At 71.0% G+C, this 82,415-nt stretch carries 75 protein-coding genes, 2 tRNA genes and 2 pseudogenes; 52 read left to right on the top strand and 27 right to left on the bottom strand.

The genetic code is table 11. The features are described 5' to 3' along the window. Positions 1-182: 182 nt before the first annotated feature. Positions 183-629 (top strand): annotated as a pseudogene (locus QSJ97_RS13685) (type II toxin-antitoxin system RatA family toxin); the annotation flags it as partial. A 91-nt stretch (positions 630-720) separates the two neighbouring features. Here QSJ97_RS13685 and QSJ97_RS13690 read toward each other — a convergent pair. The 3 genes from QSJ97_RS13690 to ispF are packed head-to-tail and all read right to left on the bottom strand — an operon-like array spanning position 721 to position 2,859. Further along, positions 721-1,218: a CinA family protein gene (locus tag QSJ97_RS13690; RefSeq protein ID WP_285672339.1), complete on the bottom strand. Its 498-nt coding sequence runs from the start codon at positions 1,216-1,218 to the stop codon at positions 721-723. After that, positions 1,205-1,690 carry a phosphatidylglycerophosphatase A family protein gene (locus QSJ97_RS13695; RefSeq protein ID WP_352231090.1) on the bottom strand — a complete coding sequence of 162 codons (486 nt, stop codon included), beginning with the start codon at positions 1,688-1,690 and terminating at the stop codon, positions 1,205-1,207. Before QSJ97_RS13695 ends, QSJ97_RS13690 begins: the two co-directional genes overlap by 14 nt. Further along, a complete protein-coding gene (ispF, locus tag QSJ97_RS13700; protein WP_285672340.1) occupies positions 1,687-2,859 on the bottom strand; it encodes a 2-C-methyl-D-erythritol 2,4-cyclodiphosphate synthase in 1,173 nt (390 codons plus the stop codon). Before ispF ends, QSJ97_RS13695 begins: the two co-directional genes overlap by 4 nt. Positions 2,860-2,996: 137 nt before the next feature. On the opposite strand from ispF, the gene dusB reads away from it, so the two are divergent. The 9 genes and pseudogenes from dusB (at position 2,997) to hflX (ending at position 14,955) form a co-directional block, all read left to right on the top strand. Next, positions 2,997-4,001 carry a tRNA dihydrouridine synthase DusB gene (gene dusB, locus QSJ97_RS13705; protein WP_285672341.1) on the top strand — a complete coding sequence of 335 codons (1,005 nt, stop codon included), beginning with the start codon at positions 2,997-2,999 and terminating at the stop codon, positions 3,999-4,001. After that, complete coding sequence (locus tag QSJ97_RS13710) at positions 3,998-5,119, top strand: two-component system sensor histidine kinase NtrB (protein ID WP_285672342.1); 1,122 nt, start codon at positions 3,998-4,000, stop codon at positions 5,117-5,119. Before dusB ends, QSJ97_RS13710 begins: the two co-directional genes overlap by 4 nt. Then, positions 5,116-6,573 (top strand): nitrogen regulation protein NR(I), encoded by a 1,458-nt coding sequence (gene ntrC, locus QSJ97_RS13715; protein ID WP_285672343.1) that lies wholly within the window; start codon positions 5,116-5,118, stop codon positions 6,571-6,573. Before QSJ97_RS13710 ends, ntrC begins: the two co-directional genes overlap by 4 nt. A gap of 52 nt (positions 6,574-6,625) precedes the next feature. Then, the gene (locus QSJ97_RS13720) at positions 6,626-8,890 is read left to right on the top strand and encodes a sensor histidine kinase NtrY-like (protein WP_285672344.1); all 2,265 of its coding nucleotides are present in this window, start codon (positions 6,626-6,628) and stop codon (positions 8,888-8,890) included. Positions 8,891-8,901: 11 nt separating this feature from the next. Next, positions 8,902-10,341, top strand: a complete 1,440-nt coding sequence (gene ntrX / locus QSJ97_RS13725; RefSeq protein WP_285672345.1) for a nitrogen assimilation response regulator NtrX — start codon at positions 8,902-8,904, stop codon at positions 10,339-10,341. Positions 10,342-10,371: 30 nt separating this feature from the next. Further along, a pseudogene (gene trkA, locus QSJ97_RS13730) lies at positions 10,372-11,748 on the top strand (Trk system potassium transporter TrkA); the annotation flags it as partial. Between the two features lie 3 nt (positions 11,749-11,751). Then, complete coding sequence (locus QSJ97_RS13735; RefSeq protein ID WP_285672347.1) at positions 11,752-13,335, top strand: potassium transporter TrkG; 1,584 nt, start codon at positions 11,752-11,754, stop codon at positions 13,333-13,335. Between the two features lie 62 nt (positions 13,336-13,397). Next, the gene (gene hfq / locus QSJ97_RS13740) at positions 13,398-13,640 is read left to right on the top strand and encodes an RNA chaperone Hfq (RefSeq protein ID WP_285672348.1); all 243 of its coding nucleotides are present in this window, start codon (positions 13,398-13,400) and stop codon (positions 13,638-13,640) included. Continuing rightward, positions 13,618-14,955, top strand: coding sequence for a GTPase HflX (gene hflX, locus QSJ97_RS13745; RefSeq protein WP_285672349.1), 1,338 nt, complete (start codon positions 13,618-13,620; stop codon positions 14,953-14,955). The genes hfq and hflX overlap by 23 nt, the downstream gene beginning before the upstream one ends. Positions 14,956-15,073: 118 nt before the next feature. Here hflX and QSJ97_RS13750 read toward each other — a convergent pair whose 3' ends face one another. Genes QSJ97_RS13750 through QSJ97_RS13765 form a run of 4 tightly spaced genes read right to left on the bottom strand, consistent with a single transcriptional unit; the run spans position 15,074 to position 20,503 of the window. Next, complete coding sequence (locus QSJ97_RS13750) at positions 15,074-15,748, bottom strand: adenosylcobinamide amidohydrolase (RefSeq protein ID WP_285672350.1); 675 nt, start codon at positions 15,746-15,748, stop codon at positions 15,074-15,076. A 19-nt stretch (positions 15,749-15,767) separates the two neighbouring features. Continuing rightward, complete coding sequence (locus tag QSJ97_RS13755; protein WP_285672351.1) at positions 15,768-16,952, bottom strand: osmoprotectant NAGGN system M42 family peptidase; 1,185 nt, start codon at positions 16,950-16,952, stop codon at positions 15,768-15,770. Beyond that, a complete protein-coding gene (gene ngg, locus QSJ97_RS13760; protein WP_285672352.1) occupies positions 16,949-18,724 on the bottom strand; it encodes an N-acetylglutaminylglutamine synthetase in 1,776 nt (591 codons plus the stop codon). Before ngg ends, QSJ97_RS13755 begins: the two co-directional genes overlap by 4 nt. 3 nt (positions 18,725-18,727) lie before the next feature. Further along, entirely contained in the window at positions 18,728-20,503 is a 1,776-nt protein-coding gene (locus tag QSJ97_RS13765; RefSeq protein WP_285672353.1) for an N-acetylglutaminylglutamine amidotransferase, read from the bottom strand. Positions 20,504-20,890: 387 nt separating this feature from the next. On the opposite strand from QSJ97_RS13765, the gene QSJ97_RS13770 reads away from it, so the two are divergent. Both QSJ97_RS13770 and QSJ97_RS13775 read left to right on the top strand, forming a co-directional pair. Then, complete coding sequence (locus QSJ97_RS13770) at positions 20,891-21,880, top strand: amidoligase family protein (RefSeq protein WP_285672354.1); 990 nt, start codon at positions 20,891-20,893, stop codon at positions 21,878-21,880. After that, positions 21,877-22,602: a gamma-glutamyl-gamma-aminobutyrate hydrolase family protein gene (locus QSJ97_RS13775; protein WP_285672355.1), complete on the top strand. Its 726-nt coding sequence runs from the start codon at positions 21,877-21,879 to the stop codon at positions 22,600-22,602. Before QSJ97_RS13770 ends, QSJ97_RS13775 begins: the two co-directional genes overlap by 4 nt. A gap of 10 nt (positions 22,603-22,612) precedes the next feature. Here QSJ97_RS13775 and QSJ97_RS13780 read toward each other — a convergent pair whose 3' ends face one another. From QSJ97_RS13780 to QSJ97_RS13790, 3 genes are all read right to left on the bottom strand, one after another. After that, positions 22,613-23,449: a Stf0 family sulfotransferase gene (locus QSJ97_RS13780; protein WP_285672356.1), complete on the bottom strand. Its 837-nt coding sequence runs from the start codon at positions 23,447-23,449 to the stop codon at positions 22,613-22,615. A 314-nt stretch (positions 23,450-23,763) separates the two neighbouring features. Further along, positions 23,764-24,270, bottom strand: coding sequence for a CoA-binding protein (locus QSJ97_RS13785; protein WP_285672357.1), 507 nt, complete (start codon positions 24,268-24,270; stop codon positions 23,764-23,766). A gap of 197 nt (positions 24,271-24,467) precedes the next feature. After that, positions 24,468-25,304: a TrmH family RNA methyltransferase gene (locus QSJ97_RS13790; RefSeq protein WP_285672358.1), complete on the bottom strand. Its 837-nt coding sequence runs from the start codon at positions 25,302-25,304 to the stop codon at positions 24,468-24,470. Between the two features lie 106 nt (positions 25,305-25,410). Here QSJ97_RS13790 and QSJ97_RS13795 point away from each other — a divergent pair. The 3 genes from QSJ97_RS13795 to QSJ97_RS13805 all read left to right on the top strand — a co-directional run bounded on the left by QSJ97_RS13795 (position 25,411) and on the right by QSJ97_RS13805 (position 27,443). Then, positions 25,411-25,496 (top strand) — tRNA-Tyr (locus QSJ97_RS13795). A gap of 574 nt (positions 25,497-26,070) precedes the next feature. Next, on the top strand, positions 26,071-26,865 hold the full coding sequence (locus tag QSJ97_RS13800; protein WP_285672359.1) for a hypothetical protein: 795 nt from the start codon (positions 26,071-26,073) through the stop codon (positions 26,863-26,865). A 293-nt stretch (positions 26,866-27,158) separates the two neighbouring features. Continuing rightward, positions 27,159-27,443 carry an HU family DNA-binding protein gene (locus QSJ97_RS13805; protein WP_285672360.1) on the top strand — a complete coding sequence of 95 codons (285 nt, stop codon included), beginning with the start codon at positions 27,159-27,161 and terminating at the stop codon, positions 27,441-27,443. 115 nt (positions 27,444-27,558) lie between these two features. Here the strand turns inward: QSJ97_RS13805 and QSJ97_RS13810 are convergent, their stop codons facing one another. Beyond that, complete coding sequence (locus QSJ97_RS13810) at positions 27,559-28,380, bottom strand: hypothetical protein (protein ID WP_285672361.1); 822 nt, start codon at positions 28,378-28,380, stop codon at positions 27,559-27,561. Between the two features lie 203 nt (positions 28,381-28,583). On the opposite strand from QSJ97_RS13810, the gene QSJ97_RS13815 reads away from it, so the two are divergent. Beyond that, positions 28,584-30,200, top strand: coding sequence for an AMP-binding protein (locus tag QSJ97_RS13815; RefSeq protein ID WP_285672362.1), 1,617 nt, complete (start codon positions 28,584-28,586; stop codon positions 30,198-30,200). Positions 30,201-30,547: 347 nt separating this feature from the next. Here the strand turns inward: QSJ97_RS13815 and tyrS are convergent, their stop codons facing one another. Then, entirely contained in the window at positions 30,548-31,798 is a 1,251-nt protein-coding gene (tyrS, locus tag QSJ97_RS13820) for a tyrosine--tRNA ligase (protein ID WP_285672363.1), read from the bottom strand. Positions 31,799-31,853: 55 nt separating this feature from the next. On the opposite strand from tyrS, the gene QSJ97_RS13825 reads away from it, so the two are divergent. After that, entirely contained in the window at positions 31,854-32,975 is a 1,122-nt protein-coding gene (locus QSJ97_RS13825; RefSeq protein WP_285672364.1) for an anhydro-N-acetylmuramic acid kinase, read from the top strand. A gap of 18 nt (positions 32,976-32,993) precedes the next feature. Here QSJ97_RS13825 and QSJ97_RS13830 read toward each other — a convergent pair whose 3' ends face one another. Together QSJ97_RS13830 and QSJ97_RS13835 are read right to left on the bottom strand one after the other, a co-directional pair. Then, a complete protein-coding gene (locus tag QSJ97_RS13830) occupies positions 32,994-33,206 on the bottom strand; it encodes a dodecin family protein (RefSeq protein ID WP_285672365.1) in 213 nt (70 codons plus the stop codon). Between the two features lie 113 nt (positions 33,207-33,319). After that, on the bottom strand, positions 33,320-33,970 hold the full coding sequence (locus QSJ97_RS13835; RefSeq protein ID WP_285672366.1) for an alpha/beta hydrolase: 651 nt from the start codon (positions 33,968-33,970) through the stop codon (positions 33,320-33,322). A gap of 234 nt (positions 33,971-34,204) precedes the next feature. Here QSJ97_RS13835 and QSJ97_RS13840 point away from each other — a divergent pair, with 234 nt between their 5' ends. From QSJ97_RS13840 to QSJ97_RS13910, 15 genes are all read left to right on the top strand, one after another. Beyond that, positions 34,205-34,717, top strand: a complete 513-nt coding sequence (locus tag QSJ97_RS13840; RefSeq protein ID WP_285672367.1) for an Rrf2 family transcriptional regulator — start codon at positions 34,205-34,207, stop codon at positions 34,715-34,717. 52 nt (positions 34,718-34,769) lie between these two features. Continuing rightward, positions 34,770-35,855: a cysteine desulfurase family protein gene (locus QSJ97_RS13845; RefSeq protein ID WP_285672368.1), complete on the top strand. Its 1,086-nt coding sequence runs from the start codon at positions 34,770-34,772 to the stop codon at positions 35,853-35,855. 19 nt (positions 35,856-35,874) lie between these two features. Then, positions 35,875-37,392: a Fe-S cluster assembly protein SufB gene (sufB, locus tag QSJ97_RS13850; RefSeq protein WP_285672369.1), complete on the top strand. Its 1,518-nt coding sequence runs from the start codon at positions 35,875-35,877 to the stop codon at positions 37,390-37,392. A 5-nt stretch (positions 37,393-37,397) separates the two neighbouring features. Then, on the top strand, positions 37,398-37,742 hold the full coding sequence (locus tag QSJ97_RS13855; protein ID WP_285672370.1) for a hypothetical protein: 345 nt from the start codon (positions 37,398-37,400) through the stop codon (positions 37,740-37,742). Next, positions 37,735-37,908 (top strand): hypothetical protein, encoded by a 174-nt coding sequence (locus QSJ97_RS13860; protein WP_285672371.1) that lies wholly within the window; start codon positions 37,735-37,737, stop codon positions 37,906-37,908. Before QSJ97_RS13855 ends, QSJ97_RS13860 begins: the two co-directional genes overlap by 8 nt. 14 nt (positions 37,909-37,922) lie before the next feature. Then, complete coding sequence (locus QSJ97_RS13865) at positions 37,923-38,186, top strand: hypothetical protein (protein ID WP_285672372.1); 264 nt, start codon at positions 37,923-37,925, stop codon at positions 38,184-38,186. Next, the gene (locus QSJ97_RS13870) at positions 38,183-38,692 is read left to right on the top strand and encodes a cupin domain-containing protein (RefSeq protein ID WP_285672373.1); all 510 of its coding nucleotides are present in this window, start codon (positions 38,183-38,185) and stop codon (positions 38,690-38,692) included. Before QSJ97_RS13865 ends, QSJ97_RS13870 begins: the two co-directional genes overlap by 4 nt. Before the next feature lie 99 nt (positions 38,693-38,791). After that, positions 38,792-39,526, top strand: a complete 735-nt coding sequence (locus tag QSJ97_RS13875; protein WP_285672374.1) for a hypothetical protein — start codon at positions 38,792-38,794, stop codon at positions 39,524-39,526. After that, a complete protein-coding gene (gene sufC, locus QSJ97_RS13880) occupies positions 39,411-40,115 on the top strand; it encodes a Fe-S cluster assembly ATPase SufC (protein WP_285672414.1) in 705 nt (234 codons plus the stop codon). The genes QSJ97_RS13875 and sufC overlap by 116 nt, the downstream gene beginning before the upstream one ends. A gap of 10 nt (positions 40,116-40,125) precedes the next feature. After that, positions 40,126-41,415 (top strand): Fe-S cluster assembly protein SufD, encoded by a 1,290-nt coding sequence (gene sufD / locus QSJ97_RS13885; RefSeq protein ID WP_285672375.1) that lies wholly within the window; start codon positions 40,126-40,128, stop codon positions 41,413-41,415. Between the two features lie 46 nt (positions 41,416-41,461). Next, a complete protein-coding gene (locus tag QSJ97_RS13890; protein ID WP_285672376.1) occupies positions 41,462-42,064 on the top strand; it encodes a YIP1 family protein in 603 nt (200 codons plus the stop codon). A 204-nt stretch (positions 42,065-42,268) separates the two neighbouring features. Next, complete coding sequence (locus tag QSJ97_RS13895; RefSeq protein ID WP_285672377.1) at positions 42,269-42,973, top strand: YIP1 family protein; 705 nt, start codon at positions 42,269-42,271, stop codon at positions 42,971-42,973. After that, entirely contained in the window at positions 42,970-43,536 is a 567-nt protein-coding gene (locus tag QSJ97_RS13900; RefSeq protein WP_285672378.1) for a hypothetical protein, read from the top strand. Before QSJ97_RS13895 ends, QSJ97_RS13900 begins: the two co-directional genes overlap by 4 nt. A 73-nt stretch (positions 43,537-43,609) precedes the next feature. Further along, complete coding sequence (locus tag QSJ97_RS13905; RefSeq protein WP_285672379.1) at positions 43,610-44,830, top strand: cysteine desulfurase; 1,221 nt, start codon at positions 43,610-43,612, stop codon at positions 44,828-44,830. 156 nt (positions 44,831-44,986) lie between these two features. Continuing rightward, positions 44,987-45,187, top strand: a complete 201-nt coding sequence (locus QSJ97_RS13910; RefSeq protein ID WP_285672380.1) for a hypothetical protein — start codon at positions 44,987-44,989, stop codon at positions 45,185-45,187. Between the two features lie 102 nt (positions 45,188-45,289). Here the strand turns inward: QSJ97_RS13910 and QSJ97_RS13915 are convergent, their stop codons facing one another. Then, on the bottom strand, positions 45,290-47,764 hold the full coding sequence (locus tag QSJ97_RS13915; RefSeq protein WP_285672381.1) for a penicillin acylase family protein: 2,475 nt from the start codon (positions 47,762-47,764) through the stop codon (positions 45,290-45,292). A gap of 233 nt (positions 47,765-47,997) precedes the next feature. On the opposite strand from QSJ97_RS13915, the gene QSJ97_RS13920 reads away from it, so the two are divergent. Further along, entirely contained in the window at positions 47,998-48,864 is an 867-nt protein-coding gene (locus QSJ97_RS13920) for an NAD(P)-dependent oxidoreductase (RefSeq protein ID WP_285672382.1), read from the top strand. Positions 48,865-48,910: 46 nt separating this feature from the next. Here QSJ97_RS13920 and QSJ97_RS13925 read toward each other — a convergent pair whose 3' ends face one another. The 3 genes from QSJ97_RS13925 to QSJ97_RS13935 all read right to left on the bottom strand — a co-directional run bounded on the left by QSJ97_RS13925 (position 48,911) and on the right by QSJ97_RS13935 (position 51,375). After that, positions 48,911-49,843 (bottom strand): hypothetical protein, encoded by a 933-nt coding sequence (locus QSJ97_RS13925; RefSeq protein ID WP_285672383.1) that lies wholly within the window; start codon positions 49,841-49,843, stop codon positions 48,911-48,913. 85 nt (positions 49,844-49,928) lie between these two features. Further along, positions 49,929-50,549, bottom strand: a complete 621-nt coding sequence (locus QSJ97_RS13930) for a glutathione S-transferase family protein (RefSeq protein ID WP_285672384.1) — start codon at positions 50,547-50,549, stop codon at positions 49,929-49,931. A gap of 76 nt (positions 50,550-50,625) precedes the next feature. Next, entirely contained in the window at positions 50,626-51,375 is a 750-nt protein-coding gene (locus tag QSJ97_RS13935) for an SDR family NAD(P)-dependent oxidoreductase (RefSeq protein ID WP_285672385.1), read from the bottom strand. 143 nt (positions 51,376-51,518) lie between these two features. On the opposite strand from QSJ97_RS13935, the gene QSJ97_RS13940 reads away from it, so the two are divergent. Further along, on the top strand, positions 51,519-52,802 hold the full coding sequence (locus QSJ97_RS13940) for a tetratricopeptide repeat protein (protein ID WP_285672386.1): 1,284 nt from the start codon (positions 51,519-51,521) through the stop codon (positions 52,800-52,802). On the opposite strand, the gene pdxH is transcribed toward QSJ97_RS13940, so the two are convergent. Next, entirely contained in the window at positions 52,799-53,458 is a 660-nt protein-coding gene (gene pdxH, locus QSJ97_RS13945; protein WP_285672387.1) for a pyridoxamine 5'-phosphate oxidase, read from the bottom strand. The two genes, QSJ97_RS13940 and pdxH, sit on opposite strands and share 4 nt — an antisense overlap. Positions 53,459-53,635: 177 nt before the next feature. Here pdxH and QSJ97_RS13950 point away from each other — a divergent pair, with 177 nt between their 5' ends. The 3 genes from QSJ97_RS13950 (at position 53,636) to QSJ97_RS13960 (ending at position 55,819) form a co-directional block, all read left to right on the top strand. Then, entirely contained in the window at positions 53,636-54,154 is a 519-nt protein-coding gene (locus tag QSJ97_RS13950) for a hypothetical protein (RefSeq protein WP_285672388.1), read from the top strand. 161 nt (positions 54,155-54,315) lie between these two features. Beyond that, complete coding sequence (gene fabI / locus QSJ97_RS13955) at positions 54,316-55,125, top strand: enoyl-ACP reductase FabI (protein WP_434220919.1); 810 nt, start codon at positions 54,316-54,318, stop codon at positions 55,123-55,125. 16 nt (positions 55,126-55,141) lie between these two features. After that, positions 55,142-55,819: a putative 2OG-Fe(II) oxygenase gene (locus tag QSJ97_RS13960; RefSeq protein ID WP_285672390.1), complete on the top strand. Its 678-nt coding sequence runs from the start codon at positions 55,142-55,144 to the stop codon at positions 55,817-55,819. Positions 55,820-55,982: 163 nt separating this feature from the next. Here the strand turns inward: QSJ97_RS13960 and QSJ97_RS13965 are convergent, their stop codons facing one another. Then, a complete protein-coding gene (locus QSJ97_RS13965; RefSeq protein WP_285672391.1) occupies positions 55,983-56,912 on the bottom strand; it encodes a CehA/McbA family metallohydrolase in 930 nt (309 codons plus the stop codon). A 119-nt stretch (positions 56,913-57,031) separates the two neighbouring features. On the opposite strand from QSJ97_RS13965, the gene xth reads away from it, so the two are divergent. After that, the gene (gene xth, locus QSJ97_RS13970) at positions 57,032-57,814 is read left to right on the top strand and encodes an exodeoxyribonuclease III (protein WP_285672392.1); all 783 of its coding nucleotides are present in this window, start codon (positions 57,032-57,034) and stop codon (positions 57,812-57,814) included. 43 nt (positions 57,815-57,857) lie between these two features. Here the strand turns inward: xth and QSJ97_RS13975 are convergent, their stop codons facing one another. Further along, positions 57,858-58,856 carry a hypothetical protein gene (locus tag QSJ97_RS13975; protein ID WP_285672393.1) on the bottom strand — a complete coding sequence of 333 codons (999 nt, stop codon included), beginning with the start codon at positions 58,854-58,856 and terminating at the stop codon, positions 57,858-57,860. Between the two features lie 47 nt (positions 58,857-58,903). Beyond that, positions 58,904-60,661, bottom strand: coding sequence for a dihydroxy-acid dehydratase (ilvD, locus tag QSJ97_RS13980; RefSeq protein ID WP_285672394.1), 1,758 nt, complete (start codon positions 60,659-60,661; stop codon positions 58,904-58,906). Between the two features lie 505 nt (positions 60,662-61,166). Between ilvD and QSJ97_RS13985 the strand changes: the two genes are divergently transcribed. From QSJ97_RS13985 to QSJ97_RS13995, 3 genes are all read left to right on the top strand, one after another. Then, on the top strand, positions 61,167-61,934 hold the full coding sequence (locus tag QSJ97_RS13985; RefSeq protein ID WP_285672395.1) for a VPLPA-CTERM sorting domain-containing protein: 768 nt from the start codon (positions 61,167-61,169) through the stop codon (positions 61,932-61,934). A 124-nt stretch (positions 61,935-62,058) separates the two neighbouring features. Next, positions 62,059-62,244: a hypothetical protein gene (locus tag QSJ97_RS13990; protein WP_285672396.1), complete on the top strand. Its 186-nt coding sequence runs from the start codon at positions 62,059-62,061 to the stop codon at positions 62,242-62,244. Beyond that, positions 62,241-63,137 (top strand): CPBP family intramembrane glutamic endopeptidase, encoded by an 897-nt coding sequence (locus tag QSJ97_RS13995; protein ID WP_285672397.1) that lies wholly within the window; start codon positions 62,241-62,243, stop codon positions 63,135-63,137. Before QSJ97_RS13990 ends, QSJ97_RS13995 begins: the two co-directional genes overlap by 4 nt. A 30-nt stretch (positions 63,138-63,167) precedes the next feature. Here the strand turns inward: QSJ97_RS13995 and QSJ97_RS14000 are convergent, their stop codons facing one another. From QSJ97_RS14000 to QSJ97_RS14015, 4 genes are all read right to left on the bottom strand, one after another. Beyond that, positions 63,168-65,975 (bottom strand): valine--tRNA ligase, encoded by a 2,808-nt coding sequence (locus QSJ97_RS14000; protein WP_285672398.1) that lies wholly within the window; start codon positions 65,973-65,975, stop codon positions 63,168-63,170. A 127-nt stretch (positions 65,976-66,102) separates the two neighbouring features. After that, positions 66,103-66,738: a hypothetical protein gene (locus QSJ97_RS14005; protein WP_285672399.1), complete on the bottom strand. Its 636-nt coding sequence runs from the start codon at positions 66,736-66,738 to the stop codon at positions 66,103-66,105. A 74-nt stretch (positions 66,739-66,812) separates the two neighbouring features. Continuing rightward, positions 66,813-68,240, bottom strand: a complete 1,428-nt coding sequence (locus QSJ97_RS14010) for a TolC family outer membrane protein (RefSeq protein ID WP_285672400.1) — start codon at positions 68,238-68,240, stop codon at positions 66,813-66,815. Positions 68,241-68,310: 70 nt separating this feature from the next. Continuing rightward, positions 68,311-68,964 carry a protein-L-isoaspartate O-methyltransferase family protein gene (locus QSJ97_RS14015; RefSeq protein ID WP_285672401.1) on the bottom strand — a complete coding sequence of 218 codons (654 nt, stop codon included), beginning with the start codon at positions 68,962-68,964 and terminating at the stop codon, positions 68,311-68,313. Positions 68,965-69,162: 198 nt separating this feature from the next. Between QSJ97_RS14015 and QSJ97_RS14020 the strand changes: the two genes are divergently transcribed. The 11 genes from QSJ97_RS14020 (at position 69,163) to QSJ97_RS14070 (ending at position 81,821) form a co-directional block, all read left to right on the top strand. Then, positions 69,163-69,236, top strand: a tRNA-Cys gene (locus tag QSJ97_RS14020). 363 nt (positions 69,237-69,599) lie between these two features. Then, positions 69,600-70,907 (top strand): patatin-like phospholipase family protein, encoded by a 1,308-nt coding sequence (locus QSJ97_RS14025; protein WP_285672402.1) that lies wholly within the window; start codon positions 69,600-69,602, stop codon positions 70,905-70,907. A 4-nt stretch (positions 70,908-70,911) separates the two neighbouring features. Then, a complete protein-coding gene (locus tag QSJ97_RS14030) occupies positions 70,912-71,760 on the top strand; it encodes a hypothetical protein (RefSeq protein WP_285672403.1) in 849 nt (282 codons plus the stop codon). A 47-nt stretch (positions 71,761-71,807) separates the two neighbouring features. After that, positions 71,808-73,754: a DUF3604 domain-containing protein gene (locus QSJ97_RS14035; protein ID WP_285672404.1), complete on the top strand. Its 1,947-nt coding sequence runs from the start codon at positions 71,808-71,810 to the stop codon at positions 73,752-73,754. 39 nt (positions 73,755-73,793) lie between these two features. Beyond that, on the top strand, positions 73,794-75,785 hold the full coding sequence (locus QSJ97_RS14040; RefSeq protein WP_285672405.1) for a mechanosensitive ion channel family protein: 1,992 nt from the start codon (positions 73,794-73,796) through the stop codon (positions 75,783-75,785). A gap of 266 nt (positions 75,786-76,051) precedes the next feature. After that, the gene (locus QSJ97_RS14045; protein WP_285672406.1) at positions 76,052-77,173 is read left to right on the top strand and encodes an extracellular solute-binding protein; all 1,122 of its coding nucleotides are present in this window, start codon (positions 76,052-76,054) and stop codon (positions 77,171-77,173) included. A 65-nt stretch (positions 77,174-77,238) separates the two neighbouring features. Beyond that, on the top strand, positions 77,239-78,372 hold the full coding sequence (locus QSJ97_RS14050) for an ABC transporter ATP-binding protein (protein ID WP_285672407.1): 1,134 nt from the start codon (positions 77,239-77,241) through the stop codon (positions 78,370-78,372). Next, positions 78,369-79,808, top strand: coding sequence for an ABC transporter permease (locus QSJ97_RS14055; protein ID WP_285672408.1), 1,440 nt, complete (start codon positions 78,369-78,371; stop codon positions 79,806-79,808). The genes QSJ97_RS14050 and QSJ97_RS14055 overlap by 4 nt, the downstream gene beginning before the upstream one ends. After that, positions 79,805-80,641, top strand: a complete 837-nt coding sequence (locus QSJ97_RS14060) for an ABC transporter permease (RefSeq protein ID WP_285672409.1) — start codon at positions 79,805-79,807, stop codon at positions 80,639-80,641. Before QSJ97_RS14055 ends, QSJ97_RS14060 begins: the two co-directional genes overlap by 4 nt. A 74-nt stretch (positions 80,642-80,715) precedes the next feature. Then, complete coding sequence (locus tag QSJ97_RS14065) at positions 80,716-81,111, top strand: VOC family protein (RefSeq protein WP_285672410.1); 396 nt, start codon at positions 80,716-80,718, stop codon at positions 81,109-81,111. After that, entirely contained in the window at positions 81,111-81,821 is a 711-nt protein-coding gene (locus tag QSJ97_RS14070; protein ID WP_285672411.1) for a hypothetical protein, read from the top strand. Before QSJ97_RS14065 ends, QSJ97_RS14070 begins: the two co-directional genes overlap by 1 nt. Here QSJ97_RS14070 and QSJ97_RS14075 read toward each other — a convergent pair. After that, the coding region (locus tag QSJ97_RS14075) for a tetratricopeptide repeat protein (protein WP_285672412.1) at positions 81,806-82,415 on the bottom strand (610 nt) is incomplete at its 5' end. The two genes, QSJ97_RS14070 and QSJ97_RS14075, sit on opposite strands and share 16 nt — an antisense overlap.

Here is an 82,415-nt window from a genome sequence, read left to right on the forward strand (position 1 = left end):
CGGGCCGGCGCCCGCGGCAGCCAAATCGCCGCCTTCGCCGCGGAATGCGGGCGCCCCGGGGCGCGGGCCTGCCGCCGCGGCGCGCCGATCGGTCCCCCGCCGATTGGTCCTCCGGGGGTTGATCGATCCCCCGCCGACGGCCTAACTCACGGGTTCGTGCCTCAGAACCGGAGCCTGCGAAGATGCCCACCCATGGCGAGCGCCGCCAGATGCCGCATTCGGCCGATCAGATGTTCGACCTGATCGCCGATATCGGCAAGTATCCGGACTTCCTGCCCTGGTGTTCCGGCGCCCGCATCCGCAGCCGCAAGACCCGCGCCGACGGGGCCGAGGTGATCGAGGCCGACCTGGTGATCTCGTTCAAGGTCTATCGCGAGCGCTTCACCTCGCGGGTGGTGCTGAAGCGGAGCGAGCGGGTGATCGACGTCGCCTATCTCGACGGCCCGTTCCGCTACCTCGACAATCACTGGACCTTCGAGCCCGAGGGGCCGGACGCCTGCACCGTCGATTTCTTCGTGGATTTCGAGTTCCGCTCGCGCACCCTGCAGGCGGTGATCGGCGCGGTGTTCAACACCGCGATGCAGCGGATCGTGAGCGCCTTCGAGCGCCGCGCCGAGGCGCTCTATGGCGGGGGCGGCGGCACGGGCACGGATGCCGCGGACCCTGATGCCGCGGCGGCGGTCACAACGCGCGCGGCCCGCTGAGCGGGCCCTTCCGGGCTCAGCCTTTCGCCGCGGCCAGCAGCAGCTCGAGCGCGGTGGTCACCGCGGCGGCGCGCACTGCGTCGCGGCCCCGGGCGCCGTAGTCCATCCGCCTCAGCACCGTCGCGGCGCCGGCCCGCGCGCAGCCGAACTCGACGCGGCCCTCGGGCTTGGTCTCGGTGGCGCCGCCGGGCCCGGCGATGCCGGTGATCGACACCGCAAGCTGCGCCGCCGAGCGCGCCAGCGCCCCCTCGGCCATCGCCTGCGCGACCTCGGCCGAGACCGCGCCATGCGCATCGATCAGCGCCGCCGGCACCCCCAGCATCTCCGACTTGGCGGCGTTGGAATAGGTCACGAAGCCCCGCTCCACCACCGCCGAGGAGCCGGGAATGTCGGTCAGCGCCGCCGCCACCAGCCCGCCGGTGCAGCTCTCGGCGGTGGCCAGCATCAGCCCCGCCTCGCCGCAGGCGGCCAGCACCGCCTCGGCCAGCGCGCGTCTCTCGTCAGATCCAGCCATGGGCCACCGCCGCTGCAAGGCTCGCCGCGAGCGCCGTGAGCCCGCCCGCCACGAGATCGTCCAACATCACGCCCAGCGCGCCGCCCGCGCGCTCGGCCCGGCTCACCGGCCAAGGCTTGAAGATATCGAGCGCGCGGAACAGGAGGAACCCCAGAACCCAGCCCGGCCAGGGAAACAGCCAGGGCTCCGCGCCGATATGCGTCAGCCCCAGCGAGAGCGGCCACAGCGCCAGCCACTGCCCGGCGATCTCGTCGATCACCACCTCCGCCGGGTCGTCGGTGCCGCCCGGCATCCGCGCCACCGCCCAGAGCCCGAGCGCCGTTGCCGCCAGCGTCGCCGCCGCCAGCAGCCAGAAGCCGCCGAGCCCGTGCAGCAGCCAGGCCAGCGGGATCGCCGCCGCCGACGCCCAGGTGCCCGGCGCCAGCGGCAGCCGGCCGAGGCCGAAGCCGGTGGCGATCAGCCGCGCGATCACGCGCCGCCCCCGAGGATCACCGTGGCGGTGGCAATCGCGCCCATGCCTTCCTCGCGGCCGACGAAGCCCATCCTCTCCATCGTGGTCGCCTTGATCGAGACGCGCCCCGCATCGAGGCCGAGGATCTCGCCGATCCGCGCCCGCATCGCCGCGGCATGGGGGCCGATCTTCGGCCGCTCGCAGAGCAGCGTGACGTCGAGATTGGCGATGCGCCCGCCGCGCGCCGCCACCCGCCCGCCGGCATGGGCGAGGAAGATGTGGCTCTCGGCCCCCTTCCACTGCGGCTCGGAGGGCGGGAAATGCGTGCCGATATCGCCCTCGCCGAGCGCGCCGTAGAGCGCATCCGCCAGCGCGTGCAGCCCGACATCGGCGTCGGAATGGCCCCGGAGCCCGTGGCTGTGCGGCAGCCGCACGCCGCAGAGCGTCACGTGGTCGCCCTCGCAGAAGACATGCACGTCGAAGCCGTGCCCCATGCGGATATCCATCGCCGTCTCTCCCGCCAGCATGCGCTCGGCCCGCGCCATGTCGGCCGGCGCGGTGATCTTGAAGTTCTCCGCCGGCCCCGGCACGAGGCGCACCGCGAGACCGGCCCGCCGCGCCACCTCGGCATCGTCGAGCGCCGGCGGATCGGCCTCGGCCTGCGCGCGATGCGCCGCCAGCAGCTCGGCAAAGGGAAAGGCCTGGGGCGTCTGCGCGCGCCAGAGCCCGTCGCGGGGGCGGGGCGAATCGGCAAGGCCGCCGGCGCCGTGCCAGAGCGCATCGACCACCGGCTCGGCCGCGATGGCGCCCTGTCCGGGGCGGCATTCGGCGGCGAGCGCCTCGAACAGCGCCGGCGGCGCGAAGGGCCGTGCGGCATCGTGCACCAGCACCACATCCGGCGCCTCGGGCTCCAGCGCCGCCAGCGCGCGGCACACGGTTTCGGCGCGGCTGGCCCCGCCCGTCACCGGGGGCGCGAGGCGCGGATCGCCGATCCCCGCCATCGCCGCGTCGTAGAGCGGGCGGGCCTGGCCGTCGATCGCCACCAGCACCCGGTCGATCCGCGCGCCGAGCGCGGCCGAAACGCTGCGCGCAAGGATGGCACGGCCGCCAAGTGTCTGGTATTGCTTCGGCACTGGTCCGCCGAGGCGCAGCCCCTGTCCGGCTGCCACGATCACCACGGCTGTGGTCATTGTTGGTTTCCTTCCGCCCGGCGCCGACAGCGCGACGCGGCGACATCGCGCCGCCAATGTCAGCGCGTGTTTAAGACTCGCCCTTGCGCGGCTCAAGTGTGCGCGGTACTTCCCTTCGAAGTGGCGAGGATTTGTGCATGACTCTCAGGATTGGTGATATCGTGGTCACTCCGCCGGTCGCACTCGCACCGATGGCAGGGATCACCGACCGACCGTTTCGCGATCTGGTCACCCGTTTCGGTGCAGGGCTGGTCGTCTCGGAGATGGTGGCGAGCCAGGAAGTGCTGACCGCGAAGCCCTCGGTGCAGGCGAAGGCCGAGCTCGGCGCCGATGCGGCGCGCACCTCGGTGCAGATCGCCGGGCGCGAGGCGGCGCCGATGGCCGAGGCGGCGCGCCGCGCCGCGGGGCAGGGCGCGCGGATCATCGACATCAACATGGGCTGCCCGGCGAAGAAGGTCACCCGCGGGGCCTGCGGCGCCGCGCTGATGCGCGAGCCGGACCATGCGCTCCGGCTGATCGAGGCGGTGATCGGCGCGGTGGAGGTTCCGGTGACGGTGAAGATGCGCCTCGGCTGGGACGCAGGCAGCCTCAACGCCCCGGCGCTCGCCGCGCGGGCCGAGGCCGCTGGCGTCGCGATGATCGCGGTGCACGGGCGCACCCGGGCGCAGTTCTACAAGGGCCGGGCGGACTGGGCGGCGATCCGGCGCGTGAGCGAGGCGGTCTCGGTTCCGGTGCTGGCCAATGGCGATATCGGCGGCCCGGCCGAGGCGCGGGCGGCGCTCGCGGCCTCCGGCGCCGCCGGGGTCATGGTCGGCCGCGCCGCCACCGGCGCGCCTTGGCTGCTGGCCGAGATCTCCGCCGGGCTCGCGGGCCGCACGGCGCCGCCGCGGCCGCGGGGCGCGCGCCTCGCCGAGCTGGTCGCCGAGCACTGCGCGGCGCAGTGCAGCTTCTATGGAAAGACGGTGGGGATGCGCGCCTTCCGCAAGCATCTCGACGCCTATCTTGCGCCGGTCCCCGGCGCGAAGGACCTCCGCGACCGGGTGATCCGCATGGAGGAGCCGGAGCATCTCGCCCGCGCGCTCCGCGCCGAGTTGCCCGGGCTCGGGGAAATCTCCCATGATTGCGAAAGGGCCGCGGCATGAACGCCACGATGGACCAGCAGGACCAGCTCTGGCACAGCCTGCCCGCGCCTGCGCTGATGGCCGATGCGACGCTCGCCATCCGCGCGGTGAACACCGCCGCCGAGACCTTCCTCGGCGCCTCCCAGCGGCAACTCGAGGGGCGCAACCTGGTGCGCCTCGTCGGCGAGGACAGCCGCCTCGTCGACCTGATCCGCCAGGTGCTGGAGGGCGAGACCAAGACGGCGGAATACGATGTCGAGCTGCTCTGGCCGGAGATGCCGCCGCGGCTGGTGGACATCCACGCCGCGCCCTATGGCTCCGGCGCCGAGGGGGCGGTGGTGCTGATCCACCCCCGCGCCATCGCCGAGACCATGGACCGCTCGCTCTCGCACCGCAACGCCGCACGCTCGGTGGCCGGCATGGCGGCGATGCTGGCGCACGAGGTGAAGAACCCGCTGGCCGGGATCGCCGGCGCCGCCGAGCTGCTGGAGAGCTCGGTGACCGAGGCGGATCGCGAGCTGACCCAGCTGATCCGCGACGAGGCGAAGCGGATCGGCAAGCTGATGGCCCGCGTCGAGCAGTTCGGCGAGATCGGGCCGGGCGTGCGCAAGGTGCTCAACATCCACGACGTGCTCGACCGGGCGCGGCGCGCGGCGCAGGCCGGCTTCGCCGCGCATGTGCGCTTCGTCGAGGAGTTCGATCCCTCGCTGCCGCCCACCATGGGCGACCCGGACCAGCTGATGCAGGCGCTGCTCAACCTGCTGAAGAACGCCGCCGAGGCGGCGCCGCAGGTCGGCGGGGTGATCCAGATCCGCAGCGCCTTCCGGGCCGGCATGAAGCTGCGCACCCCGAACGGCCGGCGCGAGGGCCTGCCGCTGCAGATCACCGTCACCGACAACGGCCCCGGCGTGCCGGACGAGCTGCGCCGGCACATCTTCGAGCCCTTCGTCAGCTCCAAGGCGAGCGGCTCGGGGCTCGGCCTGTCGCTGGTCTCCAAGGTGGTGGCGGATCACGGCGGCATCATCGTCTGCGACAGCGAGCCGGGCTGGACCCGCTTCCGCCTCGCGCTGCCGATGGCCTCCGAGGCCGAGATCGCCGCCGCCGAGGCCGCCGGCAGCGACAAGGAGAACGCGGCATGAGTTCCGGGGCAACCGTGCTGCTCGCCGACGACGACCGCTCGATCCGGACGGTGCTCTCCCAGGCGCTGGGGCGGATCGGCCTGCGCGTGCGGGCCACCGGCTCGGCCTCGCAGCTCTGGCGCATGGTGGAGGCCGGCGAGGGCGACGTGATCGTCACCGACGTGCACATGCCGGACGGCGACGCGCTCGACCTCCTGCCGGCGATCCGCAAGCGCCGGCCGGAGATGCCGATCATCGTCATGAGCGCCCAGAACACGGTGCTGACGGCGATCCGCGCCACCGAGGTCGGCGCCTACGAGTATCTGCCGAAACCCTTCGAGCTCAAGGACCTGATCTCCTCCGTCGAGAAATCGCTGGAGGATCAGAAGACCCGCGCCACCGCGCCGCCCGCCGAGCGCCGCGAGGAGCAGCCGCTGCCGCTGATCGGCCGCAGCCAGGCGATGCAGGAGGTCTACCGCATCATGGCGCGGCTGATGCACACCGATCTCACGGTGATGGTCTGGGGCGAGTCCGGCACCGGCAAGGAGCTCGTCGCCCGCGCGCTGCACAATTTCGGCAAGCGGGCCAAGGGGCCGTTCGTTGCGATCAACATGGCGGCGATCCCGCGCGAGCTGATCGAGAGCGACCTCTTCGGTCACGAGAAGGGCGCCTTCACCGGCGCGGTGGAGCGCGGCATCGGCAAGTTCGAGCAGGCCCAGGGCGGCACGCTGTTCCTCGACGAGATCGGCGACATGCCGCCGGAGGCCCAGACCCGGCTGCTGCGGGTGCTGCAGGAGGGCGAGTTCACCACCGTCGGCGGGCGCAGCTCGCGGCGGATGGATGTGCGCATCGTCGCGGCGACGCACCAGAACCTGCGCGCGCTGATCGCCGAGGGCCGGTTCCGCGAGGATCTCTACTACCGGCTCAACGTGGTGCCGATCCGCCTGCCGGCGCTGCGCGAGCGGCGCGACGACATCCCCGACCTGGCGCGCGACTTCCTGCGCCGCGCCGAGGCCGAGGGGCTGCCGCGCAAGACGCTCTCGACCGAGGCGATCGAGATGCTCAAGCGGCACGACTGGCCGGGCAACGTGCGCGAGCTGGAGAACATGGTGAAGCGCCTCGCCGCGCTCTGCCCGGACGAGCTGGTGCCCGGCGAGGCGGTGGAGGAGGAGCTGGCCGCCCGCGAGCCCGAGGCGCGCCGTATCGAGGCGGATGCCACCGGGCGCACCCTCGGCGCCGCGGTGGAGCATCACCTGACGCGCTATCTCGCCATGCATGGCGACGAATTGCCGCCGCCGGGGCTCTATGACCGGGTGCTCCGCGAGGTCGAGCTGCCGCTGATCGCGCTGACCCTCGCAGCGACCCGCGGCAACCAGGTGAAGGCTGCCGAACTGCTCGGGATCAACCGCAATACCCTGCGCAAGAAGATTCGCGAGCTTGACATTCCTGTCACACGTGGCAAGAGGCTGATGTAGATCGGCAACAGATGCTCGGCCCTGGCGCGGCGGAGCTGCGTCGGGGGGCCATGTGAGCGAGGCGAGGGCGGAGGCATCGGCAGAACAGGGGGGCGACTGGCCCTGGCTGCCGCAATGGCTGCGCCGGCAGGGGGTGATCGCCCTGGTCGTCCTCGGGCCGATCCTGGCCACCGTCACCGCCTGGGCGCTCGGCGAGGACCGGCTGGGGCCCGGCTATGTCCGCCTCGTGCTGCTGGTCGACCTCTGCTACATCCTCGCGCTGATGGCGCTGATCGCGCTCCGCGTCGGCTCGCTGGTGCTGGCGCGGCGGCGGCGGCGGGTCGGCTCGCAGCTGCATCTCAGGCTGACGCTGGTGTTCGCGCTGGTGGCGCTGGTGCCGGCGGTGATCGTGGCGATCTTCGCCACCCTCTCGGTCAATCTCGGCATCGAGACCTGGTTCTCCGACCGTGTCGGCAGCGTGGTGCGCAACGCGCTGGCCACCGCCGAGGCCTATGAGCGCGAGCACCGCACCAACCTGCAGGGCGACGTGCTGGCGATGGCCACCGATCTCAACCGCGCCGGCGCGCAGGGCATCGCCGCCGACCGGCTCGGCGACATCGTGCGCCAGCAGGCGCTGATCCGCGAGCTCTCCGAGGCCTTCGTCTTCAACAGCCAGAAGGAGATCCTGGCGCGCGGCGAATACAGCTACCTCTTCGGCTTCGAGGCGCCGACCCCGGCGCAGCTCGACCGGGCGCGCAGCGGCGAGGCGGTGGTGGTCGCCGATGCCGACAACAACGAGATGCGCGCGCTGGTGGCGCTCAGCGCCTATGACGACGCCTTCCTCTACGTGACCCAGCAGGTCCAGGGCGACGTGCTGCGCCTGCTCGACGACAGCCGGGCGACGGTGGCGCTCTACGAGCAGCTCGACACCGACCGCGACTCGCTGCTGTTCGACTTCGCGCTGATCTATATCGGCTTTGCCGGGCTGGTGATCGTCGCGGCGATCCTGCTCGGGCTCTGGTTCGCGGAGCGGCTGGCCAAGCCGGTCGGGCGGCTCGCCGGGGCGGCCGAACGGATCGGGGCAGGGGACCTCGACGCCCGGGTCAAGGAGGAGCGCGGCTCCGACGAGATCGCGCTGCTGTCGCGGGCCTTCAACCGCATGGCCGACCAGGTGCGCGACCAGCGCGATGCGCTCGTCGCCGCGCATCACGAGACCGAGCGGCGCCGGCAGTTCTCCGAGGCGGTGCTGGCGGGCGTCAGCGCCGGCGTGATCGGCATCGACGGCGCCGGGCGGATCGACCTCGCCAACGCCGCCGCGACCGAGATGCTCAGCCTCGAGGGCTCGGAGGTGCGCGGCCAGCCGGTCGAGGCGGTGGCGCCGGGCTTCGCCGAGACCGTGGCGCGCGCGCCGGCGGCGGTCGGCGGCATCGCGCGCGGCGAGGTGCGGCAGATGGTCGACGGCCAGCCGCGGGAGTTCCTGGCGCGCTGCGCGCCGCGTGCGCCAGGCCGGCCGGAGGAGGGGCTGGTGCTGACCTTCGAGGACATCACCGCGCTGGCCTCGGCCCAGCGCATGGCCGCCTGGGGCGATGTCGCCCGGCGCATCGCCCACGAGATCAAGAACCCGCTGACGCCGATCCAGCTCTCCGCCGACCGGCTGCGCCGCAAATATGTCGGGCTGCTCGGCGAGGAGGGCCCGAAATTCGAGCGCTACATCGAGGTCATCACCCGCCAGACCGCGGATATCCGGCGCATGGTCGACGAGTTCTCCCGCTTCGCCCGGATGCCCGAGCCGCATCTGGCCGAGGAGGATCTCGGCCAGCTGCTGCGCGACATGGTGCTGCTGCAGCAGGAGGGGCGCAGCGATATCGGCTATGCCCTCGCGCTGCCCGACGGCCCGCTGCCGCTGCTCTGCGACCGCGGCATGATCACCCAGTGCCTCACCAACCTGCTGCAGAACGCGGCCGATGCGCTCGATGCCCGGCGCGAGGGCGAGCCCGGGGCACCGCCGGGCCGCATCGCCGTGGCGGTGGCGCGCGGGCGGCGCAACTACCGCGTCACCGTCTCCGACAACGGCATCGGCCTGCCCAAGGCCGAGCGCGACCGTCTGACCGACCCCTATGTGACCACGCGGGCGAGCGGAACCGGGCTCGGCCTCGCCATCGTCACCAAGATCATGGAGCACCACGGCGGCGAGCTGACCCTGGGAGATGCCACCGGCGAGGACGGCCTCGACGGCGCCCGGGCCAGCCTGCGCCTGCCGCGCCCCGCCGCCGACCAGGACGCGCACGACGCGGCCGAAGACACCCCGCACCCGCTCGATGCCGCCCCCGCAAGCTGAGAGGACCCGACATGGCCGATATCCTGATCGTTGACGACGAGGCCGATATCCGGGAGCTGATCTCGGATCTGCTCGAGGACGAGGGGCACCGCGCACGCACCGCGACCGATGCCGACAGCGCCTTCGCCGAGATCGACCGCGCCGCCCCCGATCTCGTGATCCTCGACATCTGGCTCCAGGGCAGCCGGATGGACGGCATCGAGATCCTCAAGCGCGTCAAGCGCGACAACCCGGACCTGCCGATTGTCATCATCTCGGGCCATGGCAACATCGAGGTCGCGGTGGCGGCGGTGAAGCAGGGCGCCTACGACTTCATCGAGAAGCCCTTCACGCAGGACCAGCTCCTGGTGGTCGTCGGGCGCGGGCTCGAGACCTCGCGCCTGCGGCGGGAGAACCTCGCGCTGAAGCGGGCCAACGAGGCCAGCGCCGAGCTGATCGGCGCCTCGCCGGCGATGAACGCGCTGCGCTTCAAGCTCGACCGGGTGGCGCGCACCGGCAGCCGGGTGCTGCTCACCGGCGGCCCCGGCACCGGCAAGGAGGTCTCGGCGCGCTACATCCACCGCAAGTCGAGCCGCAAGGACGCGCCCTTCATCGTGGTCAACGCCGCCTCGATGGAGGCCGACCGCATGGAGGAGGTGCTGTTCGGCCGCGAGAGCCCGGACCAGCCGCCGCAGATCGGGCTCTTCGAGCGCGCCCATGGCGGCACGCTGTTCATCGACGAGGTCGGCGACATGCCGGTCGGCACGCAGTCGAAGATCCTGCGGGTGCTGCTCGACCAGGCCTTCACCCGGCTCGGCGGCTCCAACACGGTGCGGGTCGACGTGCGGCTGATCTCGGCGACCAACCGCAACCTGCAGTCGGAGATCGCCGCCGGGCGCTTCCGCGAGGATCTCTATCACCGGCTCAACGTGGTGCCGATCGAGCTGCCGACCCTCGAGCACCGGCGCGAGGACATCCCCCAGCTGGCGCAGCATTTCCTCGAGATGTTCGCCCGCGAGCAGGGCCTGCCGCGGCGCACGCTCTCCGAGGGCGCCATCGCGGCGCTGCAGACCCGGACCTGGCCCGGCAATGTCCGCCAGCTCCGCAACATGATGGAGCAGCTGCTGATCCTCGGCGCCGAGAACTCCGAGATCGCCGCCGGCGAGATGCCGGGCTCGTCCGCCGCCGACACCGCCGATGCCGGGCTCGGCGACCTGATGGGGCTGGTGGCCAACCTGCCGCTCCGCGAGGCCCGCGAGCTGTTCGAGCGCGAATACCTCATCGCCCAGATCAACCGCTTCGGCGGCAACATCTCCAAGACCGCAAGCTTCGTCGGCATGGAGCGTTCCGCCTTGCATCGCAAGCTGAAGATGCTCAATGTCGTCACGACCTCCCGGGGCGGCGTGCGCATGGCGGTGGTGGATGAGACCGGAACGCTGGAAGACGACGATCTCGCGGCCAATGATGGCTGAGCCTCCGACCACCGCGCGCCCGGGCGCCGGCCGATGAAGGCCATCGTCTGCGGCGCGGGGCAGGTCGGCAGCCAGATCGCCCGGACGCTCTCCGAGGAGGGCAACGCCGTCACCGTCATCGACCAGGACGCGGCGCTGGTGCGCCGGGTCACCGATGCCTTCGACGTCTCGGGCGTCACCGGCTTCGCCTCGCATCCCAACGTGCTGGCCCGGGCCGGCGCACGCGATGCCGACATGCTGATCGCCGCGACCTCGATGGACGAGGTCAACATGGTCGCCTGCCAGGTGGCGCATTCGGTCTTCGAGGTGCCGACCAAGATCGCCCGGGTGCGCACCGAGAGCTATCTCGAGGCCGAGTTCTCCGACCTGTTCCGGCGCGACCACATGCCGATCGACGTCATCATCAGCCCGGAGACCGAGGTCGCCAAGGTCACGCTGCGCCGGCTGATGACCAATGCCGCCTTCGACATCGAGCCCTTCCTCGGCGGCCGGGTGAAGGTGCTCGGCCTGCATGTCGACGAGACCTGCCCGGTGATCAACACGCCGCTCGGCCAGCTCACCGAGCTGTTCTCGACGCTCCGGGCCCTGGTGGTGGCGGTGCGACGCTCCAACAAGATCTGGGCGGCGAGCCGCGACGACCAGCTGCTGGCCGGCGACGACGTCTACATCGTGGCGGCGGCGGAGGACGTGCAGCGCACCTATGGCATCTTCGGCAAGGAGAACCTGACGCCGGAGCGCGTGCTGATCGTGGGCTCGGGCAATGTCGGGTTGCGCGTCGCCCAGCAGATCGAGGCCGAGGGCGTGCTGCGCGCCAAGATGATCGAGCGCGACCGCGACCGCGCCGAGCGCGCGGCCGACACGCTGGAGCGGACCATCGTGCTCAACGGCGACGCGCTCGACACCGAGCTGCTCTCGGAGGCCGGCGTCAGCGAGGCCGATGCCATCGTCGCGCTCACCGATGACGACCGCACCAACCTGATCGTCTGCGCGCTGGCGGGGCAGGCGGGCTGCCCGGTCTCGATCGCGCTCTCCAAGGACCCGACCTTCCAGCGCATCGCCGAGCCGCTCGGGGTCAACGCGCTGATCAACCCGCGGGCGACGACGGTGTCCTCGATCCTGCGCCATGTCCGCCGCGGCAAGGTGCGCGCGGTCTATTCCATCGGCCGCGGCGAGGGCGAGGTGATCGAGGCGCAGGTGATGGCGACCTCGCCGATCGCCGGCAAGCGCCTGCGCGACATCAACTTTCCCCAGGGCTCGGTGGTCGGCGCGGTGCTGCGCGGCGAGGAGCTGCTGATGCCGAAGGGCGATCTCACCATCCAGGTCGGCGACGTGATGGTGATCTTCGCGGTGTTCCAGGCGGTGCGCAAGGTCGAGCAGATGTTCCGCGTGAGCATGGACTTCTTCTGAGCCATGCGCCTCTCGCAGATCCCCGTCTTCAGCCTGCTGCTGGCGCTCGTCGCGGCGGCGATGCTGGCGCCGGCGCTGATGGGCGCGGCGGATGGCGACTGGGAGGTCGCCCGGGTGTTTCTCTACAGCGGGATCGGCACCGCGGTCTTTGCCGCGGTGATGGGGCTGGCGCTGGCCGGGCCGCAATATGGCGGCACGGCGCGGCGCGAGATCTCGATCCTCTGCCTCGGCTGGCTCTGCATCCCGGCGGTGGCGGCGGTGCCGCTCTGGCTGATCACGCCGCAGATCGGGCTGCGCGGCGCGATCTTCGAGATGGTGGCCGATTTCACCACCACCGGCGGCACCGTCTATGGCGATCTCGACGCGCTGCCGCGGGCGGTGCATCTCTGGCGCGGGCTGGTCGGCTGGCTCGGCGGGCTGCTCTCGCTGGCCGGGGCCTATATCGTGCTGGCGCCGCGGCGGCTCGGCGGCTTCGAGATCGAGGCCGCGACCTGGCGCTATTCCCCCAACCAGCCGGCGGCGAGCGTGCGCCTCGGCGCCTCGATCACCCCGCTCGACCAGCGCATCCGCCGGGCCGTCCGGGTGATCCTGCCGATCTATGCCGGGCTCACCGCGCTGCTCGGGCTGCTGCTGAGCGCCACCGGGCAGTCCGAGCTCGACAGCTTCGTGCACGCCATGGCGGTGCTCTCGACCAGCGGGATCTCGCCGCACCGGAACGGCATCGCCGAGGGCGGCAGCCTCGGCGCCGAGATGTTCGCGGCGATCTTCCTGGTGCTCGCGGTCACGCGCCAGCTCTATTCCGACGCGGCGGAGTTCGGCAGCCGGGTGCCGCTGCGCCGCGACCCGGAGGTGCTGACCATGGCCGGGCTCGTCCTGGCGGTCGGCCTCGCGCTCTTCGGCCGGCACTGGATCGGCGCGCTGACGCTGGATCTCACCGGCGACGAGATCGCCGTCCTGGACGCGCTCTGGGGCACGCTCTTCACGGTGCTGTCGTTTCTCACCACCACCGGCTTCGTCTCGGCCTTCTGGGACAGCGCGCGCGACTGGTCGGGCTGGGCCAATCCCGGGCTGATCCTGCTGGCGCTGGCGGCGATCGGCGGCGGCGCCGCCACCACCGCGGGGGGCATCAAGCTGATCCGGGCCTATGCGCTGATGCGCCACGGGCTGCGCGAGGTCGAGCGCATCGCCCAGCCGCACAGCATCCTCGGCGTCGGCGCGCGCACCCGCAGCCTGCTGCGAGAGGGGCCGGCGATCGTCTGGACCTTCATGATGCTCTTCATCTTCGCGATCCTGCTGACGGTGCTGGCGTTGACGGCGCTCGGTCTCGGCTTTATCGACGCCACGATGGCGGCGATCTCCGCGATCTCCAACACCGGGCAGGCCTTCGACCTGGTGGCGGACCGGCCGGACGGCTTCTCCGGGCTCACGCCGCTCCAGCGCGAGGTCCTGGCGGTCACGATGATCATCGGGCGCATCGAGGTGCTGGCCTTCGTCGCGCTTTTCAACCCCGATGCCTGGGGCGGAAGCGCGCGCCGTCGAGAAAGGTCTGGAAAAAGGGCAGGCAAGGCCCCAGACTCAAACTGGTGACTCCGGCGGACGGTCCGTCGTAGCAACCCAACATGTGGCTAGAAAAACGGGTGAAAAACAACATGGCCAGCGAAAAGCAACAGAATCTCCAAGACGCCTTTCTCAATCACATTCGTAAAGCGAAGATACCGGTGACCGTGTTCCTGGTCAACGGTGTGAAATTGCAGGGTGTCATTACGTCATTCGACAATTTCTGCATTCTGTTGCGGCGAGACGGTCAGTCGCAGCTGGTCTACAAGCATGCGGTGTCGACGATCATGCCGGCGCAGCCGTTCAGCCTCTATGAGGGCAACGAGGAGTCGTGATGGGGGCAGGGCGCGCTTGACCAGGGTCCGGGTACTCCATCCCCATCTGCGCGAGGCCGCCGGCGATGGCCGTGCGGCGCTCGCCGAGGCCATGAGCCTGACCGCGGCGCTCGATTTCGAGCTGTCGGACGGTGCCGTCGTGCCGGTTGCCGCGCCGAACCCGGCGACGTTTCTCGGCCCCGGCAAGGTCGCCGAGCTCGCGGAGAGCATCGCCGAGGCGGAAGACGAGGTGATCGTGGTCAACACCACGCTCAGCCCGGTGCAGCAGCGCAACCTCGAGCGGGCGTGGAAGGCCAAGGTGCTCGACCGCACCGGCCTGATCCTCGAGATCTTCGGCGAGCGCGCGCAGACCCGCGAGGGCGTGCTGCAGGTCGAGCTCGCGCATCTGACCTATCAGAAATCGCGCCTCGTGCGCTCCTGGACCCATCTCGAGCGCCAGCGCGGCGGCGGCGGCTTCATGGGCGGCCCCGGCGAGCGGCAGATCGAATCCGACCGCCGGCAGATCGACGAGCGCATCACCCGGTTGCGGCGCCAGCTCGAGAAGGTGGTGCGCACCCGCGCGCTGCACCGGGCAAAACGCAAGAAGGTGCCGGACCCGGTGGTGGCGCTGGTCGGCTACACCAATGCCGGCAAGTCGACGCTGTTCAACCGGCTCGCCGGCGCCTCGGTGATGGCCGAGGACATGCTCTTCGCCACGCTCGACCCGACGATGCGGCAGATCCGGCTGCCCTCGGGCCGCCGCGCGATCCTGTCGGACACCGTGGGCTTTGTCTCCGATCTGCCGATCCAGCTGATCGCGGCGTTCCGCGCCACGCTCGAGGAGGTGCTGGAGGCGGATCTCGTCGTCCATGTCCGCGACATGACCCATGCCGAGACCGAGAGCCACAAGGCCGACGTGCTGGAGGTGCTGCAGGCGCTCGGCGTCGAGGCGGACCGGCTCGAGGGCATGATCGAGGCGCAGAACAAGCTCGACCTGCTGGAGCCCGAGGCCCGCGCCGCGGTGCAGGCAGCGGCCGAGCGCGACCCCAACGTGCTGGCGATCTCGGCCGTGACCGGCGACGGGCTGGAGCCGCTGCTCGCCGAGATCGAGGACCGGCTCTATCCGCGGCGTTTCCTCTTCGACATCGATCTCGGGCACGAGGAAGGCGCCGCGGTTTCCTGGCTCTATGGCCATGGCGATGTGCGCGCCCGCGAGGACGATGGCGATGGCGTGCACCTGCAGGTCGAGCTCACGGAGCGGGAATTCTACCAGTTCACCAAGGGTTTCGGGCGACACCACGACAGCGTGCGCCGGACCCGGCTGGCAGCGCAGTAATTTAACATAATCCATCTTCCTCACCTAGGGGACTAACCACGTCGGGTGCGCGACAGCCGGCGGAATCGCTGCCCGAGGATCGGTGCATTCGAGGCAGTTTGCGCCCGGTCACCCGGGCTCAGCCGTCATGCGGTTCGCCAAAGCTCCGCATCCAGTCCCGGACACCGCGCCCGACCGCCGAGAGCACCGCGGCGCCGATCGCCTCCCCGAGCGCGGTGTGCAGCCCGGCATGGGCCAGCGGCTCCGGGCCGCCCGGTTGCGCCAGCGCGGCGGCCACCGCGATGCAGTCGGTGCCGGTGCCGGTCGGCCGGTTCCCGCCAAGGTCCGGGCCATGCGCCAGAACCGCCAGCGTGCGCGCCTCGGCCGCGATGCTCAGCGCCTCCACCAGCGCGCCGTCGGCAAGCGGCCGGTCCAGCGCGACGGCGATGTTGATCGTGCCCGCAGGCTCCGGCACCGCGCTGCCGCGGCGCTGGCCGACGCGCTCGGCATTGGACAGCCCGACGGTGGCAACCGCCTCGGCGCGTATCCCCTCGATCTCGGCGGAGGCCGCCGCATGGCAGCCGAGATCGCGCGAGGTGATGAAGCCGAGCGCCCCGGCATGGCCGGCGGCGGCGAGCTCGGCGGCGAACCAGGCGCCGGGATCGAGATCCTCCGGCAGGTCTGCATTGCGCACCTCGCGCCAGACGATGCGCTCCACCTCGGCGAAGCCGGGCCGGTTCAGCACCCAGCTCAGCGCCCGCATCGGCGCTCCGAGATCGGCGACCAGCCAGGGCCGCGCCAGCGTCAGCTGCATCCCCCTGCCCCCGCTTGGCTCAGCCCGGATCGGGCTCCGCGGTCTCGGGCCGCTTGGTGCCGGGGCCGAGCATCTGGTCGGCCGGATCGGAGGGCTGGTGCGTGAAGCCCTTGAGCCCCGCCATCACCTTCTCGTCGCGCGGGATGTCGACCTCGCTGAGCCCGTAGGCGGTGAGCAGCTCGGCCAGCGAGCGCAGCGCGTGCATGTGGATGCGCTCGTAGCCGTGGCTCGCATCGACGCCGAAGGTCACCAGCGCGGTGCGCACATCCGCCCCGGCCTCGATCGCCGAGGCGCTGTCGGAGCGGTAATAGCGGAACACGTCCTTCTGGTAGCGGATGTCGTTGGCATCGCAGAGCTCGACCATCTTGCGCGTCAGGTGATAGTCGAACGGCCCGGTCTCGTCGGCCATGGCCACGGTGACGCCGAACTCCGCCGAGTTCTGCCCCGGCGCGGTGGTGCCGTTGTCGACCGCGACCATGGCGGCGATGTCGGGCAGCAGGATCGCCGCGGCGCCGTGGCCGACCTCCTCGGCGATGGTGAACAGCCAGTAGACATCCACCGGCGGGCGCGGGCCCGCCACCATCGCCCGGATCGCCGCCAGCATCGAGGCGACGCCCGCCTTGTTGTCGAGATGGCGCGAGACGATGAAGCCGTTCTCGAGGAATTCCGGCTGCGGGTCGATCGCCACGATGTCGCCGATCTCGATGCCGAGCCGCTCGAGCTGGCTGCGGTCCTCGGCCAGGGCATCGACCCGGAGCCGGACATGGCGCCAGCCGATCGGCGCGGTGTCGACATCGTCGCCGAAGGTGTGCCCGGAGGCCATCGGCGGCAGGATGGTGCCGCGATAGGCGCCCTTGCGCGAGAAGATCGTGGCGCGCGCGCCCTCGGCGAAGCGCGCCGACCAGTGCCCGATGGGCACCAGGCCGAGCCGCCCGTCCGGCCCCAGCGTCGCGACCTGCGCGCCCAGCGTGTCGACATGGCTGACCACGGCGCGGGCGCCGGCACGCGCATGGCCCGGCAGCCGCGCCCGGATCGCGCCGCGCCGGGTGAGCTCGTAGCTGAGGCCCAGCCGGTCGAGCTGCGCGCAGACATAGCGCACGATGCTGTCGGTGTAGCCGGTGGGGCTGGCGATCGCCAGCATGGCGGCGAGCTGCCCGGAGAGATAGTCGATGTCGATGTCGAGGCGCCTGCAGTCCTGGCTCATGTCGCCGACCTCCATTGCAGCTCCCGCGCGCTGGCGGGAATCGAGAGCGGGAACAGCAGATCGACGAAGCGCTCGGCGGTCGGCTGCGGCTCGTGATTGGCGAGGCCCGGGCGCTCGTTGGCCTCGATGAAGACATACTCCGCCCGACGCGGCGATTTCACCATGAGATCGATCCCGGTAACCGGGATCTCGATGGCCCGCGCCGCCCGGATCGCGGCGTCGATCAGCGCCGGATGGGTCTCGCTGGTCACGTCGACGATGGTGCCGCCGGTGTGGAGATTGGCGGTCTTGCGCACGGTGAGCTCCTGCCCCGCCTCGAGCACGCTGTCCATGCCGTATCCGGCGGCGGCGATGCAGCGCTCGGTCTCGGCATCGAGGGGGATGCGGCTCTCGCCGCCGGTGGCCGCGGCCCGGCGCCGGCTCTGCGCCTCGATCAGCCGCGAGACCGGGGTCACCCCGTCGCCCACGATCCGGGCCGGGCGGCGCATCGCCGCCGCCACCACGCGGTAGTCGATGACGATGAGGCGCAGGTCCTCGCCCTCGAAGCACTGCTCGATCAGCACATCCGCGCAGACCTCGCGGGCGCGCGCCACCGCCGCGGCAAGCTCCGCCTCGGTGGTCAGCCCGGCGGCGACGCCGGTGCCCTGCTCGCCGCGCGCCGGCTTGACCACCACCGAGCCGTGCTCGGCCAGGAAGGCGGCATTGGCCGCCGCATCGCCCGCCTCGACCTGCGCCGGCACCGCGACGCCCGCGGCCCGCACCAGCCGGCTGGTCACCCGCTTGTCGTCGCAGATCGACATTGCGACGGCGGAGGTGAACTCCGAGAGCGACTCGCGGCAGCGCACCGCCCGCCCGCCATAGCTGAGCCGGAACAGCCCCGCCGCCGCGTCGAACACCTCGACGCCGATGCCGCGCCGCCGCGCCTCGTCGACGATGATCGCGGCATAGGGGTTGAGCCCCTCGTTCTCGGCCTTGCCGACGAAGAGCTTCTCGTTGATCTGGTTCTTGCGCTTCAGCGCATAGACCTGCACCCGGCGGAAGCCGAGCTTCTCGTAGAGCGCGATCGCCTGTTCGTTGTCATGCAGGACTGAAAGGTCCATATGCGCCGCGCCGCGCGCCTGGAACTGCTCCGCCAGCCGCCGCACCAGCGATTCGCCGATGCCGGCGAAGGGCGCCTTGGCCGAGACCGCGAGGCACCAGAGCGAGGAGCCCCGCTCCGGGTCGTCGAAGGCGCGGGCATGATCCACCCCCATCACCGTGCCGAGGATCTCGCCGCTCTCGGCATCCTCGGCCACCAGCACGGTCAGCGTGCGCGCGTCGCGGTGCGACCAGAAGAAATCCGGCGCCACCGTCACCATGCCGCGCTCGGCATAGATCCGGTTCACCGCCTCGGCATCGGCGCGCGTGGTCAGGCGGCGGATCGAGAAGCCCTGCCGGCGCTTGCGGGCGACGCGATAGGTGGTGAAGTCGAGCCGGAAGGTCACCGACGGGTCGAGGAAGATCTCCTGCGGCGCCAGCGCCAGCGCCACCTGCGGATCGGGCACGTAGAAGGCGATGTCGCGCCGGTCCGGCCCCTCGGCGCGCAGCGCGTTCACCAGGTCCTCGGCCCGCCCGAAGGTATGGCCGAAGATCAGCCGGCCCCAGCCGCAATCGACCACCGCATCGGCCTTGCGCCCGTTGCGCGCGCCCTGCGGATCGCCCATCGTGTCCTGGCGCAGGCGCTTCAGCCGGCGCCGGTGCGGATCGCGGGAGCCGCGGTTGCCATTCGCCATCGCTCAGACACCCTGTTCCTGCAGCCACATCTCGAGCAGCGCCACCTGCCAGAGCTCCGAGCCCCGGAGCGGCGTGATATGGTCCTTGGGCGCGGCGAACAGCGTCTCGAGATACTCGGTCCGGAACAGCCCCCGCTCCCGCGCCCGCTGGCTGGTGAGCGCATCGCGCACCATCTCGAGATAGGGCCCCTCGATGTATTTCAGCGCCGGCACCGGGAAATAGCCCTTGGGCCGGTCGATCACCTCCGAGGGCACCACCTGCCGCGCCACGTCCTTCAGGATGCCCTTGCCGCCCTGCGCCAGCTTCAGCGCCGAGGGCACCCGGTTGGCCAGTTCGACCAGCTCGTGATCGAGGAACGGCACCCGCGCCTCCAGTCCCCAGGCCATGGTCATGTTGTCGACCCGCTTCACCGGATCGTCCACCAGCATGACATTGGTGTCGATGCGCAGCGCCTTGTCCACCGGGTCGTCGGCGCCGGGCTCGGCGAAATGCCTCGCGACGAAGGCGAGGCTCTCGTCGCGGCTCGGCAGGTAGTCGGCATTCACGTGCGCGGCCATGCGCGCCTGGGTGCGGTCGAAGAAGGCCGCGGCATAGTCCTCGACCGGCGCGTTCGAGGCGGCCAGCGGCGGATACCAGTGATAGCCGGCGAAGACCTCGTCCGCCCCCTGCCCCGACTGCACCACCTTGATGGTCTTGGAGACCTCGCGCGAGAGCAGGAAGAAGCCGATATTGTCATAGGAGACCATCGGCTCCGACATCGCCCGGATTGCCGCCGGCAGGTTGTCGCGCATCTCCTCGGAGGGGATGAAGATCTTGTGGTGGTTGGTGCCGTAGCGCTCCGCGATCAGGTCGGAATAGACGAACTCGTCGCCGCGCTCGCCATGCGCCTCCTCGAAGCCGATGGAATAGGTGGCGAGCCCCGCCTGCCCCTCTTCCGCCAGCAGCCCGACGATCAGCGAGCTGTCGACGCCGCCCGAGAGCAGCACGCCCACCGGCACGTCGGCCACCATGCGCCGGCGCACCGAGACGCGCAGCGCCTCCAGCACCATGTCGCGCCACTCCTCCGGCGCGCGGGCCGCATCCTCGGCGCTGCGGGTGAAATCCGGGCGCCAATAGGTGCGGTCGCTGTGCTCGCCATCCGGGCCGATGCGCCGGATCGTGGCGGCCGGGAGCTTGTGCACGCCCTGCAGGATGGTCCGCGGCGCCGGCACCACCGAGTGCCAGCTCATGTAGTGATGCAGCGCCGTGCGGTCGATCGCGGTGTCGATCCCGCCGCTCGCCAGCAGCGCCGGCAGGCTCGAGGCGAAGCGGATCGCGTTGTCGCCCTCGGCAAGGTAGAGCGGCTTGATCCCGAAACGGTCGCGCACCAGCCAGAGATTGCCGCTCGCGCGCTCGTGGATCGCGAAGGCGAACATGCCGTGCAGATGCGAGACCGCGTCCGGCCCCCATTCCGCCCAGGCCTTCAGGATCACCTCGGTATCGCCGCTGGAGGCGAACGCATGCCCGCGCGCGGCAAGCTCGGCGCGCAGCTCCGGGTAGTTGTAGATGCAGCCGTTGAAGGCGATGGTCAGCCCCGCCGCGGTGTCGACGAAGGGCTGCGCCGCGGCCTCGGAGAGGTCGATGATCTTCAGCCGGCGGTGGCCGAAGCCGATCGAGCCGCGCACCACGACGCCGGCGCCGTCCGGCCCCCGCGGCGCCATGGCATCGGTCATCTTCTCGATCCGTCCGGCCGAGGCCATCCCGCCGTGAAAGACGAACTCTCCGCATATTCCGCACATATGATTATCAGTTCCCCGTGAAAGGCTGCGCCCGTTTCAGGCTTGGAAGATCGGCTCTGCTGCGCGCTGCGGTTGCGCCCTGGACGGGCGCGGCGACCGCGGAGCGGTCTCGGAGGGCGGGGCCGGTCCCTGCCCTTTCCTGTCCCGTCTGCGGCTCTGGCGCCGACCCGACGGGCCGCGCGGGCCTCGGCCCCCGCGGTCACGCAGCGTGCATGTGGCGGAAGACCTAGCCCAAGGGTTCACGGAAAGCAACCTTGCGACAAAAATGCCACAGATCGGCGGCGCCGGCCGGCGCGCGCCGCAGCCGCGAATCGCGGCGCTCGGTTGAAGACCGGGCATTCCCCGTTAGGTCATGGGAGGACCGGCCAACAGAGGGGCATCAGAAGCATGGAGTATCAGCGGCTGCCGCAGCCGGAAACCGTGGAGGGCGCGACCCGGCGCGTCGGGGTCGAGCTCGAATTCGCCGGGCTTCCCGCGGATGTCGTGGCGAAGGCGGTGGCAGACTGGTGCGGCGGCCGCATCGAGCAGACCGCCCCGCATGCGCACAGGGTCGTGGCGGGCGACGACGCCTACGAGGTCTATCTCGACATGGCCCTCGCCCATCCGAAGGCGGGAGCCGAACCCGAGCGGATCGAGACCAAGCTCAGCCAGGTGGTCGGCGACGCGGCGAGCATCGCGGTGCCGGTGGAGATCGTGACCCCGCCGCTGGCGCCCGCGGCCCTGCCCCGGCTCGACCGGCTCGTGGCGATGCTGCGCGCGGCCGGCGCCGGCGGCACCCGCGACAGCGTGCTCTACGCCCACGGGATGCACCTGAATGTCGAGGCGGTGGAGGTCGGCGCGGCGGCCATCGCGCCGGTGCTGCGCGCCTTCGTGCTGGTCGAGGACTGGCTCCGCCAGATCATGCAGATCGACCTCACGCGGCGCACCTTCGCCTTCGTCGACGGCTTTCCGATCGGCTATATCGACCGCGCCGCGGCGGGCGACCTGGCGGACGGGCTCGTGGCCGACTACCTCGCCGAGAACCCGACGCGGAACCGCTCGCTCGACATGACGCCGCTGCTGGCCCTGCTCGACCGCGAGGCGGTGGAGCGCGCCCTCGACGGCGCCAAGCTGAAGCCGCGGCCGACCTACCACTACCGCCTGCCGGACTGCGATCTCGGCCGGCCCGGCTGGACCCCGGCGCGGGACTGGAACCTCTGGGTGCATCTCGAGCGCATCGCCGCCGATGCGGAGGCGGTGTCGGCGCTGGCCGAGGGCTGGAAGGCGCATCGCGCGAAGATCCTGAGCAGCCGGGCCGACTGGCGCGCCGAGGCCGGCGCGGTCCTCGCGGCCCACGGGCTGAGCTGGCCCGGGGCGGTGGCGGAGGCCGCCCGATGAGCCGACCGGTGATCGGGGTCACCACCTCGGCGCGCTCGGGCTGGCGGATCTTCCCGATGATCGCGCTCTCGGTGCGCTGGGCCGGTGGCCGCCCGCTCTGGTGGCGGGTCGGGCATCCCGCGGAGATCGCCGACTGCGACGGGCTGATCATCGGCGGCGGCGACGACATCTCCGCCGATCTCTACGGCGGCAGGCTGATGGCCGAGGCCCGGGTCGACCCGGAACGCGACGCGCTCGAGCGCCGGCTGGTGGCCGAGGCCGAGGCAACCGGCCGCCCGGTGCTCGGGATCTGCCGCGGCGCGCAGATGCTCAACATCGTGCTCGGCGGCTCGCTGCACCAGGACATCTACGAGGCCTATGCAGATGCGAGGCGGATCTGGACCGTGCTGCCGCGCAAGGAGGTCACGGTGGAGTCGGACACCCTGCTGGCGCGGATCATGGGGCCGGAGCCGGCCCGGGTGAATGCGCTGCACACCCAGTCCGTCGACCGGCTGGGCGAGGGGCTCCGGGTCTCCGCCCGCGACCGGGCCGGGGTGGTCCAGGCGGTGGAGCGCAGCGATGCCGGTTCGGTCCTGCTCGGCGTGCAGTGGCATCCCGAGCACCTGTTCTATGCCCGGCGCCAGCGCGCGATCTTCCGCACCCTGGTATCGGCGGCCGCCGCCTTCCGCGCCGACAGCGACCAGCAGGGCGCCGCCGCGGCGATGGCGGAACTGCTGCGCTGACCGCGCGCATTCAGGAGGCCGCCGCGGCGGCCCCGGCCGGCCGGGGCGCGAAGATCCGCGTGGTCTCCGGCAGCCGCAGCCCGGTTGCCCGGCGCTCCGCCCAGGCGGCTTCGGCGCGCGCGCGGAACCGGTCGCGCTGGCCGCGGTCCACCACCTTCGTCATCCAGCGCTCGGGCCAGCGGCCGGGCTCCGGCACCCCGGCATGGGCGCAGCAGGCGGCCAGCACCGCCTCGCGCCGCGACGCCAGCGCCTCGTATTCGACAACACAGACCGGCCGCGCGAGCCGCGCGCAGACACGGTCGAGAAAATCCGTCTCCAGCGCGATGTCCTGCAGGATCTGCTCGAGCCGCTGCGGCGTGAAGGTCTCGAGCGCCGCCTCCTGGCTGAGCGTGCCGGCGCGCTCGTCGCGGCGCTCCTCGCCGCTGGCCGTGCGGAAATAGATGCCGGTCGCGGTGGCGAGGTGGCGCGACAGCGCCTGGTCGAACCGGTCCGCCCGGTCGATGCGGAAGATCGCCGCCGGCCCCCACTCCGCCTCGAGCGCCAGGAGCATCGCCGCCGAGGCCGCGACATCGTCCGCCTCCGGCACGGCATCGGGCGGCAGCCAGGCCCGGGCGAGCTTCGGCAGATAGTCCGCCATCAGCTTGACGCCGACAGTGCCGGCCCTGCCGCGCCCGCGCTCCGCGATCGCCTCGAACTCGGGCCGCGGCAGCCGCGCCCCCCCGGCCGCCGCCCGCAGCCAGGGCAGGAAGTGCTCGCCGGGCTTGCCGAGCCCGCCCATTGCGGAAAACTCCGAGCAGAGCAGCGTGCTGCCGGTCCGCTGCGTGGCCAGAATGATGGTGCTCGTCACACGCCCTCCTCCGAACCGCGGAGTTCGCACGGCCCCGCATCGACGGTTCTCGAACAAAGCGCTAACAGGATAGGATTAACCGCCGGTTACCGCCGCGCGTCCGGCGCAGGAGGCAACGGAAAAGGGCCGCCGGTGCCCGAGGGAAGCTGCGCACCGGCGACCAATCGGAACGAGGGACACTCTAGGCTGCGCAGCGGGCGTTCATCTCCGCCGGCAGATACCGCGAGCGCGTCGGGGCGCGTCGGTATGAAAGTCACTGTATGCGATTCCGGTGGTGTGTGCAAGTTGCTGTACTCATACCGACCGAAGATTTTTCAGCCCTGCGCCGCCGGCTCGGCCGAGGGCAGCAGACCGGCCCGGCGCAGCCGCGGCAGCTCGATCTTCGGGCAGCGATCCATCACCACGTCGAAGCCCGCCGCACGCGCCCGCGCGGCCGCGGCGGCGTCGATCACGCCGATCTGCATCCAGATGGCGACGCCCGCCTGCCCGCCGAGCGCCGCGATGGCCTCGTCCACCACCGCGCCGGCCTCGGCGGAGCGCCGGAAGATGTCGACCATGTCGATTCGCACGCCGGACGCGACCAGCTCGGAGAGCGAGCCGGCCACCTCGCGGCCGAGAATCATCTCCCCCGCATGGCGCGGGTTCACCGGATGAACCGCGAATCCTGCACGAATGAGATAATCTGCCACCTCGTGGGATGGGCGGTCGACTCGCGGCGAAGCGCCCACGACCGCGATCGACCGTGTTCTCAGAAAGATCTCGCAAAGCTCTGCGTCAGTGGGAGAAACCGTGCTCAACAGATCACATCCGGAATATGGCATCGGCTCTGCACGGTCGCCTCAGGTTGAAAAGGGCCCGCCGATATGCATCAAGGATGCTACCGACGGGCCAAGTCGGAACGAGGGACAGTGAGAGAGAGGCCGACCAATCGGCCTCGCTGATAACAATATGTGGCCGAGGTTAGAAATTTGTAACCCCGGTATCACACAGCTCACGAAAATTTTTGGTATCAATCGTATCAAGCGCTTGGCCCCTTTCCGGGCCCCCTGAGCGCGCGCGCGGCGAACAGCGAAACCGCCGCCGCGTTGGAGACGTTGAGCGAGCCGAAGGCGCCCGCCGGATCGATCCGCGCGATGCGATGGCAGAGGCTGCGGCTGCGCGCGCGCAGCCCCGGCCCCTCGGCGCCGAGCACCAGGCAGACCGGGTCGCTCCCCGCCCCGGCGATCGCCTCGGGCAGCGTGACGTCGCCCTCTCCATCGAGCCCGATCAGGCTGTAGCCCATCGCCCCCAGCTCCTCGAGCGCATCGCCGAGATTGCGCACCCGGAGATAGGGCTGGCGCTCGAGCGCGCCGGAGGCGGTCTTGGCCAGCGCCCCGGTCTCCGGCGCCGAATGGTGGCGCGGCGCGATCACCGCCTGCGCGCCGAAGACCTCCGCCGAGCGCAGCACCGCCCCGACATTGTGCGGATCGGTCACCCGGTCGAGCGCCACCACCACCGCGGGCGGCCCCTCGGCGGCCGGCAGGCAGCGCGTCTCCAGCTTGCCCCAGTCGAGCGGCGAGACCTCCATCGCGGCGCCCTGGTGCACCGAGCCCGGATCGAGCGGCGCGGTGAAGCGCCGCGCATCGGCAATCTCCGGCTCGATCCCGGCGCCCTCGAGCACATCGGCCAGCCGGTCGGCGGCGTTCTTCGTGAGGATCAGCCGGTGGCGCCTGCGCTTCGGATTGGCCAGCGCGTCGCGCACCGCGTGGATGCCGAACAGCCAGACCCGCTCGGGCCCGTCCCCGTGCCGCGCGCCCGGCCCGCGCGGGGCGCCCCGCAAGCCCCCGGATCTCGCCTGCGGCTGTGGCTTTCGCATGATGGTCCTCCCTTGGTTCCCGTCCATTATGCGCGGAAACGAAAACCGGCAAGGGCATGGCCTTGACACCTCCCCGGAGCCGGGTCTACATCCCCGCCACCACCTCGGAGGGGTGGCAGAGCGGTCAAATGCAACGGACTGTAAATCCGTCGGGGAAACCCTACGCTGGTTCGAATCCAGCCCCCTCCACCATTTCCCGGACATCGCGAGGCGAAGCGGCGGTCTTGCCGGGCAAATGTTCCGTGCCCTGCCTCTGACGCAGGAGAAGGCCGACGCTCACGCCGGGCCTTCCCTGGCCTCGCGGCGAAGGTGACGGGCGGAATTCCCGCGGGTGCCAACGGCTGTGTGCGCCTCGCAACCTGGGAGGCCCTGATCCGGCGGGGCCATGGGTACCCGGCATCCGTTGCCGGGACCTGCACATCTGACCGGAACGGCGAATCCCCAAACCTCGGGCAAGTGACACGCGGAGCAGTGCGCCAGGCAGCAGGCCGATCGGGCCTCGGGCTTCGGCGCCACGAGGCGCTGCCCGGTCGATCACACCTAGCACCTTGTATCCCTTGAACAACCTCCTGCCAAACCAAGGGAAACCCACCTGCAACTCCCATCGAAACTTGGTTCGCATATGAAATCATCATCAGTTCTCTTGACACTTTATTGAATTTTTATTCAGCCTACCCTTCGAGGGAGCAACTGATCTCGCGATATTGGCGAATTCTGTGTGCTTTTTCGTGCGTAGGTTGATATTTTACCAAGGGGTAGATGCCTGATGAAGTTTCCGATCCTCACCACCCTCGGGGTGGCAGCGGCGCTGTGCGCGTCTCCGGCCTTTGCGGTCGGCCTGACCGAAACCTTCGACACCAACCCGATCCTTGCGGAGAACCAGGCCCCGGGGGTGTGGTACGAGGACCGGTACGCGCCGGCCGGGTTCTCCTCGACCTTCTTCGCCGGCGACAACCGGCTCGAGCTCGAGCTGTCGCAGGCCGACAGCACCGACAACCGCCCGCCCAGCTTCAGCAGCGCCTTCTACGACACGCAGGGGCGCAAGTTCGACACGCCGGGCGCGACGATGCTGGAGATCGACTTCTACATCGACGCGGGCTTTGCGACGCTCGACCAGCGCATCGGCGGCATCTGGGGCACGGCCACGACGCCGGGCGGCGACGTGTTCCCGATCCTCGAATTCTTCGGCGGCGAGTTTCAGGTCTACGACACCGCGGGCACCTTCTCCTTCGTTCCCGTGGGCACGCCGACGGGGTTCGCCTATGACCAGTTCGCGACACTCAAGATCTCGCTCGACACGATCGATGACGAGTTCGACTATTTCGTCGATGACGAGCTGCTGGGCTCCTTTGCCGCGGGCGGGGCGACCGAGATCCTGAACGTCATCCTGCAGGGCGTGAACCGGGGCGAACCGGGGAGCGAGAATGCCGGGGTCAACCGCAGCCTCTATTTCGACAATCTCGAGGTGAGTGGCGGGGCCACGGTTCCCCTGCCCGCCCCCGCGGCCCTGTTGCTGACCGGCCTTGCCGGGCTCGGCCTGCTTCGCCGGCGCGCCGCCTGACCGCGTAGGTGGCGGTTCCGGGGGATGCCGAATCTGGACCCGCCACCCTTCGCCGCCCGATGCCCGGACCCAATGCCGCGGCGGCCCGGCACATGCGGGGCCGCGCGATCCGGTGCCGATCGGTTTTCGGAGCGTCAGGCAGGCGCGTTAATCCACAGAAAATCCCAATATTTCGGGGAAAACCGGCGGATTTGGCTTGCATTCCACCCGACCTTGGCTTGCAATCGCCGCTTAGCGCGGGCAATGCCGCGCTGGTCCGACAACAAGCCACCAACGGATAAAGGGACGCCCCCATGAACAAAGCCGAACTGATCGCCGCCCTGGCGGAGAAGACGGGACGCACCAAGGCCGACAGCGGAGAGTTCATCGACGCGCTCGGCGCGATCATCACCGAGGCGCTCGGCAGCCACGACGAGGTGAGCCTGCCCTCGGTCGGGAAATTCGCCGCCGCGCATCGCGCCGCCCGCACCGTGCGCAACCCCCGCACCGGCGAGAAGAACGAGGCGCCCGCGCACTACGCGCCGGTGTTCAAGCCCGCATCGGCACTGCGCGAGGCCGTGCGCAACGGCAAGGGCTGACCGCCCGGTCCGGCCTTCGCATCACGATTCAGGAGCCGCCCGATGCCCGGACCGGGCGGGGCGAGCTCCACCCCGGGCCGGCATCCCTGGCGGGACGGCCGGCGCCAGTTCTCCCTCACCAGCCGAAGATCCAGCCCCGCGTGTGGCACAGCGTCCGCTCCAGCGCGTGGAACAGCCCGCTGAGCTCGGCGCGCTCCTCCGGCCGGCTGTGGAAGGTTACGACCCGCGTGAGGTAGGGCTCGACCAGCGCGACATCGCCGCAGGTCCGGTGCATCCGGTGGATGCGGGCCAGCACCGGGCCGATCTCGCCGCTCTCCACCCGGTCGGATACCTCGCGGGCAAAGGCGATCTTCTCCGCCGTGTCGCCCTCGCGCAGCACCGGCGGGTCCATCAGGATGTAGTCGCGCATTCCCATCTCGAGCGCGTTCTCGATCCGCGGCACCCAGCTGTAGACCAGCTCGGCCCGCGGCAGCGTCGGCGGCTCGCCCGGCACCAGCCGGCCGGGCTCCTCGAGATAGGCCGGGTGCAGCATCAGGTCGCGCAGGTTCACCCGGTCGACGAAGCCGGCGAGCGCGTGCTCCGGGTCTCCCGCGCAGACCGCCTCCGGATAGACCGCCTCGAACTCCAGCACGCAGCCGTCGAAGCGGTAGCCCGCCCGGGCGATGCCCATGCTGCGCCCCGGCAGCGCTTCGGGACGGTTGAGCAGCGCGAGGATCCGCGCCTTCAGCGCCTCTGGGGCGGCCGCCTCGCCCCGCGGCACCGGCGGCGGGTCGAGCAGCACCCCCCAGTCCGCCTGCCAGAGCCGGATCGCGCCGAGCCTGAGATGGCTCAGCGTATCGGTGGACGAGGCGGTGAAGACCAGCAGCGCCGCCGCGATCGGCAGCGCCAGGCGCCAGGTGCTTGGCGGCCGCGTCGCGCGGCGTCTCGGCGATGGCATGGGCTCTCCCTCCCGCAGCCCGGCCCGGCCGGCGGGGCCCGCGCCATCAGGCCCCGCACGGCCGGCCGGCAGGCAGCGTATCGGTGGCAGACCCTATACGAGCCTCCGGCCCCGCGGAAGCCCGATGCAGCACCCGCCGCGCTTGGCGGGCCATGGCCGCGGGGCTAGGCTCGGCGCGACACCTGAGCCCGGGAGACCCGCCGATGACCGAGATCACCGCAGCCCCCGACTGGGAGGGCATCCGCGCGCGTTTCCGCTGGCAGCTGCCGGTGCCCTACAACCTGGCCGAGGACATGGTCGGCCGCTGGGCGCGCAGCGATCCGGGGCGGCTGGCGCTGCTGCACCTGCCCGCCGAGGGCGAGCCGCGGGACTACAGCTTCCTCGAGCTCGAGCGCGCCGCCTGCCGCATGGCCAACGTGCTCGAGGCGCGCGGCATCTATCGCGGCGACCGGGTGGCGGTGCTGCTGTCGCAGTCGCCCGAGGTGCTGCTGACCCATCTCGCGGCCTACAAGATCGGCGCCATCGTGGTGCCGCTCTTCACCCTGTTCGGGCCCGAGGGGCTGGAGTTCCGCCTCACCGACAGCGATGCGCAGCTGCTGGTGACCGACCGGGCCAGCCTGCCCAAGATCGCCGAGATCCGAGGCCGCCTGCCGGGGCTGCAGCACGTGCTCTCGGCCGATGGCGCGGGCGACGGCGCCGAGGCGCTCGGGCCGCTGCTCGAGGCGGCGCGCGACAGCTTCGAGACCGCCGCCACCGGGCCGGACGATCCGGCCTTCATCTCCTACACCTCCGGCACCACCGGCCCGCCCAAGGGCGCGCTGCACGCTCACCGGGTGCTGCTCGGCCACATGCCGGCGGTCCAGCTCACCCACGAGCTGTTCCCGCAGGAGGGCGACGCGATGTGGACGCCCGCCGACTGGGCCTGGATGGGCGGCCTGTGCAACGTCGCCATGCCCTGCCTGCGCTTCGGCGTGCCGCTGCTCTCGCACCGCATGGAGCGCTTCGACCCCGAGCGCGCCTTCTGGCTGCTCGAGGCCTTCCAGATCCGCAACAGCTTCCTGCCGCCGACCGCGCTGAAGCTGATGCGCGCCGCCGGCAAGCCGGCAAAATCGGCGCCGGCGCTGCGCTCGGTGGGCTCGGGCGGCGAGAGCCTCGGGGCCGAGCTGCTCGACTGGGGGCGCGAGACCTTCGGGCTGACGATCAACGAGTTCTACGGCCAGACCGAGTGCAACCTGGTGCTCGGCAACTGCGCCTCGCGGCTGCCGGTGCGCCCCGGCTCGATGGGCAAGCCCTTCCCGGGCTCGGAGGTCGCGATCCTCGGGCCGGAGGGCGAGCCGCTGCCGCCCGGCGAGGCCGGCGAGATCGCCGTCCGCCGCGGCGATGCGGCGATGTTCCTGCGCTACTGGAAGGCGCCGCGGAAGACCGCGGAGAAGTTCGCCGGCGACTGGATGCTGACCGGCGACGAGGGGGTGATGGACGAGGACGGCTACTTCCACTTCGCCAGCCGCAGCGACGACGTGATCACCTCCTCCGGCTACCGCATCGGGCCGACCGAGATCGAGCACTGCCTGACCGGCCATCCCGCGGTCGCCATGGCCGCGGTGGTGGGGGTGCCGGACCCGGTGCGCACCGAGATCGTCAAGGCCTTCGTGACGCTCGCGCCGGGGCACGCGGCAAGCGAGGCGCTGGCCGAGGCGCTGCGTGCGCATGTGAAGGCCCGGCTCTCGCCGCATCTCGCGCCGCGGGAGGTGGCCTTCATCGAGCGGATGCCGACCACCGCGACCGGCAAGATCCGCCGCCGCGACCTGCGCGGCGCCTGACCGCGCCGGCCGCCGGCCGGAGGCGCGGAACGCGCGCGTCGCTCCGGCAAGGGCTCCGTCCGGTCCCGGCATGGCGGCGGGTCGAGATGCCCGGCCGCCGGGGCGGCGCATCGCCGGACCGGCCCGCCGCCGCCCGCGGGCCCCGTGCCCCGCCCACCCCTGCACCGGAGCGCGGGCCGCGCGGTTCCGCCCCCCATCCGCGCGGGGCCCGCGGGCGGATCGCCGGCGTTGCGCGCAGGCGCCTCCCCGGGCTGGGGGCTTCCGCTCGGGCGCTGCCGGGCGCCGTCCCCTCCGGGGTGGGTGGGGCCCGGGGAGGCGCCTGCGCGCAACGCCCCGGACCCCCTGCCTCAGCCGAGGCGGGCCAGCGCGTGCCGCTTCTTGCCGGCGGAGAGCTTCAGCGGCTCGGCCAGCGCCTCGGCGCCGATCATCTGCCCGGGATCGGTCACCGCCGCGTCGTTGATCCGCGCGCCGCCCTCGTTGACCAGCCGTTTCGCCTCCTTGCCCGAGGCCGCGAGCCCGGCCCGCACGAAGAGCTGGGCGACCGAGATGCCCTGCCCGACATCCGCCGCGCTCAGCGTCACCATCGGCAGGTCGGCGCCGGCGCCGCCGGCCTCGAAGGTCTCGCGCGCGGTCGCCTCGGCCGCGGCGGCCGCCTCCGCCCCGTGCGCCAGCGTGGTCGCGGCATTGGCCAGCACCACCTTGGCGGTGTTGATCTCCTGGCCCTCGAGCCGCTCCAGCCTGGCGATCTCGTCGAGCTCGAGCTCGGTGAACAGCCGCAGGAAGCGCCCGACATCGGCATCCGCGGTGTTGCGCCAGAACTGCCAGAAGTCGTAGGGGCTCAGCATGTCGCCGTTGAGCCAGACCGCGCCCTGCGCCGTCTTGCCCATCTTGGCGCCGGAGGCGGTGGTGAGCAGCGGCGTGGTCAGCCCGAACACCTCCATCCCGGCGATGCGGCGGGTCAGGTCGATGCCGTTGACGATGTTGCCCCACTGGTCGGAGCCGCCCATCTGCAGCCGGCAGCCCTCGCGCCGGTAGAGCTCGAGGAAGTCGTAGGCCTGCAGCAGCATGTAGTTGAACTCGAGGAAGGTCAGCGGCTGCTCGCGGTCGAGCCGGCCCTTGACGCTCTCGAAGCTGAGCATCCGGTTGATCGTGAAGTGCCGGCCGTATTCGCGCAGGAAGGGAATGTAGCCGAGCCCGTCGAGCCAGTCGGCATTGTTGGGCTGGATCGCGTTGCCGCCATCCTCCGCGAAGGTGATGTAGTTCGCGAAGAACCCGCGCAGGCTCGCCATGTTCTCGGCGATCTTCTCGTCGGTGAGCAGCTGGCGCGCCTCGTCCTTGCCCGAGGGGTCGCCGATGCGCGTGGTGCCGCCGCCCATCAGCGCGATCGGCCGGTTGCCGGTCTTCTGGAACCAGCGCAGCATCATGATGTTGACGAGGTGCCCGACATGCAGCGAGGGGCCGGTGCAGTCATAGCCGATATAGGCGGTGACGGGCCCCTCCAGCAGCAGCTCGTCGAGCCCTTGCAGATCCGTGCAGTCGGCGATGTAGCCGCGCGTCTCCATCACGCGCAGGAACTCCGACTTCGGCTGGTAGGTCATGGCACGTCCTCCTATGCTGGCGCCCAGATAGCGGCTCACGGGGGCGGAGGACAAGATGGCGGATGCGGCCCCGGTCTGGGCGCTCGGGCTGATGTGCGGCACCTCGATGGACGGGGTCGATGCGGCGCTTCTCGAGACCGATGGCGAGCGGGTGACGGGCCTCGGCCCGTCGCTGGCGCTGGAGCCTGCCTATGACGGGCCGACGCGGACGCGGCTGGCGGATTGCATGAGCGCCTGGGCGGACGGCACAGGCGGCCGCGACACCGCGCTCGGGCGTGCGGTGGACAGGATCCACGCCGCCGCGGCGATCGGGCTGATGGCGCGGCATGACGCGCCGGTGGCGGCGCTCGGCTATCACGGGCAGACGGTGTTCCACGCGCCGGAACGCGGCCTCACGGTGCAGCTCGGCGACGGTGCCTGGCTGGCCGAGACCACCGGCGTGCCGGTGGTCTGGGATTTCCGCGCGGCGGATGTCGCGGCCGGCGGCGAGGGTGCGCCGCTCGCGCCCTTCTACCACTGGGCGCTGGCCCGCCGCCTCGGCGCCGCGGCGCCGATCGCCTTTCTCAACATCGGCGGCGTGGCCAATGTCACCTGGATCGACCCGCGGGCCGAGGCGCCGGAGGCCGGGGGCGCGCTCCTCGCCTTCGACACCGGCCCCGGCAACGCGCTGATCGACGATCTGGTGCGCGCACGCACCGGAATGCCCTGCGACCGGGACGGCGCGCTGGCGGCGCGGGGCCGGGCCCAGCCGGGGCGGCTCGCCTCCAACGCCGCCAGCGCCTTCCTCGCCCGGCGCCCGCCGAAATCGCTCGACCGCAACGCCTTCGCGGCGCTGGGCGCGCGGGTGGCGGAGCTCGGGCTCGAGGATGCCGCGGCGACGCTCACGGCGTTCACCGCCGACTGCGTGGCCGCCGCCCTGCCCCACCTGCCCGAGCCGCCGGCGCGCTGGCTGGTCTGCGGCGGCGGGCGCCGCAACCCGGTGCTGATGGCACGCCTCGCCGACCGGCTCGGCGCGCCGGTCGAGCCGGTCGAGGCCGCGGGGCTCGACGGCGACATGCTGGAAGCGCAGGCCTTCGCCTTTCTCGCGGTGCGCGCCCTGCGCGGCCTGCCGCTCTCGGCCCCCGGCACCACCGGCTGCCCGTCGCCGCTCACCGGCGGGCGGATCTCCCGGCCGTGAGCGCCGGGCCCTGCCCGTTCAGGTGCCCTCGAACTTGAAGGAGACCTTCAGCTTGCAGCGAAAGGCCGTGACCTTGCCGTTCTCGATCACCAGGTCCTGCTCGGTGACCTCGGCCACGCGCAGGTCGCGCAGCGTCTGCGAGGCGCGCTCCACCGCGCGGGCCGCCGCCTTGTCCCAGGACTCGCTGCTGGTGCCCACGAGTTCGATGATCTTGTAAACGCTGTCCGGCATGGGGGTTCCTCCTCTGCATCGTTGAGGAGGCAAGCCTAGCACGCCCTGACGCTGACGCTCGCGGAAGCGATTGTCACACCCCGGTCACGCGAAACCGGGGCGTGCGCGCAGGCTCAGCGGCCGCCCTCGATCAGCCGGGCCTTCACGTAGCCCTTCACGATGTCGACCATCTCCTCCATGCCCTTCTCGAAGAAGTGGTTCGCGTCGGCCACGGTGGAATGGGTGATCTGGATGCCCTTCTGCGCCTGCAGCTTGGCCACCAGCCCCTCGACATCGGCCATCGGCACGATGCGGTCGCTCTCGCCGTTGAGGATCAGCCCCGAGGACGGGCACGGCGCGAGGAAGCTGAAATCGTACATGTTCGCCGGCGGCGCGATCGAGACGAAGCCGGAGATCTCCGGCCGCCGCATCAGCAGCTGCATCCCGATCCAGGCGCCGAAGGAGAAACCCGCCACCCAGCAGCCGCGGGCATTGGGGTTGTGCATCTGCAGGTAGTCGAGCGCCGCCGCGGCGTCCGAGAGCTCCCCCTGGCCCTGGTCGAACTCCCCCTGGCTGCGCCCGACGCCCCGGAAGTTGAACCTCAGCGCGGTGAAGCCGAGATCCCGGAAGGCATAATGCAGCGCATAGGTGACGCGGTTGTTCATGTTCCCGCCATATTGCGGGTGCGGGTGAAGGATCAGCGCGATCGGCGCATCCTTCTGGGCGGTCGGGTGATAGCGCCCTTCCAGCCGTCCGTCTGGACCGGGAAAGATCACCTCGGGCATCCGTGTTCTCCTGGAACCGGGCGAGCTGCCCGGGCATGCTTGACTAACCCGCTCAGGAAACCTAGAAACATTCTAAGAAAGATGTCCCACTGCCTCCGCGGTGTGCAGGGAGTTAGCGAACACACCTGTCAAGGTCAATCTCGCTGCGCGGGGGCGCCGGCCATCCGCGCCGGAAATTCCGCGCAACCTGCGGAGCGGAAACGAGAATTCGGCGCACGGGAAAGGAGACCCCGGATGAAGCTCAGCACCAAGGGCCGCTATGCGGTGACCGCCCTCGCCGATATCGCGCTCAACACGGGGCAGGATCCGGTCTCCCTCGGCGACATCTCCGGCCGGCAGGACATCAGCCTCGCCTATCTCGAGCAGCTCTTCGTGCGCCTGCGCCGGGCCGGGCTGGTCACCTCGATCCGCGGCCCGGGCGGCGGCTACCGGCTGGCGCGCGACCCGGCCCGGATCAGCATCGCCGAGATCATGGCGGCGGTGGACGAGCGGCTCAACGCCATGGGCTGCGAAGGCAAGTCCGGCGTGCAGGGCTGCGGCAGCACGCGCGAGGTCTGCCTCACCCACACGCTCTGGGAGCAGCTCTCGGCGCATGTGCATGTGTTCCTGGCGCAAACCAGCATCGCCGACGTGATCGCCGAGCGGCTCTCGCCCTGCCCGGCGGTCCCGGATTTCGCGGCGATCCTCGACGAGGACGACGACGCCCCCGCACCGGCGGCCGGCGGGGCGGCGGAGGCGCGCGCATGACGCCGCGCCCGACCATCGATGCGCGGCATCCGGCCGGCCCGACGGGACCAGCATGACCGGGCTCGCCGGCCGCCGCGCCTATCTCGACTGGAACGCCAGCGCGCCGCTGCGCCCGGAGGCGCGCGCCGCCATGCGCGACGCGATGGAGGTGGCGGGCAACCCCTCCTCGGTCCATGCCGAGGGCCGCGCCGCGCGGGCGCTGGTGGAGCGTTCGCGCGCCCAGGTCGCGGCGCTGGTCGGCTGCGAGCCCGCCGAGATCGTCTTCACCTCCGGCGCCACCGAGGGCGCCGGGCTGCTGCGCCACCTGCCGGCCGGCCACGCGGTCTTCGTGGAGGAGACCGCGCATGACTGCCTCTGGGCGCATCTCGACCTCACCGGGGTGGAGAACGCCGAGGGCGGGCACACGCTGGCCATGGGGCTCGCCAATTCCGAGACCGGGCTCCTCGCGAGCCCCGGGCGCGACGATGGCGGCTGGATCTGGGGCGCGCGGCGGGCACACTGGCTGTTCCTCGACGCGGTGCAGCATGCCGGGCGCCTGCCGCTGAACCTGCACGCGCTGGGGGCGGATTTCGCGATCCTCTCGGCGCACAAGCTCGGCGGGCCCAGGGGCTGCGGCGCGCTCTTCGTCCGCACCGGGCTGGACATCTCGCCGCTGTCGCTCGGCGGCGGGCAGGAGACGGGGCGCCGCTCCGGCACCGAGAACGTCATCGGAATCGCGGGTTTCGGCGCCGCGGCCGAGGCGGCCCGCCGCGACATCGCGTCCGGCATCTGGGCAGACGTGACAAATCTGAGGGATTCGCTAGAGAATACCCTTGCAGCCGCCGTGCCCGAGACCATTTTCGTTGGCAGGGGCAGCCCGCGTCTTCCCAACACCAGCTGCTTCGCCACCCCCGGATGGAAGGGCGAGACACAGGTGATGGCGATGGACCTTGCCGGCTTCGCCGTGAGCGCGGGCAGCGCCTGCAGCTCGGGCAAGGTGCGCGAGAGCCGGGTGCTGCGCGCCATGGGGCACGACGAGGAAACCGCCCGCTCCGCGATCCGCGTGAGCCTGGGCCCGACCACGACGCAAGCCGAGGTGGCGGCCTTCGCCGATGCCTGGCTTGCCGCTTACGAGAAACGCCGCGTCCGCGCGGCTTGACCGACCGAAGGAGAGCCGGATGTCCGCATTGGATGTGAACGTCAAGGAAGGTGTCGACCAGGAGACCGTCGACGCGGTCAAGTCGATGGGCAAGTACAAATACGGCTGGGAGTCGGAGGTCGAGACCGAATACGCCCCCAAGGGCCTGTCGGAGGACATCGTCCGCCTGATCTCCTCGAAGAAGAACGAGCCGGAATGGCTGCTGGAATGGCGGCTCGCGGCCTACAAGCGCTGGCTGGAGCAGCCGGAGCCGGACTGGGCGATGCTCGAGATCGCGCCGATCGACTATCAGGAGCAGTATTACTACGCCCAGCCGACGAGCTTCAAGGAGAAGCCCAAGAGCCTCGACGACGTCGATCCGAAGCTGCTCGAGACCTATGCCAAGCTCGGCATCCCGCTGCGCGAGCAGGAGATCCTCGCCGGCGTCGAGGGCGCCGGGCAGACCCCCTCCGAGGGCCGCAAGGTGGCGGTGGACGCGGTCTTCGACAGCGTCTCCCTCGGCACCACCTTCAAGGACGAGCTGGCCAAGCACGGCATCATCTTCTGCTCGATCTCCGAGGCGGTGGCCAACCATCCCGAGCTGGTGAAGAAGTATCTCGGCTCGGTGATCCCGGCCTCCGACAACAAGTTCGCCACGCTGAACGCGGCGGTATTCTCGGATGGCAGCTTCGTCTACATCCCCGAGGGGGTGCGCTGCCCGATGGAGCTGAGCACCTATTTCCGCATCAACGCGGAGAACACCGGCCAGTTCGAGCGCACGCTGATCATCGCCGAGAAGGGCTCCTATGTGAGCTATCTCGAGGGCTGCACCGCGCCGCAGCGCGACGAGAACCAGCTGCACGCGGCCTGCGTCGAGCTGATCGCGCTCGAGGATGCGGAGATCAAGTATTCCACGGTGCAGAACTGGTATCCGGGCGACGAGAACGGCAAGGGCGGCATCTACAACTTCGTCACCAAGCGGGCGGACTGCCGCGGCGCGCGCTCCAAGGTGTCCTGGACGCAGGTCGAGACCGGCTCGGCGATCACCTGGAAATACCCCTCCTGCATCCTGCGCGGCGAGGCCAGCCAGGGCGAGTTCTATTCCATCGCCATCGCCAACAACGCGCAGCAGGCCGACACCGGCACCAAGATGATCCATCTCGGCAGGAACACGCGCTCGCGCATCGTTTCCAAGGGCATTTCCGCCGGCCGGGCGCAGAACACCTATCGCGGGCTGGTGGACATCCACAAGCGCGCGGCGGGCAGCCGCAACTTCACCCAGTGCGACAGCCTGCTGATCGGCAGCGACTGCGGCGCGCATACCGTGCCCTACATCTCGGTGAAGAACGCCAGCTCCAAGGCCGAGCACGAGGCGACCACCTCGAAGGTCGACGAGGACCAGCTGTTCTACGCGCAGTCCCGCGGGCTCGACGAGGAGGAGGCGGTGGCGCTGATCGTCAACGGCTTCTGCAAGGAGGTGCTGCAGGAGCTGCCGATGGAATTCGCGGTGGAGGCGCAGAAGCTCGTCGCGATCTCCCTCGAAGGCTCGGTGGGCTGACCGCGATGGCTGGCAGCCTGGAAGAAGCCGAACTGCGCGACTCCCGCCGCCTCTTCATCTATGGCGACGGCGCCCGGGAGGCCGTTGCCGCGGGGATGCTGGTGCTGATCGGCAGCCTGGTGCTCTCCACCTTCCTGGGGGCCGGCTGGCTGTCGCTCTCGGCGGCGTTCTGGGGCTCGATGGGTCTCGCCGCGATGGCCGGCACGGCCGTGGCCTGGCTCGTCCGCCGCCGCACCCGGCGCCGGCAGTCCCGCGAGGCGGCCGCGTACCGCGCCGAGCGCGCGGCGGAGCAGGCGCGCCAGCTCGCCGCGTTCCGCGCCGCGAAGGCGCGCGAGGCCGGCGATGGCTGAGCCCGTGCGGCAGATCGGCTTCCGGGCAGCGCTCTGCGTGGCGGCCGCGGCCTTCCTGCTCGCCACCGCGGGCGGCGGCAGCACCCTGCCGTGGAACGCGCACGGCGCGGTGTTCCGGTCGATCGGCGGCATCGGCTCCGGCATCGGCATGCCGGTCTACTTCTAGGCACGGAGGCGGCGATGGCGGACGGGGATCACTGGTTCGAGCCGAAGAGCCATGGCTACGGCGCGAAACCGGCCAACTGGAAGGGCTGGGCGGCGACGGGGGTCTTCGTCGCCGTCATGGTGGCGCTGGCCTGGGTCTTCGTGATGGCGCCCGGCGAGGGCGGGCCGCGGATCCTGACCTGGCTGGCGATCCAGACGCCGGTGCTCGTCGGCTTCCTCTGGCTCGCGCGGCACAAGACGAGGGGCGGCTGGAAATGGCACTGGGGGAGCCGGAAATGAGCGAGACCCCCTGCCCCGTCGTGCATCTCGACGCGGTGCCGCTGCGCGAGACCGGCCACGGCGATGGCTTCGCCGCGGCGCTCGGGCGCATCGGGCCGCTGATCGGCGCGAGGCAGCTCGGCTGCCAGCTCCACATCGTGCCGCCGGGCAAGGCCGCCTTCCCGCGCCATGCCCACCATGCCAACGAGGAGATGCTGGTGATCCTCTCCGGCGAGGGCGAATACCGCATCGGCGCGGCGCGCCATGCGGTGCGCGCGGGCCATGTCTGCGCGGCGCCCGCGGGCGCCGCAGAGACGGCGCACCAGCTGCGCAACACCGGCGCCGGGGAGCTGCGCTATCTCTGCATCTCCACGCGGCACGACCCGGAGGTCGTCGAATACCCGGACTCGGGCAAGATCGGCGTCATGTCGATGGTGCCGGAGAGCACGGGGATGCGCGGCGCGCGGGTGTTCCATCTCTGGTCGGCGGAGGACGAAAGCCTCGGATACTGGGATGGCGAGGGCTGAGCGCCCCATCATGGTTAAGCGGACCTAAAGGAGTTCGGTTCAAGCCTTGCGGTCAGGGACCGGCGCATCGGGCGCCGGCAGGACCGAAAGGCGAGCGAGATGACTGAGCAGGACATGGCCGGGACGGCCGAGCTCGGCGGCGACAGCCCGGTGAGCCAGGAGATCGGCGAGGCGATCGGGGCGGCGCTGGCGCGGCTCGACAAGGTGGACCGGGACCCGACGATTCGCGAGGCGGTGGCGCGGGTAGTGGTGCGCCGCTTCAACACCCACCTCGCGGCGGTGTTCGAGGAGAGCCGGGGCGCCATCGTGCACGAGCTCGGCGGCATCGCCGAGGTGCTGCGGAGCAGCCCTGCCCGGCCCGCGCGCGACGAGCTGCGCATGGCCTATGCGCCCGAGGGCGCGCCGGTGCGGCTCGCGGCCCCGACACGGGCGCCGGCACGGGCGCCGACGCCGGCCGAGCTGGCGGCCCCCGCGCCGAACCGGCTGGCCGAGGCGGCGAAGCTGATGGCCGAGGCCGCCCCCGCCGGCGCGGCGGCGGCAGCGACGGAGGAGAACGCATCGGCGGAGGGCCCGGAGACCGCGGCCGCCACCGGCGCGAGCGAGACGAGCGAAGAGACAACCGCGGCCGGCGCCCGGCGCCCCGCCGCAACCACAGGAGAGACGAGAGATGCTGGAGATCCGCGATCTGCATGTGCGCCTCGAGGAGGAGGACAAGCCGATCCTCAAGGGGCTGAGCCTGACCGTCGAGGCGGGCAAGGTGCACGCCATCATGGGTCCGAACGGCTCGGGCAAGTCGACGCTGTCCTACGTATTGGCGGGGCGGGACGGCTATGAGGTGACCGGCGGCAGCGCCACGCTCGACGGCGAGGACCTGCTCGAGAAGGAGCCCGACGCGCGCGCCGCGGCCGGGCTCTTCCTGGCGTTCCAGTACCCGGTCGAGATCCCGGGCGTGAACAACATGACCTTCATCCGCACCGCGCTGAACGCCCAGCGCAAGGCCCGCGGCGAGGCCGAGATCTCGGCGCCGGACTTTCTGAAGCAGGTACGCGAGACCGCCAAGAGCCTCAACATCGGCCCGGAGATGCTCAAGCGCGCGATCAATGTCGGCTTCTCCGGCGGCGAGAAGAAACGCAACGAGATCCTGCAGATGGCGATGCTGGCGCCGAAGATGTGCATCCTCGACGAGACCGACAGCGGCCTCGACGTCGACGCGATGAAGCTGGTGGCCGAGGGCGTCAACGCGCTGCGCGCGCCGGACCGGGGCTTTCTGGTGATCACGCATTACCAGCGGCTGCTGGACCATATCGTGCCGGACGTCGTGCATATTATGGTGGACGGGCGAATCGTCGAGACCGGCGGAGCGGAGCTTGCCGCGCGCGTCGAGCGCGAGGGCTACGGCGCGCTGGTCAAGGCGACGGCCTGAGGGGATGGCCATGCTGAGCGAGAAGCTGATCGACGACAAGCGGCGCACCGCGGAGGCCCTGCTGGCCGCGCTGCCGCTGCCCGAGGGCGAGAGCGCCTGGGCGCGCGATGCCCGGGCCCGGGCGCGGTCGCGCCTGCTCGATGCCGGCGCGCCGATCCGGCGCGACGAATACTGGAAATACACCGACCCGACCGCGCTGACAGCCCCGGCGGCGCCGGTGGCGCCGGCACCCGAGGGCGGCCTGCCCTCGGCCCTCGCGCTCTTCGCCGGCCATGCGGCGCGGCGGATCGCCTTCGTCAACGGGCGCCAGCGGCCGGATCTCTCCGACGACGCCGCCCAGGCCGGGCTGGCGATCGCCCCGCTCGGTGAGGTTCTGGCGCATGACGTGACCTGGGCGCGCGGGCTCTTCGGCGCGCTCGAGGCGGCGGGTCAGGAGAAGGTGGCGCGCCCGCTCGCGGCGCTCAACACCGCCGCCGCGACCGAGGGCGCGGCGCTGCACGTGACCGGCGCGGTCGCCGAGCCGCTGCATCTCGCGCATACCCAGATCGGCGAGGGCGCGGCGCTGCTGCGCCATCTCGTGCGGGTGGAGAGCGGCGGCGCGGTGACGCTCCTCGAATCGGGCATCGCCGGCAACACGGTGATGGAGATCGACCTCGCCCCCGGCGCGGTGCTCCGCCATATCCGCCTGCAGGACGCGCCGGAGCGGCCGACCGCCACCCATGTCTTCGCCCGGCTCGGCGCGGGCGCGAAGTTCCAGACCTTCACGCTCACCGCCGACGGCTCGCTGACCCGCAACGAGGTGGTGATGGAGTTCGCCGGCGACGACGCCCAGGGCCACATCGCGGGCGCCGTGCTCGGCCGCGGCGAGAGCCATGTCGACAACACGGTCTTCGTCACCCACGGGGCGGAGCGCTGCGAGAGCCGGCAGGTCTTCAAGCAGGTGCTCGACGGCGCCGCGAAGGCGATCTTCCAGGGCAAGATCTTCGTGCGCCAGGTCGCGCAGAAGACCGACGGCTACCAGATCAGCCAGTCGGTCCTGCTGTCGGACGATGCGGAGTTCTCGGCCAAGCCCGAGCTCGAGATCTATGCCGACGACGTGAAGTGCTCACACGGCTCGACCACCGGCGCGCTCGACGAGGGCGGGCTGTTCTACCTGATGGCGCGCGGCATCCCGCTCCGGCAGGCGGAGGCGATGCTGGTCGGCTCCTTCGTCGAGGAGGCGGTGGCGGAGATCGCGGACGAGGACCTGCGGGAGATCATGCGCGCCCGGGTGGCCGACTGGATGGGCGCGCGCGGCTGACAAGGGGGCCTTGCGCGGCCCGCACCGAAGACGAGGGGGGAGAGCGATGGCGACGGAGGGCATGGCACGCGAGGGGATGACGATCCGTGTCCTCGGGGCCTGGCGCGACATGCGCGGCACCATGCGCGCCGTGCTCGACGGACGCCCGAGCGAGACCGCCCTCCTCGTCTTCATCCTGGTCTCCGGGCTGCTGCATTTCCTCGGCAGCATGGCCGAGTTCTGGCTCGACCCGCGCAGCATCGGGCTCGAGCAGGGCGAGGCGCTGGCCAACATCTACTGGCTCGGCATCTTCTTCTTCGTGGTGCGCACCATCGGGCTCTACATGCTGGCGCTGCTCGGGCACCTGCTGGCGCGGGCTTTCGGCGGCAGGGGCGACGCCTATGCCAGCCGGGCGGCGATGGCCTGGGCGGCGCTGGTGGCGGCGCCGGTCTGGCTCATGCTGAAGTTCCTCGGCCTGTCGCTGCAGGGCGAGATCGGGCACGAGCCGGCCCGGGCGATCGGCGAGTTCGGCTACATCCCCTTCATCTACGCGCTGGCGCATTGCTTCGCCGAGGCGCACGGCTTCCAGCGCACCTGGGCGGTGCTGGGGGTGATCGCGCTCCTCGTGATGATGCTGTTCAGCGGGCTGATGCTTCTCTCGAGCAGCTGAGGCCTGCCTGAGCCGGCTCCCGGCATGCATGCCAGAGATGCAATCTTAGACATTGCTCAACCTCTGCGGGCGAAATTGTTTTGGCCCGACCTCCGGATCGTGTATCGTCCCCGTAGGTTCTTCTGGGTGCGCGCGTCGGAGCGGGGCGGCGCCCCGCAATGAATGTCTGCGCCGAACGCAACATCCGAACAGCCCGGGGCCTGTATGACCAGCGAGACCGCCGACGACCTTCCAGACGTACACCTCGAGGACGTCCAGCAGCCGCTGGAGCCGCTCACCGGCATGTCCGTCTGGGCGCGGATGCGGCTGTCCTACAGCGACATGCGGCGCACCACGCGGGCGCTGATCGAGGAGGCGCCCTCCGAGGCGCGGCTGCTGTTCTTCGTGCTGCTCTCCGACGTGATCTTCTTCCTCAGCTTCGGCGTGAGGCTGATCGTCTCGCCGAGCCAGGCGATCTCGGAGATCATGCCGGTGCCGGCCCAGCTCGGCACCGCGCTGCTCGGCATCTTCCTGCTGCGCACCGTGACGCTCTATCTCTTCTCCGCGGTGGTCTGCGGCATCTGCCGCGCGGTCGGCGGCAGCGGCACCTGGCGCGACACCCGCGCGGCAATCTTCTGGGCCTCGCTGGTGGCCGCCCCGGTCGGCGTGCTCGGCGCGATCATCGGCGCCGCCTTCTCGAACCTCGAGCAGACGATACCGGCCTTCGCCAGCCCGACGGTGGCGCTGCCGCCGGTGCTGATCGGGGTCGTCGCCTTCGTCTTCTTCCTCTCCGCCGGGGTCGCCGAGGCGCATCGCTTCGCGCGCACCTCGCCGGTCTTCATCATCTTCTCGGTCTTCACGATTCTGGTTCTCGTCGCCGGTTTCGTGCTAGGTCCGGCTATCATGGATTCGCTCGGACTCACTGCGTGATCGCCCCGTTCCTTGCGCGCGTCGCCGAAGGCGTCGTCGCCCCTCGGCGTGCGGTCGAGCGGTTGCTGGCGCGCGGCCCGCTGACACCGCAGGAGGTGCTCGGGCTGATCCTGCTCGCCTATGCGATCCAGGAGATGTTCGTGCTGTTCCTGCTGCCGGAGATGCGGGCGGGGCAGAGCCCGGCCCTGACCTGGCATCTCGAGCGGGTGTTCTTCGCGGTGATGGAGTTCGCGGTGACCGTCGGGCTCGTCTTCGGCGTCGGGCGGATGTTCGGCGGCAAGGGCAACGTGGCCGACTGCGTCACCGGGATCGCCTGGTTCAACCTGATCACCAGCTTTCTCGTGCCGCTCACGGCGCCGGCCCTGCCCGGCCTCTTCACGGGAGAGATCACCGCAGCCGCCGCCCTCTTGCTGTTTGCGGGAACTGCCATATTTTGCTGGGTGTTCGCTGGCGTGATCGCGGGGATACACAGGTTCCGAAGTACCGGATCCGTGCTGATGGCGATGATGGTCCTGATCACCCTGACGACACTCATCGCCAGCGCGCTCGCCCCGGCCGGCTGATCCGCCGCTCCGAGCGCCCAGCCACCGAAGTTCCGCCGCATCCGCGACGCCAGAGACCCTGCCGAGGCCCACCATGTACGATGTCGAGAAAATCCGCGCCGACTTCCCGATCCTGTCGCGCCAGGTCAACGGCACCGATCTGGTCTATCTCGACAGCGGCGCCTCGGCGCAGAAGCCGCAGGCGGTGATCGACACGGTGACCGAGGCCTATGCCCAGCGCTATGCCAACGTGCACCGCGGCCTGCATTTCCTCTCCAACGACGCCACCGAGCGCTTCGAGGCGGTGCGCGGCAAGGTGGCGCGCTTCCTCGGCGCGCGGCACGAGGACGAGATCCTCTTCACCTCCAACGGCTCGGAGGGGTTCAACCTCGTCTCCTATGGCTGGGCGGCGCCGCGCATCGAGCCGGGCGACGAGATCATCCTCTCGGTGATGGAGCATCACGCCAACATCGTGCCGTGGCATTTCCTGCGCGAGCGCCAGGGCGCGGTGCTGAAATGGCTCGAGACCGATGCCCGCGGCGAGATCGACCTCGACAAGCTGGCCGATGCCATCACCCCGCGGACCAGGCTGGTCGCGATCAGCCACATGTCGAACGTGCTCGGCACCGTGAACCCGGCGAAGCGAATCGTCGAGATCGCCCATGCCCGCGGCGTGCCGGTGCTGCTCGACGGCTGCCAGGCGGCGGTGCACATGCCGGTGGACGTCGCCGATCTCGACGTCGATTTCTACGTGATCACCGGCCACAAGCTCTATGGCCCCTCGGGTTCGGGCGCGGTCTATATCCGCCGCGAGCGGCAGGCCGAGATGCGCCCCTTCATGGGCGGCGGCGACATGATCCGCGAGGTGACCCGCGAGGGCATCACCTACAACGACCCGCCGCACAAGTTCGAGGCCGGCACCCCCAACATCGTGCAGGTGATCGGCTTCGGCGCGGCGATCGACTATGTCTCGGCCATCGGCATGGAGAACATCGCCGCCCATGAGCACGACCTGCGGGACTATGCGCAGGCCCGGCTCTCGGGGCTCAACTGGCTCCAGATCCACGGAAACAGTGCGACCAAGGGCGCGATCTTCTCGTTCTCGATGGAGGGCGGCGCGCATCCGCACGACATCTCCACGGTGATCGACCGCAAGGGCATCGCGGTGCGGGCGGGGCATCACTGCTGCCAGCCGCTGATGGCGCATCTCGGGGTGACGGCGACCGCGCGGGCGAGTTTCGGGCTCTACAACACCCGCGCCGAGGTCGACCGGCTCGTCGAGGCGCTGGAATTCTGCCACGAGCTCTTCGGCTGAATCCGGGCCGCGCTGGAGCGCTGTGCCCGGCAGCGGCGCGGCGCGATTCCTAAATCGTTTAAGACGCACTGCAGCAAAAATTTCCCGCGTGAAGAAATTCCTCATGGACACCCCGTCACATTTTGATGAATGTGGATGGGGCAGTAGCAAAGGGGAATGATCCAGATGGCAAGCGGTGGGACAGAAGGGGGCTCCGGCAGCACCCAGAACCCGATCGGGGCCGATCCGTTCAGCATGGCGCCGGACATGCTCGGCACGCAGCTCTGCGCGCTGGCGCTGGTCTGGACGGCGCCGTGGCGGGCCGCGAGCGTGGTGATGAACGAGGCGCTGCGGGAAAACATCGACCGAATGAGCTGAGCCGGCCGCCGGCTCGGGCCTTCGGCAGGACGCGGCAGGCGCCGGGGCGGCATCGCCCGGAGACCGCCTGGACAGCGGGAATCGCAGGGGCGCCGCGGCGTCTCAGCCCTTTTCGGGCGTGATTTCCATGATGCCGACCGCGCCCGACTGCGCATCCTCGTCATCCATCGACATCGGCACCACGTCGCCCCGCGCCCAGAGCTCGGACATGTGGTCGTACCAGCGCGAGAACGGGTGCCCGCTCTGCCCGGTCGACAGCACCCAGACCGACCGGTCGAGATCGGCGAAGTCGTAGACCACGCGCACCCCCGCCGCATGGATGTTCTCGAACGGCCGCGGGCCGCGCCCGGCGCTGAGCCCGCGCATCAGGGTGTGGCTGCCGCCGGAGGTTTCCTGCTCGATGTTCACCATCAGCCCGAGCCAGTCGGAGAAGCCGAGCGGCATGTGACGGTGCACCGCGCGGTGCACCTCGCCCCAGCGCCAGCCGGCGATGTTGCGCCCATGCGTGCGGGCGAGATCGGCGAGCGCGTCGTCGAGCGCCGCGGCGGCGATCTCGCGGCAGGTCTCGGGCTCCGGCGTCTTGTCCACGTCGCACCAGATCGCGGCGCCCTCGATGTTGCGGAACACCCGCTCGACGAAGAGCGGCCGCGGCCCGGCCACCTCGCGGAACAGCCCGCCGAGCTCGTCCGCCGCCAGCCGGTGCGTGAGCCGGCGCATCCATTCCGAGAAGATCAGCGGCTCGGGGCTGTGCTGGTCCATCTCGCCGTTCCACTCCGCCAGCAGCGCCAGCGCCTCGCCGCGCAGCCCCTCCTGCGTCGAGACCGGCTCGCGCCACCAGAGATCGCGGGCGATCAGCGGCAGCACCGAGCGCGCCATCTCCGAGACCGCATCGGCCTGCAGCGCCACGAAGCTGTCGCGCGAATGGAAGCGCCGGCCGGAGAGCTCCTTGCGGATGCGCCGGATGCGGTAGGGCGCCGCCCAGTCATGGCCGAGATGGCGCGGATAGGCGGCATCGGTGATGCGGTTGTTGGCGGCGGCGATGGCGCCCTCCTCGGGCGCGCGCACCACCGGGATCTCCTCGGGCGGCAGGAAGCCCTGCCAGTCATGCACCGATTTCCAGCCGGGCGAGGGCAGCCGGCCGCGCACCGGGTTGTCGGGCTGGCGCAGCGGCACGCGCCCGGCCACCACCATCGCCACCTCGGAGGCATCGGCCAGCGTGACCACCTGCGCCGGCGCCGCGACCATCGGCGCGATCGCCAGCCCCTGCGCCACGCTGTCGGCCTCGAGCAGGCGGATCAGCGCGGAGAGGCCGGTGTCCTCGTCGGTCAGCGCGGTCCAGGCCAGCGCTGCCACATGCCCCTCGGGGGTCACCGCCTCGGCGCCGAACATCTCGCCCGCCAGCACCGGCCCGTGGCGGGTGCGGCGCACGGTCTCGACCAGCGGCGCCGAGCCGTCGATCTCGATGCGGATCTGCCGGGTCTCGAAATCGCGCCAGCCCTCGGGGGTCAGGTAGCTCTCCGGATCGGCCGGGTTCAGCTTCTCGATGAACAGGTCCTGGTCGTCGACATTGGCGGTGGTGAGCCCCCAGCCGAGGCGCCCGTTGTGCCCGATCAGGATCGCCGGCACGCCGGGCAGCGTCGCGCCGATGCCGGCCAGATCGCCGCCGCGCAGATCGGCGAGATACCAGACGCCGGGCGCCGAGAGCCAGAGATGCGGATCGTTCGCCAGCAGCGGCGCGCGCGAGGAGGACCGCGAGGCATCCACCGCCCAGGCATTCGAGGCGCCGCCCTTGCCCGGCGCCGGCGGGCCGAGGGCGGCAAGCAGCGGGCCGGGCTCGGGCGGCGGCGGGGCGAGGCGCGTGTCGGCGTGGCGGAGCTCCGGAAACAGCGTGGAGTAGCGCGGCACCACGGTCTCGGCGGGGCCGGGATAGTCCGGCAGGATATCGGCGACCCGCGCCGCCGGCAGCGCGAGCTGGAAGCGCGCGCGGCGGACCTCGGAGCGGGCGCCGTCGGAGAGCCGCAGCGCCATCATCTTCAGGATGCCGAGGCTGTCGGCCGGGGTCCAGGGCGCGAAGCCCTTGCCGAAGAGGAAGAACTCCGGCGCGCCGCGGCCGAGCGAGCGGGCGTCGATATGGCGGATCCAGGCGTTGACGCCGGCGGCATAGGCCTCGAGCGCGGCCTGCGCCTCCGGGGTCTGATGCGCCACGGCGCGTTTCGCATGGCCGTAGAGGTCGAGGGTCTTGGCCAGCCGGTCGAGCGCCACGGTGCGCCGGCCGAACAGCGCCGAGAGCCGGCCCTGCACCGCGCGGCGGTTGACCTCCATCTGCCAGAGCCGGTCCTGCGCATGGACGAGGCCGAGCGCATACCAGGCATCGGCCGGGCTCCCGGCGCGGATATGCGGGATCGCGTTGGCATCGCGGATCACCCGCGCCGGCGCGCCGAGGCCGGCGGCCTGCACATGCGCGTCATAGTCCGGCAGCGAGCCGGCCACCAGCACCCAGGCGAGGCCGAGGGCCGCCGCCGCGAGCCCGGCCACGGCCAGCACGCCGCGCAGCATCCAGCGCAAGATCCGGTTCATCGCGCCTCGTCATCCTCCGCCAGACAGGGCATCGCCGCCAGGGGGCGCGGCCATGCCGGGGCCGCCTCCGGCGCCCCTGCCCCGTTAATCAGAGGACCGGCACGCGTGCAACCGGCAGCGGTGCGCGCGGGCCCGGGGGCGGGCGGGCGTGGAGGGGCGCACCGGCGGGCGGATGATCCGTTGACCCCTGCCCCCCATCGGCTAACACTGCCCCGCCAGCAAAGGAGGGACACATGGCGAAGGTGAGTTTTCTCGGGCTCGGGGTGATGGGCTATCCGATGGCGGGGCACCTCGCCGCCGCGGGCCATGACGTGACCGTCTACAACCGCACCGCCGCCAAGGCGGAGAAATGGGCCGCCCAGCATGGCGGCAAGGCCGCGCCGACGCCGAAGGCCGCCGCCGAGGGCCAGGATTTTGTGATGTGCTGCGTCGGCAATGACGACGACCTGCGCGCCGTCGTGCTGGGCGATGACGGCGCCTTCGCCGGCATGGCCTCGGGCACCGTCTTCGTCGACCACACCACCGCCAGCGCGCAGGTGGCGCGCGAGCTGCAGGCCGCGGGCAAGGCGGCCGGCATCGGCTTCGTCGACGCGCCGGTCTCCGGCGGCCAGGCCGGGGCGGAGAACGGCCAGCTCGGCATCATGTGCGGCGGCGAGCAGGCGGATTACGACCGCGCCGAGCCGGTCATGCAGGTCTATGCCAAGGCCTGCCGGCTGCTCGGCGGCCCGGGCGCGGGCCAGCTGACCAAGATGGTCAACCAGATCTGCATCGCCGGGCTCGTGCAGGGGCTCTCGGAGGGCGTGGATTTCGCGCAGAAGGCCGGGCTCGACGCCGAGGCGGTGTTCGACGTGATCACCAAGGGCGCCGCCGGCTCCTGGCAGATGGAGAACCGGCACAAGACCATGCTGGCCGACGAGTTCGAGTTCGGCTTCGCGGTGGATTGGATGCGCAAGGATCTCGGCATCTGCCTCGACGAGGCCAAGCGCAACGGCGCGCGGCTGCCGGTCACCGCTCTGGTTGACCAGTTCTATGGAGAAGTGCAGGACATGGGCGGCGGGCGCTGGGACACCTCCTCGCTGCTCCGCCGACTGAAGCGCTGAGGCGCCGCGGGGCCCGGGGGCGGCATGCCCGCCCCCTGCCCTTGCATCAGTCGTTGACGATCAGCACCACATCGGCGAGCACCGCGCCGTCGGCCAGGCTCACATAGCGCAGCCGGTAGCGGCCCTCGCGCCGGGGCCCCGGCAGTACCACCGTGTCGCGCGCGCCGGCCGAGCCCGCGAGGTTCTCCTCGTGCACCACCTCGCCGCTCGCCTCGGAGGTGATGACCAGCGCATGGCCCTCGCCGCCCGGGCCGAAGCGGTCGATCCTGACCGGCTCGCCGGGCGCGATCACCGAGGGCGCGCGGAACCAGGCCTTGCCGGCATCGACGGTGAAATGCCGGCTCGCCAGCACCGTGCCGTTCTGCCCGTGCAGCACCTGCAGCAGGTAGCGCCCCGAGAGATCGGGGGCCCGGATCGCGAGGCGCCCGCCGCCGACCTCGTCGCGGGTGACCAGCCGCTCCCAGACCAGCCCGCCGGCCTCGTTCTCCACCACCAGCAGCACGTCGCGCGCGCCGCCGATGCTGAGGCGGATGTCGAAGGCCGCCGTCGGATGCACCTCCGAGGGGGTCCAGAGTCCGACCGGCGCGGCCACCACCTCGAGATCGGCGCGCTCGCGCATCCGCCCGTTCTGGTGCAGCTCGAGCCAGTAGGAGCCGGAGCGCGCCGGTGCGGTGAACTCGATCCGCCCCGCCCCCGGCTCGACGCCGCCGAGCGGCACAGCGGGGCCGGTCGGCACCTCGCCGCCATCCGGCCCGGTGATCGGGCGGGCGAGAAGCTCCGCCCCTGCCCCGGCCGGCGGCACGATCTCCAGCGGCACCGCCTGGCCCGGATCGACCGAGGGCGGCAGCCGCAGCTCGGCGGCGGCCGGCAGGGCGAGCGCCGCAGCGGCGCTCAAGCCGAGCAGCGCCGCGCCGGCAATCCGCCGCTGCGGGCGGGCCGGGCCACGGTCCCGCGGGGCGGACCAATCACGAGAAGACATCGGGTTTCTCCCTTCGAGCACGGGTCGTGAACCATCCGGGGCACGCCGCGGCGCGCCCCGGTCCCGGCCCTGCGACCCGTGCTGGTCAGGGCATCGGGATGTCCGACACATATTTGGGCACGTGATAGCCCTTTTGAACCGCCTCGCGGGCGGCGATGCGCTCATACCATGCCTTGACGTTGGGGAATTCGCCAAGATCGACCTGCTGCCACTCGAAGCGGCTGATCCAGGGCCAGGTGGCCATGTCGGCGATGGAATAGGCGCCGCAGATGAAGTCCCGCCCGTCGAGCCGGCGGTCGAGCACGCCATAGAGGCGCTTCGCCTCCTTGCCGTAGCGCTCCTCGGCATAGGGCGCCTTGCCGGGGTTGAACTTGAGGAAGTGATGCGCCTGGCCGAGGAACGGCCCGATGCCGCCCATCTGCCACATCAGCCATTCGATGGTCTCCCAGCGATCCGGGCCCATGAACTGCCCGTGCTTCTCGGCGAGATAGAGCAGGATCGCGCCGGATTCCATCAGGCTCCGCCCGGTGTCGCGCTCGACGATGGCCGGGATCTTGTTGTTGGGGCTGATCTTCAGGAAATCCGGGGCGAACTGATCGTCCTTCATGATGTCGATCGCATGCGCCTCGTATGGCACGCCGAGCTCCTCGAGCATGATCGAGACCTTGCGCCCGTTGGGCGTCGTCCAGGTGTAGAGATCGTACATGGGGCGGGCTCCCTTGGCTTGAGACCGCGCCATCCTCGCGTTCGGTGACGCGATTGCAACCCTCGAAACCGCGAGGTCAGACGTGCTGGCCGCCGTTGATCTCGATCTCCACGCCCGAGACATAGGAGCTCTCGGCGGTGCAGAGATAGTAGATGGTGCGCGCCACCTCCTCGGGCCGGCCGAGGCGGCGCATCGGGATCTGCTCCACCAGCTTCTCGGTGCCGGGGGAGAGGATCGCGGTCTCGATCTCGCCCGGCGCGATGGCATTGACGCGCACGCCGAGCGGCCCGAAATCATGCGCCATCTCCCGGGTCAGCGCCGCCAGCGCGGCCTTGGAGGTGGCATAGGCGGCGCCCGCGAAGGGATGCACCCGGGCGCCGGCGATCGAGGTGACGTTGACCACCGCGCCCTTCGCCGCCATCAGCTCGGCCCTGAGCCCGCGCGCCAGCACGACGCTGGCGAAGAAGTTCACATGGAACACCTTGCCCCAGGTGCGCAGATCGGTGGTCAGCGTGTCGAGCCGCTCGCCCTCCGGCCCCTTCGGCGAGATCCCGGCATTGTTGACCAGCGCCTCGAGGCGGCCGCCGGAGCCCGCGGCGAGCCGGCCGCGGATGTCCTCCACCGCGGCGATGGTGCTGTTCGGGTCGGAGAGATCGACCTGGACATGGTCCTCCTCCCCCGCCTCCCAGGGGCAGTCCTCCGGGAAGGGGTGGCGCGAGCAGGTGATCACCCGCCAGCCGGCCGAGGCGAAGCGCTTGACGGTGGCATGGCCGATGCCGCGGCTGGCACCGGTGAGCAGCAGCGTGCGGCGGGGGCTCTCGGCCATGGCGGTCTTCTCCCTTGGGGCCGGGGCGGCCCGGGCCCGGCCAGTATCCGCCGCCGGCGCCTCCCCGCAAGTCCTATCCGGGCGCCGGGGCCCCATGCTAGCCTCGCCGCGGGCGACACGGGGAACCACGGGACGGGGAACAGATGCTCGACGACCAGTACGGCAACCGGCTCTCGACAGGCTCGGCCGAGGCGCGCGACGCCTATGCGGCGGGGCTCGACCGTTTCCTCGCGGCGCTGCCCGGGGCGGATGCCGATCTCGACCGCGCCGTCGCCGCCGATCCGGGGCTGGCGCATGGCCATCTCGCGCGGGCGCGGCTGGCCCAGATGACCGGGCGGGCCGCGGTGCTCCGCGAGAGCCTCGACGCCCTCGCCGCGCTCGACCGGCGCAGCCTCACCGAGGGCGAACGGGGCGCCATCGACGCGCTCCTGCCGGTGCTCGCGGGCAAGGGCGCGGCGGCGATCCCCGGCATCCGCGCGCATCTCGCGAACCATCCGCGGGACGCCCTGGTCGCGCAGAGCTGCATGAGCGTCTTCGGCCTCATCGGCTTCTCCGGGCAGCCCGGGCGCGAGGCCGAGCAGCTCGCCTATACCAGCTGGCTGGCGCCGCATTACGGCGACGACTGGTGGTTCCTCTCGATGCATGCCTTCGCGCAGATGGAGTGCGGCCAGCTCGCCCCCGCCGCCGAGACCATCGCCCGCTCCGTCGCGCAGCGCCCCGACAGCGCCAACGGCGCGCATGTGAAGGCGCATCTGCACTACGAGACCGGCGAGACGGCGGCGGGCCTCGCCTATCTCGATGCCTGGCGGGCGGATTACGACCGCTCCGGCCAGCTGCATTGCCATGTCTCCTGGCATGTCGCGCTCTGGGCGCTGGAAACCGGCGATGCCGGGCGGATGTGGGCGGTGCTCGATGCCGATATCCGCCCCGCCGCGGCCTGGGGCCCGGCGATCAACGTGCTGACCGACACCGCGGCGCTGCTGGCGCGGGCGGAGATGGCCGGCGTCGCGGTGCCGCGGGAGCGCTGGGCCGAGGTGAGCGCCTATGCGCAGGAGAAGTTTCCCAGGCCCGGCATCGCCTTCGCCGATGCCCATGCCGCGCTCGCCCATGCGATGGCGGGCGACGGCGCGGCGCTCGCGCGGATCGTCGCGGAGGCCAGCGGCCCGGCCGGCGCGATGGTGCGGGCGCTGGCCGAGGGGTTCGGCGCGCTCGCGGCCGGGCGCTGGGCCGAGGCGGCGGCGCATCTCGCCGAGGCGATGGTCGATCATGCCCGGATCGGCGGCAGCCGGGCGCAGCGCGACCTGATCGAGCATGCCATGGTCGCGGCCCTGCTGCGCGACGGGCGGGCGGGCGAGGCGCGCCGCCTGCTCGCCATGCGCCGTCCGGTCACGCTGCAGCGCTGTCTGGTGGCGGGGCTGGAGGCCTAGGGGTTGAGCCGCTGCACCGCCCAGGCCAGCGCGCCGGGCGCCTCCCGCCTCCAGCGGAAACGGTTGTGCAGGCGGAACTCCCCGTCGGCCCAGAACTCCATCTCGACGGGCCGGATCCGGAAGCCCCCCCAGTGCGGCGGCCGCGGCGGGTTGATCGGGTAGCGCGCGGCATAGCCCGCGACATCGGCCATCAGGCTCGCCCGCGACGACAGCGGGCGCGACTGCGCCGAGGCCCAGGCGCCGATCCGGCTCTTGTAGGCGCGCGAGGCGTAATAGGCATCGGCCTGCGCATCGCCGACCCGCTCCACCGGCCCGCGCACCCGAACCTGCCGGCGCAGCGATTTCCAGTGCATCACCATGGCGGCCTGCGGGTTCTCCGCCAGCTCGCCGCCCTTGGCGCTCTCGAAATTGGTGTAGAAGACGAAGCCGCCTTCGGAGAGGCTCTCCTCCACCTCCTTCAGCAGCACCATGCGCACGTTCGGCAGCCCGCCGGCATCCGCGGTGGCCAGCGCCACGGCGGTAGGGTCGTTGGGCTCGGTCTTCTCCGCCTCGGCCATCCAGGCGCGGGCGAGCGCATAGGGATCGCTGCCCGCGAAGATGCCGCTGCGCGTCTCGCTCTCGGTGATGCGGGCCGTGCCCCCGGTCGTCTCGCTCATCGCCGCCTCCCTTGCTGCGCCGGAGAGCCTAGAGCGTCGCGCCCGCGCTGCAATCCCCCGCGGCGTCGCGGCGGGGCGATGCGCCTTCCCTTCGCGTCATCCGGGCGCTAGGCTCTGAGGGACGGACCCGCACCTGCGCAGCGATCCCGCACGGATCGGCGGCGAGGAGGACCCGGAATGCCCGACGAACGCGAGCTCGCGGCGCAGATCGCGCTGCTGAAGGCCGCGGTGGCCAGTGGCAACCGCCAGCTGCAGCCCGCGCTGTCCGCCCTGATCGCCGCGCAGGTCGCGATGAAGCACGCGAAACCGGCCGAAACCAGCAAGCAGACCGAGAGCAGCGGCGACCGCGCGCGGAAGGCCTTCGAGGCCTGGAACAAGGAGACCGAGGCACTGATCGCGGCGCGCAAGAGGCGGCGCGACACCATGCAGAAGGCGATGGACGACGCCGCCAAGTTCGCCAAGGAGGCCAATGCCGCGCTGCGCCAGATCGGCGAGGCGGGCCGCCAGATCGGCAAGCTCGGCATGAAGCTCGAGGCGGCGAAGGCCAAGGGCGATGCGAGGAAGGAGGCGGCGCTGGCCAAGGCGATGGAGGCGCAGTCCAAGACGATGTCCACCGCCATGGCCACCGCCGCCCTGAAGCTCGGCAAGGCCGCGCGGCTCTACGACACCGTCATCGCCGGGCTGAAGAGCGGCTGACGGCGGGGCCCGGGCCGCGGCGCCGCGAGACGCCCGAACCCGCCGGCGAGCTGACCTTACGCAAACGTCGCTTCCGCCACGACAGGCATGAAGCGGGCCTTGAGCACACCACGGTTTTGCCTTAAAGCCCACGCTACCAGACGTAACGGAGGAATGCGGTGATGGCGGGGCTGATGGAGGGCAGGCGCGGCCTCGTCATGGGGGTCGCCAATGACAAGTCCATCGCCTGGGCGATCGCGGACGCGGCCCATGCGCAGGGCGCCGAGCTCGCCTTCACCTATCAGGGCGATGCGCTGAAGAAGCGCGTGATGCCGCTGGCCGAAAGCGTCGGCAGCGAGATCGTGCTGCCCTGCGACGTCACCGACGCGGCCTCGATGGACGCGGTCTTTGCCGAGATCGGCGCGCGCTGGGGCAAGCTGGACTTTCTCGTCCACGCCATCGCCTATGCCGACAAGAGCGAGCTCAAGGGCCGCTACATCGACACCAGCCCGCAGAACTTCCACAACTCGCTGGCGATCTCCTGCTACTCCTTCACCGCGCTGGCGCAGCGTGCCGAGAAGCTGATGGACGCGGGCGGCAGCCTGCTCACCCTCACCTATTACGGCGCCGAGAAGGTGATGCCGCACTACAACGTGATGGGCGTGGCCAAGGCGGCGCTGGAGGCCAGCGTGCGCTACATGGCGGCCGATCTCGGCCCCCGCGGCATCCGGGTCAACGCGCTCTCGGCCGGGCCGATCAAGACGCTGGCGGCCTCCGGCATCGGCGATTTCCGCTACATCCTCAAATGGAACGAGCTGAACGCGCCGCTGCGCCGCAACGTGACCCGCGAGGATGTCGGCAAGTCCGGCCTCTATCTCCTCTCGGACCTCGCGAGCGGCGTGACCGGCGAGTGCCACCACGTCGATTGCGGCTATCACCTCGTCGGCATGAAGGCCGAGGACGCGCCCGACATCGCGCTCGACAAGAGCTGAGCGGCGGGCCGGGGACATGACCGAGATCGCGATCCAGCAGGCCTGGCCCTCGACGCTGTTCCTCTGCGACTGGCCGGAGCAGGCCAGCCGTGCCCCCGCCATCGAGACGGCCCTGCGCGCCGAGGCGGCGGGCTTCGACCGGCCGGTGGCGAGCGGGGTCGCGACCTCGGCCAAGCCGGCGCAGGGGCTGGTGGAGAGCCGGCTCGATCTCTTCGACACCTGCGGCGACGCGGATCTCGGCGCGCTGGTCGACTGGTTCGGCAACTGCATCCGGCACTGCGTGGCGCAGGTCAATGGCGGGCGCGTGGCGCCGGACCGGATCGAGGTGGAGTTCTGCGAGAGCTGGTTCCACATCACCAATGACGGTGGCTTCCACGACGCCCATGTGCACGGCAACTGCTCCTGGTGCGGGATTTTCTACCTCGCCGCCGGCGACCCCGACCCGGTGCCGGCGGGCGGCGCGGCCTCGGCGGGCAACGGCATCAACCGGTTCTACTCGCCGATCCCCGGCGGCGGCTCGGTGCGCGATTTCGGCAATGCCTATCTCGGGCGCAGCTATCTCGACGTGCAGCCCCATGCCGGGCGACTGGTGCTGTTTCCCTCGTTCCTGCTGCACAGCGCCCTGCCCTATCGCGGCGCGACCGACCGGGTGATCCTCTCCTTCAACAGCCGCAGCCACCTGGCGCCGGCCTGAGGCGCGGCGCACCGCGCCGCATCCGGCATCCCGGCAGCACCGGCCCGAGGAGGCGCCGGCCCGAGGGGGCGCCGCGCCGGGCCGCCCGCCACTGGCAACGTCATGCCCGCGGCGCGGTGGCGGCCGCCGGCGCCCGTGGCGGCGGCCCGGGTTGCGGCCGGGCTCAGTCGAGCCAGACCGGGTTTGACCAGGCGCGCCGGCCGACGCTGTCCATCGCCACCACGCGGAACCAGCCGCCGGCGCGGAACGGCGCGAGCGGCAGCTCGGCCACGGTGAGCGCGCGGCCATGCACCACCCTGGAAGCGGAGTGCTGCCCGACCGCCATCAGATGCGCGACCGGGCTCGAGGCGACGCGGATGCTGTCGCCCTCGACCGCGACCTCGCGCAGCTCCGGCCCCTGCGAGGAGTAGTAGGCGCCGGCCTTCAGCGCCTCGAGCAGCGCCTCGGGCTCGTTCGCCTCGGCCTTGACCATGACCCAGCCGCCGAAATGGTCGGGGTCGAGCCCGCGGAAATGCGCATCGTCGCTGGCGCAGCCGGAGAGCCGCCGGCCATCGGCGAGCAGAAGATCGAGGATCGCCGTGCCGTCGCCGCGGTCGCACTCGACCTGGCAGCCGTGGTTGTAGATCTCCACCGCATGGGCGGCCTCGATGGCGCGCGCATCGGCGAGGGTCAGCCCGTACCACTGCGGATGCGCGATGGCGACGAAGGCCCCGGCCGCGCGCGCGCGGGCCGCCAGATCGGCGCCGCTCTCCTGGCCCGCGACCGCCCTGAAGCCCGGCGCCTCGGGCGGCGCGAAATCCGCCGGCAGGCCGACCGCGAGGATGTGCCAGAGCTCGCCATTGCCCAGCGCGCCGGAGTGGATCTCGGCGCCCGCCAGGGTGGTGAAGCGGTTGGTGCGGAAATCCCGCGTGTCGGTGATCGGATAGTCGAAGGTGCCGAGGAAATGGTCCGAGAGGCAGAGGAAGTCGTAGCCCTCGGCGGCATAGCGGCGGCAGACCTCCGCCGGCTCGAGCCCGCCATCGGAACGGGTGGAATGGGTGTGGAGATTGCCGCGGAAGAAATTTCCGGGCGAGGCGAAGGCGAGCTGCTGCATCGGGTCCCCCCATGAATCGATCTGCGCCGGTTACCTAATGGAAGCGCCCGCGTCTATCGCAACATGATGACAGTGCGCGGCAGCTTGACAGCACCCCGGTGCGTCGGGACTGTGCGGCCATGCGCATCGCCACTTTCAACATCAACGGCATCAAGGCCCGGCTCGGCCAGCTCGCCGACTGGCTCGCGGAGACCGCCCCCGACGTGGCGGTGCTGCAGGAGTTGAAGTCGATGGATGCCAACGTGCCGCGCGAGCCCATCGAGGCGCTCGGCTACCATGTCGAGACCCACGGGCAGAAGAGCTTCAACGGCGTCGCGATCCTCTCCAAGCGGCCGCTGGAGGACGTCGTCCGCGGCCTTCCCGGCGACGAGGCGGACGAGCAGGCCCGCTGGATCGAGGCGACCGTCAGCGGCGAGCACGGCGCGGTGCGGGTGGTCGGGCTCTACCTGCCCAACGGCAACCCGGTGCCGGGGCCGAAATACGACTACAAGCTGGCCTGGATGGCGCGGCTCGAGGCGCGGGCGGCAGAGCTGCTGGCCGAGGAGATGCCGCTGGTGCTGGGGGGCGACTACAACGTGATCCCCGAGCCGCGCGACGCCGCGCGCCCGGAGGCCTGGGCGGAGGATGCGCTGTTCCTGCCCGAGAGCCGGGCGGCCTGGCGGCGGGTGGTCAATCTCGGCTTCCACGACGCCACCCGCGAGGTCACGCAGGAGGACGGGCGCTATACCTTCTGGGACTATCAGCGCGGCTCCTGGCAGAAGGACGACGGCATCCGCATCGACCATCTGCTGCTGAGCCCGCAGGCCGCCGACCGCATGACCGCCGCGGGGATCGACCGCGAGATGCGCGGCCGGGAGAAACCCTCGGATCACGTGCCGGTCTGGGTCGAGCTGGAGATCTGAGGGGGGGGGCGCCCGAGCCGCGCGAGCCGCGCTCGGCCCGGTTTCAGCCCTGTCCGGGCCGTGCCGGTGCCACCGGGGAGCGCCGCGGCGCCCGCGGCGAGCCGGCATCCGCCTCTGGCGGTGCGCTCGCCACCCCCGGGCCGCGGCGCTTCGGCGCGGGGGCCTGCTCCGGCGCACCGGGGCCGGCCGGGCCGTAATCCGACACCGGCGCCCCCGCCTCCTCCGCCGCCGCGAGGATCACCGGGTCGATCTCCGCCGGCGCCACGGCATCCTGCGCCCGCTCGGAGGCCGGCCCCTCGCCGGCCGGCCCCACCTCGGGATCGGCAGCGGCGAGCAGGGTGTCGACCACCGTCAGCGGGTTGGCATTGTCGTGCTTGATCCGGCTGACCTGCGCGCGCAGCACCGCATGCATCTCCTCCGGGTCCAGCGGCCGGTCGCGGAAGCCCGACACGGTGACCAGCACCAGCTTGCCGCGGATATCCATGAAGCCCCGCCAGAATTCCGGCGAGAGCAGCGCCAGACCGCCCTCATGGGTGTCGTGCACATGCACGAAGAGCGCGCCATCGGCCTCGATCACGTCGACGATCTCGACCGTATCGCCGGAGCCGTTGCGCCCGAGCAGCGCCAGCCCCTTCTCGCCGGTGAGGAAGTTGCGCAGCTGGAGCATCGCGGTGCCGGTGCCGGCGCCGCCCGCCGGATCGCCGGAGATCGCCACCGTCACGAGCCCCGGAAAGGCCGGCGGCACCTCCACCCGGTCGGCCCCCGGCGCGGCGGCCGCGGCGGTCTCGGTCACGCAATCCGCCACCACCGCGAAGACGCCGGTCTCCGAGGCGCTGAAGGTGCCGCTGGTCAGGCAGAGCCCCTCGACCGGCTCGATGGCGATCAGCGCGTCGCCGGCGCGGACGATCGCCCGCTGCGGCCCGGTCTCGACGAAGCGGTAGGGCACCCGCGTCCGCTCGAGCTCGTCATCGCGGTCGCTGAGGCCGCGCTCGAGCTGCAGGCAGCCCGAGAGCAGCATCGCCGCCAGGAGGGCGGACGGCATGGCCGGAGGGCATGTGCGAAACGCCAAAACCCCGGCCTCAGCCCGACTCAGATATCGGCATAGACATGGCGCTCGCCCGCCTGGCCCGGATGCGTCACCGCGCCGTCGCAGGTGCGGCCGACGAGCTGGGCATATTTCCAGAGCGCACCGGCACCATACTGGGTCTCGCGCGGGCCCGGCCAGTCCTTGGCGCGGGCCTTCAGCTCCTTGGCGGTGAGCTTCACCTTGATCGTGCCCTTCCTGGCATCGATCTGGATGATGTCGCCGTTCTGCAGCAGCCCGATCGGCCCGCCGGCCGCCGCCTCCGGCCCGACATGGCCGATGCAGAAGCCCCGGGTCGCGCCGGAGAACCGCCCGTCGGTGATCAGCGCCACCTTGGAGCCCATGCCCTGGCCCGAGATCGCCGCCGTGGTGGCAAGCATCTCGCGCATCCCCGGGCCGCCCCGCGGCCCCTCGTTGCGGATCACCAGCACCTCGCCGGCCTCATAGTCGCGCGCCTGCACGGCGGCGAAGGCCTCCTCCTCCGATTCGAAGACCCGCGCCGGCCCCTCGAACTTCAGCTTCTTCAGCCCGGCCACCTTCACGATGGCGCCCTCGGGCGCGAGGTTGCCCTTGAGGCCCACGACACCGCCGGTGGCCGAGAGCGGCTTGTCGACCGGGTGGATGATCCGCCCGTCCGCCTCGCCGGCGATGTCGGCCAGCGATTCGCCGAGGGTGCGGCCATCGGCGGTGACGCAGTCCTCGTGCAGGTAGCCGCCGCGGGCGAGCTCCTTCATCACCACCGCGATGCCGCCGACCTCCCAGAGATCCTTGGCGACATAGCGCCCGCCCGGCTTCAGATCGACGAAATAGGGCGTCTCCTTGAAGATCTCGCAGACATCCTCGAGGCCGAACTCGATCCCCGCCTCGTGGGCGATCGCCGGCAGGTGCAGGCCGGCATTGGTGCTGCCGCCGGTGCAGGCGACGACGCGGGCCGCGTTCTCGAGGCTCTTGCGGGTCACCACGTCGCGCGCCCGGATGCCCCGGGCGAGCAGGTTCATCACCGCGCGCCCGCTGGCCTCGGCGAAGGAGTCGCGGCTCTCGTAGGGCGCCGGCGCGCCGGCCGAGTTCATCAGCGCCAGCCCGATCGCCTCGGAGACGCAGGCCATGGTGTTGGCGGTGAACTGCCCGCCGCAGGCCCCCGCCGAGGGGCAGGCGACGCGCTCGAGCACCGCCAGCGCCTCGTCCGAGAGCGAGCCGGCCTGGTTCCGCCCCACCGCCTCGAACATGTCCTGCACGGTGAGATCGCGGTTGCGGAAATCCTCCGGCACGCTGTCGCCATGCGGCGCCCGCCCCGGCAGGATCGACCCGCCATAGAGGAAGACCGAGGGCACGTTGAGCCGCACCATGGCCATCATCATGCCCGGCAGGCTCTTGTCGCAGCCGGCGAGGCCGACCAGCGCGTCATAGGCGTGGCCGCGCATGGTGAGCTCCACCGTGTCGGCGATGGCCTCGCGGCTGACCAGCGAGGAGCGCATGCCCTCATGGCCCATGGCGATGCCGTCGGTCACCGTGATGGTGGTGAACTCGCGCGGCGTGCCGGCGGCTTCCTTGACACCGAGCTTCACCGCCTGGGCCTGGCGGCTCAGGGCGATGTTGCAGGGCGCGGCCTCGTTCCAGCAGGTCGCGACGCCGACGAAGGGGCGATGGATCTCCGCATCCGTCAGCCCCATGGCGTAGTAGTAGGACCGATGCGGCGCCCGCGCGGGGCCCTCGGTCACGTGGCGGCTCGGCAGCCTCGATTTGTCGAAGGTCTTGGCGTCCATCCCCATCTCCCCCGCTTTGTTTTTGTCGGACGATTCACATCCGCGGGAGCCTAGTCCCTCCGCCGGGCCGATGCCAGTGGCTCCGGTGGCGGCGCGCCGCCCTGCCTGAGCCTCCCGGAAAGACCATGAATTTCAACCATAAGGAGAGTTTTTCAGTTTTGGAATTCGATTCCATTATATCGTTAACCATTTAGTAACCATTTTCGGTTACTGGGAACAGTTTTCGTTAGTACGCGAATGAACTAAACGAAACTTGAAGTAATTTAGTCTCGAATGAAGGTTCGACTTTTGCTACAACCTAGGTGTGTGGAGGCTACGGTTGATTCTCGTGGCTTCCGGTGGGTGGTTGTGGTTTCCAGTTCGAGACCGTCGTTCTACGCGCGCATCCATAGGTTGCCGGGGCGCGCGGGATCGGGACCGCCCGTGTGGAAGATGCGCCGCCGTCTGGCGGTGCCTGACGAGGTGGCCGCCGACGATGCCGCGGCCGGGTGAGGGAGATTGATCGATGGGCCAGTTTGACCTGAAGAAGAACGCGATTCGCTGGGGCGCTGCCGCGGCCCTCACCTGCCTGCCGATGACCGCCTCCGGCGCCGTCATTGGCGAGAGCTTCGATTTCAGCGGCGAGATCCTCGGGCTCGACATCTCGGTGTTGCCGGTTATCGGCCTGCCGCTTCCCTCGCTCGATATCGACGCCACCGTGGGCGTCGGCGGCAGCGGTACCGCTACGGCGGGCGTCGACGACCCGGCCGATGCGGAGTTCGCCTTCGTGGCGGTCAGCGCGCCCCTGCTGGGCTTCCCGCTCGCCGAGGTCTCGCTTGGCGTGATCGGCGTCGACTGGATCGACGCCGACAGCTTCGACCTGGTCTTCGACCTCACGACGACCGTCTCGGCTCTTGGCCTCGACATCGCGAGCGTCTCCGTGACCGCGGTCGAGACGATCAACTGGACGATCAGCAATATCGGCGACGGCACCATGCCGATCGAGTCGATCGTGTTCAACGGGGCGGCGTCGAGCGCCCTGCTCACCGGCACTTCGCCCGACACGCTCGAAATCACCGATGGCGGCTTCGGCCTCGACATTGCCTACAACAACCTGATCGCCGCCGGCGTCGGGATCGACATCTTCGACCAGCCGCAGCCGGTTCGCGCCCGCTTCGACATCACCACCGGCACGCTGGACAGCGACGTTCCCCTGCCGGCCGCCTTCTGGATGATGCTGGCCGGCGTCGGCGGTCTCGGCGCGCTCCGGGCGCGCCGCCGCGCCGCGGCCTGAACCGCGCCACCCAAGCGCGCAGCGAGGGCCTCGAACACCGAGGCCCTCGCAATTCCGCCCCCGGATCGCTACCTTTGAGGGCAGAAGGGCGGCCGCCCGCCGCCCGCAAGGAAGGGAGGCAGAGATGAGCAAGTCCAAGCTCGACCATGCCGAGCCCGGCGCCGAGGAAAGCCGGGTTCGCGAGTTCACCCGCATCGAGCGGGAAAACGCGCCGGACACGTCGGACCCGAAGATCATGGCCATGACCAAGGCGAAGAAGGCCATGCCGATGGACTTCTCCGAGGCAAAGACCGCGCGCGACACGGAATGACCCCAGTTGCCGCCCCGGCCGCAGACCCGGCCGGGGCGGCGTTTCGGCACTATCTCGACATGGCGGCGGGCCGTCCCGGATCGTGGCGGCCCGCCGTCGGCGTTCTGGCGGTGCTCGCGGGCTGGCTGATCGTCGGAACCGTGCTCTCGGCGGCGACGGGAGGGCTCGCGCTCCGCGGCGGCAGCCCCGCCGGCGTCGCGCTCCTTCTCGGCAGCTTCGGCGGCATCTGGCTCGGCCTGGCGGTGGCGCTCAGGGCGCTGCACGGGCGCGGGCTGGCGAGCCTCTGGGGCGGGGCGGCCGGGCGGCGCTGGCGCGGGCTTGCCCTCGGCGCCGGGATCGGCGCGGGGCTCCATGCGGCGACGGCGCTGCTGGCGCTGCCGCTGGCCGGCCTGCCCGGGCGGAGCGCGCTGGCGCTGGCCGACTGGGCGGCCTGGCTGCCGCTTCTGGCGCTTGGCGTGGCGTTGCAGGCGGGCGCCGAGGAGGCGGTCTTCCGGGGCTATCTGGTTCAGGAGATCGGCCGGCGGCTGCGCCATCCGCTGGCCTGGGCGGTGCTGCCCTCGGCGCTGTTCGGGGCGCTGCACTACGCGCCGCATCTGCCGGGCTGGAGCGCGCTCGCCTATGTCGCGGTGAGCTTCCTCTTCGGGCTCTCGGCGAGCCTGCTGGTCTGGCGTTTTGGCGGGCTGGCAGCGGCCTTCGGCCTGCATGCCGCAATCAATTTCCTGGGGCTCACGGTGGCCGGGCTCGACGGTGTCGCGGCCGGCGCGCAGCTCTGGCTCTATGACGCCGGACGGGCCGAGGCGCTGCTGGCGGCGGATCTCGTGGTCTCCGCCGCCCTGCTCGGGGGGCTCTGGTGGTGCCTCGGCCCTGCCGCTTCCCGCCGCGCGGCGGCGTGAGGGCGGGCGCCGCGGCCCGCCCGGGCGGCGTCAGCCGAGCTCGCCCACCAGCGTCAGCGCCGCGGCCAGCCGCTGCCGCTCGCCCTCCGCCACCGCGAGGCGGTCGCGCTGCTTGGTGATCTCCTCCTCCGGCGCCTTGGCGAGGAACTTCTCGTTGCCGAGCTTGGCGTTGAGCTGCTTCAGCTCCTTGTCGAGCCTGGCCACCGCCTTGCCCAGCCGGGCGGTCTCGGCGGCGACGTCGATCACCCCGGCGAGCGGCAGCGAGAGCGTGCAGTCGTCCATCGCCACGGTGACCGCGCCCTTCGGCGGCTGCGGCGCCTCGGAGATCCCCTCGATCCGCGCCAGCCGCTCGATCAGCTCGCGGTTCCGCTCGATCCGCGCCATCACCTCGGCGCCGTGGCCCGAGACCACCAGCGCCAGCTTGGCGCCGCCGGGCACGTTCATCTCGGCCCGCACCGAGCGGATCTGCTCGATGGCGCGGATCACCCAGCGCAGCTCGCGCTCGGCCTCCGGGTCGGAGAACGCCGCGTCGAGCGCCGGCCAGTCGGTGTGAATCAGCGGCTTGGGCCGCCCCCCTGCCCCGGCGGCGAGCTGCTGCCAGATCTCCTCGGTGATGAAGGGCATCAACGGGTGCAGCAGGATCAGGCACTGGTCGAGCGCCCAGGCCATGCAGGCGCGCGTCTCCGCCTGCTGCGGGTGACCGTCGGCCAGCAGCGGCTTGGCGAACTCGACATACCAGTCGCAGACCACGCCCCAGACATGGGCATAGAGCCCGTTCGCGGCGTCGTTGAAGCGGTAGGCGCCAAGCGCCTCGTCGGTCGCCTGCGCGATCTTCCGGGTCTCGCCGAGGATCCAGCGGTTGACCGGATGCGAGGCTTCCGGCCGCACCGCGCCGGGCTCGGGGCGGTAGCCTTCATAGCACCCGTTCGCCTCGGCGAAGCGGGCGGCGTTCCAGAGCTTGGTGCCGAAGTTGCGCCCGCCCTCGACCTGCGTCTTCGCCAGCCGGAGCTGCCGGCGGCCCTGCACCTCCTGGCTCGCCAGCGTGAAGCGCAGCGCATCGGCACCGAACTCGTCGATCAGCTCGAGCGGATCGATGATGTTACCGAGCGACTTCGACATCTTCTTGCCGTTCTGGTCGACCACGATCGAGTTGATGTAGACGCTGTGGAACGGCACCTCGGGCCGGCCCTCGCCGTCGCGCATGAACTCGAGCCCCATCATCATCATCCGGGCGACCCAGAAGAAGATGATGTCGAAGCCGGTGATCAGCACATCGGTCTTGTAGTAATGCGCGAGCTCCGGCGTCTCGTCCGGCCAGCCGAGCGTCGAGAACGGCCAGAGCGCCGAGGAGAACCAGGTGTCGAGCACGTCCGGGTCGCGGGTGAGATCGACCGCCTCGCCGTAATGCGCCGCCGCCGCCTCGGCCGCCTCGGCCTCGGTCTCGGCGCAGAAGGGCGTGCCGTCCGGCCCGTACCAGACCGGAACCTGGTGGCCCCACCAGAGCTGGCGCGAGATGCACCAGGGCTCGATGTTCTCCATCCAGTTGTAGTAGGTCTTGTCCCAGTTCGGCGGCACGAAGCGGGTGTCGCCGCCGCGCACGGCCGCCACCGCGGGGCCCGCGAGCTTCGCCGCGTCGCAGAACCACTGGTCGGTGAGATAGGGCTCGATGGCGACCTTCGAACGGTCGCCATGCGGCACCAGATGGGGGTGGTCGTCCTCGCCGTCGAGCCAGCCCTCGGCCTCGGCGATGCGCAGCACCCGCAGGCGCGCCTCGTAGCGGTCGAGCCCGTGCAGGGTCATGCATTCCGGCGCCGGCTGGCAGCCCTCGAGGAAATCCGGGTTGCCCTCGAGCCAGATCGCCGCCTTGGTGGTCATCACGTTGATGACGCGCAGGCCGCAGCGCTTGCCGACCTCGAAATCGTTGAAATCGTGCGCCGGGGTGATCTTGACCGCGCCGGTGCCCTGCTCCGGGTCGGCATATTCGTCCGCCACGATCGGGATGCGGCGGCCGACCATCGGCAGGATCACCTCGCTGCCCACCAGATGGGCATAGCGCTGGTCCTCGGGATGCACCGCGACGCCGGTATCGCCGAGCATGGTCTCGGGCCGGGTGGTGGCGACCGTGATGTAGTTCCGCGTCTCGAAGGCGGTGGGCTTGCCCTCCTCGTCCCATGCCACCGGCGCCTCGTAGGTCGCGCCATCGGCCAGGGCATAGTTGAAGCGCCAGAGCTTGCCGCCGTCCTTCTTCGGGCGGATCTCGACCTGCTCGACCTCGAGATCCGAGATCGCCGTCTCGAAATGCGGGTCCCAGTTCACCAGCCGCTTGTCGCGATAGATCAGCCCCTTGCGGTAGAGCTGCACGAAGACGCGGAGCACGGCGCGGGACAGCCGCTCGCTCATGGTGAACTCGGTGCGCGACCAGTCGCAGGAGGCGCCGAGGCGCTTGAGCTGGCCGAGGATGGTGGCCTCCGACTCGGCCTTCTGCTGCCAGACCCGCTCGACGAAGCGCGCGCGGCCCATGTCGCGGCGGCTCTCGTTGCCCTCGGCGGCCAGCGCCCGCTCCACCACCATCTGCGTCGCGATGCCGGCATGGTCGGTGCCGGGCTGCCAGAGCGTGTCGAAACCACGCATCCGGTGCCAGCGGATCAGGATGTCCTGCAGCGTGTTGTTGAGCGCGTGGCCCATATGCAGCGAGCCGGTCACGTTGGGCGGCGGGATCACGATGGTGAAGGTCTCGGCGCCGGGGCGCGCATTGGCGCCGGCAGCAAAGGCGCCGGCGCTTTCCCAGTCGGCATAGATGCGGGGCTCGGCCGCGGCCGCGTCGAAGGTCTTGTCCATGGTGCTCGCCTGTGCGCTCGCTCTCGGTGGAGAGGGCGTCATAGCCCGTGCGGCGCCGGCGGAAAAGTCCGCCGGGCAAAATTCCGCAGGGCGTGTGTGGGGGGCGCCGGCGGCCCGGCGCCCGGGATCAGCCGCGCTCGGCGAGGAGGCGGGTGACCTCCGCCTGGATCAGCTTCTGCACGTTGCGGCTGATGTTCTTGCCGGTCTCGCCCATCAGCTCCTCGCGGACGACGCTGCGCATCTCCTCCTGGCGTTCGCTGGCGGCGGCGGCCTCGGCATCGGCGCGGGCGGCCTCCTCGGTCTCGCGCAGCACCTCGAGCTCCTCGCGCACGATGCGGCGGATCATGTCCTCGAGCGCGGCCTCGTCGATCACCACCGCCTCGTCGTCATCGTCCTCGCCCAGCGAATAGGGCTCCGGCGCGTCCTCGGCCGGCACGGCTTCGGCGGCGCCGGGCATCGCCTCGGGCTGCGGCGCCGGCCCGCCGATGCGGGTCCGCTCGTCGCGCTCGGCGAGCTTGGTGAAATCGACGCGCATGTTCGGCGTGAGCGAGAGCGGGTCGGGCTCGCCGGCAGGGCTCTCGGGCGCCGCGGCCTGCGGCCTGCCCTCGGAGATCGGGGCGCCGAGGGTCATCGGCCCGCTGTCCTCTGCGGGATCGCGATCGGGCATGTCGTCGTATCCCTCTTTCTTCTCGCTGCCGATGATCCTGCGGATCGACGACAGCACGTCGTCCATGGATTTGCGATTGCCGCCGCTGCTGCTCATGTTGTTGGCCTCATGTCTCGATCAACCGGGCTCGGACCGGAGCACGCGCCCATCCGGAGACACTATTTCACATCTCACGGGCGATAGGAAAGCGACCAAACCGTATCGTCGGAGGGATCGTAGCCGAAATTCCGGTCCCGCACGCTCGCATAATAGCTGCCGGCATCCGGCGGGGCGCCGATGTCGAGCCCGAGATGCGCCACCGTCAGCAGGCCGAGGCTGGCGAGCAGGCGGTAGGCGGCGACGTATTCGTCGCGCTGGGCGCTGATCAGGCCGACCTTCGCGTCGAGCACGTCGGCCTCGGCGTCGAGCACGTCGAGCGTGGTCCGGGCGCCGACCTTGGCCTCCTCGGTCACACCCTCGAAGGCGAGCTGGGCGGCGTGCACCTCGAGCCGGCCGGCCTCGATCGAGGCCCGTGCCACCTCCAGCGTCGACCAGGCGACGCCGGTGTTGCGGATCGCGTCGCGCAGGGTGGCGATGATGCTGGCCTCGGCGCCGGCAACCGCCGCCTGCGCCTCGCGCACCGCCGAGTAGTTGGCGCCGCCGGAATAGAACGGGATCGTCACGAAGACGCCGACATTGGCCGAGCGGCTGCTGCCGAGCCCGTCGCGGACCTCGTCGGTCTGCGAGAGCTGGCCCTGCAGGCTGATCTGCGGCAGCAGCGCGCCGATCGCCGCCTTCACGTCGAAGCCGCTGGCCTCGCGCTCGATCCGGGCGGCGCGCAGGTTGGGCTCGTTGCGCAGCGCGAGCTGCACCGCGGCGTCGAGGCTCTCCGGCAGGTCGGGCAGCGGCGGCGGCGGCAGGAGCTCGCCCGGCGGCCGGCCGACGAACTCGGCAAAGGTCTCGCGGCTGTTGCGCAGCTGGCCCTCGGCAGCGGCGAGGTTGGAGCGCGCGGCGGCGAGCGCGGCACGGGCCTGCTCGACATCCGTCCGGGTCACCTCGCCGACCTCGAAGCGCTCGCGCGCGGCGCGGAGCTGCTCGCTCAGCACGCGGACGTTGTTCTGCGCCACGTCGAGCAGGAAGCCGTCGCGGCGCACGTCGAGAAAGGCGATGGCAGCATCGAGCAGGAGCTGCTGCTCGGTCGCCGTCAGCACCACCTCCTGGCTGGTCAGCCGGCGCTCGGCGGCGGTGGTGGCGTTCTCGACCTGGCCGCCGGTGTAGAGCGGCTGCACCGCGGTCAGCGAGAGCGTGGTGGGAAAGGTCCAGGTGTTGCCGTTGCCGCTGTCGAAGGGCCCCTCGTCGATGCCGATCTCGACGCCGATCTGGCCGGTCACGCTGACCCGGCCCTGCGCCGCGGCCTGCACCGCGTTCTCGGCGGCAATCCGGATATTGGCCCGCTGCGAGGCCATCTCGGGGCTGTTGAGATAGGCCTCGACCATCACGTCCGCCAGGCTCTCGCCGGCCCGCACCGGGCTCATGGCCGAGAGCACCGCCGCCATCGCGAGGCCGAGCACCGAGCCGGACACCCTGACCGCGCGGCCCCCAAAGCGAAGCGTTTTCATCTCTCTCGTTCCCTCACACTGCTCGCACCGCCTGTGGCGCGTCATCTTTCCGGCCACCTCGCCGGCGCGATCAGAACACGAAGGCCGGAGGGCGCTCGAAGCCCGGCAGAATGGCGCCGGTCGCGTCGAACATGTACCGCTCCGACACGGCATTGCCGCTGCGCACCAGCAGCCGGCACTGCGAGACGCCGTTGTCGGCGAAGATCGCCACCAGCCGCCCGCCGTCGCGGAGCTGGTCGGTCAGCCCGTCCGGCAGGGTCTCGACCGCGCCGTTGAAGAAGATCACGTCGAAGGGCGCGTGGTCGGCATCGCCCTTCGCCGGGTCGCCCTGGCTCACCACGGCATTGTGCACCTCGAGGCCGGCCAGCAGTTCCTGCGCCTGTTTCGCGAAGGTCTCGTCGGGTTCCACCGCCACCACCGCCTCGGCCATGCGGGCGATCAGCGCGGTGGAATAGCCGGTGGCCGGGCCGATCTCGAGCACCAGGTCACCGGGCAGGATCGCCGCCGTCTCCAGCATCTTGGCCAGAACCCTCGGCTCGAGCATCACCCGCCCCTCGCCGAGATCGATCTCGGTGCCGGCATAGGCAACGGGCCGCTTGTGGCGCGGGACGAAGTTCTCGCGGGGGGCCCAGAGCATCGCCTCGATGATGGCATAGCGGGTCACATCGGCCGGCCGGACCTGACAGTCGACCATGGCCTCACGCGCAGCAGCGAAATCCGTCATCACGTCCGTCCGCTTCCGATTTCCACGACAGGGCCAAGGCTTGCCACAGAAGCCGGGGAGGCGCAACTGACACGAGCGCCGCTGCCGGGTGCGGGCGGGGCGCGGGCGGGCCCGGGCAGGCACCGGCGGGCCGGGCCGCAGAGATCGCGCCGACGCGGCTTGCCAGCGCCGCGGCTTGCCGCTATTTGAGCGGACAGCGGCGACGTGGCGGAGTGGTTACGCAGCGGACTGCAAATCCGTGTACGCCGGTTCGATTCCGGCCGTCGCCTCCATCCTCCCGGCACTAGCGACCGACAGGGAACGCCAATTCCGCATAGCGTGCCGCGGGTTCCGCCATGCGATCGGGCATGGGTGCGCGGCCCGCCGGGCCATTCCTCCGGGCGAGCCGCACCCCTCAGCCAGTTTCGCGAACGCAATGCCCGCTGCTGCGTCCGGCCTTCCCGCCGGGCGACCGCGTTCGCGCCCGCTTCCGCCGGCCCGGCGCTCGGCGACCCTGCATGCGCCATTTCGCGCGGAGCGGGAAATTTGTCTGCGCGATCCGGGCCGGTTCTTGTTACCCTGCGTTCGCTGCCGGCTCCTGCCATCCATCGGGGGTAACAGCCAAAAAATGACTCACGCATGAGGAGACAGTCGCAGTGCGCATCAGCAGGAACAACCGGGCCGCCACGGGCGTGCCCCGCCGGGGGATCTGGCAGACACTCACCCTTGATCTGAAAACCGTACTGGCCTGTCTCGCGCTGCCGCTCCTGCTCGGCGCCTGCGGCGCGGGGGTGATCCGCACGCCGGTCCCCAACGATCTGGTCGAGAGCGTCAAGCCCTTCGGCAAGCCCGGCATGCGGGAATGGGGCGACACCCTCTCGCAGGCCGATATCGAGGAGATCATCGCGGCCCGCGTGCCGGTGATGAAGCGGCTCTACGCGCCCGAGATCGCCGCCGGGCGCATCCCGGTGCAGCATTTCCTCGCGCTTTCCGGCGGCGGGCAGTGGGGGGCCTTCGGCGCCGGCATCCTCGGCGCCTGGTCGGAGAGCGGCACGCGGCCCGAGTTCACCGGCGTCTCCGGCGTCTCCACCGGGGCGATCATCGCGCCCTTCGCCTTCCTCGGGGCGGACTACGACGCGACGCTGCTGGAGATCTACTCGACCTACAAGACCGCGCAGCTCGTCGAATCGACGCTGATCTCGGGGCTGCTCTCGGGCACCGCGCTGGCCGACACCACGCCGCTGGCCAGGGTGATCGCGAAATACGTCACCCCGGAGCTGCTCGAGAAGATCGCCGCCGAGCACCGCAAGGGCCGGCTGCTCTTCATCGGCACCACCAATCTCGACGCCGGCCGCCCGATGATCTGGAACATCGGCGCAATTGCCAATTCCGGCGAACCCGGCGCGCTGGAGCTGGTGCGCAAGCTGATCCGGGCCTCCTCGGCGATTCCGGTGGCCTTCCCGCCGATGTTCGTCGAGGTGCAGGGGCCGGACGGCAAGAGCTATGACGAGATGCACGTGGATGGCGGCGCCTCCTCGCAGGTCACCTTCGTCTCCCCCGACCTGCCGATCGCCGAGGCCACGCGCCGGGTGCTCGGCACCAATCTCGACCGCCGGCTCTGGGTGATCGTCAACAACGACCTCGAGCCGCCGCACCAGATCGTGAAGCCCCGGATCGCCGATATCGGCGGCGCGGCGGTGAGCTCGCTGATCCGCGGCAGCGGCACCGGCGACGTCTACCGCCTCTTTGCCATCGCCGAGCGCGACGAGATCGCGTTCAACGTGACCTGGATCCCCTCGGACATCCCCTGTCCCGCGCCGACCGAGGATTTCGACACGGTCTTCATGACCTGCCTCTACCAGGCCGGCGGCGATCTCTTCCGCAAGGGCAACCTGTGGCGCAATACCCCGCCCTTCTTCGCCCGGCCCGAAGACCTGCCCGCAATCCTGCCCGAGAAGGGGTGAGACCATGACCGAGACGCTGACCGCCCGCCGCCTTCCCTCTCTCGCCACGGCCGGGCTGGCCGCGGCCCTTGCGCTCGCGGCGCCCGGCGATGCGCCGCGCGCCGACGGGCTGATCCCGCTCGAGGACGACGGCTGGCGCTTCGTCATCGCGCCCTATGCCTTCCTGCCGCTGCTCACCGATGTCGAGAGCGGCCTCGGCGGCGTCAGCACCGAGGCGACGATCTGGATGGACGACCTGCTGGAGAACCTCAACATGGCCTTCGCCGGCCGCGGCGAGGCCTGGTACGACCGCTTCGGCGTCACCGTCGACGGCTACTATGCGAGCCTCGACGGCGGCGGCAGATCCTCGCTCGGGCCGGGGCCGTTCACGCTGAATGCGGACATCGAGTCGGACCAGTCCTATGTCACCTTCCTCGGCGGCTACCGGGTGCTCCAGACCGAGTGGCAGCCCGGGCGCGGGCTCGCCGTCGACCTGATGGCCGGCGCGCGCTGGAACCGGCTGGTGCAGGATGTCGACTTCCGCCTCAGCGCCGGGGTCGGGCCGGGGCGGGTGCGCAGCATCGGCGGCAATGCGGTCTGGTGGGAGCCGGTGATCGGCGCGCGCATCGGCGCCGCGGTGGCGGAGGACTGGACCCTCGGCATGCGCGCCGAGTTCGGCGGCTTCGGCGCCGGCGGCGACAACCTGCAATGGCACGTGCTGCTGGGCGCCGACTACGCGATCACGGAGTCGATCTCGCTGCGGGCCGGCTGGCAGTTCTACGGCATCGACTTCGAGGCCGACGCCAAGCTCGGCCGCTTCCGGCTGAACCTGTTCCAGACCGGCCCCTATCTCGCCGCCGCGTTCCGGTTCTGAGGGCCATCGACCCGTCACACCCCGATCATGAGAAGGGAGACAAGGCCATGATCCCCACCGTCAGACGCGCCCTTGCCGGCTCGGCGATCCTTGCCCTCGCCGCGGCCTTCCCGGCGGCGGCCCAGCAGGATGGCGGCGATGCCGGCTCGCTGACCAGCGGAAAGCTCGCGCCGCTCTATGGCAAGCCGGTCTACTCGCCCTATGCCGACCGGCAGTTCCCCACCCGGCCCTTCTTCGGCGACACCCATCTGCACACCGCCTATTCGATGGATGCCGGCGCTGCCGGCGCGCGGCTCTCCCCCGCCGATGCCTACCGTTTCGCGAGCGGCGAGCAGATCACCTCCTCGACCGGGCAGCCGGTCAAGCTCTCGCGCCCGCTCGACTTCCTCGTGGTGGCCGACCATTCCGACAACATGGGCTTCTTCCCCAAGCTGCTGGCGGGCGATCCGGCGATGCTGGCCGACCCCACCGGCAGGAAATGGTACAACCTCATCAAGTCCGGCAAGGGCATGGAGGCCGCGCTCGACATCATCAACACCTTCTCGGCCGGCCAGTTCCCGCCGAAGCTGCTCTCGATGCCCGGCACCAGGAGCTATGCCTCGGCCTGGCAGACCACGATCAAGGCCGCCGAGGATGCCAACGATCCCGGCACCTTCACCGCCTTCATCGGCTATGAGTGGACCTCCAACACTGGCGGCAACAACCTGCACCGCAACGTGATCTACCGCGACGGCGGCGATCTGGCGCGGCAGGTCGAGCCGATGGTGACGCTCAAGCCCTATGGCAGCGACGATCCGCGCGCGCTCTGGAAATGGCTGGAGGCCTACGAGGCCAAGACCGGCGGCGACGTGCTGGCGATCGCGCATAACGGCAATCTCAGCAACGGGCGCATGTTCCCCTGGGTCGAGTCCTTCACCGGCAAGCCGATCGACGCCGCCTATGCCGAGGGCCGCGCGCGCTGGGAGCCGCTCTACGAGGCGACCCAGACCAAGGGCGACGGCGAGACCCACCCCTTCCTCTCGCCGAACGACGAGTTCGCCGACTTCGAGTCCTGGGACAAGGGCAACCTCAACCTCACCGAGGCCAAGACCGATGCCATGCTGGAGTTCGAATATGTCCGCTCGGCGCTCAAGAACGGCCTCAAGTTCGCGCCCGAACTCGGCACCAACCCCTACAAGTTCGGCCTGATCGGCTCGACCGACGCGCATACCGGCCTGCCCGCCGTGGCCGAGGAGAACTTCTTCGGCAAGGTCTCGAGCATGGAGCCGAACCCGGACCGCACCAAGCGCCCCTTCATGCAGCATGGCGACCTGAAGATCATGGAATGGGAGGTCGGCGCCGCCGGCTATGCCGCGGTCTGGGCCACCGAGAACACCCGCGCCGCGATCTTCGACGCGATGGAACGGCGCGAGACCTATGCCACCACCGGCTCGCGGATGGTGGTGCGCTTCTTCGGCGGCTGGGATTTCGTGCCGGCGGATGCCGAGAGCCGGCTGCCGGCGGATGCGGGCTATACCAGGGGCGTGCCGATGGGCGGCGATCTGGCGCCGGGGCCGGAGGGCCGCGCGCCGAGCTTCCTCGTGGCGGCGCTGCGCGACCCGATCGGCGCCAATCTCGACCGGATCCAGATCGTCAAGGGCTGGCTCGACAGCACCGGCGAGACCCACGAGACGGTGCATGACGTGGCCTGGAGCGATGCCGACAGCCGCCAGCCCGGCGCCGACGGCAAGCTGCCGCCGGTCGGCAGCACGGTCGATGTGGCCGCGGCGACCTGGACCAACACCATCGGCGAGCCGGAGCTCATCACCGTCTGGACCGATCCGGATTTCGACCCCGCGCAGCCGGCCTTCTACTATGTCCGCGTGCTGGAGATCCCGACCCCGCGCTGGACCGCCCACGACGCGAAGTTCTACGGGCTGACGCTGGGCCCGGAGGTACGCACCACGATCCAGGAGCGCGCCTACACCTCGCCGATCTGGTACACTCCCGGCTGATCGCCCGGACCGGAAGAGCCGCATGACCGGGGCCGCCCGATGACGAGGCTGCGAACCGGAACGGGGGCCGGGATCGGGGCCGCGGCCCTGCTGCTGGGGGCCCTGGTGCTGGCGGCGCTGCTGCTGGCCCTGCCCGGCGCCCGGCCGGCCGGGGCGCAGGCCGCCGCGCCCGCCCTCGCGATCGAGGCGGCGCGCACCGACAGCCCGCGCGCGACGCTTGCCAGCTTCCTGAGCATGCGCAGCCGCATGGCGGCGGCGCTCACCGATTATGCCACGACCCGGGACCGGCGCACCGCCGCGCGCATCGGCGTGCTCTCCGAGGAGTGGCGTTCGCTGATCGACCTCTCGGAGGTGCCGCGGGCCGCCCGGCTCTATACCGGCGGCGAGACCGGGGCCCATCTCATCGACATCTTCAACCGCATCGGCTGGCCCGATCCGGCGCTCGCCCCGGATGCCTCGGCGGTGCCGGCGGACGGCCCGGCCTCCTATGCGATCCCCGGCACGCCCTTCCGCATCCGCCGCATGGAGACCGGGAGCCAGGCCGGCGAGTTCCTGTTCGACCGCCGCACGGTGGACCTGGCATCGCGGGTCTACGGCAGCGTCGAGCATTTGCCGCCGGTGCATGCCGGCGAGATCCGCGACTGGATCGACATCACGCGCCAGCTCACCGGCCCGATGATCCCCTCCGGCCTGATCGCCGCGATGCCGCCGCCGCTGCGCCAGCCGCTCGCCGGCACGCCGCGCTGGAAGGTGCTGGCGGTGCTCGCGGCGGCCGCGGTCGCGGCGCTGCTGCTGCTGCTCTGGCACCGCCTGGTGACGCCGCGCGACGCGGCGATCCGGCAGCGCGCGCTGTGGCGGCGGCTGCTGAGCCCGCTGGCGATCATCGGCGCGGTGATCCTGCTGCACGGGTTCTTCACCTTCCAGATCAACATCGCGGGCAGTTTCGCGCGGGGGGTCGGCGTCGTCCGCACGGTGCTGCTCTACGGCGCGCTCACCTGGGCCTTCTGGCTCTTCGCCCGGGCGCTGCTCGAGGCGATGATCGTCAGCCCGCGCCTCTCCGACCAGAGCCTCGATGCCAACATGCTGCGCCTGCTGGCGCGGATCGTCGGGGTGATCGGCGGCATCGTGCTGCTGGCCAATGGCGCGCAGGATCTCGGCCTGCCGGTGTTCAGCATCCTCGCCGGGCTCGGCATCGGCGGCATCGCCATCGCGCTGGCGATCCGCCCGACGCTGGAGAACCTGATCGGCGGCTTCATCCTCTATCTCGACCGGCCGATCCGGGTGGGCGACTTCTGCAGCTTCGGCAACCACAGCGGCACGGTGGAGGCGATCGGCGTGCGCTCGACCCAGGTCCGCGCGCTCGACCGCACGCTGATCTCGATCCCCAACGCGCAGTTCGCCGACATGCAGCTCGTCAACTGGGCGCGCTGCGACACCATGCTGATCCAGGAGGTGCTCGGCCTGCGCTACGAGACCGGCCACGACCAGCTGCGCTATGTGCTGGCGAAGATCCGCGAGATGGCACATGCCCATCCCCGGATCGAGGGCGACACGATCCGCGTGCGGCTCGTTTCCTTCGGTGCCAGCTCGCTCGACATCGAGCTCCGCGTCTATGCCGAAACCCGTGAATGGAACGACTATTACGCGATCAAGGAGGATATCCTGCTGCGCATCCGCGAGATCGTGGAGGCGGCGGGCACCGGCTTCGCCTTTCCGACGCAGACGCTGCATCTCGGGCGCGACACCGGGCTCGACGCGGCGCGTGCGGCGGCGGCGGAGCGGCAGGTCGGCGCCTGGCGGCGCTCCGGGCGGCTGCCGTTCCCGCGCTTCGACGCGGCGACGGTGGCGGGGCTCGCCGGCAGCCTCGCCTATCCGCCGCCGGGCTCGCCCGAGGCGCGCGGCGATGCCGCCCCCGGGGCCGGCGGCGCCGAGGAGCGCCTCTCGGCCGCGCCCGCGCCGCCGGAGCCGGCCGATCCGCCGGCCGGGGACGAGCCAGGCGCGCCGGACGACGGCACGACGCGGCATGGCTGAGCGCGCCCGTTCCTGCATGGGTTCCGCCGCGGGGCCGGCGGCCGCCACCCGCCAGCTTGTGCATTTGTCCATAGCGGACGCCGCCCGGGCCGCACCACCGCGCCCCGACCTGCCGGCGCCGGCACAGACACCGGCAAGGGGGTCATCAAATTTACATCGAATGAACTTACAAGCAGACTAGGCGTCAGCCGCCGCCCGCACCGCGCTGCGGGCGCACCGGCCGGCATCGACATGTGCACAACCAAACCCAATGACAGGGGGACACCATGATCATCGACCGCCGCTCGATCCTGAAGATGACCACCGCCGCCGTCGCCGCCCCGGCAATCCTGCGCGCCCATGACGCGCTGGCGAGTTCCGGCACGGTCAAGGTCTTCGCATGGCAGGACTACATCCAGCCGAACATCGCCGAGAAGTTCCAGAACGACACCGGCATCACCCTCGAGCTGACCACCTTCGGCTCCAACGACGAGGCCGAATCGACCGTCAAGGCGAATGGCGGCAAGGGCTTCGACCTGGTGTTCCCCTCGATCACCAACTCCACCAACTATATCGACGGGGATGGCGAGACCTATTTCGCCGAGGTCCCGGCCGATGTGAACACCGGCGCCGTGATCCCCTCCTTCCTGCGCGATTCGGCCACCCTGGGCGGCCAGTTCAACGGCAAGCAGATCCTGCTGCCCTTCGACTGGGGCACCGAGGGCGTGACGCTGAACCGCGGCGCCCTCGACATCGCCGATGCCGACATCTCGTTCGGCGATCTCTGGCGCCCGGAAGCCGCCGGCAAGGCCGCCTTCCGCCAGAAATCGGTCATCATGGGCACCGGCCTCTATCTCGACGCCATCGGCGAGGTGCCGTCGAACCGCATGCTCGACGTCTACAAGTCCGAGGACGACGCCCGCCGGGTCTGGGGCGCGGTCACCAAGTGGATGCTGGAGCGCAAGGAGAATTTCGGCGCCTTCTGGAACAACGCCACCGAGGCGACCTCGGCCTTCAAGGAGGCCGGCTGCGTCATCGGCCAGACCTGGGACACCACCGGGCTGCTGCTCAACCGCGAGGATGCGAGCTACGTCTACCGCGCGCCGAAGGAGGGCATCATCACCTGGCTCGACAGCTTCGGCATCCTGCGCGAGTCGGAGAACAAGGAGCAGGCGGTGGCCTTCATGAACTTCATGCTGCAGCCCGAGGTCGGCGGCATGTTCGCCAACAACACCGGCTACAACTCGGCCGTGGCGGGCAGCGCGGAATATGCCTCCGAGGAGTTCAAGCGCCAGTTCAACGAGGTCTACACCCCGGAGGTTCTCTCCAACATGTGGTGGTGGCAGGCCGACACGCCGTTCTTCGCGCCGATCCGCAACGAGTTCGTCGAGATCATCACCAACGCCTGATCGGGCGGACCGGCTGCCCGGCGCCCCGCATCCCGCGGGGCGCCGCCTTCGGGAAAGGGAGACCCATGCACGGCAAGGATGTCGTTCTCGACGGCATGTCGATCACCTATCCCAACGGCTTCACCGCGGTGCAGCCGACCGACCTGACGATCAGGGCCGGCGAGTTCTTCTCGATCCTCGGCCCCTCGGGCTGCGGCAAGACCACGATCCTGCGCGCCATCTCGGGCTTCGTGGAGCCGAGCGCGGGCCGCGTGCTGATCGGCGGCGAGGACCAGCGCGGCCGCGGCGCCAACGAGCGGCCGACGGCGCTGATCTTCCAGAACCTCGCGCTGTTCCCGCTGATGAGCATCTGGGAGAACGTGGCCTTCGGGCTGGAGGCGCGCGGCGTGACGCGCCGGCGCCGGCGCGCGCGGGCGATGGAGCTGCTCGAGCTCGTCGCGCTTACCGGCCACGAGGGCAAGAAGCCGACCGAGCTCTCCGGCGGGCAGCGCCAGCGCGTGGCGATCGCCCGCGCGCTCGCGGTGGAGCCGGCGGTGCTGCTGCTCGACGAGCCGCTCTCGGCGCTCGATCTGAAGCTGCGCCAGCACATGCGCGCCGAGCTGCGCACGATCCAGCAGAAGACCGGCGTCACCTTCATCTACATCACCCACGACCAGGGCGAGGCGCTGACCATGTCGGACCGCATCGCGGTGATGAATGCCGGGGTGATCGAGCAGGTCGGCACCGGCGACCAGGTCTATTCCGAGCCGGAAACCGCCTTCGTGGCGAGCTTTGTCGGCGAGGCCAACGTCTTCCGCGGCACCGTTGCCGGGCTCGAGAACGGCATGGCGCTGGTCGAGACGCCGCATGGCCGCTTTCTCGGGCGCAACCCGCGCGGGCTGGCCGAGGGCGCGCCGGCGATGCTCTTCGTGCGGCCGGAGAACATGGGCTTTTCCGGCAGCATGGCGGCGCAGGTCGATGGCCGCGGCGACGGCAGCTATGGCAACGAGCTCGAGGCCGAGCTCGAGCGGCGCGACCTCGAGGGCCCATTCGTCAACCTGGTGATGCGCGCGGGCGACCGGCAGATCGCCATGCATGTGCGCAACGAGGGCGGCGATCCGCCCTCCGGACGCCAGCGGATCGGCTTTCCCTGCGAGCGCGCGGTCGTGCTGCCCGAGGGCGAGCTGGCCCGCACCGGAAGCGAGATGGCCGAGGCATGAGAGCGCTCGTCCAGACCTATGGCCGCGGGCTGGTCGCGGCCTTCGTGCTGGCGGTGGCGGCCTGGGCGCTGGTGCTGATCGCCTTCCCGCAGCTCACCATGCTCGACAAGTCGCTGCGCGCGCCGGGCCGGGCTCTCGACAGCTCGGTGGCGGCGACCGTGATCCGCGATGCGCGGACCTGCCAGGCGGTGCTGAAGAACTACCTGCCGAGCGACGAGGCGCCGGCCGCCCCGGCCACGGAGGACGGCGGGCTGGCAATCCCCTCCGCCGGGGGCATGGCAGTACCGAGCGCCGGGGGCATGGCGGTGCCGAGCGCCGGGGGCATGGCGGTGCCCTCCCTCGGCGGCACGCCGAAACGGGCGACCCGGCCCTACATCCTGCAATGCGACCGAACCACCACCGAGACCACCTTCGTGCGCGACCTCGATGCCGCGCGCGAGACGCTGGTCTCCGCCTATGGGCTGCCGGTGCTCGATGTCGACGACAGCCTGCCCGTCGCGGAGCAGATCGAGGCGGCGCAGGCGGTGATCGACGCGGTCACGCCGCTGCATGCGCGGCTGCTCGAGGACGAGGCCGGCGCGTTCCCCTGGACCACGACCAATTTCGAGGTCCTGATCGCCGCCCGCCCGATCCCGATGAGCGAGACCACCAAGGCCATCGAGGATGCGCGGCTCTCCAACCAGTTCTTCGACCTGATCGGCCTGCGCTTCGAGAAGGACGGCGTGACCCATGTCCGGCTCACCCTCGTCACGCTGTTCCGCACGCTGTTCTTCGCGGTGCTGGCGACGGCGCTGTCGCTGGTGGTCTGCTACCCGATCGCCTTCAACCTCGCGCTCAACTCGGGCCCGCGCAAGGCGGTCTGGCTGTTCCTCGCGCTGGTGATCCCCTATGCCATCGTGGAGCTGATGCGGGTCTATGCCTGGGTCTCGCTGATCGAGACGCGCGGGCTGATCAACCACATGCTCGACTGGATCGGGCTGATCGACCTCGAGGCCGACGAGGCGATCCCGTTCAAGCGCTCGCCGATCACCGTCTTCGTGGTGATCGTCTACACCTACATCCTCTTCATGGTGTTCCCGATGGTGAACGTCATGTCGACGCTGGATCGGAACCAGCTCGAGGCCGGGCGCGATCTCGGCGCCTCGACCTGGCGGCTGCACAGGCGGATCATCATCCCGCACGCCAAGCCGGGCATCGCGGTGGGCTGCATCACCACCTTCATGCTGGCGGCCGGGGCCTTCTCGGTGCCGCGGATCATCAGCCGCGGGCTGCAGTCGGAATGGTTCTCGCAGACCATCTACAACAAGTTCTTCGAGAGCGAGAACTCGAATGTGGGCGCGGCCTACAGCTTCGCCTTCACCATCCTCTGCTTCGGCATCGTGGCGCTCTTCATGTGGCTGATGCGAGCGCGGCTGAAGGACTTCGTGCGGGCATGAGAAACGCGGCCTCCCATCTGCTGAGCCTCTACACCTGGGCCTTCCTGCTGTTCATGTTCGCGCCGCTGATCCTGATGGTGGTGGCCTCGGTCAACGACATCTCGCCGCCCTCGGTGACCGAATGGCGCGGCACCACGGGCAAGTGGTATGCCTTCTTCTGGATGGAGGACGCCGAGCTGCGCGCCGATCCGGTGCTGCGCGCGCTCGACCGCGACCGCTTCGTCGGCTGCTTCGAGAACTCGCTGGTGGTCGCCGCCGTGGTGGTGCCGCTGGCGCTGCTGCTCGGGCTCGCCGGGGCGGTGATGCTGACCCGCTGGCGCTCGCGCTACAACGGCTTTCTCTGGTGGGTGCTGCTCTCGCCGATGCTGGCGCCGGGGATCGTGCTCGGCCTCTCGGCGCTGGTGTTCTGGGGCAGCGTCGGCATGGATGCCGGGCTCTTCACCATCGTGATGGCGCAGGTGACCTTCATCGCCGGCTATCCGATGCTGATCCTGATGGCGCGGCTGCAGCGCCAGCCGGTGGAGTTCGAGGAGGCGGCGCTCGATCTCGGCGCCTCGCCCTTCCGGGTGTTCCGCCGCATCACCCTGCCCTTCCTGGCGCCGGCGCTGATCTCCGCCGCGGTGATCGCCTTCATGGCCTCCATGGAGAACTACAACACGACGATGTTCGCCAAGGGCGGGACCTGCACCTTCGCCACCGAGATCGGCGCCATGGCCCGCAACCCCAACGGCCACCCGCCGGTGATCAACGCCGTCGGCACGATCATCATCGCGATCACCGTGACGGCGGCGCTGGTGCACACCTTCCTGCTGCGGCGCGAGGAGACGCGCTGAGCCCGGCTGGCCTTCGCGCGCCGCCGGTGGCAGGCTCGGGCCGGGCGGAACCGCCGTCCGCAAGGGGAGCGCCCATGGCACAGCAAGGCGAGATCGGCCCCGCCGCGCCGTTCTTCATCGTGACCGACCTTTCGGCCGCGCTCGCGCATTATGTCGGCGGGCTCGGCTTCGCCTGCCTGGTGTCGGCGCCGGACGAGGCCCCCTTCTTCGCCATGGTCGGGCGCGGCGCGGCGCGGCTGATGCTGAAGCAGGTGGCGCCGGACCTGCGGCCGGTGCCGAACCCGAGCCTGCATCCCTGGGCGCCCTGGGACGCCTTCATCTTCTCCGCCGAACCCGATGACCTGGCAGCGGAATTCGCCGCGCGCGGCGTCGCCCTGGCCGGCGGGCCCGCGACCCGCGACGACGGGCTGCGCGGCTTCGAGGTGGCCGACCCGGACGGCCATGTCCTGTTCTTCGGACGCCCGGTCTGATGCCGGTCCGGATCGTCGCCCGCTGCCATCCCGCGCTGGAGCCGCTGCTGCCGAAGCCGGTGCCCGCCGGCGCCGCCCTGCCCGACTGGCTGCGCGAGATGCCCTCGGAGGCCGAGAGCCCCGCCCTCGGCGGCGCCCGGGTGCGCACGCTCAAGCACTGCCCGCCGCTGATCGACGCGCTCGGCCTCGGCCTGCTGATGCCGCTCGCCGCCGATCTCGAGATCACCGCGGAGGGCATCTCCTGGGACTGGTCGCCGCCGGTGATCCCGGACCAGCTGCTCTCCCGCGCGCCGGTCGGCGTGCATGTGCCGGAGCAGGCAAGCGGCGCGCCGCTGCGCCTCGAAGGCCGCGCGGCGATCAAGTTCATGAACTTCTGGACGCTTTCCGTTCCAGAGGGTTGGTCGCTCCTCTTCACCCACCCTCTCAACCGTGAGGACCTGCCCTTCCGCAGCCTCTCCGGGGTGGTGGACTGCGACGCCTTCGCCGATGGCTATGTGCATTTCGCGGCGATCTGGAGCGATCCCGGCTTTCGCGGGCGGCTGCCGGCGGGCACGCCGGTGGTGCAGGCGATCCCGGTGCCGCGCGGCGCGGCGGAGCTGGAGACCGGCACCCTCGACGAGGCCGGTGCGGCGGCGAGCCGCGCCGTGCAGGAAGCGCTGCAGGCCGGGCCCGGGGTCTATCGCAAGCGCTTCCGTCAGCGCCGCGGCTGAGCCCCGCCCGCCGGCAGCACGAAGGGCAGATGCCCGCGCCCGGCATGGGTCACCGCCTGCAGCGACGCCGGGCCGGGATGCGCCTCGAGCAGCGCCCGCGTCTCCGCCGGCCCGGCCTGCCCGAGCTCCGCCGCCGCACGATAGGCCCCCGCCGCGGCCTCGGGATCGCCCGGCCCGAGCCGCGCCCAGGCCTCCGCCGCCCGCTGCCACTGCCCGAGGCGCAGCGCGAGCCGCCCGAGATTGCGCCAGGCGTCGGCATCGCCCGGATCGGCCGCCGCAGCACGCGCGAAGGCCTCCGCCGCGCCCGGAAGATCGCCGGTTTCCAGCATCCAGCGGCCGAGCTCGAACCAGGCGACCGCGTAGTCCGGCGCGCGCTCCACCGCCCGGCGCAGCCAAGTCCCCGCCTGCGCCCCCTTGCCGGCCGCCTCGAGCACCTTGGCGAGGTTGTAGAAGACCGGCGCCGGCGCGCCCTTCGCCGCCGCGGCACGGCGCAGCAGGCGCTCTGCCGCCGGCCAGTCCCCGGCCGCGACCAGCGCTGGCAGCGCCTGCAGCGCCTTCGCCGCGATGCCCGCGCCGGTCATCGGGCCCGCTATG

This window comes from Paralimibaculum aggregatum (genome assembly GCF_030270585.1).
In the GTDB taxonomy this organism is placed as follows: Bacteria; Pseudomonadota; Alphaproteobacteria; order Rhodobacterales; family Rhodobacteraceae; genus Thermohalobaculum; species Thermohalobaculum aggregatum.

Bases quoted from the DNA above. Each gene is read 5' to 3' on its own strand.
- QSJ97_RS13690 (WP_285672339.1), bottom strand. From the start codon at position 1,218: ATGGCTGGATCTGACGAGAGACGCGCGCTGGCCGAGGCGGTGCTGGCC.
- ispF (WP_285672340.1), bottom strand. From the start codon at position 2,859: ATGACCACAGCCGTGGTGATCGTGGCAGCCGGACAGGGGCTGCGCCTC.
- dusB (WP_285672341.1), top strand. From the start codon at position 2,997: ATGACTCTCAGGATTGGTGATATCGTGGTCACTCCGCCGGTCGCACTC.
- QSJ97_RS13710 (WP_285672342.1), top strand. From the start codon at position 3,998: ATGAACGCCACGATGGACCAGCAGGACCAGCTCTGGCACAGCCTGCCC.
- ntrC (WP_285672343.1), top strand. From the start codon at position 5,116: ATGAGTTCCGGGGCAACCGTGCTGCTCGCCGACGACGACCGCTCGATC.
- ntrX (WP_285672345.1), top strand. From the start codon at position 8,902: ATGGCCGATATCCTGATCGTTGACGACGAGGCCGATATCCGGGAGCTG.
- QSJ97_RS13735 (WP_285672347.1), top strand. From the start codon at position 11,752: ATGCGCCTCTCGCAGATCCCCGTCTTCAGCCTGCTGCTGGCGCTCGTC.
- hfq (WP_285672348.1), top strand. From the start codon at position 13,398: ATGGCCAGCGAAAAGCAACAGAATCTCCAAGACGCCTTTCTCAATCAC.
- hflX (WP_285672349.1), top strand. From the start codon at position 13,618: ATGAGGGCAACGAGGAGTCGTGATGGGGGCAGGGCGCGCTTGACCAGG.
- QSJ97_RS13750 (WP_285672350.1), bottom strand. From the start codon at position 15,748: ATGCAGCTGACGCTGGCGCGGCCCTGGCTGGTCGCCGATCTCGGAGCG.
- QSJ97_RS13755 (WP_285672351.1), bottom strand. From the start codon at position 16,952: ATGAGCCAGGACTGCAGGCGCCTCGACATCGACATCGACTATCTCTCC.
- ngg (WP_285672352.1), bottom strand. From the start codon at position 18,724: ATGGCGAATGGCAACCGCGGCTCCCGCGATCCGCACCGGCGCCGGCTG.
- QSJ97_RS13765 (WP_285672353.1), bottom strand. From the start codon at position 20,503: ATGTGCGGAATATGCGGAGAGTTCGTCTTTCACGGCGGGATGGCCTCG.
- QSJ97_RS13770 (WP_285672354.1), top strand. From the start codon at position 20,891: ATGGAGTATCAGCGGCTGCCGCAGCCGGAAACCGTGGAGGGCGCGACC.
- QSJ97_RS13775 (WP_285672355.1), top strand. From the start codon at position 21,877: ATGAGCCGACCGGTGATCGGGGTCACCACCTCGGCGCGCTCGGGCTGG.
- QSJ97_RS13785 (WP_285672357.1), bottom strand. From the start codon at position 24,270: ATGCCATATTCCGGATGTGATCTGTTGAGCACGGTTTCTCCCACTGAC.
- QSJ97_RS13790 (WP_285672358.1), bottom strand. From the start codon at position 25,304: ATGCGAAAGCCACAGCCGCAGGCGAGATCCGGGGGCTTGCGGGGCGCC.
- QSJ97_RS13800 (WP_285672359.1), top strand. From the start codon at position 26,071: ATGAAGTTTCCGATCCTCACCACCCTCGGGGTGGCAGCGGCGCTGTGC.
- QSJ97_RS13805 (WP_285672360.1), top strand. From the start codon at position 27,159: ATGAACAAAGCCGAACTGATCGCCGCCCTGGCGGAGAAGACGGGACGC.
- QSJ97_RS13810 (WP_285672361.1), bottom strand. From the start codon at position 28,380: ATGCCATCGCCGAGACGCCGCGCGACGCGGCCGCCAAGCACCTGGCGC.
- QSJ97_RS13815 (WP_285672362.1), top strand. From the start codon at position 28,584: ATGACCGAGATCACCGCAGCCCCCGACTGGGAGGGCATCCGCGCGCGT.
- tyrS (WP_285672363.1), bottom strand. From the start codon at position 31,798: ATGACCTACCAGCCGAAGTCGGAGTTCCTGCGCGTGATGGAGACGCGC.
- QSJ97_RS13825 (WP_285672364.1), top strand. From the start codon at position 31,854: ATGGCGGATGCGGCCCCGGTCTGGGCGCTCGGGCTGATGTGCGGCACC.
- QSJ97_RS13830 (WP_285672365.1), bottom strand. From the start codon at position 33,206: ATGCCGGACAGCGTTTACAAGATCATCGAACTCGTGGGCACCAGCAGC.
- QSJ97_RS13835 (WP_285672366.1), bottom strand. From the start codon at position 33,970: ATGCCCGAGGTGATCTTTCCCGGTCCAGACGGACGGCTGGAAGGGCGC.
- QSJ97_RS13840 (WP_285672367.1), top strand. From the start codon at position 34,205: ATGAAGCTCAGCACCAAGGGCCGCTATGCGGTGACCGCCCTCGCCGAT.
- QSJ97_RS13845 (WP_285672368.1), top strand. From the start codon at position 34,770: ATGACCGGGCTCGCCGGCCGCCGCGCCTATCTCGACTGGAACGCCAGC.
- sufB (WP_285672369.1), top strand. From the start codon at position 35,875: ATGTCCGCATTGGATGTGAACGTCAAGGAAGGTGTCGACCAGGAGACC.
- QSJ97_RS13855 (WP_285672370.1), top strand. From the start codon at position 37,398: ATGGCTGGCAGCCTGGAAGAAGCCGAACTGCGCGACTCCCGCCGCCTC.
- QSJ97_RS13860 (WP_285672371.1), top strand. From the start codon at position 37,735: ATGGCTGAGCCCGTGCGGCAGATCGGCTTCCGGGCAGCGCTCTGCGTG.
- QSJ97_RS13865 (WP_285672372.1), top strand. From the start codon at position 37,923: ATGGCGGACGGGGATCACTGGTTCGAGCCGAAGAGCCATGGCTACGGC.
- QSJ97_RS13870 (WP_285672373.1), top strand. From the start codon at position 38,183: ATGAGCGAGACCCCCTGCCCCGTCGTGCATCTCGACGCGGTGCCGCTG.
- QSJ97_RS13875 (WP_285672374.1), top strand. From the start codon at position 38,792: ATGACTGAGCAGGACATGGCCGGGACGGCCGAGCTCGGCGGCGACAGC.
- sufD (WP_285672375.1), top strand. From the start codon at position 40,126: ATGCTGAGCGAGAAGCTGATCGACGACAAGCGGCGCACCGCGGAGGCC.
- QSJ97_RS13890 (WP_285672376.1), top strand. From the start codon at position 41,462: ATGGCGACGGAGGGCATGGCACGCGAGGGGATGACGATCCGTGTCCTC.
- QSJ97_RS13895 (WP_285672377.1), top strand. From the start codon at position 42,269: ATGACCAGCGAGACCGCCGACGACCTTCCAGACGTACACCTCGAGGAC.
- QSJ97_RS13905 (WP_285672379.1), top strand. From the start codon at position 43,610: ATGTACGATGTCGAGAAAATCCGCGCCGACTTCCCGATCCTGTCGCGC.
- QSJ97_RS13910 (WP_285672380.1), top strand. From the start codon at position 44,987: ATGATCCAGATGGCAAGCGGTGGGACAGAAGGGGGCTCCGGCAGCACC.
- QSJ97_RS13915 (WP_285672381.1), bottom strand. From the start codon at position 47,764: ATGAACCGGATCTTGCGCTGGATGCTGCGCGGCGTGCTGGCCGTGGCC.
- QSJ97_RS13920 (WP_285672382.1), top strand. From the start codon at position 47,998: ATGGCGAAGGTGAGTTTTCTCGGGCTCGGGGTGATGGGCTATCCGATG.
- QSJ97_RS13925 (WP_285672383.1), bottom strand. From the start codon at position 49,843: ATGTCTTCTCGTGATTGGTCCGCCCCGCGGGACCGTGGCCCGGCCCGC.
- QSJ97_RS13930 (WP_285672384.1), bottom strand. From the start codon at position 50,549: ATGTACGATCTCTACACCTGGACGACGCCCAACGGGCGCAAGGTCTCG.
- QSJ97_RS13935 (WP_285672385.1), bottom strand. From the start codon at position 51,375: ATGGCCGAGAGCCCCCGCCGCACGCTGCTGCTCACCGGTGCCAGCCGC.
- QSJ97_RS13940 (WP_285672386.1), top strand. From the start codon at position 51,519: ATGCTCGACGACCAGTACGGCAACCGGCTCTCGACAGGCTCGGCCGAG.
- pdxH (WP_285672387.1), bottom strand. From the start codon at position 53,458: ATGAGCGAGACGACCGGGGGCACGGCCCGCATCACCGAGAGCGAGACG.
- QSJ97_RS13950 (WP_285672388.1), top strand. From the start codon at position 53,636: ATGCCCGACGAACGCGAGCTCGCGGCGCAGATCGCGCTGCTGAAGGCC.
- fabI (WP_434220919.1), top strand. From the start codon at position 54,316: ATGGCGGGGCTGATGGAGGGCAGGCGCGGCCTCGTCATGGGGGTCGCC.
- QSJ97_RS13960 (WP_285672390.1), top strand. From the start codon at position 55,142: ATGACCGAGATCGCGATCCAGCAGGCCTGGCCCTCGACGCTGTTCCTC.
- QSJ97_RS13965 (WP_285672391.1), bottom strand. From the start codon at position 56,912: ATGCAGCAGCTCGCCTTCGCCTCGCCCGGAAATTTCTTCCGCGGCAAT.
- xth (WP_285672392.1), top strand. From the start codon at position 57,032: ATGCGCATCGCCACTTTCAACATCAACGGCATCAAGGCCCGGCTCGGC.
- QSJ97_RS13975 (WP_285672393.1), bottom strand. From the start codon at position 58,856: ATGCCGTCCGCCCTCCTGGCGGCGATGCTGCTCTCGGGCTGCCTGCAG.
- ilvD (WP_285672394.1), bottom strand. From the start codon at position 60,661: ATGGACGCCAAGACCTTCGACAAATCGAGGCTGCCGAGCCGCCACGTG.
- QSJ97_RS13985 (WP_285672395.1), top strand. From the start codon at position 61,167: ATGGGCCAGTTTGACCTGAAGAAGAACGCGATTCGCTGGGGCGCTGCC.
- QSJ97_RS13990 (WP_285672396.1), top strand. From the start codon at position 62,059: ATGAGCAAGTCCAAGCTCGACCATGCCGAGCCCGGCGCCGAGGAAAGC.
- QSJ97_RS13995 (WP_285672397.1), top strand. From the start codon at position 62,241: ATGACCCCAGTTGCCGCCCCGGCCGCAGACCCGGCCGGGGCGGCGTTT.
- QSJ97_RS14000 (WP_285672398.1), bottom strand. From the start codon at position 65,975: ATGGACAAGACCTTCGACGCGGCCGCGGCCGAGCCCCGCATCTATGCC.
- QSJ97_RS14005 (WP_285672399.1), bottom strand. From the start codon at position 66,738: ATGAGCAGCAGCGGCGGCAATCGCAAATCCATGGACGACGTGCTGTCG.
- QSJ97_RS14010 (WP_285672400.1), bottom strand. From the start codon at position 68,240: ATGAAAACGCTTCGCTTTGGGGGCCGCGCGGTCAGGGTGTCCGGCTCG.
- QSJ97_RS14015 (WP_285672401.1), bottom strand. From the start codon at position 68,964: ATGACGGATTTCGCTGCTGCGCGTGAGGCCATGGTCGACTGTCAGGTC.
- QSJ97_RS14030 (WP_285672403.1), top strand. From the start codon at position 70,912: ATGACCGAGACGCTGACCGCCCGCCGCCTTCCCTCTCTCGCCACGGCC.
- QSJ97_RS14035 (WP_285672404.1), top strand. From the start codon at position 71,808: ATGATCCCCACCGTCAGACGCGCCCTTGCCGGCTCGGCGATCCTTGCC.
- QSJ97_RS14040 (WP_285672405.1), top strand. From the start codon at position 73,794: ATGACGAGGCTGCGAACCGGAACGGGGGCCGGGATCGGGGCCGCGGCC.
- QSJ97_RS14045 (WP_285672406.1), top strand. From the start codon at position 76,052: ATGATCATCGACCGCCGCTCGATCCTGAAGATGACCACCGCCGCCGTC.
- QSJ97_RS14050 (WP_285672407.1), top strand. From the start codon at position 77,239: ATGCACGGCAAGGATGTCGTTCTCGACGGCATGTCGATCACCTATCCC.
- QSJ97_RS14055 (WP_285672408.1), top strand. From the start codon at position 78,369: ATGAGAGCGCTCGTCCAGACCTATGGCCGCGGGCTGGTCGCGGCCTTC.
- QSJ97_RS14060 (WP_285672409.1), top strand. From the start codon at position 79,805: ATGAGAAACGCGGCCTCCCATCTGCTGAGCCTCTACACCTGGGCCTTC.
- QSJ97_RS14065 (WP_285672410.1), top strand. From the start codon at position 80,716: ATGGCACAGCAAGGCGAGATCGGCCCCGCCGCGCCGTTCTTCATCGTG.
- QSJ97_RS14070 (WP_285672411.1), top strand. From the start codon at position 81,111: ATGCCGGTCCGGATCGTCGCCCGCTGCCATCCCGCGCTGGAGCCGCTG.